This is a genomic window from Geodermatophilus sp. Leaf369 (assembly GCF_001424455.1).
Lineage (GTDB): Bacteria > Actinomycetota > Actinomycetes > Mycobacteriales > Geodermatophilaceae > Klenkia.
Window position 1 is genome coordinate 168,586 of record NZ_LMQA01000004.1, and the last position, 115,343, is coordinate 283,928.

The window sequence follows — 115,343 nt, forward strand, 5'->3', positions numbered from 1 at the left end:
GGCGTGGTCGGGAAGTTCGTGGAGTTCTACGGCGCCGGGGTCTCCGCGGTGCCGCTGGCCAACCGCGCCACCATCGGCAACATGAGCCCGGAGTTCGGCTCCACGGCCGCCATCTTCCCCATCGACGGGGAGACCATCCGCTACCTCGAGCTCACCGGTCGCCCGGCCGAGCAGGTCGCCCTGGTGGAGGCCTACGCCAAGGAGCAGGGCCTCTGGCACGACGACGCCCGCGAGCCGGCGTTCTCCGAGTACCTGGAGCTCGACCTCGGCACGATCGTGCCCTCCATCGCCGGCCCGAAGCGCCCCCAGGACCGGGTGCAGCTGACCGACGCCAAGGCGGCCTTCCGCGAGGTGCTGCCCACCTACGCCGGCTCGGCCGACACCAGCGTGGACGACGCCCCCACCGCCGCCTCGGTCTCCGACGAGGGCGTGGAGGAGACCTTCCCGGCCTCGGACCCGGTCTCGGCCAGCAACGGCAACGCCGGTGCCGAGCCGCACACCGTCGTCCCCGACCAGGTACCGGACCGCGCCTCCAACCCCGTCGCGATCACGATGGAGGACGGGACGGAGACCTTCGTGGACCACGGCCACGTCACCATCGCCTCGATCACCTCCTGCACCAACACCTCGAACCCCTCGGTGATGATCGGCGCGGCCCTGCTGGCCAAGAACGCCGTCGAGCGCGGCCTGAGCGCCAAGCCGTGGGTCAAGACCACGCTGGCGCCGGGGTCCAAGGTCGTCATGGACTACTACGAGAAGGCCCAGCTCACCCCCTACCTGGAGAAGCTCGGCTTCTACCTGGTCGGCTACGGCTGCGTCACCTGCATCGGCAACTCCGGTCCGCTGCCCGAGGCCGTCAGCAAGGCGGTCAACGACAACGACCTCGCCGTGGTCTCGGTGCTCTCGGGCAACCGCAACTTCGAGGGCCGGATCAACCCCGACGTCAAGATGAACTACCTGGCCTCCCCGCCGCTGGTCATCGCCTACGCGATCGCCGGCTCGATGGACGTCGACCTGAACAACGACCCGCTGGGCCAGGACCCCGAGGGCAACGACGTCTTCCTGCGCGACATCTGGCCCTCCCCGCTGGACGTCCAGCGGACGATCGACGAGTCGATCACCAAGGAGATGTTCATCGAGGACTACGCCGACGTGTTCGCCGGCGACGCCCAGTGGAAGGCCCTGCCCACCCCCGAGGGCAAGACCTTCGAGTGGGACAGCCAGAGCACCTACGTGCGCAAGCCCCCGTACTTCGACGGCATGGAGGCCGAGCCCTCCCCGGTCGTGGACATCAGCGGCGCCCGCACCCTGGCGGTGCTGGGTGACTCGGTGACGACCGACCACATCTCCCCCGCCGGCTCCATCAAGGCCGACTCCCCGGCCGGCAAGTACCTCTCCGAGCACGGCATCGAGCGTCGGGACTTCAACTCCTACGGCTCGCGCCGCGGGAACCACGAGGTCATGATCCGCGGCACCTTCGCCAACATCCGGCTGCGCAACCAGCTGGTGCCCGGCACCGAGGGCGGGGTCACCAAGGACCACCTGACCGGCGAGACGACGACGATCTACGACGCCTCCCGCTCCTACGCCGACGCCGGCATCCCGCTGGTCGTGCTGGCCGGCAAGGAGTACGGTTCCGGTTCCTCCCGCGACTGGGCCGCCAAGGGCACCGCGCTCCTGGGCGTCCGGGTCGTCATCGCCGAGAGCTACGAGCGCATCCACCGCTCCAACCTCATCGGCATGGGCGTGCTGCCGCTGCAGTACCCCCAGGGCCAGGACCGCGAGTCCCTGGGCCTGACCGGCGACGAGGAGTTCACGGTCACCGGGATCTCGGCCATGAACGACGGCCCGACCCCGAAGACCGTGACCGTGCAGGCCGGCGACGTGACCTTCGAGGCCACCGTCCGGATCGACACCCCCGGCGAGGCGAACTACTACCGCAACGGCGGGATCATGCAGTACGTGCTGCGCTCCCTCCGCGGGTCTGCCTCGGTCTGACCGGTGGACCTGGGTCTGGGCGGTCGCGGCTACCTGCTCACCGGCGCGAGCCGGGGGCTGGGGTACGCGACCGCCCGGGCCCTGGTCGACGACGGGGCGCGGGTGCTGGTCAGCTCGCGCTCCGCGGAGTCCGTGGACGCCGCCGTCGCCTCCCTCGGGGGTGCGCCGGCGGCGTTCGGGCTGTCCGCCGACCTGGCTGCGCCTGCGGCGGCCGGGGACCTGGTGCGGACGGCGACGGAGCAGCTGGGGCGGGTCGACGGCGCCCTGGTCTCGGTCGGCGGCCCGAAGCCGGGCACCGTCCTGGACACCGACGAGGCCGACTGGCGCGACGCCGTCGACTCGGTGCTGCTGGGCACGATCCGACTGGTCAAGGCCCTCGTGCCGGTGCTGTCCGAGGGCGCCGCGATCGGCCTGGTGCTGTCCACCTCGGTCCGCCAGCCGATCGGCCACCTGGCCATCTCCAACGGGCTGCGCCCGGGCCTGGCGATGACCGCCAAGGCGCTCGCCGACGAGCTGGGCCCCCGCGGCATCCGGGTGTTCGGGCTGCTCCCGGGCACCATCGCCACCGACCGGATCACCGACATCGAGGCCGCCTCCGGTGAGCCCGCGGCCATGCGGGCCCGCACCGAGTCCGGCATCCCGCTGCGCCGGGTCGGCCGGCCCGAGGAGTTCGGCAAGGTCGCCGCCTTCGCCCTGTCGCCGGCCGCCGGCTACCTCACCGGCGTCATGATCCCGGTCGACGGCGGCCTCACGAGGGCGCTGTGAGCGCCCCCGGCTCCCCCGACCCCGTGCTGGTCGCCTGCGCGCACGGCACCCGCAACCCCACCGGGCGCCGGTTGATCGCCGAGCTGGCGCTGGCCGCCCGCGACCTGCGGCCGGGCCTGCAGACCACCGCGGCGTTCGTCGACGTCCAGCCGCCGACGGTCGGCGACGTCGTCGCCGGCCTGGCCGCCGAGGGCACCCCCGCGGTCGTCGTCCCGGTGCTGCTGTCCGGCGGCTTCCACGTGCACGTCGACATCGCCGGTGCCGTCGACGCGCACCCCGGCACGCTGTCGGCCCGCGCGCTGGGCCCGGACCTGCGCCTGGTCGACGTGCTGCTCACCAGGCTCCGCGCCGTCGGCGCCGACCCCGAGGACCCCACCACCGCCGTCGTCGTCGCCGCGGCCGGGTCGAGCGACCCCCGCGCGACCGCGGACGTCGAGGACACCGCCGACCTGCTGCAGCGCTCCTGGGCCGGACCGGTGACCACCGGCTACGGCTCGGCGGCCCAGCCCACCGTGCCCGACGCGATCGCCACCGCGCGGGCCGCCGGCGCCGAGCGCGTCGTGGTCGCGGCCTACCTGCTGGCGCCCGGGTACTTCCACGACAAGCTGGCCGAGGCCGGCGCCGACCTGGTCACCGCTCCCTTGCTGCCCGACGAGCGGATCGCGGCAGTGCTGCTCGACCGCTACGACGCCGCGGTGGAGACCGCGCGCCGCACCGCGGCGGTGCGCGCCCCCAACCGGGTCGAGACCCTGGACTTCTGGCCCAGTCCGGACGACGTCGACGCCTGACCCGGGTCAGGCCCCGGTGGCCACCGGGCGGACCGGGTCGGCCGACCACTCCGACCAGGAGCCCGGCCAGAGCGCCGCCTCCACGCCGGCGACGGCCAGCGCGGCCACCTCGTGGGCTGCGGTGACCCCGGAGCCGCAGTAGACCCCCACCCGGGTGTCCGCGGTGAGGCCCAGCGCGGCGAACCGGTCGGCGAGGTCGTCCCGGAAGCGGCCGTCGGCCAGGTTGTCGGTGGTCGGCGCACTCACCGCCCCGGGCACGTGACCGGCGCGCGGGTCGACCGGCTCCACCTCTCCGCGGTACCGCTCCCCCGGCCGGGCGTCCAGCAGCACACCGCCGGCCGCCGGCAGGCCGGCGGCCTCGTCCGCGGTGAGGACGGGCATGCCGCCGGCCGTGAGGACCACGTCGCCCGGGGCGGGGACGACGTCGCCGTCCTCCACCGGCCCGGTCCACCCCGCGAGTCCGCCGTCCAGGATGCGCACGTCGGCCACCCCGCCCCAGCGCAACAGCCACCAGGCGCGGGCGGCCGAGGTGCCCGGGCCGGCGTCGTAGACCACGACCCTGTCACCGGTGGAGACCCCCCAGCGGCGGGCCGCGGCCTGCAGGTCCTCGACGGCGGGCAGCGGGTGCCGGCCGGCGGCCGAGGGCGGCGCCGCGAGCTCGGTGTCCAGGTCGACGTACACCGCGCCCGGGAGGTGCCCGGTCAGGTACTGCTCGTGTCCGTCGGTGCGGCCCAGCGCCCAGCGGACGTCGAGCAGCACGGCACCGGCGACGTCGTCCGGGCCGGCGAGCACCGGGGTCACCGGGCGGCCTCGAGCTCCGCGGTGAGCGCGGCCACCGCGGCAGGCCGACCGTGGTAGCGGGCCGGGGTGGCGGTGAGGACGGAGATCTTCCAGCGGCGCCCGTCCTTGACCACGACCGCGGTGTGCACGGCGTGCAACGCGGGGTCCAGCCGGTCGGAGCCGACGTCCACCATGCCGGCGACCGCGTGCACGACCGCGACGTCCTCGGCCACGGTGCGCACCGAGCGGACGACGCCGACGTAGGCCGGGGTCTGGTGGTCGGCGAACAGCCGCCGCATGTCCGCGGCGATCTGCAGCCGGCCGTGGGCGGCACTGCCGTCGAACCCGATGACGTCGCCGTCGTCGGTGAGCACGGCGGAGATGCGGGCGCCGCTGCGGGCGTTCCACCCGGCCAGGTACTCGGCGTAGACCGACCGGATCTCGGCGTCGTCGGGATGGGTGGTGCTCATGGGGAGGCTCCCGGCGGTGGTGCGGGTGGGACGGCTGTGACGTTAGTGCTCAGCTCGAGACGACGACGGGCGACACGGTCTCCTCGCCCGAGGAGAACTGGGTGCGGTACAGGTCGGCGTACCGGTGGCCCAGCGCGAGCAGCTCCTCGTGGGTGCCCTGCTCGACGATGCGGCCGGCGTCGACGACGAGGATCAGGTCGGCGGCGCGGATGGTGGACAGCCGGTGCGCGATGACCAGCGAGGTGCGGCCAGCCAGCGCGGCGTCCAGCGCCTTCTGCACCGCGGCCTCGCTCTCGCTGTCCAGGTGCGCGGTGGCCTCGTCGAGGATGACCACGCCGGGGCCCTTGAGCAGCACCCGCGCGATCGCCAGCCGCTGCTTCTCCCCGCCCGACATCCGGTAGCCGCGGTCACCGACCACGGTCTCCAGGCCGTCGGGCAGCGAGGCGATGAGCGCGGCGATCCGGGCTCCGGTGAGCGCGGTCCAGAGCTGCTCCTCGGTCGCCTCGGGGCGGGCGTAGAGCAGGTTCGCCCGGATGGTGTCGTGGAAGAGGTGCGCGTCCTGACTGACCACGCCGATCGAGTCGCGCAACGAGTCCGCGGTTGCCTGCCGGACGTCCAGGCCGCCCACCCGCACGGTGCCCCCGGTGGCGTCGTAGAGCCGCGGCACGAGGTTGGCGATGGTGGACTTGCCCGCCCCCGAGTGCCCCACGAGCGCGACCAGCTGGCCGGGCTCGGCCCGGAAGCTGACCTCGTGCAGCACGGTGGCCTCCTCGCCGTGTTCGGGCAGCGAGAGGTCCTCCAGGGAGGCCAGCGACACCTCGGACGCCGTCGGGTAGTGGAAGGTCACGCGGTCGAACTCCACCGACCGGTCCGTCGTGGGCACCGGCCGGGCGTCGGGGGCGTCGGAGATCATCGGCTCGAGGTCGAGCACCTCGAAGACCCGGTCGAAGCTGACCATCGCGCTCATCACGTCGACCCGGACGTTGGACAGCGCGGTCAGCGGCCCGTAGAGCCGGGACAGCAGCAGCGCGAGGGAGACCACGGCGCCCGGGGACAACGAGCCGTCGAAGGCCAGCGATCCGCCCAGGCCGTAGACCAGCGCGGTGGCCAGGGCCGCGACGAGGGTGAGCGCGGTGAAGAAGGTGCGCCCGTACATCGCCGACAGCACACCGATGTCGCGCACCCGGGCGGCCCGGGAGCTGAAGGAGGCGACCTCGGCCTCGGGGCGACCGAACAGCTTGACCAGCAGCGCACCGGAGACGTTGAACCGCTCGGTCATCGTGGCGTTCATCGAGGCGTTGAGGCCGTAGGACTCCCGGGTGATCTCCTGCAGCTTGGCGCCGATGCGCTTGGCCGGGAGCACGAACAGCGGGACCATCACGATCGACAGCAGGGTGATCTGCCAGGACAGCGTGAACATGACGCCGGCGGTGAGCACCAGGCCGATCACGTTGGAGACCACGCCGCTCAGCGTCGAGGTGAACGCCTGCTGGGCACCGATCACGTCGTTGTTGAGCCGGCTGACCAGCGCGCCGGTCTGGGTGCGGGTGAAGAACGCGACCGGCATCCGCTGCACGTGGGCGAAGATCCGGGCGCGCAGGTCGTAGATGACGCCCTCACCGATCCGGGAGGAGTACCAGCGCTGGGCCAGGGAGCTGCCGGCGTCCAGCACCGCCAGACCGGCGATGAACAGCGCGATCCGGACGATGTCGCCGGCCGTGCCGTCCAGCCGGGCGATCCGGTTGACGATGTCGCCGGCCAGCAGCGGGGTGACCACGCCGATCACCGCCGAGACGACGACCAGGCTCAGGAACCAGGTCAGGTCGCGTCGGTAGGGACCGGCGATGCCGAGGATCCGCTTGACGGTGCCCTTCGGGATCTCCCGGCCGGCCTTTGGTTGCCGCTGGAAGGACCGCATCGCGGCCATCGAGGTCATCGGTGAGCTCATGGGGTGACCCCTCTCGTCCCCGCGCTCAACCCCGTGACCGCGGTGCCTGTTCCACCAGCGCGTGCAGCCTGCGCACCTGCGCGGCACGTTCGGCGGCGTCCTGGGCGTCGGTGTCCGTGGCCGCCGCCGCGCGCACGAGGGCGGCGGTCTCCCGGCTGGCCCGCACGTCGGGGCCCACGATCCCGGCGACCAGGGTGGCGACGGCGTCCTCGAGCTCCTCGGTGGGGACGACGACGGTCGCCAACCCGCTCGCCAGCGCCTCGGCCGCACCGACCTTGCGGCCGGTCAGGCACATCTCCAGCGCCCGGGAGTACCCGACCGCCTGCACCAGCGTGGAGGTGCCGGTGAGGTCGGGCACCAGCCCGAGCCGGGCCTCGGGCAGCGAGAAGGTGGCCTCGGTGCCGCAGACCCGGAGGTCGCAGGCCAGCGCCAGCTGCGCACCGGCGCCGATGGCGTGGCCCTGGACGACGGCGACGCTGACGATCCCCGGGGTGCGCAGCCACCGGAACCCGTCCTGGTACCCGCGGATGCGCTCACGGGCGCCGTCGTCACCGAGGGCGAGCAGGGCACCCAACCCGCCGGGCAGGTCGGGGTCGGTGGCGAAGAGCGAGCGGTCCAGCCCCGCGGAGAAGGCCCGGCCGGCCCCGCGGACCAGCACCACCCGGACCTCGTCGGGCAGGGTCGCGCCGATCTCGGCCAGGGCGTGCCAGGTCTCCGGCGTCTGGGCGTTGAGCTGCTCGGCCCGGTCCAGGGTGACGGTGAGGACCGGGCCGTCGAGCGAGGTGGTGACCCAGCCGCGGGCCGGGTCGCCGGTCACGAGCCGGCGCTGGAGCGGTTGGCCCCGCCGCGGCTGCGCAGGGTCGCACCGGACTCCGACAGCAGCCGGTGCACGAAGCCGTAGGAGCGGCCGGTGGAGGCCGCCAGCAGCCGGATGCTCTCCCCGCCGTCGTAGCGCTTGCGCAGCTCGTCGGCGAGGGTGCTGCGGTCCCCACCGGTGATCCGCTTGCCCTTCGCGAGCTCTGCGGTGCCCTCGGCAGGTGCGTTCGAGTCGGCCATGACTCCCCTCCGTGCCAGCGGGGTGCCGGCAACGCCGGAGCCGTCCGCTGGTCGCCCGGACCGCCGTCCTGATGACGTCGGCCTCTCCGACCGATGATCACCCAGTGCCGACGGTGCGGCCACTCAGCTCACGCGAGTTCGACGAGCTCCGCGAAGTCGGCCGACCAGGTGTCCTCGGTGCCGTCGGGCAGCAGGATGACCTTGTCCGGGTCCAGCGCGGTCACCGCGCCCTCGTCGTGGGTGACCAGCACGATGGCGCCCTGGTAGGTGCGCAGCGCCTCGAGCACCTGCTCGCGGCTGGCCGGGTCCAGGTTGTTGGTGGGCTCGTCGAGCAGCAGCACGTTGGCCGCCGAGCAGACCAGGGCGGCCATCGCCAGCCGGGTCTTCTCCCCACCGGACAGCGTGCCGGCCCGCTGGTCCACGGCGTCCCCGGAGAAGAGGAACGCACCCAGGATGCGACGCAGCTCGGTGGCGGTCTGGTCCGGTGCCGCGGACTGCATGATCTCCAGCAGCGAGCGGTCCATGTCCAGCGTCTCGTGCTCCTGGGCGTAGTAGCCCAGCCGCAGCCCGTGCCCGGCCTTGACCTCACCGGTGTCGGGCACCTCGGTGCCGGCCAGCATGCGCAGCAGGGTGGTCTTGCCTGCGCCGTTCAGGCCCAGGACGACGACGCGGGTGCCGCGGTCGATCGCCAGATCCACGCCGGTGAAGATCTCCAGCGACCCGTAGGACTTGGACAGGCGCTCGGCGGTCAGCGGGGTCTTGCCGCAGGGGGCGGGGGTCGGGAAGCGGAGCTTGGCGACCCGGTCCTGCACCCGCACCTGCTCCAGACCCGCGGCCAGGCGCTGGGCGCGCTTGTCCATCGACTGGGCGGCCTTGGCCTTGGTGGCCTTGGCACGCATCTTGTCCGCCTGGGCGGTGAGCGCACCGATCTTCTTCTCGGCGTTGGCCCGCTCGGAGCGGCGCCGGCGCTCGTCGGTCTCCCGGGCGTCCAGGTAGCGCTTCCAGCCCAGGTTGTAGACGTCGACGGTGGCCCGGTTGGCATCCAGGTGCCAGACCTTGTTGACCACGGCGGCGAGCAGCTCGACGTCGTGGCTGATCACGATGAGCCCACTGCGGTGGGTGGCCAGGAAGCCCTTGAGCCAGGCGATGGAGTCGGCGTCGAGGTGGTTCGTCGGCTCGTCGAGCAGCAACGTCTCTGCGTCGGAGAACAGGATCCGGGCCAGCTCGACGCGGCGCCGCTGACCACCGGACAGCGTGGACAGCGGCTGCTCCAGCACCCGGTCGGGCAGGCCCAGGTTGGTGCAGATGCGCGCGGCGTCGGACTCGGCGGCGTACCCGCCCATGGCGGCGAACTGGTCCTCGAGCCGGCCGTAGCGGCGGACGGCGCGGTCGCGCTCGGTGTCGTCGGCGGGCTCGGCCATGGCGACCTGGGCCTTGGTCAGCTGCGCCTTGAGCTCGTCCAGGCCACGGCCGGACAGCACCCGGTCACTCGCGCTGATCGACAGGTCACCGCTCAGGGTGTCCTGCGGGAGGTAGCCCAGCTCGCCGACCTGGTCGACCTTGCCGGCGTGCGGCACCCGCTCACCGGCCAGCGTGGTGAGCGTGGTCGTCTTGCCGGCGCCGTTGCGCCCGACCAGACCGATCCGGTCACCGGGCTGGACGCGCAGGTCCGCCTCGCTGATGAGGATGCGGCTCCCCGCGCGGAGCTCCAGGCCGGTGGTCGTGATCACTGAGCCCAGGGTAACCGCGTCGGGGCCGGGTTCCGAGGGGTTGCGACGGTGACGTCGGCGGCACCTGGCGCGCAGCTCGGGGCCGCGCCGGGCGGTCCACGCCCCTACCGTGGGCGGGTCGGCGTCTCCCGCGTCGCTCGGACCGGAGGAGGTGGACGTGCAGGCTGCCCCGCGCACCTATCCCCCGCCACCGCCGCCTCCGTACCCGCCGCCGACCCCGCCGCGAGCGTCCTCAGCCCCGTCGCCGTCCCGGCTGCCCGGCGTCAGCGCCCAGCAGGTCGTGCTGGGCACCGCCGTCGTCACCGTGCTGGGTTTCGTCCTCGCCGCCGCCCAGGTCGGTGCGTGGGTGGGCCTCGCGGTCGCCGCGTTGTTCGCCGTGGCCGGCGGCGCCTGCGCGTTCCTGGTGGCCCGCAGCGGGGCCGCGACGACCGCGGAGGCCCTGGCCGTCACCTCGGTGCTCACCACCGCCGCGGGGATCGGGCTGTGGGCGCGTGGCGAGCCGACCCCGGCCCCGCTCGTGGCCGCCCTCGCTGCCACCGCCGCCCTGCTGTGGACCGCGCTGCAGGTGGCCCCGGACCGGCTGCGCACCTGGCCGGTCGCCGCCCTGGTCGCCGGTCAGGTGGCCGTACTGTCCTGGCTGACCACCGACCCGCGCCCGTGGGACACCCCGGTCAGCGGCGCGGTGCTGGCTGTCGTCCTCCTCGCCGTGGCCGGGGTCGGGCTGGCCGTCGCCTGGACCGCGGACGGCGCGGGCCACGGGCTGCTCTCCCGGGTCGGGCTGCTCACCGCCGTGCCGTGGTGGGTGACCGGTGTCGTCGTCGCCCAGCAGGCGGCGTGGGGCGGTGCCGTCCCCGCCGCCGGGGCGACGGTGCTGGCCGGGGCCGGGCTGCTGGTCACCGCGGCCGACCGGGTGCCCGCTGTGCCCACCGGCGACCGGGACGTCGTCCCGGTGCTGGCCGGGGTGACCGCCGGCCTCGGGGTCGCCGGTGCGGCCCACGCGACGGGCGCGGACGCGGTGTCGCTGTCCGGGGTGGCCGGGCTGCTGCTCGCCGCCCTGGTGGCGGTGGCGGCCGCCCGCGGGAAGGACTGGGTGCCCCGGGACGCCGGGCTCGCCGCGGCCGTGGTGCTCACCGTGCTCGCGGTGCTGCAGGACGTCGCGGCCGCCCGGTGGGGCTGGGTCGCCCTGCTGCTGGTCTTCACGGCGCTCGCGTCGGGGCTCCTGTCGGCCCGCCGGTCGGAGAGCCGCCCGGAGACCATCCCGCTCACGGTCGGCTCGATCGCTGCGGCCCTGCTGCTGGCGCTGACCGACGCACCGGAGACCGGCATCGGGGCGGTGCTCGTGCTCGTGGCGGTGACCGCCGTGGTCCAGGCCGTCGTGCTGGCCCGGCGCCCCGCCCGGTCGGCGGACGAGCGACCCCTGGACGACCAGGGCCGTCCCGACCTCCGCGCCGCCTTCTCCCGCGCCGACGGCGGCAACCGCGCCGACGCCACCTCGAGGGGCGCCAGCGACGCCGACCGCCGGGCCTCGGCACCGACCGCGACCAGCGGCGCGGTGACCGGGGTCGTCGGGGTGCTGGTGGCCGCCGGGGGTGACCCGGCGTGGGTCACCCCCGCGCTGCTGACCGTGCTGGGCGCATCACTGCTGGGCTACGCCGCAGCGACGCACCGTCCGGCACACCTGGGCGCCGGGCTGCTCGTGCTGGCCGCGTGGTCGGCCACCGGTCAGCTGGGCTGGACCGGGCTGGAGCGGTGGACGGTCCCGCTGGCCCTGGGGCTGCTGCTGGCCCGGGGCCGGGAGCTGCAGGACGGGCCGTCGTGGCCGACCTGGGGGCCGGCGGTCGCGGTCGGCCTGCTGCCCTCGCTCGCCCTGGTGCTCCTCGACCCCGCCGAACCCCGGCACCCGGTGCTGCTGGTCGCCGGGGTGGCCGTCGCGCTGCTCGGCGTCGCCGGGCGGCTGCGGGCACCCTTCCAGCTGGGCACGCTGACCGTGGCCGGGGCGGCCGTCGCCTGGGCCGTCGACGCCGTGCCCGGACCCGGGCTGCTGGCGTTGCTGCTGGCCGGGTTGCTGTTGTTCTGGCTCGCCTGGGGCGCCGACCGCGAGGCCGGCAGCACGCTGCGGGAACGGGTCGCGGCCTTCCGCTGAGTCAGCTGCCGAACAGCGACTCGGCGCAGACCGGGCGGTACCCCGCCAGCAGGAACGACCGCAGCGACGCGGTGTTCGCCGGCGCCACCTGGGCCCACAGCGGACCGGGCACCAGCGCGGGGGCGGCGGCGGCCAGCGCAGTGCCCAGCCCGCGGCCGCGGGCGTCCGGGTCGACCTCCATCGAGACCTCCCAGCGTCCGGCCAGGCCTCGTCCGAGGGTCAGCACCCCGGCGCCGTCCGCCGTGCCCAGCACCCGCACGTCGGTACGGTGTCGGTGCGCCCGCTGCACCCGCGGGTGGTCGCCTGCTTCCAGCGGCTGTAACGGGATGCCCGGGGCCCGCGCGGGCGGCGCGACGAGGACGGCGTCCACCACACCCGGCTCGACCCCGGTCTCGTCGGCCAGGGCCGACAGGAACCGCGCGGACAGCGGGGCGGCGATGGGGTCCGGCGACCGTGCGATCCAGGCCGTCACCCAGGCCGGGTCGACGTCGGCGCCGACCACGGCCCAGGCGGTGCCGCCCACGACGACGGCCCGCGCCCCGAGGGGCGCGGGCCGTGTCGTGACGCTGCCGTCAGCCGGCGGGTGCTCCCCCGCTGCCAGCGCGTCGAACAGGTCGTCCAGTGCTAGACCCGGAACCCGAGGGCGCGGAGCTGCTCCCGACCGTCGTCGGTGATCTTGTCCGGGCCCCACGGCGGCATCCAGACCCAGTTGATCCGGATGTCCTCGACCAGGCCGGGGCCGGGGCCACCGGTGAGGGCCTGGCGGGCCTGGTCCTCGATGACGTCGGTCAGCGGGCAGGCCGCCGAGGTCAGCGTCATGTCGATGACGGCGACGTTGGCGTCGTCCACCTCGATGCCGTAGACGAGGCCCAGGTCGACGACGTTGACCCCGAGCTCGGGGTCGACGACGTCACGCATGGCCTCCTCGAGCTCCTCGAGGTCGGGCTTGATCAGCGGGGCCGCGGGGGCAGCGGTCTCGACGGTGGTCTCGGTGGTCTCGCTCATGCGGACTCCTCCGTGGTCGGGGTGGGGTCGGACGGCGTCCAGGCACGGGCGCTGGCGTCCTTCAGGGCCATCCAGCTCATCAGCGCGCACTTGACCCGCGCCGGGTACTTCGACACCCCGGCGAACGCGACGGCGTCCTCCAGGCTGTCCTCGAGCTCGTCGGCCACGGACGTGTCGCCCTTGGCCTGCATCAACCGGACGAAGTCCTCACCGGTGGCCAGGGCCTCGGTCACGCTCTTGCCGACGACCAGGTCGTACATCGCCGACACCGAGGCCTGGCTGATCGAGCAGCCCTGCCCCTCGTAGGAGACGTCGGTGAGGGTGTCGCCCTCGACCTTGACCCGCAGGGTCACCTCGTCGCCGCACGTGGGGTTGACGTGGTGCACCTCGGCGTCGAACGGGTCACGCAGACCGCGGCCGTGGGGGTTCCGGTAGTGGTCCAGGATGATCTCCTGGTACATGTCCTGCAGCTTCATCAGGCCTCCTCCACCGCGTCAACACCGAAGAACCGCTGGGCATGCCGGACGGCCTCCACCAGGGCGTCGACGTCGTCGTACCCGGTGTGCACGTAGAACGTGGCGCGGGTGGTGGCCGGCACGCCCATCCGGCGGACGACGGGCCACGCGCAGTGGTGCCCGACCCGGACGGCGACGCCCTGGTCGTCGAGCACCTGGCCGACGTCGTGCGGGTGGATGCCGTCGACGGTGAAGCTGATCGCTCCCCCGCGGGCCACGGTGTCGGCCGGGCCGATCACCCGGACGCCCGGGATCGCCTGCAGCTGCGCCAGGGCGTACTCGGTGAGCGCCTCCTCGTGGGCCAGGACGGTGTCCATGCCCAGCGCGGTGAGGTAGTCGCATGCCGCGGCCAGCCCGACGACCTGCGCGGTCATCGGCACGCCGGCCTCGAAGCGCTGCGGCGGCGGGGCGAAGGTGCTGCCCTCCATCCGGACGACCTCGATCATCGAGCCGCCGGTGAGGAACGGCGGCAGTGCCGCGAGCACCTCGGCGCGGCCCCAGAGCACGCCGACCCCGGTGGGGCCGAGCATCTTGTGCCCGGAGAACACCAGGAAGTCCGCCCCCAGCGCGGCCACGTCGACCGGCTGGTGCGGCACGGACTGCGCCCCGTCGACCATCACCAGCGCACCGACCTCGTGCGCACGGGCGATGATCGGGGCCAGCGGCGGCATCGTGCCCAGGATGTTCGACTGCTGGGTGACCGTGACGAGCTTGGTGCGCTCGTTGACCACGGTGTCCAGGTCAGACAGGTCCAGCCGGCCCTCGTCGGTGATCCCCAGCCAGCGCAGGGTCGCCCCGGTGCGCTCGCAGAGCTGCTGCCACGGGATGAGGTTGGCGTGGTGCTCCATCTCGGTCACCACGATCTCGTCGCCCTGACCGACCGCGTACCGGTGGAACTCCGGCTCCTTGGCGGTGACCGCGTTGCTCATCGCGTACGCCACCAGGTTGATCGCCTCGGTGGAGTTGCGGGTGAACACGACCTCGTCGGTCTGCGCGCCGATGAAGGAGGCGATCGTCGCCCGGGCCTGCTCGTAGGCCTCGGTGGCCTCCTCGGCCAGGGCGTGCGCACCCCGGTGCGGGGCGGCGTTGACGTTCTCGTAGAACCAGCGCTCGGCGTCCAGCACCTGGCGTGGCTTCTGCGAGGTGGCACCGGAGTCCAGGTAGACCAGCCGCTTCCCGTCCCGGACCGTGCGGCCCAGGATCGGGAAGTCGGCGCGGACCGCCTCGACGTCCAGCGGGAGCGGTGCGCGCTCCGTCTCGGAGCGCGAGGCGGTCACGGTCATGCCGTGGCCGACCCGCTCAGCGAGGCAGCGGCGTCGGAGGCGACCAGCGCGTCGGCGTCGGCCTTGAGGTAGGAGGCGTAGCCCTCGGCCTCCAGCTTGTCGGCCAGCTCCTTGCCGCCCTCCTCGACGACCCGACCGGCGACGAAGACGTGCACGAAGTCGGGCTCGATGTAGCGCAGGATCCGGGTGTAGTGCGTGATCAGCAGGACGCCGACGGCGCTGCTGGCCTTGGCCCGGTTGACGCCCTCGGAGACCACGCGCAGGGCGTCGACGTCCAGGCCGGAGTCGGTCTCGTCGAGGATCGCGATCTTCGGCTTGAGCAGGCCCATCTGGAGGATCTCGTGGCGCTTCTTCTCACCACCGGAGAAGCCCTCGTTGACGTTGCGCTCGGCGAAGGCGGCGTCCATCTCGAGCGCCTCCATCTCGGTGCGCACGTCCTTGACCCAGGTGCGCAGCTTGGGCGCCTGGCCGGTGACGGCGGTGGCCGCGGTGCGCAGGAAGTTGGACACCGAGACGCCGGGCACCTCGACCGGGTACTGCATGGCCAGGAACAGGCCGGCCCGGGCGCGCTCGTCGACGGTCATCGCGAGGACGTCCTCGCCGTCGAGGGTCACGGTGCCGCCGGTGATCGTGTACTTCGGGTGCCCGGCGATGGAGTAGGCCAGGGTGGACTTGCCGGAGCCGTTGGGCCCCATGATCGCGTGGGTCTCGCCGCTGCGGATGGTGAGGTCGACGCCGCGGAGGATCTCCTTGGTCTCGTCGCCCTCCCCGACCGTGACGTGCAGGTCGCGGATCTCCAGCACGCTGCCGGTGGTCTCGGTCATGTGGTGCCTCTCAGTTCTCGGCCGCGGAGGTGTCGACGAGGACGTCGTCGCCCTCGACGCGGACCGGGTGGGTGGTGACCGGCTGGTTCGCCGGCAGGTTGGTGGGTGCGCCGGTGCGCAGGTCGAAGCACGACCCGTGCCAGGTGCACTCGATGGTGGGGACGCCGTCGATCACCTCGACGTCGCCGTCGCTGAGCGGGTAGTCCTGGTGCGAGCACAGGTCGGTGAGTGCGTAGACCTGTCCGTCGTACCGGGCGAGGACCAGCTCGAGGTCCCCGAGGACGACGGGCGTGGCGCCGTCCTCGGGGACCTCGGAGAGGGCACAGGCCCGCTGGAAGCTCATGCCGGCTGGAGCTCCGTGGCGTGCTCGTCCACGTCCTGGGCCTCGAGGCCCGGCAGGGCACCGAGGCGCTGCTCGATGGTGCCCATCAGCCGGTCGGCCAGCTCGGGGACGGCGATCTTCTGCACGACGTCGGCGAAGAAGCCGCGGACGACGAGCCGGCGGGCGGTCTCGGCGTCGATGCCACGCGAGCAGAGGTAGAACAGCTGCTCGTCGTCGAACCGGCCGGTGGCGCTGGCGTGGCCGGCGCTGACGATCTCACCGGTCTCGATCTCGAGGTTGGGCACCGAGTCGGCGCGGGCGCCGTCGGTGAGCACCAGGTTGCGGTTGAGCTCGTAGGTCTCGGTGCCGGTCGCCGCGGGGCGGATCCGGACGTCCCCGACCCACACGGTGTGCGCGGCCTCGCCCTGCAGCGCGCCCTTGTAGACGACGTTGCTGACGCAGTTGGGCGTGGCGTGGTCGACCCAGAGGCGGTGCTCCTGGTGCTGGGTCTCGTCGGCGAAGTAGACGCCCGACAGCTCGGCGGTCCCGCCGGGGCCGGCGTACTCCACGTTGCTGACCAGCCGGACCATGTCCCCGCCGAGGGTCACCACGACCTGGCGGAAGGTGGCGTCCCGGCCGACGACGGCGTCGTACTGGCCGCCGTGCGCGGTTCCGGGGGCCCACTCCTGCACGCTGATCAGCTCGACGTGCGCGCCGTCGCCGACGAGCACGGTGACCGAGCCGGCGTACTTGGCCGAGCCGGAGTGGTCCAGCACGACGGTCGCCTTGGCGAACCGGCCGACCTCGATCACGGTCTGGCCCCACACGACCTCGTCGGAGCCGGTGCCGCGCAGCGACAGCGTGACCGGACGGTCCAGCTGTGCCTCGGCGGGCACGCGGACGACGGTCGCGCCACCGGCGTTGACCCGGGTCAGGGCCGCGAGCCGGTCGACCGGCTTGGGCAGGCCCTGCAGGATCGCGTCGTCGGCACCGACGGTCGACAGCTCGACCCCGTCGGGCAGGTCGGTCTGCAGCTCCAGGCGGGCGTCGGACGCCGCACCCTCGAGCAGCGGGCGGACCCGCTTCATCGGGGTGAAGCGCCAGGACTCCTCGCGACCGGTGACGACGGGGAAGTCCTCGGGGTCGTCGGAGGAGAACCGCTCGGCCGGCGAGCCGGTCGGCGCGGGACCGCCGTGGCTGTGCGCACCCGCCCCGGCACCGGCGGTGCCGGTGTCGGAGGCGGGGGTGGTCGGCGGGCCGGCCTGCGCACCCACGCCGGGGGCGAAGAGCTCGCCGGCGAGGGCCGCGGAGTCGGTCGTGAGGGTCGTCTGTGGGTCGGTCATCAGCCGACGGCACCTTCCATCTGCAGCTCGATCAGGCGGTTCAGCTCGAGGGCGTACTCCATCGGCAGCTCCCGGGCGATCGGCTCGACGAAGCCGCGCACGACCATCGCCATCGCCTCGTCCTCGGAGAGGCCACGGCTCATCAGGTAGAAGAGCTGGTCCTCGCTGACCCGGGAGACGGTCGCCTCGTGGCCCATGGACACGTCGTCCTCGCGGACGTCGACGTAGGGGTAGGTGTCCGAGCGGCTGATCGTGTCGACCAGCAGCGCGTCGCACTTCACCGTGGAGCGGGAGCCGTGAGCACCCTCGTCGATCTGCACCAGGCCCCGGTAGGAGGTCCGGCCGCCACCGCGGGCGACGGACTTGCTGATGATGTTCGAGGAGGTGTGCGGGGCGGCGTGCACCATCTTGGCGCCGGCGTCCTGGTGCTGGCCCTCGCCGGCGAAGGCGATGGAGAGCACCTCGCCCTTGGCGTGCTCACCGGTCATCCACACGGCCGGGTACTTCATCGTCACCTTGGAGCCGATGTTGCCGTCGACCCACTCCATGGTCGCGCCCTCGTGGGCCACGGCCCGCTTGGTGACCAGGTTGTAGACGTTGTTCGACCAGTTCTGGATGGTCGTGTACCGGCAGCGGGCGTTCTTCTTCACGACGATCTCGACGACCGCGGAGTGCAGCGAGTCCGACTTGTAGATCGGCGCGGTGCAGCCCTCGACGTAGTGCACGTAGGCGCCCTCGTCGATGATCATCAGGGTCCGCTCGAACTGGCCCATGTTCTCGGTGTTGATCCGGAAGTAGGCCTGCAGCGGGATCTCCACGTTGACGCCCGGGGGCACGTAGATGAAGGAGCCACCGGACCACACGGCGGTGTTCAGCGCGGAGAACTTGTTGTCCCCGGACGGGATCACCGAGCCGAAGTACTCGCGGAACAGGTCCTCGTGCTCGCGCAGCGCGGTGTCGGTGTCCAGGAACAGGACGCCCTGCTCCTCGAGGTCCTCGCGGATCGAGTGGTAGACGACCTCGGACTCGTACTGGGCGGCGACACCGGAGACCAGGCGCTGCTTCTCGGCCTCGGGGATGCCCAGCTTGTCGTAGGTGTTCTTGATGTCGGCCGGGAGGTCGTCCCAGGTCGCGGCCTGCTTCTCCGTCGACCGCACGAAGTACTTGATGTTGTCGAAGTCGATGCCGGAGAGGTCGGAACCCCAGTCGGGCATGGGCTTCTTGCCGAAGATCTTGAGGGCCTTGAGGCGGCGCTCGAGCATCCACTCCGGCTCGTTCTTGCGGCGGGAGATGTCCCGCACGACGTCCTCGTCGATGCCACGACGGGACGAGGCGCCGGCGACGTCGGCGTCAGCCCAGCCGTACTTGTAGCGGCCGAGCTGGTCGATCTGCTCGTCCTGGGTCAGGGGGGTGACCGGCTGCTCTGTGGTGGTCATGCGGGTGTCCTCTCCCGGGCGGTCTGTCGGGTGTGGCTCGGTGCGGGGCGGCGCTGGTCCGCCCGCTCGTTCTGTACAGGGCCGAGCGGGCGGGTTGTGTTCCCGCCCGGACGGCTCCCGGGTATGTGGGTGGTGCAGACCCCGTCGCCGTGGGCGATGGTGGCCAGCCGCTGCACGTGGGTGCCGACCAGCCGGCCGATGACCGCGGTCTCGGCCTCGCACAGCTGGGGGAACTCGGCGGCCACGTGGGCGACCGGACAGTGGTGCTGGCACAGCTGCCCACCACTGGAGATCGCCGAGGCCGAGGCAGCGTAGCCCTCGGCGGTGAGCGCCTCGGCGAGCACCTGGGCGCGGTCGGCGGGCTCCGGGCCGGTGGTCGACGCGGCCCGCTCGACGGCGGTGGAGCAGCGCTCCTCCAGCCCGGCGAGCTGCTGCTCGGCGACGTCGCGGACGGCGTCGGGGCCACCGTGCCGGGCGACGAACCGCAGCGCGGTGAGCGCCAGGTCGTCGTAGGCGTGCGGGAAGCCCGAGCGGCCGGCGTCGGTGAGCGTGAAGTGCCTCGCCGGACGGCCGCGGCCGCGGACCGACCCGGGCAGCGCACGCTCGGCGACCCGGCCCTCGGCCACGAGGGAGTCCAGGTGCCGGCGGACGGCGGCCGGGGAGACCCCCAGCCGGGTGGCCAGCTCGGTCGCGGTCTGGGCGCCGTGCTCAAGCAGGAGCCCGGTCACGCGGTCGCGGGTGCGCCCGTCGTCGGCCGGTGCCGACGTGCGGGCGGACTGCGCCGCGGTGGATTCCACAACACGAGTGTGCGCTATATCCGGAGGCTCGCAAGCAAGGTCGCCCTAACCCGAACGCGCAGCTCCGGGCGCAGGACGGGGCCCGGACGACGTGCGTCCGAGCCCCGTGGCACTGCGTGCCAGGTCAGACGGCGACCGGCTCCTCGAGCGGCTGCTCGACGACCAGGTCGAGCTCGCCGTCGACGACCCCGACGACCAGGTGTCCACCGGCGGCGAGAGCACCGGAGAGCACCAGCCGGGAGACGGGGTTGTCCACCGAGCGCTGGATCGTCCGCCGCAGCGGGCGGGCGCCGAACTCGGGCTCGTGGCCCCGTTCGGCCAACCAGCGCACCGCCTCGGGGGCGAACTCGACGCTGATCCCCTGTGCGGTCAGCCGGGCCCGGGTCTCCCCCAGCAGCAGGTCGGTGATCTCGGCCAGCTGGTCGGTCTCGAGCTGGCGGAAGACCACGATCTCGTCGATCCGGTTGAGGAACTCCGGTCGGAAGGAGTCCTTGAGCTGGCGCATCATCGCCGTCCGCAGCCCGTCGTCGGCCGAGCGGCTGCTGCTGCCGAAGCCCAGCGGCTCCCGGTTGCCCACCACCAGCTCCGAACCCAGGTTGCTGGTCATCACCACGACGGTGTTGCGGAAGTCGACGGTGCGGCCCTGGGCGTCGGTGAGCCGGCCGTCGTCCAGCACCTGGAGCAGCGTGTGGAAGACGTCCGGGTGGGCCTTCTCGACCTCGTCGAGCAGCACCACCGAGTACGGACGACGGCGCACGGCCTCGGTGAGCTGGCCGGCGTCCTCGTACCCCACGTAGCCGGGGGGCGAGCCGATCAACCGGGAGACCGTGTGCCGCTCCTGGTACTCGCTCATGTCGATCCGGACCATCGTGTCCTCGTCGCCGAACAGCGCCTCGGCCAGGGCCTTGGCCAGCTCGGTCTTGCCGACGCCGGTGGGGCCGAGGAACAGGAAGCTGCCGATCGGCCGGTCCGGGTCGCCCAGGCCGACCCTCGAGCGGCGGACCGCCTCGGCGACCACCTCGACCGCGTCGCCCTGACCGACCACCCGTTGGTGCAGGTGGTCCTCCAGGCGGAGCAGCCGCTCGCGGTCGGCCTCGGTGAGCCGGGCGGCGGGGATGCCGGTGGCCCGGCTGAGCACCTCGGCGACGTCGTCCACCCCGACCACCGGCACGTCGTCCCCGGCGCGGTCGAGCCGGGCCTGCGCCTCGGTCACCCGGTCGCGCAGCTCGGAGGCGCGCTCGTACTGCTCGGCGGCCACGGCGGCGTCCTTCTCCACCCCGAGGCGGACGAGCTCCTGCTCGAGCTGGTCACGGTCGGCGGTCGGGGCACCGGCCGTGCGGCGCCGGCGGGCACCGGCCTGGTCGACCAGGTCGATCGCCTTGTCCGGCAGCTGCCGGTCGGTGACGTACCGGTCGGACAGCTCGACGGCCGCGACGAGCGCGTCGTCGGTGAACCGCACGTGGTGGTGGTCCTCGTAGCGCTGCCGCAGCCCGCGCAGGACGAGGACGGCGTCGGCCACCGTGGGCTCGGCGACCCGCACCGGCTGGAACCGGCGCTCCAGGGCCGGGTCGGCCTCGATGCTGCGCCGGTACTCGGTCAGCGTGGTGGCGCCGATGACGTGCAGCTCACCGCGGGCCAGTGCCGGCTTGAGCATGTCGGCGGCCCCCGCGGAGCCCTGGACGGCGCCGGCCCCGACGACGGTGTGCAGCTCGTCGATGAAGAGCACCACCTCGTCGGCGTGCGCCTGCACCTCGGCGATGACGGCAGTCATCCGCTCCTCGAAGTCACCGCGGTGCTTGGTGCCGGCGACCATGCCGGTGAGGTCCAGCTCCACGAGCCGCTTGCCGCGCAGGGAGTCCGGGACGTCCTCGCCCACCATCAGCTGGGCGATGCCCTCGACGACGGCGGTCTTGCCGACACCCGCCTCGCCCAGCAGCACCGGATTGTTCTTGGTGCGCCGGGCCAGGACGTCGACGGTCTGCTCGATCTCGGACTCCCGCCCGATCACCGGGTCCAGCCGGCCCTCGCGGGCAGCGTCGGTGAGGTCGCGACCGAACCGGTCCAGCGTCGGGGTGCTGCTGGCGGGCTCGGCCGGCTCCTGCGCGGCCTCCTGCAGCGTCTGCGGGGTGACCCCGCGGTCGGCCAGCCGCCGGCCGGCGGCGGACTCGGGGTGCGCGGACAACGCCAGGAGCAGGTGCTCCGGGCCGATCGCCGGGGAGCCGAAGGCACGGGAGAGCTGGTGGGCCTCGCGCAGGGCGCGCTCGGTGCCCGGGCTCACCGGGGGCGCGCTGTCCCGGGCGGTGCCGGTGTCGAGCCGGGCGGCCAGGTCGGCGCGCAGCAGGTCGGGGTCGGCGCCGCTGCGGGTCAGCAGGGTGCGGGTGGGCTCGACCGCGGCCAGCGCCCACAGCAGGTGGTCGGTGTCCAGGGCGGGCGCGCCCCAGCCGGCGGCCTGCCGGGTGGCCTCGGTGACGGCCTCGCGGGCCGGGTCGGTCAGCAGGGCGGTGACGTCGAAGCGACGACGGCGGGCGGCGGAGTCGGTGTCGAACGGAGTGGTCACGCGTGCACCTCTCGGGTGTCTGGGTGGCGCCGTCCCCGGCGCCCACGGACCGGTGTGTCCGCTGCCCTGTCCAGCACCGCGGTCGCCGTCGCGCTTCCTGCCGGCGCTACGCCGTCGGCGAACGACCCGTGACGGGCACCTACGCTGGGCGGGTGCCGGTCTCCTCAGCCGTCGTCAGTCGCGTCGCGCTCGCCAACCTCGTCGCCAACGGCCTCATCGTCGTCACCGGGGGTGCGGTCCGGCTCACCGGATCCGGCCTCGGCTGCCCCACGTGGCCCGAGTGCACCGACGGGTCCATCCGCCCCACCGCCGAGCTCGCCGGCCACGGGCTCATCGAGTTCGGCAACCGGCTGCTGACCTTCGTCGTCGCCGCGGTCGCCATCGCCACCGTCGTCGTGGTCTGGCGCTCGGCCCGCCGCGAGCTGCGCAAGTGGGCCGTCGGCAGCTTCCTGGGCATCCCGGCGCAGGCGCTCCTCGGCGGGGTCACCGTGCTGACCGGCCTCAACCCGTGGACGGTCGCCGCGCACTTCCTGGTGTCGATGGTGCTGGTCGCGGTGGCCACGACCCTCTGGCTCCGCTCCCGGGAACCAGGCGTCGGGCAGCTGCTCGTCCGCCGTCCCTTCGCCCTGCTGGTCGCCGGCATCGCGGTCGCCGTGGCCGCCGTCCAGGTGCTGGGCACCGTGGTCACCGGCTCGGGCCCGCACTCCGGTGACCCCGAGGCCGGTCGCACCGGCCTGGACCCCGAGCTGGTGAGCCAGCTGCACGCCGACGTCGTCTTCCTGCTCATCGGGCTCACCGTCGCGCTGCTGGTCGCGCTCTACGCCACCGACTCCCCCGGCCGGGTCCGCCGGGCCGCCCGGGACCTCCTCGTCGTCCAGCTCGCCCAGGGCGTCATCGGCTACGTGCAGTACTTCACCGGCCTGCCCGTCGTCCTGGTCCTGCTGCACATGGCCGGCGCGGTGCTGATCACCGCCTACACCGCCCGCCTGGTCTGGTCCGTCCGCGGCCCGGCCTCCGAGGTCCCCGTCGACGCCCCCGCCGACGCCTTCGCCTCCGCCCGCTGACCCCAGAGACCGCGGGTTCTGAGCCTCTGGATCCCAGAAACCGCGGTTTTTGGGATCCAGTGATGGCCGGGCCTGTGGACAACTCCGGTTCCGGGGCCGCGGCTCGACCATCCTCCCCGGGTGTCCACCCCACTCCGCCTGACCGACGGCGTCTTCCTGGGCAGCGCCGCTGTCGCCGAGGGACTCGTCCGACCGGATGACCTTCGGCGTCGTCACCAGCGTCTCCTGCAGGGGGTGTATGCCACCCGCGGACTGCCGTTCGACCACGACACGAAGGCCCGCGGTGCGGCGCTCGTCCTGCCTCCCGGCTCCGCGATCGGCGGTCTGTCGGCCCTGGGCTGGTTCGGGGACGCGATGCTCGGCCCGGTCGACCGGGTCACGGTCATCGTCCCCTCCGGCTTGAAGTGGAGGGGCCCCCGCGAGCTGAGGGTGCACGCCAGTGACCTCGACTCCGACGACGTTCTCGTCGACCTGCGTGACGTCCCCGTCACCGATCCCTGGCGCACCGCGTGGGACATCGCCACATTGGAGCCCTTGCCCACCGCCGTCGCCGCCCTGGACATGCTCGCCCGCAGGGGGGCGCTCGACCTGGGGCGGTTCGGCACCTGGGTCGCCGACCGGGCCGGGGTCTGGGGCGTTACGCGGGTGCGTCTGGCCTTGGGGTTCACCGACGCGCGCGCCGAGTCGTTCCCCGAGTCCCGGGTGCGCGTCGCCTGTGTGCGGGACGGACTGTCACCCGAGGTCCAGTACGTGGTTCGGGACGACGCGGGCGGGGAGATCGCCCGGGTGGACCTTGCCTTCCCGGGGCTCAAGATCGCCGTTGAGTACGACGGCGTCCACCACTTCCAGGACCAGCAGATCCCACTCGACGACGGACGGCTGGCCAGACTGCGCGCCGCCGGGTGGTCGGTGCTCCGGCTGGCCAATGCGGACCTCTACGACATGGCCGGGATCGTCCGGCGGATCCGCCAGCTGCTCGCCGAGCGTGCCCGCTGATCCCGGAAAGCGCGGATCCTGGGGGACCGCCCGACCCGCCCGACCCCAGAAACCGCGGTTTTTGGAATCGGGTCAGAGGAGGACGTCGAGGACCAGGGCGACGGACAGCAGGGTCATGTAGGTGATCGACACCGAGAACAGGCGCATGGGGCGGTCGGGGCCCTCGCCCTTGATCCGGGTCAGCCAGGCGTGCGACTCGTAGACGTACCAGGCGCCCAGGGCGACGATCGGGACGGCCGAGAGCGCGCCCAGGCCGGGGGTGACCGGGACCATCAGCAAGGAGACGGCGAGGGTGCCCCAGGCCCACGCGACCGACTGCCGGCCCACGCTGACCGGTCCGGCGACGACGGAGAGCATCGGGACACCGGCCCGGAAGTAGTCGTGCCGGTAGCGGCTGGCCAGCGCCCAGAAGTGCGGCATCTGCCAGCAGAAGACGATCGCGAAGAAGACGACGGCCGGCCAGTCCAGCGAGCCGGTGACCGCGGCCCAGCCGATGAGCACCGGGGCGGCGCCGGGGAGGCCACCGAAGACGGTGTTGTGCCGGGTGCGGCGCTTGAGCACCATCGTGTAGGTGATCGAGTAGGCCAGCATCGCCACGGCGGTGAGGGCGGTGGCCAGCGGCGTGGTGAAGACCCCGAGGACGACGAGGGACACCCAGGCCAGGATCACGCCGAACAGCAGCGCCGACCGCGGGGCGATGACCCCGCTGGGGATGGGCCGGTTGCGGGTGCGGGACATCAGCCGGTCGATGTCGCGGTCGTACCAGCAGTTGATCGTGTTGGCGGCGCCCGCGGCGAGCATCCCGCCGACCAGGGTGGCGATCACCAGGCCGGTGCCGGGCCAGCCGCCGTCGGCCAGCATCATCGCCGGCAGCGTGGTGACCAGCAGCAGCTCGACGAGCTTGGGCTTGGTCAGCGAGACGTAGGCACCGACCAGGGCCAGCGGCGACGTGCGGGCCCGGGTGGTGCGGCGCTCGGCGACGGCGGTCACCGGCAGCTCGGACGGCAGGGCAGCACGGGGTATCCACACCACTTCGTCGAGGGACTGACGTTCACCCCATGGTATCCCTGCGGCACGTGGGGAATCCCCCGGTACCACTAGGGTTGATCACGTTGATGCTGCGCACGCAGTGGGTAGGCCCTCCGTCGACGACGACGGCGCGCCGGGCTCCCCGACGAGGGGCTCCCCGGCAGGCGGGAACACCGCTGCCACACGCACCGTCGTCCGTCCGGGTGAGCGGGACAACCGCCACCGGGACGGGCTCGACGAACGACCGACCCGAGGAGCACCAGCCTGATGGCAGACAACAGCACCGAGTCCGAGGCACCGGCTGAGGCCGCCTCCGACAGCCCCACCGGCTCCCCCGCGCAGCCGAACCCCACGCTGCCCGAGGGCTTCACCGACCTCGACCGACGGGCCATCGACACCGCCCGCGTCCTGGCGATGGACGCGGTGCAGAAGACCGGCAACGGCCACCCCGGCACGGCGATGAGCCTGGCCCCGCTGGCCTACCTGCTCTTCCAGAAGTGGATCCAGCACGACCCGTCGGACCCCAACTGGGTCGCCCGTGACCGCTTCGTGCTCTCCCCCGGGCACACGGCGCTGACGCTCTACACCCAGCTCTACTTCTCCGGCTACGGCCTGGAGCTCGCCGACCTTGAGGCGCTGCGCACCTGGGGCTCGAAGACCCCGGGCCACCCCGAGGTCGGGCACACCACCGGCGTGGAGACCACCACCGGCCCGCTGGGCCAGGGTGTCGGCAACGCCGTGGGCATGGCGATGGCCGCCCGTCGCGAGCTGGGCCTCTACGAGCCCGACTCCGACCCGTCGGGTGAGAGCCTGTTCGACCACACCGTCTGGGCGATCGCCTCCGACGGTGACATGGAGGAGGGCATCTCCGGCGAGGCGTCCTCGCTGGCCGGCACCCAGCAGCTGGGCAACCTCGTGCTGGTCTACGACGACAACAAGATCTCGATCGAGGACGACACCACGATCGCGTTCACCGAGGACGTCGGCAAGCGCTACGAGGCCTACGGCTGGCACGTGCAGCACGTCGCGGACGGCGAGGACCTCGCGGCCCTGGACGCCGCGCTGGCCGCGGCCAAGGCCGAGACGTCGCGCCCGTCGCTGATCGTGCTGCGCACCGTCATCGCCTGGCCCTCCCCGAACAAGCAGAACACCGGTGCCGCGCACGGCTCGGCCCTCGGGGACGACGAGGTGAAGGCGACCAAGGAGGTCCTGGGCTTCGACCCGGAGCAGACCTTCGCCGTCGCCGACGAGGTCATCGCCCACACCCGCAAGGTGGTCGAGCGTGGCCAGGCCGCGCACGCCGCCTGGCAGCCCCGCTTCGACGCCTGGCGCGAGAGCAACCCCCAGCAGGCCGCGCTCTACGACCGGATGCGCACCCGCACCCTGCCCGAGGGCTGGGCCGACACGCTGCCCAGCTGGGACGCCGACCCGAAGGGCCTGGCCACCCGCAAGGCCTCCGGTGAGGTGCTCGCCGCGCTCTACCCGGCGATCCCGGAGCTGTGGGGCGGCTCGGCCGACCTGGCCGAGTCCAACAACACCTCGGTCGAGGGGGCGCCGTCGTTCCTGCCGGCCAGCCGCCAGACCAAGATGTGGAGCGGGGGGCCCTACGGCCGCACGCTGCACTTCGGCATCCGCGAGCACGCCATGGGCTCGATCATGAACGGGATCGCCCTCCACGGCGGCACCCGTGTCTACGGCGGGACGTTCCTGACGTTCTCGGACTACATGCGCCCCGCCGTCCGGCTGGCCGCGCTCATGCAGCTGCCGGTCACCTACGTGTGGACGCACGACTCCATCGGCCTCGGCGAGGACGGCCCGACCCACCAGCCGATCGAGCACCTGGCCGCGCTGCGCGCCATCATCGGCCTGGACGTCGTCCGTCCCGCGGACGCCAACGAGACCGCCGTCGCCTGGCGCACGATCCTCGAGCACAACGACCGGCCGGCCGGCATCATCCTGTCCCGCCAGAACCTGCCGATCGTCGACCGCTCGGTCTTCGGCTCGGCCGAGGGCACCGCGAAGGGCGCCTACGTGCTGGCCGAGGCCAGCACCGGCACCCCCGAGGTCATCCTGATGAGCACCGGGTCCGAGGTGCAGATCGCCGTGGCCGCCCGTGAGCAGCTCGAGGCCGCGGGCACCCCGACGCGGGTCGTCTCGATCCCGTGCCAGGAGTGGTTCGCCGAGCAGGACGCGAGCTACCGCGACGAGGTCTTCCCGCCGTCGGTCAAGGCCCGGGTCAGCATCGAGGCCGCCATCGCCATGGGCTGGCGCGACTTCGTCGGCGACGCCGGCCGGATCATCGCGCTGGACCACTACGGCGCCAGCGCCCCGTACACCAAGCTCTACGAGGAGTTCGGCCTCACCGCCGAGGCGGTCGTCGCAGCCGCCCGCGAGAGCATCCAGGCCGTCGCTGCCGGCACCGGTCTCTCGACCGGTTCCGACGTCATCGGTGGCCTGCACACCCGCACTGCCGATCAGTGAAGGACGACGACATGACCCAGAACGAGAACCTGAAGGCACTGTCCGAGGCCGGCGTCAGCGTCTGGCTGGACGACCTGTCCCGCGACCTGATCCACGGCGGTGACCTGCAGCGGCTGGTCGACGAGCGCTCCGTCGTCGGCGTCACCACCAACCCCTCGATCTTCGCCGCGGCCATCAGCGGCTCGGACTCCTACGACGACCAGCTGCACGCCATGGCCGTCCGCGGGGTCACCGTCGAGGAGGCGCTGCGCACCATCACCGGTGCCGACGTCCGCGACGCCTGCGACCTGCTCGCCCCGGTCGCCGAGCGCACCGGCCGCGACGGCCGCGTCTCCCTCGAGGTCGCCCCCGGGCTGGCCCACGAGACCGACGCGACCGCCGCGGAGGCCGCCCACCTGTGGTGGCTGGTCGACCGGCCGAACCTGTTCATCAAGATCCCCGCCACCATCGAGGGTCTGCCGGCCATCACCGAGACGATCGCCAACGGGATCAGCGTCAACGTCACGCTGATCTTCAGCCTCGACCGCTACAAGGCCGTGATGGAGGCCTACCTGGCCGGCCTGGAGAAGCGCGCCGAGGACCCCGAGGCGAGCTTCGCGGGCCTGGAGAGCGTCGCGTCGTTCTTCGTCTCCCGCGTGGACACCGAGATCGACAAGCGCCTGGACGCCGCCGGTGCCGACGCCTCGCTCAAGGGCAAGGCCGGCGTCGCCAACGCCCAGCTGGCCTACCAGGCCTACGAGGAGGTCTTCTCCTCCGACCGCTGGAAGACCCTCGAGGCCCGCGGTGCGGCCAAGCAGCGTCCGCTGTGGGCCTCCACCGGGGTCAAGAACCCCGACTACAGCGACACGATGTACCTCTCGGAGCTGGCCGCGCCCGACTCGGTGAACACCATGCCGGGCAAGACCATGGAGGCCTTCGCCGACCACGGTCAGGTGGGCAGCCCGGTCTCCGGGACCTATGCCGAGGCCGCCGCGGTGCTGCAGGCCGTGTCCGAGGCGGGCATCGACCTGGACGACGTCTTCCGGGTGCTCGAGGACGAGGGCGTGCAGAAGTTCGCCGAGGCCTGGGACGAGCTCACCAGCTCGGTCCAGAAGCAGCTGCAGGACAAGAAGTGAGACCCGGGGGCCGGTGCACCGCCGCACCGGCCCCCGGCGCACCACCCCACACCCACGGCGACAGAGGGACCCATGCCCGCAAACCCGTTGCGTGACCCGAGGGACCGGCGGTTGCCCCGGGTCCCCGAACCCTGTGCGCTCGTCGTCTTCGGCATCACCGGCGACCTGGCCCGCAAGAAGCTCCTCCCCGCGGTCTACGACCTGGCCAACCGCGGCCTGCTCCCCACCAACTTCGCGCTGCTGGGCTTCGCCCGCCGCGACTGGGACGACGTCGACTTCGCCGAGCTGTCGCGGTCCGCCGCCCGGGAGCACGCCCGCACCCCGTGGCGCGAGGAGGTCTGGGAGCGGCTGGCCAACTCGGTCCGCTTCATCCAGGGCTCCTTCGACGACGACGCCGCCTTCGACGAGCTGGCCCGCACGCTGGGCGAGCTCGAGGGCACCCACGGCATCGGCGGCAACGCCGCGTTCTACCTCTCCATCCCGCCCAGCCTGTTCCCGGTCGTGCTCAAGCAGATGGAGCGCACCGGGATGGCCGAGAGCACCGACGACCGCTGGCGCCGCGTCGTGGTGGAGAAGCCCTTCGGCCACGACCTGCCCTCCAGCCGCGAGCTCAACCAGCTGGTGGACTCGGTGTTCACCGCCGACGACGTCTTCCGCATCGACCACTACCTGGGCAAGGAGACCGTCCAGAACCTGCTGGCGCTGCGGTTCGCCAACACCCTGTTCGAGCCGGTCTGGAACAGCGCGCACGTCGACAGCGTCCAGATCACGATGGCCGAGGACGTCGGCATCGGCGGCCGCGCCGACTTCTACGAGCGCACCGGCGCCGCCCGCGACGTGCTGCAGAACCACCTGCTCCAGCTCCTGGCGCTCACCGCCATGGAGGAGCCGGTCGAGTTCTCCGCCGAGGAGATCCGCACCGAGAAGCTCAAGGTGCTGCGGGCCATCTCGTTGCCGGCGGACAAGGAGCGCTTCGCCGTCCGCGGGCAGTACGAGCAGGGCTGGCTGGCCGGCCAGCGGGCGACCGGCTACCGCCAGGAGGACGGCGTGGCCGACGACTCGGCGACCGAGACCTACGCCGCCGTCCGGCTGGGCGTGGAGACCCGCCGCTGGGCCGGGGTGCCGTTCTACCTGCGCACCGGCAAGCGGCTCCCCCGAAGGGTCACCGAGATCGCGCTGTCCTTCCGGCGGGCCCCGCACCTGCCCTTCGCCCCCACCGACACCGAGGAGCTGGGACACAACCAGCTCGTCGTCCGGGTGCAGCCCGACGAGGGCGTGACCCTGAAGTTCGGGTCGAAGGTGCCGGGCAGCGTCATGGAGGTCCGCGACGTGTCGATGGACTTCCTCTACGGCGAGCAGTTCACCGAGTCCTCCCCCGAGGCCTACGAGCGCCTGCTCCTCGACGTCCTGCTGGGCGATGCCACCCTCTTCCCGCGCAACGCCGAGGTCGAGGCCTCCTGGGCGGTCATCGACCCGCTGGAGGAGTACTGGGCGACGACGACGCCGTTCTCCTACCGGGCGGGCGAGTGGGGCCCCCGGGCCGCCGACGAGATGCTCGCCTCCGAGGGCCGCGCGTGGCGCCGACCGTGACCGCCGACCTCTCCCGGGAGAACCCCTCATGAGCACCCTGTGGGACACCAACGGCTCGGCCATCGTCAAGGAGCTCGCCGCCCAGCGACGCACCGGCGGGGCCGTGATGAGCGGGGTCGCCCTGACCCTCGTGGTCGTCGCCGACGAGGACCGCGTGCAGGAGGCCGAGGCCGCGGCCGCGGCGGCCGCGGAGGTCCACCCCTGCCGGCTGCTGATCGTCGTCCGACGACAGGTCGAGGCGCCCTCCCCCCGGTTGGACGCCGAGGTGCTCATCGGTGGGCGCCTCGGGCCCGGGGAGGCCGTGGTCATGCGGATGTACGGCCGGCTGGGGCTGCACGCCGAGTCCGTCGTGCTGCCGCTGCTGGCCGCGGACGCCCCGGTCGTCACCTGGTGGTTCGCCGCCCCGCCCGGCCGCATCGAGACCGATGCGCTGGGCGTGATCGCCAACCGCCGCATCACCGACAGCTGGATGGCCGAGGACGGCATGGCCGCCCTGCAGCTGCGGGCCGAGGACTTCGCCCCCGGCGACACCGACCTGTCCTGGACCCGCAGCACGCCCTGGCGGGCCACGCTGGCCTCCACCCTGGACGCCGTCGTCGGCCGTCGCGGTGGGCCGGTGGCGGTGCTCGGCGGCCACGTGGTCGGCGACCCGGGCAACCCGACCGCCCAGCTCGTCGCCGGGTGGATCAGCGCCCGATGCGGCTGCCCCGTCACCGTGGAGGCCGGCCAGCGCACCACCGGCTCCAAGGGCATCGACACCGTCGTGCTGACCCTGGACCAGGACGAGGAGGTCCGCCTCACCGACGACCGCAAGGGCGGCGCGGTGATCAGCCAGCCCTACCGACCCGACTCCACGGTGGCGCTCCCGAAGCGCTCCCTCGGCGAGCTGATCGGCGAGGAGATGAAGCGGCTGGACTCCGACGAGCCCTACCGCGAGGCGTTGGAAGCCGCCACCGGCGTGACCGGGCTGGCCGCCCGGCAGCCCGTGCGCGAGCACCGGTGGTTCGACCCGATGCGGCCGCTGCCGGCCTCGGCACCGACCGCCCCGGACGTGCCCGCCGACTCCGTCGAGGACGACGAGGTCGCCGCGACCGGCACCGACGGGGACGACGACGGTGGGGACGACTCCCCGCAGGAGGAGACGCCGTGACCGACGCCCGACCCACCCCCGACGTGGTCGTCGAGCCCGACGCCGGCCGGCTCGCCCGGTCGGTGGCTTCGGCGCTGGTCGCCCGGCTGGCCGCCGCCCAGGCGGTGCACGGCACCGCCTCGGTGGTGCTCACCGGCGGCGGCATCGGGACGGCCGTGCTGGTCGAGGCCGCCCGGCTGGCCGCCGAGCCCGAGGCCGCCGTCGTCGACTGGACGCAGGTCGACGTCTGGTGGGGTGACGAGCGGTGGGTGCCCGGCGACGACCCTGAGCGGAACGAGAAGGGCGCCCGCGACGCGCTGCTGGACGCCGTGGGTGTGCCGACCGACCGGGTGCACGCCATCCCGGCCTCCGACGCCGGGCACGCCGAGCCCGAGGACGCCGCCGCGGCCTACGCGGCCGAGCTGGCCGCAGCCGGCGACGGCGGGGTGCCGCGGATAGACGTGCTGATGCTCGGGGTCGGCCCCGAGGGGCACGTGGCCTCGATCTTCCCGGACTCCCCCGCGATCACGGACGACCGGACGGTGTTCGCCGTACGGGACTGCCCGAAGCCGCCGCCGACCCGGGTCAGCCTCGGGTTCGCCACGATCAACGCCGCCGAGGAGGTCTGGCTGCTGGTGTCGGGCGAGGGCAAGGCCGAGGCGGTGGCCCGTGGGCTGTCGGGCACGGAGTCCCCGGTGGACCTGCCGGCGGCCGGGGTGCACGGCACCCGGGCCACCCGCTGGCTGCTGGACGCCGCCGCCGCCTCGCAGCTGCAGCGCTGACGCGCACCGGCCGGCACCCCCGAGGGGTGCCGGCCGGTGTCGTTCACGCGCCTCGGCGGGCCCGCAGGCGGGTCAGCGCCTCCTCGAGGAGGGCGTCCCCGTCGGCGTCGGTGCGGCGTTCCCGCACGTACGCCAGGTGGGTCTTGTACGGCTCGTTGCGCGGCGCGGGCGGCGGGTTCGCCTCGTCCTGACCGGCCGGCAGACCGCAGCGCGGGCAGTCCCACGTCTCCGGTACCTCGACGTCGCTGGCGAAGGCGACGTTCGTGGCGTGCTTGTTGGCGCACCAGAACCCCACCCGGGTCCGCGGTGCGGCCTCGCCGCGTTCCCGCTCACCCATCGGACCTGCACCGACCCGGCTGCCCCGGATCGCGTTGCCACCTGCCACGAGCGCCCCCTGCCATCGAAAGACCGGACGCCGGGAGTCTAAGCGTTCTCAGCCCGTTCCCAGGTCACGATGACGCGACATCCGTGCAGGTCAGACGCGTGGCGCACGACCGGATGGGGTGCTTCAGACCTTGAGGAGGATGCCGATCGCGACGATGCAGACCGTCCACACGGCGCCGGTGAAGACGGTCAGCCGGTTCAGGTTCTTCTCCACGACCGAGGACCCCGACAGCGACGACGACGCGGCGCCACCGAACATCGAGGACAGGCCGCCGCCCTTGCCGCGGTGCAGCAGGATGAGCACGATCAACAGCAGGCTGGTCAGCACCAGCAGCGAGTTGAGGACGATCTCGATCACGGTTGTCTCCTGTCCCGCGCACGGGGGCTCGGCTCGTCCCCTGGTCGGACGGGGCGTCGGGCCACCCGGCGGGCGGGGGCCACTCGACGCACCAGCCTAGACGACGGCCCCGGTCAGTCCGTGCCGACTCCGGCCGTGGCGACGTCGTACCCGCCGTAGCCCTGCATGACCACCCCGTTGCGCAGCCGCTGGCCGGCCAGCAGCTGCACCCGGTTCTCCGCCAACGGCACGTAGGCATGGGTGTCCGCGGCGGCCTGGGCGACCTGGGCCCAGGCCGCGGTCTGCGCGGCCGGGTCGGGGGCGGCGCGGGCCGCGTCGACCAGGCCGTTGACCCCGGGGTCGGCCAGCGACGCGTAGTCGGTGTTGCCCGGTGTCCGGATGCTGCGCCCGTCGACGAGCGGCACCAGGAAGGACGCCGGCGTCGGGAAGTCCGCTGTGTAGGTGGCCAGCACCACCCCGTACCCGTTCGCGGCCACCGTCGCCGGGTCCCCGATCTCGGTGGCGTAGAAGCTGGCGGCGTCCAGCGGGCGGACCTCGGCGGCGATGCCGACCTGGGCCAGCTGGGCGGAGACCTCGGCGGCCACGTCCACCGCCATCGGCACGTCGGCGACCGCGAGCACGGTGCTGAACCCGTCGGGCCTCCCGCAGGCGGCCAGCGAGGCGCGCGCAGCGTCCAGGTCGGGAGCGGGGTCGGTGTCCTCGGGTCCCCCGGTCAGCGCGCGCGGCCAGAGCACCGACGTCCGGACGGCGTTGCCCGCCCCGTCGAGCTGGTCCTGGACGGCGCTGCGGTCCACCACGGCCGACACCGCGGCCCGGCAGTTCGCGTCGTCCATCGGCGCCACCGTGGTGGGCAGGGCCAGCATGCGCATCGCACCGGTGGTCACGTCGTCGATCCGGTCCAGCAGGTCCCCGTCGCCGTCCACCCGGTTCGTGGTGGCCACCTGCACCCCGGTGCCGGACAGGTCGAGGTCGGCCGACCCGGCGAGCAGGGCCTGGTCCCGGTCCAGCCCCGACATCCCGGTGCGCACGACGACCTGGTCGGGCAGAGCCGTGCGGACGTCGTCGGTGGCCGGGTCCCAGGCCTCGTTGCGGTCCAGCACGATCCCGGTCTCGTCGTCGACCGAGGTGATCGCGTAGGGCCCGGAGGAGACCGGGTCCAGGCCGTAGTCGCCACGGGTGTCGCTCTCGGCGGGCACCGGACTGGAGGACGGCAGCGCCAGCACGTACGGGAAGTCCGGCGTCGGGGTGGTCAGCGTGAAGGTGATGGTCCGGTCGTCGGGGGTGCTGACGGAGGCCAGCCCACCGCCCTCCTGCGACTCCGCGTCGTAGGGCCCGGCGTAGGGCAGCGCCGGGTCGTCGAGCAGGTCCAGCACGTAGCGGGGGCCACCGACGATGACCTCCGAGGCGAAGGACCGCTCGATGCCGTACCGGACGTCCTGGCTGGTGATCGGCCGGCCGCCCTCGAAGGCCACCCCCTCGCGGAGGGTGAAGGTCCAGGTGCGGCCGCCGTCGGGCGTGGTGCCCAGGTCGGTGGCCAGGTCGGGCACCAGCTGGTCGGTGCGGCCGGGCTCGCTGGAGTAGGTGACCAGCGTGCGCACGTAGAGCCGCATCAGGTTCCAGACCCCGGTCAGGTAGGACCGCTGGGGGTCCAGGCTGTCGATCTGGGAGGTCACCACGCGCAGCGTGCCGCCGGCCTCGGCCGAGGGCGCCCGCACCTCGCTGAGCCCGGCGTCGACGGTCCCGCCCTGCGTGGGCACCGCGGCGTCGGAGGCGTCCCCGCCGCTGCACCCGGCGAGCAGGGCCACCAGGAGCAGCAGGGTGACGGGCAGCAGACGCCGACGGGGCGCCGCACGCCGGGTGGTCCGGGTGCGGCGCCCCGTCGGGGTGCTCGTGGTGCTGGGTGTCACGGGAACAGCGGTCCTCCGGGTGGCTGGCCGGCCTCCCGGTGAGGGGTCAGCGGCTCTCGGCGGCGTGGCGGCAGATCGAGGAGAACTCGTCGGCGTCCAGGCTCGCGCCGCCGACCAGTGCCCCGTCCACGTCCGGTCCGGCGAGGATGCCGACGGTGTTGCCCGCCTTCACCGAACCGCCGTAGAGGATACGGACCACGTCGGCGGTCTCCGGCCCGAAACGCTCGGCGAGCCGGGCCCGGATGGCCCCGCACACCTCCTGCGCGTCGTCGGGGGTGGCGACCTCGCCGGTGCCGATCGCCCACACCGGCTCGTAGGCGATCACGATGCCGGCCACCGTGGCGGCGTCGAGGCCCTCGAGGGCCGCGTCGACCTGGGCGGTCGTGTACGGCACGTGCTCGCCGGCCTTGCGGACGTCGAGCCCCTCCCCCGCGCACAGGATCGGGACCAGGCCGTGCCGCAGCGCCGCCTGGACCTTGCTCGCCACGACCTCGTCGGTCTCGGCGTGCATCGCCCGGCGCTCGGAGTGCCCGACCACCACGTAGGTGCAGCCCAGCGCGGCCAGCTGGGAGCCGCTGACCTCACCGGTGTAGGCGCCGGAGTCCTGCGCCGACACGTCCTGCGCGCCGAAGCCCATCTCGATCTTGTCGCCCTGGACCAGGGTCTGGACGCTGCGGATCGCGGTGAACGGCGGGACGACGACGATCTCGGCCGCCTCCAGCTCGGGCTCCTTGAGGGTGAAGGCGATCTTCTGCACCAGGCCGATGGCCTCCAGGTGCGTCAGGTGCATCTTCCAGTTGCCCGCGATGAGCGGACGACGGCCCTCGTAGACCCGGCCGGCCTTGTTCCGGGCCATCAGGCGGCCCCTCCGGCCAGGACGGCCAGACCCGGGAGCTCACGGCCCTCGAGGAACTCCAGGGACGCACCGCCCCCGGTGGAGATGTGGCCGTAGGCGTCCTCGTCCAGCCCGAGCTGGCGGACGGCGGCGGCGGAGTCGCCACCACCCACGACCGACAGCCCGTCGACGGTGGCCACCGCGGTGGCCACCCCCCGGGTGCCGGCGGTGAACGGGGCGAGCTCGAACACGCCCATCGGGCCGTTCCAGAACACGGTGTGCGCCTCGGCGAGGTGCCCGGCGAACAGCTCGACGGTGCGCGGGCCCACGTCGAGGCCCTTGAGCCCGTCCGGGATGCCCTCGACCAGGGCGACCTTGACCTGCGCGTCGGCAACCAGCGCCTCGGCGCAGACCACGTCGACCGGCAGCACGATCTTGTCCCCGGCGGTCTCGAGCAGGCGGCGGCAGGTGTCCACCTGGTCCTGCTCGAGCAGCGAGTCGCCCACGCCGTGACCCTGGGCGGCGAGGAACGTGAAGCACATGCCGCCGCCGATCAGGAGCCGGTCGACCTTGGGCAGCATCGACTCGATGACGCCCAGCTTGTCGCTGACCTTGGACCCGCCGAGCACGACCACGTAGGGCCGCTGCGGGTCCTCGGTCAGCCGGGTGAGCACCTCCAGCTCGCGGGCGACCAGTCGGCCGGCCGCGTGCGGGAGCCTCGTGGCCAGGTCGTACACCGAGGCGTGCTTGCGGTGCACCGCCCCGAAGGCGTCGTCGACGTAGACGTCGGCCAGCGCGGCGAACCGGTCGGCGAGCGCACCGCGGGCGTCGTCGTCCTTGCTGGTCTCGGCCGCCTCGAAGCGGACGTTCTCCAGCAGCACCACGTCACCGTCACCGAGTGCGGCGACCGCGGCCTGCGCACCCTCACCGGCGGTGTCCGGGGCCAGCGGCACCGACACCCCCAGCAGCTCGGACAACCGGGCCGCGACCGGGGCCAGGGAGTACCGCGGGTCCGGGGCGCCCTTCGGCCGACCCAGGTGCGCCGCGACGACGACGCGGGCGCCGGCCTCCCGGAGCGCCTGCAGCGTGGGCAGGCTGGCCTGGATCCGGCCGTCGTCGGTGATGATCGCGTCGCCCGTGCTGTCGTCGAGGGGGACGTTCAGGTCGGCGCGCAGGAACACGCGCTTCCCCTGGACGCCCGCGGCGATGAGCTCGTCGACGGTCCGCATGGGAGCCGCCATCAGAGCTTGGAGCCGACCAGCGCGGTCAGGTCCACGAGGCGGTTGGAGTAGCCCCACTCGTTGTCGTACCAGCCGACGACCTTGACCTGGTTGCCGAACACCTTGGTCAGGCCCGAGTCGTAGATGCACGACGCCGGGTCGGTGACGATGTCCGAGGACACGATCGGGGCGTCGGTGTAGACCAGGTACGGGGCCAGCGGGCCGTCGGCCGCGGCCTTGTAGGCGGCGTTGACCTCCTCGACGGTGACCTCGCGGGACAGCGTGACGGTGAGGTCGGTGGCCGAGCCGGTCGGGACCGGGACGCGCAGGGCGTAGCCGTCGAGCTTGCCCTTGAGCTCGGGGAGGACCAGGCCGATGGCCTTGGCCGCACCGGTCGAGGTGGGGACGATGTTCAGCGCGGCGGCGCGGGCGCGACGCAGGTCCTTGTGCGGGCCGTCCTGCAGGTTCTGGTCGGCGGTGTAGGCGTGGATCGTGGTCATCAGGCCACGCTCGATGCCGAAGGAGTCGTTGAGCACCTTGGCCAGCGGGGCCAGGCAGTTCGTGGTGCAGGACGCGTTGCTGATGATCGTCTGCGAGCCGTCGTACAGCTCGTGGTTGGCACCCATGACGATGGTGATGTCGTCGTCGGTGGCGGGCGCGGAGATGATGACCTTCTTGGCGCCGGCCTCGACGTGCTTGCGGGCGTCGGCGGCCTTGGTGAAGAAGCCGGTGGACTCGATGACCACGTCCACGCCCAGGTCGCCCCAGGGCAGGTTGGCCGGGTCGCGCTCGGCCAGCGCGGTGATCGTCTTGTCGCCGACGACGATGCCGTCGGCGGTCGCGTGGACCTCCTCGGGCAGCTTGCCGAGGACCGAGTCGTACTTGAGCAGGTGGGCGAGCACGTCGTTGCTGGTCAGGTCGTTGACCGCCACGATCTCGACGTCCTGGCCGCTGGCGGCGACCGCCCGGTAGAAGTTGCGGCCGATGCGGCCGAAGCCGTTGATGCCGACGCGAACCGTCACTGTGACCTCCGAGGTTGCTGTGGAGCCACTGCCTGGCTCCACGTGGGGCTCTGGCGGGAGGCCGCAGTGGTGGTCGCGACCTCGCTCGCGGAGAGCCTATCGGCCCCCACCGACAGCGCACCCGGCACCGTCCCGGCCCAGGTCAGCGGCCCGGTGGACGTCCCAGACGTCTCGTGGCCGCGGCACGGGTCCCCGGTCTCAGGGGCCGATCATGTCGTCGGTGACCACGGACTCGGTGTCCGGGATGCCGAGGTCCTTGGCCCGCTTGTCCGCCATCGCCAGCAGGCGGCGGATGCGGCCGGCGACGGCGTCCTTGGTCATCGGCGGGTCGGCGCGCTGGCCGAGCTCCTCCAGGGACGCCTGACCGTGCTCCAGGCGCAGCCGGCCGGCGACCAGCAGGTGCTCGGGGGCGTCGTCGGCCAGGATCTCCAGGGCGCGCTCCACCCGGGCACTGGCGGCGACCGCGGCCCGTGCCGACCGGCGCAGGTTGGCGTCGTCGAAGTTGGCCAACCGGTTGGCGGTGGCCCGGACCTCGCGGCGCATCCGGCGGTCCTCCCAGGCCAGCACGGCCTCGTGCGCGCCCATCCGGGTGAGCAGGGCGCTGATCGCGTCGCCGTCGCGCACGACGACCCGGTCGGCACCGCGCACCTCGCGGGCCTTGGCGGCGATGCCCAGCCGGCGCGCCGCACCGACCAGGGCCATCGCGGCCTCCGGGCCGGGGCAGGTGATCTCCAGCGAGGAGGACCGGCCCGGCTCGGTGAGCGAACCGTGCGCGAGGAAGGCCCCGCGCCAGGCGGCCTCGGCGTCGTTGAGCCCACCGGAGACCACGGCCGGCGGCAGCCCCCGGACCGGCCGGCCACGCTGGTCGACCAGACCGGTCTGCCGGGCCAGGCCCTCGCCGTGCTTGGCGATCCGGACCAGGTAGCGGACACCGCGACGGATGTTGCCCCCGGCGAGCACGCTGACGCCGCTGGTGTAGCCGTAGACCTCGCTGATGTCGCGGCGCAGGCGGCGGGCCACCGAGCCGGTGTCCAGCTCGGCCTCGATGACCACCCGTCCGCCCACGATGTGCAGGCCGCCGGAGAACCGCAGCAGCGCGGTGACCTCGGCCTTGCGCTCGGAGGTCTTCGTGCACTCCACCCGGGACAGCTCGTCCTTGACCATCGCCGTCATCGCCATGTGCGACCCCTCTCCCCCTCGACCCCTGACACCCGGTGCTGCTGACGCACCCGGTGCGAGGTGCCGCACCGTCCCGTCCGATCCTGCCGCACCCGGTGCCCCGGCGGACCGACCGGTCTCACCGGGCGCCCGCCCCGGAGGCGAGCACCGAGGTGAACGCCTCCGTCAGGCGCGCCGGGTCGTGCCGGGGCGCGCCGTCCGACGCAGCGACGGAGGTGAGGACCAGATCGGCCCCGCACTCCCGCGCCGCAGACAGCAGACCACGCCGGTCAACAACCGCTTCGGCATCGGCGATGACCGTGTGCAACGGCACGCCGCGCAGATGGGCCTGCAGCACCCGCAGGTGCTCTTCCGGGGAGAACCCGTCCGTCTCCCCCACCTGGGCCTCCAGGTTGAGCACGACGACCACCCGGGCCGGTGTGGCGGCCAGCGCGGCCCGCAGCCGCGGCACCAGCAGGTGCGGCAACACGGAGGTGTACCAGGAGCCGGGGCCGAGGCACACGACGTCCGCCCGGGCGATGGCGGCGAGCACGTCGGCGTGCACCGGGGGGTCGGCCGGGCTGACCCGGATGTCCCGGACCCGGCCCGGCGTGGTGGCGATGGCCACCTGCCCGCGGATCCGCCGGGTGCGCGCCGGGTCGTCGGGGTCGACGCTCTCGACGGTCGCCACGAGGTCCAGCGGGACGTCGGCCATCGGCAGCACCCGGCCGCGGGCACCGAGCAGCCCGCAGAGGGTGTCCAGGGCCCGCACGGTGTCCCCGCCGTGGATCTCGACCAGTCCGGTGAGCACCAGGTTGCCCACGGGGTGCCCGGCGAGCACGCCCGTGCCGCCGAGTCGGTGCTGCAGCAGCTCGGTCATCTCCCGGGTGCGCTCGCCGTCGCCGGCGAGCGCGGCCAGCGCCATCCGCAGGTCGCCGGGGGGCAGCACCGGCATCTCCCGCCGGATCCGGCCGGAGGAGCCGCCGTCGTCGGCGACGGTGACCACGGCGGTCAGCTCGCCGGCCAGTGGCCGCCAGGCCTCCAGCGTCACCGCCAGCCCGTGTCCGCCCCCCAGCGCCACCACCGACGGTGCGGTGGCCCCCTCGGGTGCTGCGTGGCCGGCCGGACCGTGCCCCGGCGCGGGCTCGGCCGCCCGTCCCGGGGCCTCGTGCCGCCCGCTCACCGGCGGCTCACTCGCGGCCCAGGTCGCGGTGCCGGGCACTGGCGGTGACGCCCTCGGCGGACAGCCGCCGGGCGAACTCCTCGGCGATGGCCACCGAGCGGTGCTTGCCGCCGGTGCAGCCCACGGCGAGGGTCAGGTACCGCTTGCCCTCGCGCCGGTATCCGGGCACCAGCAGCCGCAGCACCTGCAGGTAGCGCTCCAGGAACTCCCCCGCGTCGGCGGACCCCAGCACGTGGTCGCGGACCGCTGCGTCCCGGCCGGTCTGCTCGCGCAGCTCGGGGATCCAGTGCGGGTTGGGCAGGAACCGGGCGTCGACGACGAGGTCGGCGTCCAGCGGCAGGCCGTACTTGAAGCCGAAGCTGAGCACGGTCGCGGTGAGCTCGGGGGTGGTGCCCTCGCGGACGAACGCCGACTCCAGCGTGGTACGCAGCTGGTGCACGTTCAGGTCGGAGGTGTCGACCCACAGGTCGGCGTCCCCGGCGATGCCGGTGAGCAGGGCGCGCTCGGCGGCGATGCCGTCGGACAGCCGCCCGGACCCCTGCAGCGGGTGCTCCCGCCGGTTGGACTCGTAGCGGCGGACCAGCACCTCGTCGCGGGCGTGCACGTAGACCACCCGCGGCCGGTGCCCGGCGTCGGTGAGGCTGCGGATCGCCTCGGCGAGGTCGGAGGAGAACGCCCGGCTGCGGACGTCGACGACCGCGGCGAACCGCCGCAGGTCACCGCGGGCGCCGAGCTCCACCATCGGGGCCAGCAGGGCCGGCGGGAGGTTGTCCACGACGTAGAAGCCCAGGTCCTCCAGGACCCGGCCGGCGCTGTTCTTGCCCGACCCGGAGAGCCCGGTGACCACGACGACCTCGAGCGGCCCCTGGTCGGCGGCTTCGTCGGCGGCGCTGGCGGTCGGGTCGGCAGGGGTGTCGAGCGGGGTGTCGGTCACGAGGCGGCTCCGGCGGGCTCGGCGGTCGTCGGGGACCCATCATCGCCGGGCAGGGGCTCGGCGTCGCCGGTCGGGTCGGCGGTCGGGTCGGTGATGGCCGCCAGCACCGCCTCCGCCGTCCGCTTGCCGATGCCCGGCACCCGGGTGAGCTCCTCGACCGACGCCGCGCGCAGCCGCTTCAGCGAGCCGAACTCCTTCATCAGCGCCTTGCGCCGGGTGTCCCCCAGGCCGGGGACGTCGTCCAGCATCGAGACGAGCATCCCGGCCGAGCGCTTCTGCCGGTGGTAGGTGATCGCGAAGCGGTGCGCCTCGTCGCGGACCCGCTGCAGCAGGTACAGCGCCTCGGAGGTGCGCGGCAGGATGACCGGGTCCGGGTCGTCGGGCAGCCACACCTCCTCCATCCGCTTGGCCAGCCCGCAGACGGCCACGTCGGTGATGCCGAGCTCGGACATGGAGCGGGCGGCCGCCGCGACCTGGGGCTGCCCGCCGTCGACGACGAGCAGGTTGGGCGGGTAGGCGAACCGGCGGGGCCGGCCCTCCTCGGCGGCGACGCCCTGCTCGTCGGCGCGGTCGGCCTCGTCCTTGAGGTGCCGGGCGAACCGACGTCGGACCACCTCGGCCATGGCCGCGGTGTCGTCGGTGCCCTGGGCGACCTGGAAGCGCCGGTAGTCGGACTTCTTGGCCAGCCCGTCCTCGAAGACCACCATGCTGGCCACCACGTTGGTGCCCTGCACGTGGCTGACGTCCATGCACTCGATGCGCAGCGGGGCGTCAGGCAGGTCGAGGGCCTCCTGCAGCTCCGACAACGCCATGGACCGGGCGGTGAGGTCGCCGGCGCGCTTGACCCGGTGCCGGGCGAAGGCCTCCTTGGCGTTGCGCTCGACGGTCTCCATCAGCGCGCGCTTGTCCCCGCGCTGGGGCACCCGCAGCGACACCCGGGAGCCGCGCAGCTCGCTGAGCAGCTCGGCGTAGACGTCGGCCTCCTCGGGGAGCTCGGGCACCAGCACCTCGCGCGGCACCTGCTCGCCGGCCTCGCCGAGCCCGGTCTGGTCGTCCACCCCGCCGTAGACCTGCAGCAGGAACTGCTCGACCAGCTCCCCGGTGGACACCTCCTCGACCTTGTCGACGATCCAGCCGCGCTGGCCGCGCACCCGGCCGCCGCGCACGTGGAAGACCTGCACCGCGGCCTCGAGCTCGTCCTGGGCGAAGGCCACGACGTCGGCGTCGGTGCCGTCGGCGAGCACCACGGCCTGCTTCTCCAGCGCCCGGCGCAATGCGCCGAGGTCGTCGCGCAGCCGGGCGGCGCGCTCGTACTCCATGTCCTGGGCCGCCTGCGCCATCTGCTTCTCCAGGCGGCGGGTGATCTGCTCGGTCCGCCCGCCCATGAAGTCGCAGAAGTCGTCGACGATGTCGCGGTGCTCCTCGGCGGACACCTTGCCCACGCACGGGGCCGCGCACTTGCCGATGTAGCCCAGCAGGCAGGGCCGGCCGATCTGGCCGTGCCGCTTGAAGACGCCGGTGGAGCAGGTGCGCGCCGGGAACACCCGCGTCAGGGTGTCCAGCGTCTCGCGGATGGCCCAGGCGTGCGCGTAGGGCCCGAAGTACCGGACGCCCTTGCGCTTGGGGCCGCGCATGACCTGCAGCCGCGGGAACTCCTCGTTCAGCGTGACCGCGAGCGAGGGGTAGCTCTTGTCGTCCCGGTAGCGGACGTTGAACCGCGGGTCGAACTCCTTGATCCAGTTGTACTCGAGCTGGAGGGCCTCGACCTCGGTGCCCACCACGGTCCACTCGACGCTGGCCGCGGTGGTGACCATCTGGCGGGTGCGCGGGTGCAGGCCGCGGACGTCGGCGAAGTAGCTGTTCAGCCGCTGGCGGAGGCTCTTGGCCTTGCCGACGTAGACGACCCGGCCACTCGGGTCACGGAACTTGTAGACCCCTGGGGACTCCGGGATGCTGCCGACCGCGGGGCGGTAGGAGGAGGGGTCGGGCATGCCTCCACAGTAGGTCGCGGGTCTGACGTTCCGAGGACCGCCGCCGGGCCCTCAGCCCGTCGTGCGGGCGTCCAGCCACGCCAGCAGGTCGGCGGTCACGTCGTCCCGGTTCGTCTCGTTGAAGACCTCGTGCCGGGCGTCGGGGTAGACGTGCTGCTCGACCGGCAGCCCGCGGTCGGTGAGCATCCCGGCCAGGGCGGTGACCTGGGTGGCATCGACCCCGCCGACCGGGTCGCGGGAGCCCGACAGCAGCAGCACCGGCAGGTCGGCGGGCAGCTGCGCGACGGCGTCCGGGGTGGCCGCGGAGACGGCGGCGCCGAAGACTCCGGCAGCGTAGGCGTAGGTCAGGGGCATCTCGTCCCCGGCCAGCGGGTCGGCGATGTAGGCGTCCACCTCGGCCTCGTCGCGGGACAGCCAGTCGAACGGGGTGCGGGCCGGCTCGAAGGGCTGGTTGAAGGCCCCCAGGGCGTCCAGGGCGTGGTCGCCGATGCCTGCGGCCACCGCCCCCTCCAGGGCGGTCACCTGCTCGGCGAGCTGGGGGGCGGCACCGATCGGGCCGGACAGCGCGAGCCCGGCCAGGCCCTCGCCGTCCCGCTCGGCCGACGCGAGCGCGACGATCGAGCCCATCGAGTGGCCCAGCAGCAGCCGGGGGACGTCGGGCTGCTCGTCGCGGGCCAGGAGGTGCAGGGCGACGACGTCGTCCAGCACCGCGGCGAACGACGGTGCCCCGAACCGGCCCACCCCGGTGGCCTCGGCGGTGTGCCCGTGGCCACGCAGGTCCATCGCGTAGACGGCGTAGCCCCGCTCGGCCAGCGCCCGACCGAGCCGGCCGTAGCGCCCGGAGTGCTCCGAGGCCCCGTGCACGACCTGCAGCACCGCCCGGACGTCACCGGCCGGCAGCCAGCGGCGGTAGCGCACCCGGGTGCCGTCGGTCGACGGCAGGTCGTGCAACTCGCTGGGGACCGGGCCGTCGGCCGTCGTCGTCATGGTGGAGGGATACCGGCGCGGGGACGGGGGGTCAAGCCGTCCCCGCGCGGCGGGTCAGACCGTCCGGCCGGCGGACACCGGGTCGGTCACGACGTCGGCGGCCGGCGCGGACGCGGCCACCTTCTTCCGCGGCTTCTTCTTCGCCGCGGCCTCCATCCGGGCCGGGTCGAGGATCTCGGCCAGGAACTTCCCGGTGTGGCTCTCCGGGATGCCGGCGATGAGCTCGGGCGTGCCCTCGCCGACGACCGTGCCGCCGCGGAACCCGCCCTCGGGGCCCATGTCGATCAGCCAGTCGGCGCTCTTGATCACGTCCAGGTTGTGCTCGATCACGATGACCGAGTTGCCCTTGTCGACCAGCCCCTGGATGACCAGCAGCAGCTTGCGGATGTCCTCGAAGTGCAGCCCGGTGGTGGGCTCGTCGAGGACGTAGATCGTCCGGCCGTTGGACCGCTTCTGCAGCTCGCTGGCCAGCTTCACCCGTTGCGCCTCACCACCGGACAGCGTGGTCGCCGGCTGGCCGAGCCGGACGTAGCCCAGGCCGACCTCGGTCAGCGTGGTCAGGTACCGGGCAATGCTGTTGATCGGGGCGAAGAACTCCGCGGCCTCCTCGATCGGCATGTCGAGGACCTCGGCCACCGTCTTGTTCTTGTACCGGACCTCGAGGGTCTCCCGGTTGAACCGGGCGCCCTTGCAGACCTCGCAGGGCACGTAGACGTCGGGCAGGAAGTTCATCTCGATCTTCAGCGTCCCGTCGCCGGAGCACGCCTCGCAGCGCCCGCCCTTGACGTTGAAGCTGAACCGGCCCGGCTGGTACCCGCGGACCTTCGCCTCCTCGGTGGAGGCGAAGAGCTTGCGGATCGCGTCCCAGACACCGGTGTAGGTGGCCGGGTTGGACCGCGGCGTGCGGCCGATGGGCGACTGGTCGACGCCGACGACCTTGTCCAGCTGGTCCAGACCGGTGATGGTGCGGTGCCGGCCGGGCACCATCCGGGCACGGTTGAGCTGGTTGGCCAGCACCGTGTACAGGATGTCGTTGACCAGGCTGGACTTGCCCGAGCCGGAGACGCCGGTGACCGCGACCAGCATGCCGAGCGGGAAGGTCACGTCGACCCCGCGCAGGTTGTGCTCACGGGCGCCCTTGACCACCAGCTCCCGCCCCGGGGTGCGGGGGCGGCGCTCGGCGGGGATGACGATCTCCTTGCGCCCGGACAGGTACTGACCGGTCAGCGAGCGCTCGCTGGCCAGCAGGTCCTCATAGGTGCCCGAGACCACGACCTCGCCACCGTGCTCACCGGCACCCGGGCCGATGTCGACGATCCAGTCGGCCTGCTTGATGGTGTCCTCGTCGTGCTCCACGACGATGAGCGTGTTGCCCATGTCGCGCAGCCGGACCAGGGTCTCGATCAGCCGGACGTTGTCCCGCTGGTGCAGCCCGATGGAGGGCTCGTCGAGGACGTAGAGCACCCCGACCAGCCCGGACCCGATCTGGGTCGCCAGCCGGATCCGCTGCGCCTCGCCACCGGCCAGCGTCGCCGCCGGGCGGTCCAGGGACAGGTAGTCCAGGCCGACGGAGACCAGGAAGGACAGCCGGGCCTGGATCTCCTTGAGGACCCGGTCGGCGATGGCCCGCTCGCGCTCGCCCAGGGTGAGCGCGTCCAGCCACTCCGACGCGTCCCCGATCGAGAGCCCGGTGACCTCGGCGATCGAGCGACCGTCGAGCTTGACGGCCAGGATCTCGGGCTTCAGCCGGGTGCCGTGGCAGACCGGGCAGGGCACATCGCGCATGTAGCCCTCGTACTTGTCCCGCATGAACTCCGAGTCGGTGTCCTCGTGCCGACGCTCCAGGAACGGCAGCACGCCCTCGAAGGCGGCGTAGTAGCTGCGCTCGCGGCCGTAGCGGTTCTTGTAGCGGACGTGCACCTGGTCGGGCGAGCCGTGCAGCACGGCCTTCTGGATCTTGGCCGGCAGCTGCTCCCAGGGCGTCTTCATCGAGAAGCCGATCTGGTCGCCCAGCCCGGTCAGCAGCCGGGTGAAGTACTCGTTGCTCATCGAGCCGGCCCAGGGCGCGATGGCGCCCTCGCCCAGGCTCTTCTCCGGGTCGGGGACGACCAGCTCGGGGTCGACCTCCTTGCGGGTGCCGATGCCGGTGCACTCGGCGCAGGCGCCGAACGGGGAGTTGAAGGAGAACGACCGCGGCTCGAGGGCCTCGAAGCTCAGCCCGTCGTCGATGCAGGCCAGGTGCTCGGAGAAGGTGCGCTCCCGCTCGGGGTCGCCCTCCTCGAGGTCGACGAAGTCCAGCACCACGAGCCCGCCGGCCAGGCCCAGCGCGGTCTCGACCGAGTCGGTGAGCCGCCGCTTGGCGCTCTCCTTGACCGTCAGGCGGTCGACGATCACCTCGATCGTGTGCTTCTCCTGCTTCTTGAGCTTGGGCGGCTCGGTGAGCGAGTGGATGACGCCGTCGACCCGGACCCGGGAGAAGCCCTGGGTCTGCAGGGAGGAGAACAGGTCGACGTACTCGCCCTTGCGGGCCCGCACGACCGGCGCGAGGACCTGGAAGCGGGTGCCCTCGGTCATCTCCAGCACCTGGTCGACGATCTGCTGCGGGGTCTGCCGGGCGATCGGCTTGCCGCAGTTGGGGCAGTGCGGCTGGCCGGCGCGCGCGTAGAGCAGGCGGAGGTAGTCGTAGACCTCGGTGATCGTGCCGACGGTCGACCGCGGGTTGCGGTTGGTCGACTTCTGGTCGATCGACACGGCCGGGGACAGGCCCTCGATGAAGTCGACGTCGGGCTTGTCCATCTGGCCGAGGAACTGCCGGGCGTAGGCCGAGAGCGACTCGACGTAGCGGCGCTGGCCCTCGGCGAAGATCGTGTCGAAGGCCAGGCTGGACTTGCCCGACCCGGAGAGCCCGGTGAACACGATCATCGCGTCCCGCGGGAGGTCGAGGTGCACGTCCTTCAGGTTGTGCTCACGGGCGCCGCGGACGACGAGCCGATCCATCATGGGAGTCCCTGTCGATGAGTGCTGCACGGGTGCGGGAGGCGGCCGGGGCACGAGCCGGGGCTCGCGCGGCCTCAGCCGGTGGTGCTCGGGGTGGTGCCGGCGACGACCGGGTCGGCGCCGTGGGCAGTGGGGTCGAAGACGGGGGCGTACCTGCGCCAAGGGCGCTGGCGTTCGAGCTCCGCAGCCAGCCAGAGTAGTCGGGTCTCGGCCCCCGGGGGCCCGACGAACTGGACCGCGGTGGGCAGTCCGCCGGCCCGGTGGCCGACGGGGAGGACCAACGCCGGGAGGCCCGCGGTGTTCCACGCCGAGGTCCACGGGGCCCACCGGGCGTTGGCCGTCACGTTGGCGAGGAACCCCCGCTCGTGCCAGGGGCGGGCGGCCAGCGGGGGCCCGGTGGTGACCGGGGTGAGCAGCAGGTCGACGCCCGGGTCGGCGGTGGCCGCGGACCCGGCGAACCAGCCGGTCATCCGGGTGCGGAAACCCTCCGCGGTGCCCGGTCGGACCAGCCGGGCCCTGCGGACCAGCCGCCCCAGCCGGGCGTGCGTGCGGCTGCGCGGCTCCATCGCGTGCCGGTCGAGGCCCAGCGCCTCGGCGTCGGCGTCGGCACCGGCGAGCCAGCGGGCGACCGTGCCCAACGCCACACCCAGCGGCACCGGAGGGTCCTTCCGGACCACGGTGTGCCCGAGCTCGCGCAGCCCGGCGACCGTGGCCTCCACCGCGGCGCGTCCCTCGGCGTCCAGCCGCACCCCCGGGAGAGGCGACCGGGTGGACACCGCGACGGTCAGCGGGGTCGAGTCGCCGTCGCGTGGCTCGGCGGGCACCCCGTCGGCCAGCACGGCGTGCGCGACCGCGAGGTCGGCGACCGTGGTGGCCAGCGCACCGTTCTCCGCCATCCCGGACCAGTCGTCGGCGCCCAGGCCGGCGGGCACCACCCCGCGACCCGGCTTGAGCGAGACCAGCCCGCAGGCGGCGGCCGGCAACCGGAGCGACCCCATGCCGTCGTTGCCGTGCGCCAGCGGCACCCCGCCGGAGGCGACCGCCGCAGCGCTGCCGCCGGAGGAACCGGCCGGGGAGCGCGCGGTGTCCCAGGGGTTGCGGCTGACCGTGCCCGGGCCGTCGGTGGCGGCGTAGAGGCAGAGCTCGGGCACCCGGGAGATGCCGACGACCACGGCGCCGGCGGCCCGCAGCCGGGCGACGACCGGGTGGTCGACGGTCTGCGGGAGCGGGCGGTGGGCCCGGGACCCGTCGGTGAGGGTCTCCCCCGCCACCGCCACGTTGTCCTTGACCGCGACCGGGACGCCGGCCAGCGGCAGCCGAGCACGGTCGGGGTGGGCGTCCACGGCGGCCGCCTCGGCCAGCGCGGCCTCGGTGCGGACCACCCGGAAGGCACCCACCCGGGCCTCCACGGCGGCGATGTGGGCCAGGTGGGCGCGGACGACCTCGACGGCGCTCAGCTCGCCCCGCCGGACCCGCGCGGCGAGCTCCGTGGCGGGCAGGCCGACCAGCTGCGCCGAGCCGCCGACCGGGTCCGTGGCTAGGTTGGCGTCCATGCGGGCGAACCTATCCGGGGGGTCCGACACTTCTCAGATCGGAGCGGCTCGATGAGCGCGGACAGCAGCGGGTACACCGGCGACGTCGAGGTGGGCGGGCCCCCCGCGACCCGGGTCCTGCCGGGGCTGACGATCGCCAAGCTGGCGGTCAGCGAGATGGCCAACAACGCCTACCTGCTCACCGACGAGGCGACCGGCGACTCGGTGCTGGTCGACGCGGCCGCCGACCCCGCGGCTCTCCAGGCGTTCATCGGCGACGCGCGGGTCACCGCCGTCGTCACCACGCACGGGCACTGGGACCACCACCGGGCGCTGCCCGAGGTGGTCGCGGCCAGCGGCGCCGTGACGATGGCGCACCCGGCCGACGCCGCCGACCTGCCGGTCCCGGTGACCCACCCGGTCGAGCACGGCGACACCGTCGCCGTGGGCGACCAGGTGCTGGAGGTGGTGCACCTGCGGGGGCACACCCCCGGGTCGGTCGCCCTGGTCTGGCGGGGCGGCGAGGGCGCCGGCACGCACGTGTTCACCGGCGACAGCCTCTTCCCCGGCGGTGTGGGCAACACCCAGCAGGACCCGCAGCGCTTCGCCCAGCTCGTCGACGACGTCGAGGAGCGGCTGTTCGGCACGCTCCCCGACGACACCTGGGTCTACCCGGGGCACGGCTCTGACACCACCCTCGGCGCCGAGCGCCCGCACCTCGCGGAGTGGCGCGCCCGCGGCTGGTGAGCCCGCCGCGGGCGCGCGCCCTCCTCAGGCCCGGTGCTGCCGGTACCAGTCGATCAGCGCCTTCGTGGAGGAGTCCTGCGCCTGCAGGGCCTCGTCGTCCCCGGTGAGCGCCGGGGCGATCTGCAGCGCGAGCTGCTTGCCCAGCTCCACGCCCCACTGGTCGAAGCTGTCGATCCCCCAGACCGCGCCCTGGGTGAAGGTGACGTGCTCGTAGAGCGCGATGAGCTGGCCCAGCACCGACGGGGTCAGCGCCGCGGCCATGATCGACGTGGTCGGCCGGTTGCCGGAGAACACCCGGGCCGCGACGACGTCCTCGGCCGTGCCCTCGGCCCGGACCTCCTCGGCGGTCTTGCCGAAGGCCAGCGCCTTGGTCTGGGCGAAGAAGTTGGCCAGGAAGAGGGCGTGCACGTCGGCGTCGGCGTCGACCAGCGGGTGCTCCGGGGTGGCGAAGGCGATGAAGTCGGCCGGGATCAGCCGGGTGCCCTGGTGGATCAGCTGGTAGAACGCGTGCTGGCCGTTGGTGCCGGGCTCGCCCCAGAACACCTCGCCGGTGTCGGTGGTGACCGCCTCGCCGTCCCAGCGCACGGACTTGCCGTTGGACTCCATCGTCAGCTGCTGCAGGTAGGCCGGGAACCGGTGCAGGTACTGGCTGTAGGGCAGCACGGCGTGGGTCTGGGACCCCAGGAAGTTGACGTACCAGACGTTGAGCAGCCCCATGAGCAGGGGCACGTTGCGCTCCAGCGGCGTCGTCCGGACGTGCTCGTCGACGGCGTGGAAGCCGGCCAGGAACTCGGCGAACCGCTCGGGGCCGATCGCGACGACCACCGAGGTGCCGATGGCGGAGTCCACCGAGTACCGGCCGCCGACCCAGTCCCAGAACCCGAACGCGTTGTCGGTGTCGATCCCGAAGTCGGCCACCTTCTCCAGCGCGGTGGAGACCGCGACGAAGTGCTTCGCGACGGCGGACCGGCGCTCGTCGTCGGAGTCCGGGACCGCGAGGCCGTCCCACAGCCACTGGCGCGCGAGCCGGGCGTTGGTGAGGGTCTCCAGGGTGCCGAAGGTCTTCGAGGCGACGACGAACAGCGTCGTGGCCGGGTCGAGGTCCTTGGTCGTCTCGGCCAGGTCGGTGGGGTCGATGTTGGAGACGAACCGGCACTCCAACCCGTCCTGCACGGACGCCTTGAGCGCCTCGTAGACCATCACCGGGCCGAGGTCCGAGCCCCCGATGCCGATGTTCACCACGGTGGCGATCGGCTGCCCCGTGACCCCGGTCCACTCCCCGGAGCGGACCTTGCGGGCGAACGCGTAGACCTTGGCGAGCTCGGCGTGCACGTCGGTGTCGACGTCCTGGCCGTCGACGACCAACGGGGGCTGCATGCCCTCGGGACGGCGCAGCGCGGTGTGCAGCACCGCGCGGTCCTCGGTCACGTTCACGTGCTCACCGGCGAAGGTCGCCTGCAGCCGGTCCAGCACGCCGGTCTGCTCGGCGAGCTCGCGGAGGAGGCCCAGGGTCTCGTCGGTGACCAGGTTCTTGGAGAGGTCGACGTGCAGGTCGGCCACGTCGAGGGTGAGCCGCTCGGCGCGGCCCGGGTCGTCGGCGAACCAGCCGCGCAGGTCGGGGTTCTGCGCGTCCCGGTGGGCCTGCAGGGCCGACCAGGCGGCGGTCGTGGTCGGGTCGTGCGAGGCGGCAGCCACGTGGAGCTCCAGGGAGGTCGGGGATCGTCGTCCCCGACGCTAGGGCAGCCCCGGGTCAGCCGCGCGCGCGGCTGGAGCCGGTGGCCGTCCCGCGGGCGCCGGTGGCCGTGCGGAGGTCGCGCTGGATCTGCCGCAGCAGCCGGAGCTGCTCGTCGACGTCGGCGGCGAGCTCCTCCTGCTCCTCGTGGGTGAAGTCGTCGTGCGTGCGGATCACGACCGCGGCGATCCGGCCGACGATGACGCCGATCCCGATGATCCCGGCGAACATCGTCACCACGGCGATGACCCGGCCCGGCACCGTGGCCGGGGAGAGGTCGCCGTACCCCACCGTCGTGGTGGTGGTGAAGGCCCACCACACCGAGTCCCCGAAGCCCCAGCCCTCCACCCGGCTCACCCCGAGCGCGGAGGCGAGCACCGAGGTCAGGTAGACCCCGATCGCCAGCGGCGTGCGGTTGGCGCAGGCGATCAGCCCGTTCACGAACCTGCTCATCTCGTCACCTTCATCCCTGGTAGCCCTGCCGCATGTCCTCGACGATCCGGGGTCGGTCCAGCGTGCTGGGCTCCAGGCGCTGCGGCGCCCGGTCGGCGGGGAAGACCCCGGCGGCCTCCAGCACGGCGGCGTCGAGGAAGCGGGTCGGCGGGAGCCGGTCCGACAGCGCCAGCTCCGGCGCGACGTCCCCGGCCTGGGCGAGCACGAAGCCCCAGTCGCCGAAGCTGGGGACGTCAACGTGGAACGGGGTGCCGGTCAGCCCGGCGCTGTCCACGGTGCTCACCGTCCGCCAGTAGGCCGTCGGGGTGGAGTACGGGCTGCCGGCCTGCACGGTCACCAGCGCGTCCGGGGCCAGGACGCTGCCGACCAGGCCGTAGAACTCGGTCGAGTACAGCCGCCCGAGCGCCGGGGTGTCCGGGTCGGGCATGTCGACGACGACGGCGTCGAAGGGCTCCCCCGGAGCCTCGCGCAACCAGCTGAAGGCGTCCTCGACCACGACCTGCACCCGCGGGTCGTCCAGCGCGTGGGCGTTGAGGCCGGCCAGCCGGGTGCGGGCCAGCTCCAGGACGGCGGGGTCCAGCTCGACCTGCACCACCTCCTCCACCGAGGGCGCCCGCAGCACCTCCCGGGCGGCCAGTCCGTCCCCACCGCCCAGGACCAGCACCCGCCGCGGGTCGCGGGCCAGCACCGGGTGCACCAGGGACTCGGTGTACCGGTGCTCGTCGACGCTGGAGAACTGCAGGTCGCCGTCCAGGTAGAGCCGGACGTCGTCGCCGCGCTGGGTGACCACGACGTCCTGGTACTGGGAGCGCTCGGCGGCGACCACCGGGTCGTCGTACAGCCGCTGTCGTGCGCCGACCTCGATGTCCTCGGCCTGCCAGAGCAGCACGCCGAGCAGGGTGGCCGCGGCGAGCAGGGCGCCGGTCGCCGTCCGGCGGGCCCGGGGGGTGAGCTGGTGGCGCAGCAGCACGGAGGCGACGACGGCGGCCGCGACGAGGTTCACCAGTCCGGTGAGCGCCGCCCCGCGCACCTGTCCGGCCAGCGGCAGCAGGAGGAAAGGCCAGGCCAGGCCGCCGAGCAGCGCCCCGGCGTAGTCGGCGGCGTTGAGGTCGGCCAGCAGGCGTCCGCTGCCCTCGGCGTCCACCCCGTCGGCGTCGCGCTGGAGCAGGGTCATCAGCAGCGGCACCTCGGCGCCGACGAGCACGCCGATGACCGCGGTGCCCAGGACGAGCACCGCACCGCTGGCCCCGTAGAAGCTGAACGTCACGTAGAGGGTGACGGCGGACAGCCCGCCGACCACGCCCAGCAGGATCTCCACGGCCACGAAGGTCGCGGCGGCGTGCCCCAGCAACGGCTTGACCAGCAGCGCACCCACCCCGAGCGCGGCCACGAACCCGGCCACGATCAGCGAGGTCTGGGTGATCCCGCCCCCGGCCAGGCTGGCCGACAGGGTGAGCAGGACGAGCTCGTAGACCAGCCCGCAGGCGGCGCAGACGGCGACGGCGGCCAGCAGCAGGGGCCGGTACCAGCGCACCGGCCGGACCGTCTCGCGCTCGAGCACCGCCACGGTCAGCTCAGGAGAGCGCGGCGGCGTTGACGACGCCGATGGCGAACAGGCTGGCCGCGACCGCCCAGGCCGCGCCGCTCATCCGCTCCTCGTCGACGATGGCCCGCAGGTGTCCGGGCACGAACGCGTCGAGCACCCGCAGCGCGACGGCCTGCAGCACCACCCCGAGGACGCCGTACACCGCGGAGTCGACCAGGCCCTGGAGCAGCTCGTCGGAGCTCGTCATGATCGAGGTGGTCACGATGACGGCCAGCGCCAGGTGGTTGGCCCCCAGCAGGATCGCCGCGTTGGGCTTGCGGTCGGTGTAGACCTGCTTGCGCAGGTTGCCCGGCGTCAGCAGGTCCAGGGCCAGGAAGCCCAGGCCGAGGACGGCGATGCCGACGACGAAGTAGAGCAGCGTGGCGACGACGCCGTCGCCGAGCTCGCTGCCGTCCAGGGATCCGAAGGTCACGGGGCGCTCCTGCTGTCGGGGGTGCGGTGGGTGGTCACTTGCCGTCTCCGGGGCCGCCGTCGCCGCCGCCGGAGGCCGGCGACCCCGGCCGGAAGCCCGAGCCCAGGAACGCGTAGTAACCGCTGCTGTACCGGCCGTCGACGTCCTCGACCCGGACGGTGCTGCCGTCCGTGGCGGTGGAGACGATGACGATGTCGTCGTCGTAGCGCAGGTACTCCGCGCCGCCGTCGCTCTGTCGCGCCGCCGGTGGGGCCGCCTCGGCGATGTCGGCGGTGGTGGTGCCCACCGGGTCCGGGGAGGAGAAGCCCTCCCCGTCGGAGTCGCTGCCGGTGGACGTGTAGGTGTCCCGGATGAAGCTCTCCGGGCTGCCGCCGGACCCGCAGCCGGCCAGCACCAGGGCCGCGGTCAGGAGGGCTGCCGGGAGGACGCGTCGGGTGCTCATGCCGGGCTCCAGTCGCTGTGGGTGGTGACGACGTCGCTGGTCCCGGCGCCGGGGTACAGGTGCCAGGTCCGCCAGGTCCAGCCGGTCGCCGTCGCGGCACCGGTGAGGGCGGTGAGCGCGGCCGCGTGGCCGGGGAAGGCCGCGACCAGCCAGTCGGACCGGCCGGCCGCCCGGGTGCGGAGACCGGCCACCCGGTCGGCCAGCTCGGCGGTGGGCACCTGCTCCACGGTCGACGTGAAGCGGTACCCGGGGCGGTCGGCGCGGCCGGGCAGCGGGTCGCCGCCGTCGGCCACCGCGTCGCAGGAGACCTGCTCGGTGCGGGTGGCACCGTCCCGGCGGGCGGTGACCACGTGCGAGGCGCCCAGCACGGTGAGCACCAGCTCCCCGCCCCGGCCGTCGGACAGCACGGTCGACGCGAGCCCGGGCGGTGCCGGGGCGTCGAGCAGCAGCCCGAGCGCCGAGGCGGCGACGTCGCGGGTGGGGACGGCGAGGTCCAGCGCCGTCACGAGCCGGGCTGGGCGTGGTAGACGGTGAGCTCGGCGGGGGTGACCCGGCGGCCGGTGGAGACCTCCCACGACTGGGTGGGCGCCCAGCGCTCGAAGGCGAGCAGACCGGTCTTGTCGCGGGTGGCGTAGTCGGCGTAGTCGGCGGTGCCGGTGGGCGGGGTCCCGGTGGTGCCCTCCGAGCGGAAGGCGGCCTGGCCGCGCTCGACCTGCCGGTGCACGACGTCGTTGACGACCACGTCGCCACCGGGCACCAGGTCGGTGCCCTCCACGCGCTGCCACAGGGTGAGCTCGAGGTCGCCCTCGTCGTCCTCCACGGTGAGCCAGCGGCGACCCGTGGAGCCGTCGAGCAGGTGCTCGTACCAGCTCACGCCGCCCTCGGTCATGGTGATCGTGCCGCGCACGACGTGGTCGATCCCGGCGTAGGTGATCACGTCGGCCACGCCGATCTTCATCGGGTCCCAGGTGTCGGGCTGGTCGGCCAGCGGGTCGACCCGGCCGGGCGCGGGACGACGGGTCCGCCGGCTGCGCAGCACCAGCACCGCGATGACGGCCACCGCCGCGATCAGCAGCACGACGAGCAGGAACTCGGTCACCGGGAGGTCCTCCAGCAGGTCGACGACGGGCCGATCGAGACCGTAGCGAACCCCAACAGCGGGCTCACAGCGGGTGCCCAGCCCGTCACCGGGTCAGAACTGCACCCCGCGGGTCAGGGCCCCGTCGACGACCAGGTTGGTCCCGGTGGTGAAGCTGGACACCGGGCTGGCCAGGAACACCACGGCGGCGGCCATCTCCTGCGGGGTGCCCATCCGGCCGGTCGGGTTCAGTGCCAGGGAGCTGGCGTACAGGTCGGGCTGGCCCTCCTGGATCTGCTCCCACACGCCGCCCGGGAACCAGGTGTTGCCCGGCGAGACGGTGTTCGCCCGGATGCCCTCGCCGGCCAGCTGGAAGGCCAGGCCCTGCACGTAGTGCACGATCGCGGCCTTCATCACCCCGTAGGGCCCGGCCGTGAAGTCCACCTCGCGCCCGGAGACGCTGGAGATCGCCACCAGCGCCGCGGACGAGGAGGCCCGCAGGTGCGGCAGCGCCGCCGTGGCCAGCCGGACCGTGCCCATCAGGTCGGTCTGGAACGAGGCCTGCCAGTTCTCCTCGGTGTCGGGGATGGCCAGCGCGCTCACGTTGGCCACCACCACGTCGATGCCGCCCAGCCGGCCCGCGGCGGCCTCGACCCAGGCGGTGAGCGCCGGGCCGTCTGCGACGTCCAGCGGGGTGCCGGTGGCGCCCAGCTCGGCCGCGGTGGCCGCGACGACGGCGGCGTCCCGGGCGCAGAACTCCACCTGGGCCCCCTCGGCCAGGAAGGCCTCGACGACGGCGCGGCCGATGCCGCGGGTGCCGCCGGTGACGAGCACGCGGGAGCCGGTGAGCTGCAGGTCCACGGTAGTTCCTCTCGGGGTGGGGTCAGAGCCGGGCCGCGCGGGCGCGCAGGTCGGCGTGCAGTCCGTCGTAGGCGCGGGCGGGCGGCAGCAGCGCCTTGGCCGCCTTGACCACCGAGGAGTAGTTGGCGTCCACGACGTTGGCGATCGGCGCCTCGGAGATCTGGGAGAGCAGCTGGTAGGCGTCCATCACGTCCAGGCCGAACAGCTCGACGAACCAGTGCACGAGCTGGCTCTGCCCGATCCGCCAGGCGTCCTCCAGCGGGCGGGAGGAGCCGATGGTCATCCAGTGCGTGTCGTCCTCGACCCGGGGCCAGGCGGGTCCGCCGGCCGAGGCCGCGCCCTTGACCAGCTCGACGATCACCGTGGTGGTCATCGCCCCCTCGACGGCGGTGCCGCAGGCCTCGCCCTCGCCCTGGCGGTAGTGCCCGTCCCCCAGGCTGAACAGCGCACCCGGCACGTTGACCCGCAGGTAGCAGGTGGCCCCGGCGCGCATCTGGGGCGTGTCGGTGTTGCCGCCGAAGGCGTCGGGCACCAGGGAGCTGCGCACCTCGCCCCCGGCCGGGGCCACCCCGACGGTGCCGAGCATCGTGTTCACCGGCAGCTCGACCCGGAAGTCGCCGTGCTTGGCCACGAAGCCCACCGTCTCGGCCGCCCGGTCCAGCTCGTACACCCAGGTCAGGTCGGGCAGCGGCGCCTGCAGCATGGCGGTGCGCTCGGTGGAGGTGAGCCCGCCGAAGAACGGCATGACGGCGCTGACGCCGAAGTCCCGGGCCGGCTCCATGGACACGAAGTGCAGCGCCAGGGTGTCCCCCGGCTCGGCGCCCTCGACCCAGAACGGACCGGTCTGCGGGTTGACCGCGGACAGGTCGACCTTCTCGCTGGAGACGTCGGTGCCGGCCCGCAGGGCGCCGGAGAACGCGTCGTCGGACCACAGCCGCAGCACCGTGCCCGGGGCGACCCGGGCCAACGGGGCGACCCCGCCGAAGGTGAAGGCGTACTGCTCGAACGACGGGGTGATCTCGACGACGTCCATGCCGGCACCGTAGGGCCGGGGTGTGACACCCGCGTTGCGGCGCCTCAGCGCACCCGGGTGGCCTCGACGGCCAGCGGCTCCTCCGGGTCCCGGGTGCTCCCTGCCGGCAGGGCCGCCGCCGAGGTGTTCTGCGACGTCGGCAGCCAGCGGCCCCACCAGCGCAGCACGTGCTCCAGGCGGGCCCGGCGGTGCGAGGGCCGCCCGCTGCGGGACAGCTCGTGCCCCTCACCGGGGAACAGCAGCAGCTCGGTGGGCACCCCGCGGCGCTTGAGCTCCACGAAGAGCCGGGTGCCCTGCTCGAGCGGGCAGCGCCAGTCCTCCTCGGAGTGCACGACCATCGTCGGGGTGGTGATCCGGTGGGCCCCGGCCATCGGGGACTGCGCGGCGATCCGCTCGGGGTCGGTGCCCACGTACTGGTCGGCGAAGAAGAACCCGATGTCCGACGAGCCGACGAAGCTCACCGGGTCGTTGAACGCCCGCTCGCTGATCGCGGCCGCGAAGCGCTGGGTGCGGCCGATGAGCAGCGTGGTCATGAACCCGCCGTAGGAGCCGCCCATGACCCCCACCCGGCCGTCGTCCAGGTCGGGTTCCTGCAGCGCCTCGTCGAGGAAGGCGACGACGTCGTCGGCGTCGAGCTCGCCCATCCGCTCCTTGACCGCCCGGCCGTGCTCCTGGCCGTAGCCGGAGGAGCCGCGGGGGTTGCACTGCAGCACCGCGTAGCCGGCCTCGACGTAGGCCTGCGTCTCGTCGAACAGCGTCCAGCCGTACTGGCTGAACGGCCCGCCGTGCACAGTGAGCAGCACCGGGTGGGGGCCCGGCCCGGCCGGGGTGGTGATCCAGCCGTGCACCGGGTAGCCGTCGGGCGCGGTCGCGGTCTTCTCCCGCATCCGGTGCAGCCGCCCGGTGGCCTGCAGCTGCGCACCGAACCCGGTGAGCAGCCGGCGGCGGCCGGGGGTGATGGCCAGCAGCTCCCCCGCCGAGCGGTCGTGCCCCACGGTGGCGACGACGACGCGACCGCCCACCGCCACCCCGGACACCGTGAAGGGCCCGTCGACCAGCGGCTCGGGGTCACCGCCGGCCAGCGGCACCCGCAGCAGCTCGACCGCACCCTGCTTCTGGACGGCGACGAAGGCGGCCCCGTCGGCGACCACCACGCGGCCGAAGTCGTGGCCGAGGTCGTGCCACTCGGGGTCGAGCAGCGGCTCGGGGAACCCGCCGGCGGCGCTGACCTTGCACAGCGTGGTGTTCCGGCCCACGAAGTCCAGGCCGTCGGGGCCGAGGTCGGGCTGGGCGGCGAGGTAGAGCGTGCGGCCCTCGATGTCGCCCGGGTCGTAGGTGGGCGCGGAGACCGACGACCGGCTCTCGGTGACCCGGCGCAGGTGGCTGCCGTCGGGGCGGACCGCGTAGACGTCGGTGACCAGGTCGCGGTCGGCGCGGGCGTGCCGGGCGGAGACGAAGACCAGCTCGGTGCCCGCCGGGTGCCAGGCCACGTCGCTGTCGTCGTGGTCGCCCGAGGTCACCTGCACCGGGGGGGCCGGCTCGACCGCGTCGTCGTCGCCGTCCTGCGGCAGGTCGAGGACGAAGACGTGCTGGCGGCGGTCGGTGGTGAAGCCCAGGTCGTCGGCCCGGTACTTCAGCGTGGTGATCAGCCGGGGCGGCTCGGCCGCGGCGTCGACGCCGTCGGCGGTGCCGTAGCGACCCTCGGCGGGCACCCGGCAGGTGTAGGCGATGTGCCGGGAGTCCGGGGACCAGACCGGTGCGCCGGCACCGAGCGGGTGGTCGGTGAGCCGACGGGCCTCGCCCCCACCGGTGGGCAGCACGTGCAGCTGGGGTCGGCCGCCGCTCTCGGCACCGAGGAAGGCCAGCCACCGGCCGTCCGGGGAGAACCGGGGCGCGGAGTCGCGGTGGCCGTGGGTCAGCGGGCGGGCCGGCGTGCCGCCGTCGGTGGCAACGGCCCACAGCTGGCTGCGGTACTCGTCGGCGTCGAGGTCCAGCCGGGTGACGGCGACGACGGCGGTGGCACCGTCCGGGGACACGGTGGCCGTGCCGGGGGTGCGGAGCAGGGCGAGGTCGGACGGCCGCATGGCGCAGACGCTAACCCAGCGGGCAGGTGCTTAGCAGAGGTCAGGGTCCTAGGGTCACCCCATGACGCGACGGGTGTTCACCGGTGGACTGGTCCTCGACGGCACGGGCTCCCCCGCCGCCCCCGCGGACGTCGCGGTGCAGGACGGCCGGGTGGTGGAGGTCGGCACCGGCCTGGACGGCGACGAGAGCGTGGACTGCACCGGCGCGACCGTGCTGCCGGGCCTGTTCGACTGCCACGTGCACGTGCTGATGAGCGGTGTGGACACCCTGCGCCAGCTGCAGACCCCCTACAGCCAGGTGTACTTCGAGGCGGTCCGCAACCTGCGGCGCACCCTCGCGCTGGGCATCACCTCGGTGCGTGACGCCGCCGGGGCCGACCTCGGGGTGGCCGAGGCGGTCCGCACCGGGCTGGTGCGCGGTCCGCGGATGCAGATCTCGCTGGCCATGATCAGCCAGACCGGCGGGCACGCCGACGACTGGCACGTCTGCGGCGCCGAGACGCCGCTGCTGCCGCCCACCCCCGGCCGGCCGGACGGCGTCTGCGACGGGCCCGAGGAGGTGCGCCGCACGGTGCGGCTGCTGGTCCGTGCCGGGGCCGACGTGCTCAAGGTGGCCACCAGCGGCGGTGTGCTGTCCCCGCGGGACGACCCGCGGCACGCGCACTTCCGCCCGGCCGAGCTCGCCGTGCTGGTCGAGGAGGCCACCGCCGCGGGACTGGCGGTGATGGCGCACGCCCAGGGCGCCGACGGGATCAAGAACGCCGTCCGGGCCGGGATCCGTTCGATCGAGCACGGCATCTTCCTCGACGACGAGGCCATCGAGCTCATGCTCGAGCACGGCACCTGGCTGGTGCCCACGCTGTCGGCACCCCGCGCGGTGCTGGCCGCCGTCGCCGCCGGGGCGGCGCTGCCGCAGGCCGTGATCGACAAGGCCGTCGCGGTGCAGGCCACCCACGACGAGTCGGTGGCGCGTGCCCACGCCGCCGGGGTGCGCATCGCGATGGGCACCGACTCGGGGGTGGGTCAGCACGGGGACAACCTGGGCGAGCTGCAGCTCATGGCCGACCGCGGCATGACCACCGGGGAGGTCTGGCACGCCACCACGCTGTCGGCGGCCCGGCTGATGCGGGTCGACGACGAGCTGGGCTCGCTCGAGCCGGGCAAGCGGGCCGACGTCGTCGTCCTGGACGGCGACGCCGCGGACCTCACCGGCCTGGCCGGCCGGGTGCGCGAGGTGTGGCAGGACGGCGAGCGGGTGGTGCACGGCGGCCGGGTCGCCGACCCGGCTGCCTGAGCCGTTACTGCTGGTCGCGCGCCCGAGCCGCCCGGGACTCGGCCTCGTCGCGGGCGCTGTCCTCGCCGGGCTCACCGGTGGGCTGACCCTCGGGGTCGACCCCGGTGCCCTCGGCGGGGGGCAGCTGGCCGCGGGTCTTGAGCAGCGAGGCGACGGTGGCGATCACCAGCACGCCGAGGATGACCGCCAGCGACAGCCAGATCGGGATCTCCGGGACCGCCTCGATCGGCTCGCCGCCGTTGATGAACGGCAGCGTGTTCTCGTGCACCGCCTCGAGGACCAGCTTGACCCCGATGAAGGCCAGGATCACCGCGAGGCCGTAGGAGAGGTAGACCAGCCGCTTGAGCAGCCCGCCGAGCAGGAAGTACAGCTGCCGCAGGCCCATGAGGGCGAAGACGTTGGCGGTGAAGACGATGAACGCCTCGCGGGTCAGCCCGAAGATGGCCGGGATGGAGTCCAGCGCGAAGAGCAGGTCCGTCGTCCCCAGCGCGAGGAAGACCACGATCATCGGGGTGAAGAGCTTCTTGCCGCCCTTCTCCACCCGGATCTTGTTGCCGTGGAAGTCCGCCGTCATCGGCAGGACCTTCTTCAGCCGCCGGATGAGGGCGTTCTCCTCGTAGTCCTCCTCCTCGCCGTGGTTCCGCACCAGGTTGATCGCGGTGTAGACCAGGAACGCGCCGAAGATGTAGAAGACCCAGGTGAACCGCTCGATCACCGCGGCGCCGAGCAGGATGAAGATCCCGCGCAGCACCAGGGCGATGATGATCCCGACCATCAGGACCTCTTGCTGCAGCTTCCTGGGCACCTTGAAGCGGGCCATGATGATCACGAAGACGAAGAGGTTGTCCACCGACAGCGAGTACTCGGTGAGCCAGCCCGCGTAGAACTGGGTCGCGAAGTCCCCGTTGGTGACCACCAGCAGCACCAGGCCGAACAGCAGGGCCAGGGCGATGTAGAACGTCACCCAGATGCTGGCCTCCCGCACCGAGGGTTCGTGCGGACGACGGGCAACGAGGGCGAGGTCGGCCAGCAGCAGGACGGTGAGTCCCACGAACGTGCCGATCTCGAACCAGACCGGGAGCTCCACGTCCGGGCACACTACGGCGCTCGTTGGCCGGTGCACCCGGTCCCCCCGTGACGTCTACGACCAGAAGTGCCCGGGACGCCGACAGGCCCGCCGGACGACGTCCGACGGGCCTGTGCGGGGTGGTGCGGTGGGTCAGCGCTGGTTGCTGCCCCCGGTGACGTTCGCGCCGCGAGCGGACGGCGGACCGTCGGCCGGGGCGGCGTCCGGGCTGCCGTCACGGTCGCCCGGGCCCTGGACCTGGAGGCCGTCCTTCGTGGCCCCGGGGTCGCCGGCCGTCGTGGCGTGGCTCTTGCCGGCCGCCTCGTCCTTCTTGTTCTTCCGCAGGCTGAGCACCGTGGTGACGATCAGCGTGAGCAGGATGACCAGCAGGGAGAGCCAGGTCGGGATCTCCGGGATCACGGTGATGTGCTCACCGCCGTTGATGAACGGCAGCTCGTTGGTGTGCAGGGCGTGGATGACCAGCTTGATGCCGATGAACCCGAGGATGACGGCCAGGCCGTAGGCCAGGTACACGAGGCGGTCGAGCAGGCCGTCGATGAGGAAGAACAGCTGGCGCAGGCCGAGCAGGGAGAACGCGTTGGCCGCGAAGACCAGGTAGGTCTCCTGGGTCAGACCGAAGATGGCCGGGATCGAGTCGACGGCGAAGATGATGTCCGCGGTGCCGATGGCGATCAGCGCGATGAACAACGGCGTGATGTAGCGCTTGCCGTCGATCTTCGTGGTCATCCGGTCGGAGTGGTACTCCTCGGTCGTCGGCACGGCCTTGCGGACGAGCTTGAGGATCCCGTTCTCCTTGAACTCCTCCTCCTCGTCGTGACCGCCGCTGCGGGCCTGCACGACGGCGGTGTAGATGAGGATCGCGCCGAAGAGGTAGAAGACCCAGCTGTAGTTCTCGATGGCCGCGGCACCGATGAAGATGAAGACGGTGCGCAGGACCAGCGCGAAGGCGATGCCGAACAGCAGCACCTTCTGCTGCAGTTCCCGTGGCACGCCGAAGCTGGCCATGATCAGCACGAAGACGAACAGGTTGTCGACGCTCAGTGCCTTCTCGGTGACGTACCCGGCGAAGTACTCACCGCCGAAGGTGCCGCCGGCGAAGACCAGGACGCCGAGACCGAACAGGATCGCGATGCCGACGTAGACGGCCGACCAGGTGGCCGACTCCTTGAGCGAGGGGGCGTGCGGGGTGCGTACGTGGCCGACGAAGTCGAAGACGATCATGCCGACGATCGCAGCGACGGTGACAGCCCACACCCAGATGGGGACGTCCAACGGTGGTTCCTCCGGTGAGTCTCAGAAGTGCACCGGAGGTCTCTCCCGCCGACCCGGGGGTCGACCGACAGCGCCGGAGGTCGATGGCGACCTCGTGTTGACGACAGCTGCCGCGGGGGATACTCCCCTCCACGTGAACCCGGGTATCGGCAGCAGGTGGCGCTTGCAAACGCCAACCAGTGCCCGTGCCGGACTCGAAGACGTGAACGACCCGGCCCCGCGCGGAGTTCCGGGTCAGGCGGTGGGCTGGCTCACCGGCAGGCGGAGCCGGAAGTGCGCCCCGGCGGTGGACGGCTCGCAGGTCACGTCCCCACCGTGTGCGCGGGCGTGCCCGCGGGCGATGGGGAGGCCCAGACCCGCTCCCCCGTCCCGGCTGCGCGCGGCGTCCAGCCGGACGAGCCGTTCGAACACCCGCTCGCGGTCGGCCTCGGGCACGCCCGGCCCGTCGTCGGTCACGTCGGCCACCGCGTCGGGACCCTCCCGGTGCACCGCGACCCGGACCTGCCCGTCCGTTCCGGCCGCCCGGACGGCGTTGCGCAGCAGGTTGTCCAGCACCTGGGCCACCCGGTCGGCGTCGGCGGGCAGCAGCACCGGGTCACCGGTGACCTGCACCGCTCCCCCGACCCGGCCGGCGACCGCCCGGGCCACGGCGGTCAGGTCGACGTACTGCAGCGCGAGCTCCGGCGCGGCGCCGGCGTCCAGCCGGGCGACGTCGAGCAGGTCACCGACCAGGCGCGCGGACCGGCGCAGCTCCCGCACCGCCCCGGCCAGCAGCTCCTCCCGGCGTTCCCGGGGCGGGTCACCGCGCAGCACGGTCTCCACCGAGGCCTGGACGGCGGCCAGCGGGGTGCGCAGCTCGTGGGCGGCGTCCCCGAGCAGGTCCCGCATGCCGGCCTCGGCCCGCCGGGCCTGCCGCTCGGCACCCTCCAGCTCGTCGAGCATGTCGTCGAAGGCGGCGGCGGTGCGGCCGAGCTCGGTGTGCGGCCGGTCCGGGCGCAGCCGACGGCCCCGGTCGCCCGAGGTGATCGACCGGGCCAGCCCGGTCATCCGCCCCAGCGGCCGCAGGCCCACCCCCACCGTGCCGCTGACCAGCGCCGCGGCCAGCAGCAGGGTCACCGCGGCGGCCACGGCCAGGACCCAGCGCAGCTGGGTGACCGCGTCGGTGATGGGGCTCTGGTCGGCGACCAGGGTGATCCGGGCGCCGTCGGGCAGCTCCTCCTGGAGCACGTAGGCGTCGCCGGTGTCCTGCACCTGGCCCGGGTCCGGGCGCGCCGCCGGCCCGCCGGGTCCGGGGCCGCCGGCAGGACCGGCCGGCGGGTCGGGGATGCCGCCGACCTCCTCGCCGTCCGCGGTCTGCAGCAGGGCCTGGACGGTGTCCCCCGTGACCGCGGCGACGACCTGCTCGTCGGTGCGCCCCTGCTCGACCAGGGTGGCCGCGATCTCCGCCCGGTCGACCAGCCGGTCCCGCAGGTCGCTGCGCAGCTGGGCGCCCAGCGCCAGGTCCACCGTCACCCCGAGGACGACCAGCAGCACCGCGAGCAGGGCCAGCACCAGCAGGCTCACCCGGCGACGCAGCGACGCCGTCGCCAGTCCGTCCCCGCTCACGTCCGGACCGTGTAGCCCAGGCCGCGGACGGTGTGCACCACCCGCGGGCCGTGCGCCTCGAGCTTGCGGCGCAGGGCGCTCACGTGGACCTCGACCAGGTTGGGGTCGTAGTCCTCGTAGCCCCACACCTGGGTGAGGATCTGGGTCTTGCTCACCGTGCGGCCCCGGGCCCCCACCAGGTAGCCCAGCAGCCGCAGCTCGGTGGCGGTCAGCTCGAGCCGGTGCCCGGCGCGGGTCGCCGTCCCGGCGGGCTCGTCGACCACCAGGTCGCCCACCTCGACGGCGCCGGGCCAGGCACCCCGGCGGTTGAGCACTGCGCGCACCCGGGCGACCAGCTCGGCCATCGCGAACGGCTTGACCAGGTAGTCGTCGGCGCCGGCGGCGAAGCCGGCCAGCCGGTCGGGCACCGCGTCCCGGGCGGTGAGGACGACGATGCCGGCGTCCCCCGCCGCCCGGACGTCTCCGGCCAGCGCCAGCCCGTCCCGCCCGGGCAGCATCACGTCGAGCACGACCAGGTCCGGGCGGAACCCGGCCAGGTCCGCGGCCAGCGTCGTCCCGTCGGCCCGCCCCTCGACCAGGCAGCCCTCCTCGGCCAGCGCGGTCACCACTCCCTCCCGGATCGCGGTCTCGTCCTCGACCACGAGCACCCGGGGTCGCGCTCTCTGCTCGGTAGGCACGGCAGCGATGGTGCCCCGCGCTCCCTGAAGGTGCGCTGAAGAACCGGTCCAGGGGCGCTCGCTTCAGGGTGGGTTCAGGTCCGGCGCACACGGTGGGGACCAGCGCCGCTCCTCCGAGCGGCCCCCAGCACTGGAGGAACCGTGAACCGCTCCGCTCTCCCCACCACCCGCACCCGCCGCTGGACCGCCGGGGTCGTCGGCGGCGCCGTCGCCGGTGCGGTGCTGCTCGGCGGCGGGGTCGCCCTCGCCGACGGCGGCAGCTCCACCACCGAGGCCCCCACCACCGACGCGCCCGCCACCGACGCCCCGGCCGCCGGTGCGCCCGCACCGGGTGACGGCCCGGTCGGCCCCGGTGCCGACGGCGAGCGGCCCACCCCGCCGGCCGACGGCGAGGCCCCCACGCCCCCCGCGGACGGCGCGGCCCCCACGCCCCCGGCCGACGGCGAGGCCCCCGCGGGCGGTCCGGCCGCCGGCGGCCCGGGCGCCGAGGGCGACCGGCTGGTCGGGACCGTCACGGCGGTCTCGGACACCGCACTCACCCTGACCGACGACACCGGCGAGACCCACGAGCTCACCCTGACCGACGACACCCGCATCGGCGGCGGCCCCGGCGAGGAGGGGTCGGTCGCCGACCTCGCCACCGGCGACCGGGTCGAGGTCCGGGCCACCGACGGCACCGCCAGCGAGGTCCGCGAGGCCCTGGCCCACGTGGACGGCGTCGTCGTCTCCGTGGACGGCACCGACCTGACCGTGGTCACCACCCCCGGCCTGCACGTCGACGTGGACGCCGCGGCACTGTCCGAGGTGCCCGCGGTGGGTGACGACGTGCACCTGAGCGGCACGGTCACCGACGACACCGTGGTCGCCACCGACAGCGCCGTCGGGCCGCGATGACCGGCCCGCTCTGGGTCGACCTGGTCCTGCTGGCGCTCCTGGTCGCCGGCGCGGTCGCCGGCTGGCGGCGCGGGGGGCTGCGGCTGGCCGGGTCGGTGGCCGGGCTGGTCGTCGGCCTCGCCGTGGGGCTGGCCGTGGTGCCGGCACTCGCCGCCGACCTGACCGGCAGCACCGCCCGGCTGGTCGAGGTGGTCGGGGTCCTGCTGGTGGGCGCACTGGGCTCGGCACTGGGCCGTGGGCTCGGCGGCCTCCTGGCCACCGTGCTGGCCCGGCTCCACCTGTCGCTGCTGGACCGGGCGGCCGGCGCGGTCGGCGGGCTCGTGCTCGCCGCCGTGCTGGTGGGCGGCGGTCTGGCCCTGCTGTCCAGCGGACCCGGCCCCGCCGGGGAGTGGCTGGCCACCGCCCGGGCCTCGCAGCTGGGGTCGGCGGCCACCGCGGTCGCGGACCAGGCGCTGACCCTGGTGCGGACGCAGGCACCGGGCCTCCCGGGCGGTTTCCGGTGAGCTGGCGGGACGGCGACACCGCCGAGTTCCCCGCGGTGCCGGCCGGCCGGGAGCCCACCCACGTGGTGGGCCCCTGGGCGCTGGGCACCCGGGGCACCGACGACGACTGGGAGTACTGGCGCGACGCCGGCCCGGACCGGGACCCGGTGCGGGAGCCTGCGGCGCCGTCGGGGCGTCGGCGGCGACTGCTCGTCGGGTCGGCGATCGGCGCGGCCGCGCTGGCCCTGGTGGTGGGGGTCGCCGTCGGTGCCGGGGCCGCGATCAGCCCCGACGTCAGCAGCGCGGACCCCACGGTGAGCGTCTCGACGTCCTCCCCCTCGGAGACCGCCCCCACCGAGTCGGACCCCACCGAGACGGACCCGGCTCCTGGGGACTCGGCGGACGACCCCGCCGCCGCGGACGAGGAGCGGCCCGGGCCGGGTGGACCGGCCGACCCGGCGGACGGCCCGGAGGGTGGACCGCCGGCCGGCGGTCCGGCGGGTGGCCCGGCCGGTCCCGGCGGCTGACCCCGGACGCGACCGAGCCCCGGCCGGCACCCGTGGGTGCCGGCCGGGGCTCGTCCGTCGGGGTGTGCCCCCGGCGTCAGGCGTGCGCCTGGTCGAACTGCCGCAGCTCCCGCTTCAGCTCGTTGAGCTCGTCGCGGAGGCGGGCGGCGACCTCGAACTGCAGCTCGCGGGCCGCGGAGAGCATCTGGTCGTTCATCTCGGTGATCATGTCGGCCAGCGCGGCCCGGGGCAGCCCCTCGACGTCGATCGACCCCGCCTTGGCCTTGCCCTTGGACTTCGAGGACAGCCCGGGGACCGGGGCCTTCCCGCGGGACTGCTGGCGACCGGACCCGCCGAACTGCTCGGTGGCGGCCTCGGCCTCCTCGCTGGCCTTGTAGATGCCGTCGAGGATGTCCACGATCTTCTTCCGCAGCGGCTGCGGGTCGACGCCGTGGGCGGTGTTGTAGGCGACCTGCTTCTCCCGGCGCCGCGAGGTCTCGTCGATCGCCTGGGCCATCGACGGGGTGATCTTGTCGGCGTACATGTGCACCTGGCCCGAGACGTTGCGGGCGGCGCGGCCGATGGTCTGGATCAGCGAGGTGCCCGAGCGGAGGAAGCCCTCCTTGTCGGCGTCGAGGATCGCCACCAGGGACACCTCCGGGAGGTCGAGGCCCTCGCGGAGCAGGTTGATCCCCACCAGCACGTCGTACTCGCCCTGCCGCAGCTCGCGCAGCAGCTCGACCCGGCGCAGGGTGTCGACCTCCGAGTGCAGGTACCGCACCTTGATGCCCAGCTCGAGCAGGTAGTCGGTGAGGTCCTCGCTCATCTTCTTGGTCAGCGTGGTGACCAGGATCCGCTCGTCCTTCTCGGTGCGGGTGCGGATCTCGTGCACCAGGTCGTCGATCTGGCCCTTGGTCGGCTTGACCACGATCTCGGGGTCGACCAGGCCGGTGGGCCGGATGACCTGCTCGACGAACTCGCCCTGGGTGCGGCCGAGCTCGTACTTACCCGGGGTGGCCGAGAGGTAGACGGCCTGACCGATGCGGTCGGTGAACTCCTCCCACTTCAGCGGGCGGTTGTCCATCGCCGAGGGCAGCCGGAAGCCGTGGTCGACCAGGGTGCGCTTGCGGCTCATGTCGCCCTCGTACATGCCGCCGATCTGCGGCACGGTCACGTGCGACTCGTCGATGACGAGCAGGAAGTCGTCGGGGAAGTAGTCGATGAGGCAGGAGCCTGCGGTGCCGGCGCCGCGGCCGTCGATGTGCCGGGAGTAGTTCTCGATCCCGGAGCAGAAGCCGACCTGGCGCATCATCTCGATGTCGTAGGTGGTGCGCATGCGCAGCCGCTGGGACTCCAGGAGCTTGCCCTGCTTGTCCAGCTCGGCCAGCCGCCCCTCGAGCTCGGCCTCGATGCCGCCGATGGCGCGTTCCATGCGCTCTGGGCCGGCGACGTAGTGGGTGGCCGGGAAGACGTAGAGCTCCTGGACCTCGCGCACGACCTCGCCGGTGAGCGGGTGCAGGTAGTACAGCCGCTCGACCTCGTCGCCGAACATCTCGATCCGGACCGCGAGCTCCTCGTAGACCGGGAACACCTCGATGGTGTCGCCGCGGACCCGGAACGTGCCGCGGGTGAAGGCGAGGTCGTTGCGGGTGTACTGCTCGGTGACCAGGGTGCGCAGCAGCTCGTCGCGGTCTCGCTCCTGGCCCAGGGAGATCTTCAGCGCCCGGTCGACGTACTCCTGCGGGGTGCCCAGGCCGTAGATGCAGGACACCGTGGAGACCACCACGACGTCGCGCCGGGTGAGCAGGCTCTGGGTGGCCGAGTGCCGCAGCCGCTCCACCTCCTCGTTGATCGAGGAGTCCTTCTCGATGTAGGTGTCGGTCTGCGGGACGTACGCCTCGGGTTGGTAGTAGTCGTAGTAGGAGACGAAGTACTCCACCGCGTTGTTGGGCAGCAGTTCCTTGAACTCGTTGGCCAGCTGCGCGGCGAGGGTCTTGTTCGGCGCCATCACCAGGGTGGGCCGCTGCACCTGCTCGATCAGCCAGGCCGTGGTCGCCGACTTGCCCGTGCCGGTGGCACCCAGGAGCACGGTGTCCTTCTGGCCGGCGTTGACCGCGGTCGCCAGCTCCTTGATCGCCGTCGGCTGGTCACCCGAGGGCACGAACTCGCTGATCACCTCGAAGGTGCCCTGCGTGGGCTTCAGACCGGTCTTCGTCGTCACGCCCCGACGGTACGACGGGGGTACGACAGAAACCCGACGACGACGTCCGGACCCCTCCCGGCACCCCCCGCCCGGCACCCCGACGGGACGTCCCACCGACCCCAGGAGTGACGTGTGGGACGTAATTACACGGTTGTGACACACGGGGTGTGAAGACCCCGTCACAGGGGGTTGTGGGGCCGGGTGCCCGGCCCTAGCGTCGGTGGTGCAGGACGACGGGGACAGCGTCAGCCGCACCGAACGGCCCGGGCACGCACCGGGTACCGCGGGGCGACGACGAGATCCGGTACCACCCGGGACACCGGGCACGGCCGGACCCGCCCCTGCCCGACTCGAGGCCCTCCACGGACACCGTGGGGGGCCTCGTCGCGTCCCACCCGCAGACCGCCCGACCGGGCCGTGCGCGACGGCACGCACCGCACGCCCGGCGGACCGGGCCGGCTCTTGGCAGACTCCTCCCGACGACCGTGACCCGATCGTCGCGGCGGACGCGTGTCCCCCGCCTCGTCCGTGGGCACCGTCCGTGGGCACCGCAGCCCCGACCCGGTCACCGACCAGCCGCCCCCGGCGGCACCCCGCACGACCCGCAGGTCCCCGGACGTCCGGGGACCGCCCACAGCAGGAGGAACGCCACCACATGACCACCCAGGTCTGGCCCGGTACCGCCTACCCCCTCGGGGCGACGTTCGACGGCACCGGCACCAACTTCGCGATCTTCAGCGAGGTGGCCGAGAAGGTCGAGCTGTGCCTGTTCGACGACGACGGCACCGAGACCCGCATCCGCCTCCCCGAGATGGACGCCTTCGTCTGGCACGCCTTCCTGCCCGGCATCCAGGCCGGCCAGCGCTACGGCTACCGGGTGTACGGCCCGTACGACCCCGAGGCCGGGCTGCGCTGCAACCCGAACAAGCTGCTGCTGGACCCCTACGCCAAGGCGATCGACGGCGGCATCGACTGGGACCCCTCGGTCTTCGGCTACGACTTCGAGACCCAGGAGCGCAACGACGACGACTCCGCGGCGCACATGCCCAAGTCCGTCGTGGTCAGCCCCTACTTCGACTGGGGCACCGACCGCGCCCCGCGCACGCCGTACCACAAGAGCGTCATCTACGAGGCCCACGTCAAGGGCCTGACGATGACCCACCCGCGGGTCCCCGAGGAGCTGCGCGGCACCTACGCCGGCATCGCGCACCCGGCGGTCATCGAGCACCTCACCGACCTCGGCGTGACCGCGATCGAGCTCATGCCGGTGCACCAGTTCGTGCAGGACGACACCCTGCAGCAGAAGGGCCTGCGCAACTACTGGGGCTACAACTCCATCGGCTTCTTCGCCCCGCACGACGAGTACGCCAGCAACACCGACAACGGCATGCAGGTGCAGGAGTTCAAGGGGATGGTCCGCACCCTGCACGAGGCGGGGATCGAGGTGATCCTCGACGTGGTCTACAACCACACCGCCGAGGGCAACCACAACGGCCCGACGCTGTCGTTCAAGGGCATCGACAACCAGGCGTACTACCGCCTCGTCGAGGGCGACGAGCAGTTCTACATGGACTACACCGGCACCGGGAACTCCCTCAACGTGCGCCAGCCGCAGTCGCTGCAGCTGATCATGGACTCGCTGCGCTACTGGGTGACCGAGATGCACGTCGACGGCTTCCGCTTCGACCTGGCCTCGACCCTGGCCCGCGAGCTGCACGACGTGGACAAGCTGTCGGCGTTCTTCGACCTGGTCCACCAGGACCCGATCGTCAGCCAGGTCAAGCTCATCGCCGAGCCCTGGGACGTCGGCGACGGCGGCTACCAGGTGGGCAACTTCCCCTCGCTGTGGACCGAGTGGAACGGCAAGTACCGCGACACCGTGCGCGACTTCTGGCGCGGCGAGGACGCCACGGTCGGTGAGTTCGCCAGCCGGATCACCGGTTCGGCCGACCTCTACCAGCACTCGGGACGTCGTCCGGTCGCCAGCATCAACTTCGTGACCGCCCACGACGGCTTCACGATCAACGACCTGGTCTCCTACAACGACAAGCACAACGAGGCCAACGGCGAGGGCAACAACGACGGCGAGAGCCACAACCGCAGCTGGAACTGCGGCGTCGAGGGCGAGACCGACGACGCCGAGATCCTCGCCCTGCGCGCCCAGCAGCGCCGCAACTTCATCGCCACCCTGATGCTCTCCCAGGGCGTCCCGATGCTGCTGCACGGCGACGAGCTGGGTCGCAGCCAGGGCGGCAACAACAACGGCTACTGCCAGGACTCCGAGCTGACCTGGATCGACTGGTCCGACGTCGACGAGGGCCTGGTCGAGTTCACCAAGCTGGTCACCCACCTGCGGCACGCGCACCCGACGTTCCGCCGTCGCCGGTTCTTCAACGGCCGTCCGGTCGGTCGCGGCGAGGGCGACCCGGTCCCCGACATCGCGTGGCTGACCCCGTCCGGTGAGCTGATGAGCGAGGAGGACTGGGACGCCCACTACGCCAAGAGCGTCGCGGTCTACCTCAACGGCAACGGCATCCGCTCGACCGACGAGCGCGGCGAGGCCGTGGTGGACGACTGCTTCATCCTGGCGTTCAACGCCTGGCACGAGGACATCGAGTTCACCCTGCCCTCCGACGAGTACGCCCCGACCTGGTCGGTCGTCGTGGACACCGCCGAGTTCGGCCCGGTGGACCCCAACGAGCACTCCGCCGGCGACGTCGTCACGGTCAAGGGCCGGGCCATGGTCGTCCTGCGCAGCGTCTCGTGACCACGGCCACGGGGGCACGGGAGCAGACCCGGGAGCACAGCCGGGGGGTGCCCTCGGGCACCTACCGGCTGCAGTTCCACGCCGACTTCACCCTGGACGCCGGCGCGGAGCTGGCCGGCTACCTGGCCGACCTCGGCGTCAGCCACGCCTACGCCTCGCCGCTGCTGCGCTCGGCCGAGGGGTCCAACCACGGCTACGACACCACCGACCACGCGCACGTCGACGAGGCGCGCGGCGGCCGGGAGGCCCTCGACCGGTTCGTCGCCGCACTGCACGAGCACGGTCTGGGCCTGGTGCTGGACCTGGTGCCCAACCACATGGGCGTGGACGACGCCCACGCCTCCCAGTGGTGGTGGTCGCTGCTCGAGCTGGGCCAGGACAGCCCGCACGCGCACGCCTTCGACGTCGACTGGGAGTTCGGCGGTGGTCGGGTCCGGGTGCCCGTCCTGGGCAGTGCCGACGACGTGGCGCAGCTGGAGGTCGAGGACGGCGAGCTCCGCTACTACGAGCACCGCTTCCCGATCGCCCCCGGCACCGGCGAGGGCACCCCGCAGGAGGTGCACGACCGGCAGCACTACGAGCTGGTCGACTGGCGCCGGGCCGACGGCGACCTCAACTACCGCCGGTTCTTCGCCATCAACACCCTGGCCGGGCTGCGGGTGGAGGACCAGCGGGTCTTCGACGCCACCCACGAGCTGGCGGTGTCGCTGGTGTCCGAGGGCCTGGTCGACGGGCTGCGGATCGACCACCCGGACGGGCTGGCCGACCCGCAGCAGTACCTGGACCGGCTCGCCGAGGCCAGCGGCCACCGCTGGACCGTGGTGGAGAAGATCCTGGAGCCCGGCGAGCAGCTGCCCGCCGACTGGGCCACCGCGGGCACCACCGGTTACGACGCGCTGTCCGAGGTCGACGGCGTGCTCGTCGACCCGGCCGGCGAGGCCGCGTTGACCGCGCTGGACACCGAGCTGGTGGGCCACGGGGTCGACTACGCCGAGCTGGTGCACGGCACCAAGCGCGAGGTCACCGACGGCATCCTCGGCTCCGAGGTCGCCCGGCTGGCCCGGCTGGTCGGCGACCTCCCCGGGGTCCCGGCCGAGCAGGTCGTCGAGGGGCTCGCCGAGCTGCTCGCCTCCTTCCCGGTGTACCGCACCTACCTGCCCGAGGGCCGGTCGCACCTGGACGCCACCGTCGCGGCCGTCCGGGAGCGTCGACCCGACCTCACCGCCGCGGTCGACGGGCTGCACCCGTTGCTGGCCACCCCGCACACCGAGCTGGCCACCCGCTTCGAGCAGACCTCGGGCCCGGTCATGGCCAAGGGCGTGGAGGACAGCGCCTACTACCGGTGGGCCCGGTTCGTGATGCTCAACGAGGTGGGCGGCGACCCCGCACACTTCGGCATCTCGGTCGCGGACTTCCACGCCGCCCAGGAGCACCGGGCGGCCGAGCGGTCGGTCTCCATGACCACGCTGTCGACCCACGACACCAAGCGCAGCGAGGACGTGCGGGCCCGGCTCGCCGTGCTCGCCGAGCTGCCCGAGGAGTGGGCCGGGCTGGTGCGGGGCTGGCTGGCCCGGCACCCGCTGGCCGACCGGCCGCTGGCGCACCTGGTGTGGCAGAACCTGGTCGGGGCCTGGCCGTTGTCCCGCGAGCGGGCGCAGGCCTACGTGGAGAAGGCCGCCCGCGAGGCCGGCACGTCGACCACGTACACCGCTCCCGACGAGGAGTTCGAGGCAGCCCTGCACGCGATGGTCGACGCGGCGTTCGACGACCCGACCACCCGGTCGGAGATCGACGCCTTCGTCGAGCGGATCACCCCGCCCGGCTGGTCGAACTCGCTGACCCAGAAGCTGCTGCAGCTCACCATCGCCGGGGTCCCGGACGTCTACCAGGGCACCGAGCTGTGGGACTTCAGCCTGGTCGACCCGGACAACCGCCGTCCGGTGGACTACCGGGCCCGTCAGGAGCTGCTCGCCGGTCTGGACGACGGCGCCGTCCCGGCCGTGGACGCCTCGGGCGCGGCCAAGCTGCTGGTGGTCTCCCGGGTGCTCCGACACCGGCGGGACTCCCCCGGGTCGTTCTCCCGCTACGAGCCGGTCGGCGTGACCGGGTCGGCGGCGGACCACGCGGTGGCCTTCGACCGGGGTGGCGTCGTGACCGTCGCGACCCGGCTGCCGGTGGGCCTGGCCGCCACCGGGTGGGGCGACACCGCCCTCGAGCTGTCCCACGGCGGCTGGCGCGACCTGCTCACCGGCACCCGCGTCGTCTCCGACGCGCACGGCGTCTCGGTGGCCGAGCTGCTCACGGCCCTCCCGGTCGCGCTGCTGGTCAAGGACTGACGAAGGACCTCCTCGCCAGGTGACGTACTGGAACGGCCCCCTCGCAGGGGCCCACCACGAGCTTGCGAGTGGTGGGGGGCGAGGGGGTCCTTTCAGAAGCGGATGGCGTCGATGACCTTGACGCGCACCGCCAGCAGCGCGGGGAGCAGGCCGGCGAGCGCTCCGACGCCGGCGGCGGCGACCAGGCCCTCGACGGCGGCCTGCACCGGGAAGCCCGGTTCGTCGGCGATCGGCACCCCGCCGTTGAACCACTGCTCGATCGGCAGGTTCGCCACCACCACCACGGCGAGTGCCACGGCCGCCAGTCCGGCGAGCAGGGTGGCGACCACCGACTCGAGCATGATCGCGCCGAAGACCCGGGACGACGTCGCCCCGAAGCTGCGCCGGATGCCGATCTCCCGCACCCGCTGGCGGACGGCCATCATCCCGACGTTGAAGACCCCGAGCCCGCCCAGCAGCAGGACGACGGCCCCGGCCCCGCGGATGGCCAGCCGCAGCACGTCCAGGCTGTCGGCGACCCCGGGTGAGTCCATCCGGTAGGCGTCGACCTGCAGGCCGGGCAGCACCAGCGACAGGTCGTTGCCCACCGCGGCGATCACGGCGTCGGCCTGCTCAGGCGGCACCCAGAGCTCCAGCGTGGTGGGCCCGAACCCGTAGCTGCTGGAGACGGTCGTGTCGGCCACCCCGAGCCCCGAGCGGTCGACGCGGTACACCAGCGGGTACTCCCCGCCGTCGTTCTTCAGCACCCCCACCACGGTCGCGGTGACCGGCCGGGCGCCGCCGAGGACGACGCTGCGGGGCCCGGTGAACTCCCCGCCGCCCATCTGAGCCAGCACGAACTCGTTGACCACCAGGGCCGGGGACAGCGAGTCCCGGTCGGCGTCGACCAGCCACCGCCCGGCGACCGGCTCGATCCGGTGCAGCTCCCCGTAGGACGGCGACACCTCCATCGTCGGCAGCTCCTGGGTGCCGGCCGGCAGCCGGAACAACGCGCTGCTGCTGCGGGAGGTGGCGAACTCCGACACCCCGTACCGGTCCAGCAGGTCCCCGGTCGCGGCGTCCCACTCCGCGGCGGCCGGCGGCAGGCCGGTCGTCGGGTCGTAGCCACTGATGGAGATGGTCGCCGGCCGGCCGCCGTACCGCTCCGCCTGCTCCTGCTGCACCTGGGCCACGATCAGCCCCAGCGCGGTCACCGCGGTCATCGCGAACACGGCGAGGAAGACCCCGACCAGGGAGAGCACCACCCGGGCCTTGTGCACCCGGACCTCGCTCCAGGCCTCCGCGAGCACCCCGAGCAGCCCGGTCACGAGGTCGCCGCCGCGGTCTCGGCGGCCGTCATCGGTGTCAGCCGGCCGGCCTCGAGGCGCAGCTGGCGGTCGGCCAGCGCGGCGACCGCGAGGTCGTGGGTGATCGTCACCAGGGCCGCACCCTGCTCGGCGGCGGCCTCGGCGAGCAGGGCCATCACCGCCCGGCCGGTCTCGACGTCCAGCGCGCCGGTGGGCTCGTCGGCCAGCACCACGCGGGGACGGCGGACCAGCGCCCGGGCGATGGCCACCCGCTGCTGCTCGCCGCCGGACAGCCGCTCGGGCACCTGGTCGGCGCGGTCGCCCAGCCCGACCCGGTCGAGCACCTCCCGGGCGGTCCGGCCGCGGCGGAGGAAGTCCTTCCCGTGGGCGTAGAGCAGCGGGGCGGCGACGTTCTCCGCCGCGGTGCGCCGGGGCAGCAGGTTGAACTGCTGGAACACGAACCCGAAGCACTCCCCGCGCAGCCGGGCCCGCCGCCGGCCACGCAGCCGGGCGGTGTCCTGGCCGTCGAGCAGGTACTCCCCCGCCGTGGGGCTGTCCAGCAGCCCGAGCACGTTGAGCAGGGTCGACTTCCCCGATCCGGAGCGGCCCACGATCGAGACGTGCTCGCCGGCGGCCACGGTGAGGTCGACGCCGGTGAGGATCGGCAGCACGCCGCCGTCGGGCAGCCGGACGTCGCGGCCCACCCCGGTGAGCTGGAGCTGGCTCACCCGCCGTACCCGAAGCCCGTCCCGGCGTCGACCGGGGTGTCGTCGGCGACGGGGACGTACTCCAGCACCAGCTGGCCCTCGGTGACGCCGCCGGTGACCTCGACCAGGAGGCCGTCGGTGAGCCCGAGGGTGACCGGGGTCGACACGGGTTCGCCGTCGGTTCCCACGACCCAGACGTTGCCGGCCTGCACCGAGCCCTGGACGGCGGTGACCGGCAGGGTGAGGACGTCGGCCGCGGTGCCGGCCTGGACCGCCACGGAGGCGGCCATCCCGGCGAACACCGGGGTCCCCGCGGGGACCGCGCACCGGGCGGTGGTCCCGGTGGTGATGGCCCCGGTGGTCGGGTCGAACCCGCCCGTCGTCCCCGTGCCGTCGCCGGTGGACGCCGGCGGGGCACCCAGGGTCAGCCCGGAACAGGTGAACGGCGCCGGCCCGCCCTGGACGGTGACGTCGGCCGCGGCCGGCGGGGTGAGCAGCCGGAACTGGTCGTCCTGGGTGAGGGGCGCACTGATCGACAGCGTGCCGGGGCTGATCTGCCCCACGACGTCCCCGACGGCCACCACCTGCTCCACCAGGACGTCGAGCGAGGTGACCGTGCCGGCTGCGGTCGCGGTGACCGTGGAGACGGTGACCAGCGGCTCCCGCGGCGTGACCGTCTCGGTGCCCTCGGCGTCGGTCGTGGTCACCGGGTCGCGCTCGGTGGTGACGGTGATCGTGAGCAGACCGTCGCCGGCGGAGACCACCGCGCCCGGGGCGACGAGCAGCCGACGCACCTCCCCGATCGCGGTCGCCTTGACCGGCACCGCGGGGTCGGCGACGACGGTGCCGGTGACGGTCACGGTGTTCTGCACCGTCCCGAGGGAGACGGGCACCTGAGGGCTCTCCAGGTCCACCGCGGGTGGGGTGGTGGCACCGTCCGCGGAGGCCTCGCCGGCGCCGGAGCCCCGGAAGGCCAGCACGACCAGGGCCACCGCGATCACCGCCCACACCAGCAACCTCAGACCGGGGAAGACCAGGGTGCGCAGGACCCTCATGGCGGCTCGTCTCGTACGTCGGTGGGGCTGTGACCAGCAAGGTAGCGGCGCCGGGGCGGTTGCGGATCCTCCCCCGGACCGATCCGGTGCCGTGTCGTGTCACCCCCCGGGAGGACGCCAGACCGCGGCCAGGGCAGCCGGCCACGCCGGGTCCCGGGTGTGGTCGGTGTGCCCGCGCCGGCCGGGCCACGGCTCCTCCTGCGGGTCCACCACCGCGGGGTCGGGCAGCCGCCACTCGGTACCGGACGCCCGCACGCCGTCGGCACCGACGACGTCGACGCCGTCGTCCTGGCCGTCGGCGGTCAGCCGGGTCGAGGTCAGCAGGCCCCCGTCGGGGCTGCGGTCCCACGCCAGCACCGGCCCGCCGAACGGGTCGGTCGCCCGGAACAGGCTCGACCACCGCCCGTCCAGCACCCCGAGCGTCCAGCGCAGCAGCGCCACCGGCACCGCCCGCGGGAACACCCGGGCGTAGACCAGCCGGAGCTGGGAGGCGTGGGTGACCAGCGCGACCCGGGGCCGCAGCCCGGGCGGCACCTGCAGCAGGGCGGCCAGGCAGATCAGGCTGCCCTGGCTGTAGCCGACCAGCGTCACCCGGTCGGCCCCGCTCCGGGCCAGCAGCCACCCCACCCGGGTGGCCACGTCGCCGACCGCCCGCCGCGAGTAGGGCGGCGGGACGACGGGGTGCACCTCGCGGGGCCAGAACGCGACGACGTCCCAGAGCACGTTGACCCCTCGCCGGACCGCGGGGTGCAGCACCGCGCCCCGACCCGCCAGCAGCAGCCCGACCGCGAAGCCCACCAGGGCCACCGTGCCGACCCCGACCAGCACCCGGCCGACGGGTCCGGCGTCGGGCAGCGGCACCCCGGCCAGCCCGGCCAGCAGGACCCCGGCCGCCAGCACGGTCAGCGCCGCCAGCCCGACCAGCACGCCCGGCGCCCAGGACCGGAGCCCGGCCAGCCACAGCCCGGTCGCGGCGCTCTCGACCACCCGCCCGTCGGTTCCCGGTGGGTAGGAGGCCGCGGCCCTCGAGCGCCGGCCGGGCGCCGACCGGGCCCGGGCCACCAGCACGGCGACACCGACCGCGGCCAGGCCCACGACCGCGACACCCCAGCCGGCCGCGGTGGCCCGGTAGACCCCGGCGACCTCACCGCCCAGCACCCGCCGGGTGGCCCAGACCAGCCCGGCGGTGAACCCCAGGCCCAGGGCGGCGGCGACCACGGCCACCACCCAGGCCGACAGCCCCGCCGCGAGCGGGCGGAACGGCGCGGGTACCGGCGCGGCACCGCGCCGGCCGAGGAGCACCGCGCCGAGCAGCACCACCAGGCACGCCGCCCCGGTGACGACGAGCGTGGTCAGCGCACCACCGAGCCCCGCGAGCCGGTCGCCCGTGTCACCGACCAGCAGTCGACCACCGACCGCCGCCAGCACGGCGCCCGCGCCGACACCCACGGCGGCGAGGACCGCGACCGGCCGCCGGGCGACCGGGCCGGCCCGTCGCCACCACCGGCCCGGCGTCCGTGGGTCGCCCAGCCCGAGCACCACCGCCCCCGTGACCGCCGCCGCCGCCGTCGGCACCCAGGCCAGCCCTGCCGCCGTCCACCCGGGCACGGCGAGGACCAGCAGCCCGACCAGCACGTGCAGCCGGCGGAGCACCGGCACGTCGGGGTCACCGGCCCCGAAGCCGGGGTCGGCCAGCACCGTGCGCGGCACGTCGGGGGCCACCACGGCCTGCGGGCCCGGTGGCGGTGCCGGGACCCGCCCGCGGCCCAGGAGCGCGACGACGGCCAGCACCCCGACCACCACGGCGAGCCCGGTGACGACGGCCCAGGGTCGGCCCCGGCCCGGACCCTGCACCGCGACGAGGTCGACGAGCACGGTCAGCGCGCCCAGCGCCAGCGTCGCGGTCAGCGCGGCACCCAGCAGCCGGAGGGCGGCCAGCGCGACGACGCGCTCCGGGCCGGTCCGCCCGGCCGGGAGGGCGTGCGCGGCCAGGTTCGCCAGCCCGAAGGGCAGCAGCAGGAACCACAGCCCCTGCCGCCAGCTCCCCGAGGTGAACAGCGCCCAGTGGTAGCCCTCCAGCACCGTCCCGTCGGCCTGCGGGGCGACCGGGCGGAAGAACCGGCCCAGGCCGTCGCCGGCGACCTGGGTGACGACCGGCTCGCCGAGCAGGTCCTCCGGGGAGGTGCCGCTGACCCCGTGCACCCGCAGCTCCACGGTGCGACCGGTCACCTCGGCACCGGGGCGGGGTTGCGTGGGGTCCACACGGGCATAGTCGTCCCGGCCACCGACAGTCCCACCCCCTTGGAGGATCCACTCCCATGTCGTCCCCGGACCAGCCCGTCGAGTTCACCGTCTGGGCGCCGGTGCCCGAGCGGGTCCGCCTCCAACTGGGGGCCGGCCCCGATGCCGCCGTGCACGACATGACCCGGGACGACGAGGGCTGGTGGCGGGTGACCGTGCCGGCCCCGGCCGAGGCCGACTACGGGTTCCTGCTGGACGACACCACCCCGGCCCGGCCCGACCCGCGCTCGCGCCGTCAGCCCGACGGGGTGCACGGTCTGTCCCGCTGCTTCGACCCGGCCGCGTACCGGTGGGTGGACCGCACCTGGACCGGCCGCCCGCTGGCCGGCGGTGTGGTCTACGAGCTCCACGTGGGCACCTTCACCGAGGCCGGCACCTTCGACGCCGCGATCGCCCGGCTGGACCACCTGGTCGAGCTGGGGGTCAGCTTCGTGGAGCTGCTGCCGGTGAACGGGTTCAACGGCACGCACAACTGGGGCTACGACGGCGTCGCCTGGTACGCCGTCCACGAGGGCTACGGCGGCCCGGCGGGCTACCAGCGCTTCGTCGACGCCTGCCACCAGCGCGGGCTGGCCGTCATCCAGGACGTCGTCTACAACCACCTGGGCCCGTCGGGGAACTACCTGCCCGAGTTCTTCCCGGTGTTCAGCGAGGGCGGGGCCAACACCTGGGGCGACTCGGTGAACCTGTCCGGCCCGGACTCCGACGAGGTGCGCCGCTACGTCATCGACAACGCGGTCATGTGGCTGCGTGACATGCACGTCGACGGGCTCCGGCTGGACGCCGTGCACGCCCTCGTCGACGAGCGGGCCACCCACGTGCTGGAGGAGATGGCCGCCGAGGTCGACGCGCTGAGCGTCGCCGAGGGCCGCCCGCTGACCCTGATCGCCGAGAGCGACCTCAACGACCCGCGCATGGTCACCCCCCGGGTCGCCGGCGGGATCGGGCTCACCGCGCAGTGGTCCGACGACTTCCACCACTCCCTGCACGCGGTGCTGACCGGCGAGGGCCAGGGCTACTACCGGGACTTCGCCGAGGCCGGCCTGGGCGGGCTCGCCAAGGTGCTCACCGGGGCGTTCTTCCACGACGGTGCGTGGTCGTCCTTCCGCCGCCGGCACCACGGCCGGCCGGTGGACACCCAGGCGCTGCCGGGCTGGAAGTTCCTGGCCTACCTGCAGGACCACGACCAGATCGGCAACCGCGCCGTCGGTGACCGGGTCTCGGCCGACCTCTCCCCCGCGCTGCTCGCCGTCGGCGCCACCATCACGCTGACCAGCCCGTTCACCCCCATGCTGTTCATGGGCGAGGAGTGGGGCGCCAGCACCCCGTGGCAGTTCTTCACCAGCCACCCGGAGCCCGAGCTGGGCAAGGCCACCGCCGAGGGACGGATCGGGGAGTTCGCCGAGCACGGCTGGGACGCCGCGGTCGTGCCGGACCCGCAGGACGAGGAGACCTTCCTGCGCTCCAAGCTGGACTGGTCGGAGCTGGAGCAGCAGCCGCACGCCGACCTGCTGCGGGTGCACCGCGCGCTGCTCGCGCTGCGGTCCACGCACCCCGACCTGGTCGACCCGCACCTGGCCCAGGTGCAGGTGCAGTGGGACGACGCCGACCGCTGGCTGGTCGTCCACCGCGGGTCGCTCCGGGTGGCGGTGAACCTGGCCGACGAGCCGCGCGAGGTCGACCTGGACGTCGAGGCCACCGGGGTGCTGTTCGCCACCGGGGAGCTCCCCGAGGTCGACGGGCACGCGGTCACCCTGCCGGCGCAGTCCGCGGCCGTGCTGAGCACCCGCTGATGCGGGCCCTGCTGCCACCGGCGGCAGGGCTGCTGGACGCTGCCACGCTCGCCGAGACCTACCGCCCCCCGCCCGGCCGACACGTCCGGGCGGGGTTCGTGGCGGCCCTGGACGGCGCCACGAGCGTCGACGGGCTCAGCAGCGGGCTGGGCTCGGCCGCGGACAAGGCGGTCTTCCGGGTGCTGCGGGCCTGGGCGGACGCCGTCCTGGTCGGCCGGGGCACCGCGACCGCCGAGGGCTACCGGCCGCTCACCCCCGACTCCCCGGTCGGCCGCATCCGCGCCGAGCTGGGCCGGCCGGCGACGGCCCCGGTGGTCGTGGTGTCGAGGCACGCCTCGCTGCCGCCGACCGACCGGCTGGTGACTCAGGCCGTCTCCCCCACCCACCTGGTCACCTGCACCGCGAGCGACCCCGGCCGACGGGCCGTGCTGACGGCGGCCGGGGTGCAGGTGCTGGTCTGCGGCGACGACGACGTCGACCTGCCCGCCGCCCTGGACGCCCTCGCCGACCGCGGCCTCACCCACGTGCTCTGCGAGGGCGGCCCCACGCTGTTCCGTTCCGCCGTGGCGGCCGGAGTGGTCGACGAGCTGTGCCTGACGATCGCGCCGCTGCTCACCGGCGGTGCCGCCGGCCTGCTCGGCGAGCACGGCCTGCCCGCTCCGGCCCGCGCCGAGCTCGTCGGGCTGCTGGAGGAGGACGGCGTCCTCCTCACCCGGTACGTCATCGAACGCCGACCAAGCGGGGGCGGCCGCTGACATCGCGGCCGCCCCCTCGACTTCAGATGTTCTGGGCTGGCAGCTGGGTGAGCCGGTAGTCGTAGCGGAACGAGAACTGGTCGCTCTGGATCTCGTTGCCTGCGTTGCTGTTCACGGTGACGGTGATGATGGAGCAGGCGGTCTCGCCTGCAGCGATGGGAGCGGGCTGGCTGTACTCCTGGGCGCGCGTGAGATCCGACAACGTCCCCGCGTCGTAAGACTGTCCCCCTGTGTACGAGGCGTCGCAGCTCTGACCGGTCCTCAGAGAACCGTACGTAGACCTGACTGAGGTGTTGGCCGCCAACTCCCCGGATGTGTCGTCTCCACAGGTGCGGTCCACCACCTCTTCACCTCCGACGCATCCGTTTTCACGCTGGGTCTCACTGACGATGCGCCCCGAGATGAAACCGGGCAGAGAACCTGCGTTTCGGATGGCCGTGTAGTAAGTCACGACATCACCGGGAGCGAGGTTGTTCACGTTCAGACCCGTCGTCGTGGCCGTGGGCGACGACTCCTGCAGGAAGAGCGTGCCGGCCTGCGCAGCGGGAACCGTGGCACTTCCGGTGTCGCTGAACGCGGCGAACGTGCCGCTGGCGCCGAATGCGACCAGCGCAGCGCCGCCCATGGCGGCCGAGGCGAGAACGATCTTCTTCACGGTGTGTCTCCTGACGTGTTCGTCGCTCCGCGACGCCTTCTCGCCGGCCCCTGCCTGGCGAACACGAGGAGGCTCTCCGAAGGCGGAGGGGCCCCACATCGTCACTTCTGTTGATCTGCGACAGACGTGGCCGCGTGTCGTGACGGAACCGTTCAGTTTCGTGACTCTCAGGTCATGGACTGACACCCGTTCGTGTGATGTCGTCACTGGCGACCACGGGGGGTCACTCGATGCACGTACGTCAGGGGTCGGTCGTCGGCTCCCAGCAGTCCACGCGACACCAGGTCCTCGACCGGTTCGGCCGGGTCCTGTCCAGCCCCGCCACTGGGTTCGTGGCTCTCGGCGTCGTCGTCGTGGTCGTCTCGCCGGGGACCGACCGCCACCAGCTGCTCGAGGTCGCTGCCGCGCTGGCCTTCCTGGCCGCTGGCGCCGGCCACCTCCTTCGCGGTCGGGTCACCGGGAACCTGACCAGCACGCGGCTCGGCCTGGCGCTGGCGACGCTCGGGCTGCAGCTGCCTGCCTCGTTCGCGGTGCTCGTCCTGCTCGACGCACAGGGTGCCGTCCTGGCACGAGGTGTGCACGCTGCCGCCTACGCCACGGCCGCCGTCCTCGCCCTGCGCGCCGCCGTCCCCCACGTCCGGCGCTGGCTGGCCCGGACACTGGTGGGCTCGGTGGTGGCGGCGGGGACCGTCCTCACCGGACTGCTGGCTGCCCCGGACCCGGCCACGGTGCGCGCGGCTCTCGCCCTCGGCTTCCTGGGCGCCTCGGGGCTGTGGGCCGGTGTGGCTGTGGTCGCCGCGAGGGTCGACCCGCTCGGCGACCGGGGCCGCGCGTCATCGAGGGCCATCGCCGCCATGGCCGCCCTCGTCGCTGCGTCCACGACCGGCGCGGCGGTCGCACAGCTCGGGGACGGCGGTGGGGCGGTGCCCGCCGGTCTCGTGGACGGCGCTCTCCTGACTGCCGGCGTCATCGCAGCTGTCGGCGCTGCCCGCCGCATCACCGACTCCCTGGACGGACAGGAGCGGTACGTCGCCGCGCTCATCGAGCAGCTGGCCCACCACGAGCTGCAGCTGCAGCAGACGCGGGGTTGCCTGCACGACGCCCGAGCGGCCCTCGCCGGGATCCAGGCGGGGGCCTCGGCCGCCCACCACCCCAGCGTGCGGGCGGACCCGGTCCGGCGCGAGCAGTTGGAGCGTGCGACGACGGCCGAGATGGCCCGACTGCAACGCCTGCTGCGCATGCCCGAGCGGACGCCGGTCATCGCCGACGTCGATCTCGACGTCCTCCTGGACAGCCTCGTGGCCGTCCACCGGGAACGCGGCCTCCGCATCCGGTGGAGTGGGACCGGCCAGACGCCCGTCCGCGCCGACGGGGACGCTCTCGCCGTCATCGTGGGCAACCTGCTGGGCAACGCCCTCGTCCACGCCGCGGACAGCGTCGTCGACCTCGAGGTCACCGTCGGAAACGAGCTGACCGTCTCGGTCACCGACGACGGCCCCGGGTTGAGCGACCTGCAGCGGCACAGTGTCTTCGAGGCCGGGGCACGCCGGGACGGAAGCCCGGGTGAGGGCATCGGCCTCGCTCTCTCCCGCGACCTGGCCCGGCGACACGGCGGGGACCTCGTCGCCCGACCCGCGGCGGAGGGTGCCCACTTCCGTCTGACCCTGCCGGTCACGCCCGTCGCACCGTGCGACGTCCGGTCTCCCGGCTCCGAGGGCTCCTCACCGCTGCACGGTCTCCGGCTCGCCGGGTGAACGGTGCGGTCCTCGTGGTGGACGACCACGTCCTCTTCGCGCAGGCCGTGGCCCTGGCACTCGAGTCCCGCGGGTCCTCTCCGGTGCTCGTGTCGCCGCGGTCCGCCGCGCAGGTGGTGGACGCCTGCGGTCGAGCAGCCCCGGCCGTCGTCCTGTTGGACCTGCGCTTGGGCACGGGTGAGGACGGCGAGCACCTGGACGGTCTGGACCTGGTCGCAGAGGTGGCGTCCACCGGGTGTCGGGTGATCGTCCTGACCGGTGAGCAGGGGGACCACGTCTGGGGCACGGCCCTCGAACGAGGGGCCGTCGCCGTCCTGCCCAAGGACGTCGACCTCGACGTCCTCGCCGCGACCGTCGAAATGGTTCAGCGGGGCGACGTCGTCACCGACCCCGGTCGACGACACCAGCTCATCGCGGCCGCCCGACGGGTGAGGGGTGCTCGGGCCGCTCAGCTGGCCGCGTTCAGCCAGCTGAGCCCGAGGGAGGCCCAGGTGCTCCGGTTGCTCGCCGCCGGCCAGGCCGCCGGCTCGATAGCGAGGACGGCGCACGTCAGCGAGGCGACGGTCCGCACGCAGATCCGGGCAGTGCTCACCAAGCTGGGCGTGCAGTCCCAGTTGCAGGCGGTGGCCGTCGCTCGTCGCGCAGGTTGGCTGGAGGACACGGGTCCCTGACCATCAGCCGCCGGCCGGGAGCGTGGTGGCTCCGGACTCCGTGCTGATCGGCGCGTCCGTGGGGGGTCCGTCGGACGACGGCGCCTCGGCGGGGACCGGTGTCGAGGCCGCCGGGGCCGCGGGCGCCACGGTGGGTGGAGCAGGTGTGCTCGTCGTGGCCGACGGGCTGCTGGCGGTGGGTGAGGCGGTGGCGGGCGCCTCCGCCACAGGCTCCGCAGGCTCCTGGGTCGAGGGGTCCTCGTCCTCCACGACGGACGTGGGCGGCAGCTCGGTCTGCGGCAGCACCACCGGACCCCCGGCCGGAGGCGGGAGGAGTGCCGGGGGGAGCACCCCGACGGGGACGTCCAAGCGGTCGGAGAAGCCCCCGCCCTCCTGGGTCACCACCAGCTGGACCCGGCCCTCCCAGGCGGCTCCGTCAGAGGCTCCGGCCCACCGCACCACGACGGTCGACACCGCCGCGCCGGTGCCCCGCGCGATCGGGGCCTCGGAACCGCACGCCGCCACCGTGCGGGATGCAGGCCCGCTGGCCTCGATGGAGAGGCTGTTCCCGGCCAGGGGCCCGCAGTCGGCATCCGTGTCCCCGACCGGGAGCACCCGGGCAGTCAGCACCCACGACGTCTCGCGTGAGGTCGAGATGCTCACCAGCACCTCCGCACCGGCGTCGGGCCCGACGAGGGCCACCGGGTCCTGCGACTCCCCCGGGGGGAGGACCCTCGTCAACCACAGGGTCCCCGCCCCCGCATCGGCGGTGACGGCCGCACTGTCACTGAGCAGGGCGAACGTACCCAGATGACCGGAACCAGCCCCGGCCCAACCACCACACAGCGCGCACACCAGGACGGCCACCAGCACGGAGCGACGCCTGGTCATCGGACCTGGTCCTGACGCCGGCGCCGGACCAGGACGAACAAGGCCCAGAACAGAACAGATGCGCCCACGAAGAGCGCTCCCAGGGCGAGTGGGGCGTCGAACACCGATCCGGCCGCCGTGGCCCGGACAACACCGTCATCGCCGCCGACAGCCACGTCGACCGTCGCGGTCCCCACGGTGTCCGGCCCCGGGGCCACCAGCGCGGCGGCGTCGGCAGGGCGCGCCGTCGACGAGCCGCGGTCCACCCCCTGGGTGCCGGCTGCCACCGGAGCGGCACCCAGGTCGACCTGCGAGGTGGTCCCGCCGGCCCCGGCTGCCACGTCCGGTCGGTCGCTCTCCGCCGGCAGCGACTCCCCACCCAGCGCGCCACCGGGGCCCGAGGCGACCAGCCCGAGGCTGAGAGCCAACGTGTCCGACTGCGCGAGGTCGTCGTCCTCGCCGTCGGGGAAGGCGAACGTGAGGACGAGACACTCGGGACCGGCGACATCGACGCGCGCGACCCGTCCGCCACCGAGGTCCAGGGCGGCGGGATCGGACAGGGTCCGGCACGAGCCTGCCTCGTACCGCCCCGCCTCCGCGGTGACCTCCACCTGGGCGGCCAGCTCGCCGCCGTCCGCGGTGCACGTGGTGTCGCCGGCGGCCACCTCCGGCGCCAAACAGCCGTTCTCGCCCTGGTCCAGGGCGAGCACGGTCACCCCCAGGCGGTCGGCCTGCCCGGCCCACGACGCGGGCAGGGACACCGTGGTCGACCAGCTGCCCCCGGGTGCGAGCCCGTCCTCGGCATGCGCGACTCCCACCGGGAGACCCGCGACTGCAGCGGTGAGCGCCAGGCCACCCAGGGCACGGCTCACGGGGGGTCGGCGCACCCCGTCATCGTGCGGGCGCCCGAGGGGGCCGGGCATCGTCTGTTCTGATGATGCCGCGGGGGTGACGGCGTCCCCAGGATGGGCGGGTGCCCACTCTCGTGCGCAGGATCCGCCAGTTCACCGCCTGGTCGTTGGGGCTCGTCCTCCTCGGCACCACGGCCGTGGCTCTGACGGTCGCGCTGTTCCCGCGGGTCACCGACGGTCAGGCTCTCGCCGTGTTGAGCGGGAGCATGACCCCGGCCATGCCGGTGGGGGCGATGGTCTTCACCCAGCCGGTCGACACCGATGACGTGTCCGTGGGGGACGTGCTCACGTTCGTCCGGCCGGGCGGCGCGGGTGAACTGGTGACCCACCGGGTCGTCGCCGTGGACACGTCGGGTCGCGAACCGCTCTTCAGCACGCAGGGCGACGCGAACGACGTCGCCGATCTGGACCCCGTGCCGGCGGCAGCCGTGGTGGGGGAACCACGGTGGGTCGTCCCCGAGTTGGGCCGTTGGGCAGCCGTCCTGCACAGTCCCCGTGGCCTGGGGGCCCTCGTCCTCATGGTCTGCGCCGTCGTGGCGACGGCACCTTCCTCACGAGTGGATGCGCGAGGGCCAGGGGCACGGGGAGACGTGGACCCACCCTCCGGTGTCGAGCCCGTCGAGGCTGATGCGGGCGGATCCCGCACCCTGCGCCCTGTCTGAGCTCCGCCACCCCTGACCACGGCGGTCCTCGTGTCCCACGGGAACCGGGCACGGGTGCTGGCTGGACCTGCGGCGGCCAGCGAGCCGTGCGACCCAACACGGCGCTGCTCGACGGCCTCGCCGTCGGCCGGCCTACCGCCCGACCTTCCCGACTCATCGCCACGCCCCCGGGGACGACATCAGGCCCACCGGAGCCCCCTCCCCAGCACGTCGCCGAGCACACCGCGTCAGGGGCCCTCCACCGGGTCGGGGTCCGCCGGAGCCGATGTCTCCGCGGGTGGGGGTGTCGTCGGCGGCGCCTCCGTCTCGGTGGGCGGCTCGGACGACGACGGAGGGGACGTCGCCGGGGGCGATGTCGGGGGTCGCGTCGTGGGCGCGGGGCTGGACGGGACGCCGGTCGAGCCCCCGCTCGACGACCCCCCTGCCGTCGGCGCAGCGCCGGTCGGAGACGACGGCCGCTGGGGCGAACCGGTCGGGACGGGACCCCCGCCGGACGGGCGCGCCGTCGTCGCCGGGGAGTCCGTGGTCCCGGACGAAGGCGGCCGGGACGTCGTGGTCGTGCGGTCAGCCGACGGTGCGGTCGCGGTCACGGCACTCGAGGGCGGCAGCAGCACGGTCGGGTCCTCGACCACGACGCTCCCCTCGCCGGTCAGCGACATCGCCACGTCCTGCGCCACCGCGCCGGCACCCGCGCCGAGGGTCAGGACCATGCGGCCGGTCCACTGCGCGGGCCCCGTCTGACCCGCGGCCGGGACCGCGCTGAGGGTGAAGGAGGCGACGGGCTCGTCGGGGCTGAGCTCGGCCACCTCCCAGTCGTCGGTCGCCGCGGCGCAGGCCGACGCGCTGCGGGGCACGGCACCGGCCGAGCCGGTGGTGACGACCAGGTCCACCGCGGGCAGCTCCGCGCAGGGTGCCTCCAGGCCGATGGAGAGCACGCCGGCTGCCTCACCCTCCAGCCGGACGACGAAGGGGGCACCGGTCTGCGCGCTGCCGACCGCTGCCACGCCCGCGCCGCTGAGCGCGGTGGACGTCACGACCAGGCGAGGTGCGTCGGTGGAGTCGGAGGAGGGCGCGGTGACGAGGAAGAGGACACCGACGGCACCGACGACGACGGCCGGGACGATGAGCACGGGGATGGTCCGGCGGAAGCCGAGGCCCCGGATGCCGTCCACGACGCGACCGGGGAGGCTGCGGCTGCGGTCCACCGGTCGGGGTCCGACGAGCGGGCGCCGCGCCGGCTCGGCGGCCGAGGGGTCCCAGGCAGCCCAGTGTTCGTCTGTCATCGTCGTGTCCCCGTCCGCACCGGCTGTTCGTCTGCTACGCCGTACGGGCGTCCCTCCCGAGAGTGACACGCCGCAGCCCTCTGGTGGTGGCCAGGGCTCCTCCCACCTGTGGACGGGCACGCACAGACGGCAGGCCGCCACCCAGGGTGAGATTCCCGGTGACCCCCCGTGCCGACCGGCGCACTGCCAGACTGGGCTGGTGGACCTGCCCGTCGCTCCCCCGGTCAAGCCGATGCTCGCCAAGGCCGCGAAGACCATCCCCACCGGGGAGGGCTGGTTCTACGAGCCCAAGTGGGACGGGTTCCGCTGCATCGTGTTCAAGGACGGCGACGAGGTCGAGCTGGGCAGCCGCAACGAGAAGCCGCTGACCCGGTACTTCCCCGACGTCGTCGAGGCCGCCCGCGCCCAGCTGCCGGACAAGTGCGTGGTGGACGGCGAGATCGTCATGCCCCGCGGCGACCGGCTGCACTTCGAGTCGCTGCTGCAGCGCATCCACCCCGCCGCGTCCCGGGTGACGAAGCTGGCCGCGGAGACCCCGGCGTCCTTCGTGGCCTTCGACCTGCTCGCCCTGGGCGAGGAGTCGCTGCTGGCCACCCCGTTCGCCGACCGGCAGGCCCGCCTCCGCGAGGCACTGGCCGAGGCCCAGGCGCCGGTCCACGTCTCCACGATCACCTCCGACGCCGAGGTCGCCCAGCGCTGGTTCGAGGAGTTCGAGGGCGCCGGCCTCGACGGCGTCGTCGCCAAGCGCGGGGACCAGGCCTACGAACCCGACCAGCGGCTGATGACCAAGGTCAAGCACGTCCGGACGGCGGACTGCGTGGTGGCCGGGTTCCGCTGGCACAAGACGACCACGCCCGAGCACCCGCTGGTCGGCTCGCTGCTGCTGGGGCTGTACGACGGCGACGGCCGGCTGCAGCACATCGGGGTGGCCGCCTCCTTCACCACCAAGCGCCGTGGCGAGCTGGTCGCCGAGCTCGACCCGTACCGCGCCGACGCGCTCTCCGGGCACCCCTGGCAGGACTGGGCCAACGCCCAGGTGGAGGCCGACGGCGAGCGCCGGATGCCGGGGGCCACCAGCCGCTGGAACAGCGGGAAGGACCTGTCCTGGGTGCCGCTGCGCCCGGAGCTCGTGGTGGAGATCCGCTACGACCAGCTCGAGGGCAGCCGACTGCGGCACACCGGCCAGTTCCAGCGCTGGCGCCCGGACAAGGACGCTGCCGACTGCACCTACGACCAGCTCGACACCCCGGTCCGGTACGACCTGGGCGAGGTCCTCGGGGGCTGAACCGCAGGCGTCTGGGGCGGGTGTGACGGGCGGGACACAGGTGACCCTCCTACGCTGGACGACCGTGACTGCTCCCGCGCGCCGCCCCGCCGTCCTCCTGGCGGTGCTCGCCGCCGCCCTCATGGTGCTGTCGGCCTGCACCTCCGGCGAGGAGACCGACGCCGCCGCGACCGCCACCAGCACCTCCGCGACACCAACCGAGGCCCCGGTCGAGCCGGTCGCGTGGGAGGACTGCACCAGCCAGATCGCCCCGATCATCGCCGGGCGCCCCGGTGCCGACCGGCCGCTGACCTTCTCCTGCGGGCAGATCGCGGTCCCGCTCAGCTACGACGACCCGACCGGCCCGAGCCTGTCGCTGTTCGCCGTCCGCGCGGTGTCGGGCACGCAGGCCGAGCGGATCGGCTCCCTGGTGGTCAACCCCGGCGGCCCCGGCCTCTCGGCCACCGACGCCGCCGTCCAGTCGGCACTGACGCTGCCCGACGCCGTGCTCGGCCGCTTCGACGTCGTCGGCGTGGACCCGCGCGGGGTCGGGCTCTCCCAGCCCGTGGAGTGCATCTCCGACGAGACCAAGGACGAGCTCACCGCGTCCGAACCGCGGCCGACCACCGCGGCCCAGCTCGACGACGCCTTCGCCCTGGCCGACGACGTCGCCGCCGGCTGCGCCGAGGAGTACGGCGAGGGCCTGGGCGCCTTCTCCACCGTGGACTCCGCCCGCGACCTCGACGTCGTCCGGCAGGCCGTCGGTGACGAGCAGCTGACCTACCTGGGCTACAGCTACGGCACCACGCTGGGCTCCACCTACGCCGAGCTGTTCCCCGAGGACGTCCGGGCCATGGTGCTCGACGGCGCGGTCGACCCCGACGCCGACCGCGAGGAGGCCGCCGAGGCCCAGGCCGCCGGCTTCGAGACCGCCTTCGACGCCTTCGCCGCCAACTGCGTGGCCCTGGTGAGCGGCTGCCCGGTGGGCGCCGACCCGCGCACGTTCGTCAACGACCTGCTGACCCAGGCCGGTACGACGCCGATCGCGAGCAGCCGGGAGGGCGAGACCCGTCAGGCCACCCCGGGGCTGGTGCTGGCCGCCGTCCGCTCGGCGCTGTACACCCCGGCCGCGTGGCCGCAGCTGGCCCAGTCGCTGGCCGCCGCGCAGGCCGGGGACGCCGCCGGCGTGCTGACCCTGGCCGACACCTTCACCGGTCGCGGCGAGGACGGCACGTACACCAACACCATCGACGCGAACCTCACCGTGAGCTGCTCGGACACCGAGGAGAGCCACGATGCCGACGAGGTGCGGGCCCTGGTCGCGGAGTGGAACACCACCTACCCGCTGTTCGGCGCCGACGCCGCCCTGGGCCTCTACACCTGCACGCCGTGGGAGGCCCCGCGCACCCCGCTGCCCGACCGCACCGCCGAGGGCGCCGCCCCGATCCTGGTGGTCGGCACCCAGGGCGACCCGGTGACCCCGCTGCCCGGCGCCGTCGACATGGCCGAGGACCTCACCTCCGGGGTGCTGTTGACCTGGCAGGGGTCCGGGCACACTGCCTACCCGCAGACCCAGTGCGTGACCGACGCGGTGAACAGCTACCTCGTCGACCTGGTCGCCCCGCTCGACGGGCTGACCTGCCCCGCCTGACCGCCTAGGGTCTCCGGTCGTGGCCAGCAGCAAGGACGCCGTCGTCCTGACCGTCGACGGGCACGAGGTCCGGGTGTCCAGCCCGGGCCGGGTGGTCTACGACGCCACCGACAGCACCCCGGCGGTCACCAAGCTGGCCGTCTGCGAGTACCTGGTCGCCGTCGGCGAGCCGATGCTGCGCGCGCTGGGCGACCGCCCGACGGCCATGGAGCGCTGGCCCGACGGCTGGCACGAGGGCATGCGGCTGGCCACCGGACCCCGGGACCCCGATGCCGACGGCTTCTACCAGAAGCGGCTGCCCAAGGGCGCCCCCGACTGGATCGAGACCACGCGCATCACCTTCCCCAGCGGCCGGACGGCGGACGAGCTCTGCCCCACCTCGACCGCCCACCTGGTGTGGGCCGCCCAGATGGGCACCCTGACCTTCCACCCGTGGCCGGTGCGCCGGCCCGACGTCGACCACCCCGACGAGCTGCGCATCGACCTGGACCCCCAGCCGGGCTGCACCTTCGCCGACGTCCGCCGGGTCGCCGAGACCACCCGGGAGCTGCTCGCCGAGCTCGGGATGCGCGGGTACGCCAAGACCAGCGGCAACCGGGGCGTGCACGTCTACGTCCGGATCCGCCCCGAGCACTCATTCGAGGACGTCCGGCACGCCGCCATCGGGCTGGGCCGTGAACTCGAGCGCCGGGACGACGGCGTGACCACCGCGTGGTGGAAGGAGGAGCGCGGCGAGCGGGTGTTCGTGGACTTCAACCAGAACAACCGGGACCGCACCATCGCCGGGGCCTGGAGCCTGCGGGCCCGCCCCGGCGCCCCGGTCAGCACTCCGCTGACCTGGGCCGACCTGGCCGAGCTGGCCGACCCGGCGACGCTGAACGTGACGACGGTGCCCGACCGGCTGGCCGACGGCGACCCCTGGGCCGACGTGGACGAGGTGGCCCACGACCTGGCCCCGCTGCTGGAGCTGTGGGAGACCCTGCCCGGCGGCGAGCTGCCCTTCCCGCCGGACTACCCGAAGATGCCCGGCGAGCCGATGCGGGTGCAGCCCTCGCGGGCCAAGAAGCAGGAGTGACCCGCCGGTTCCTCCCGCTGGCCCTCACGTCGGTCGCCCTGCTGGTCTGGGGCGTGCTGGTGGTGCCGCGGCTGCCCCCGGCCCCGGGCGTGCGGACGACGGCGAACCTGCTGGCCGTCGCCGTGCTGCTCGCGGTCACCCGGCCCTCCCGCACCGAGCTGGGGCTGCGCCGGGATCGGGCCGGGTCCGGCCTGCGCTGGGGCGGACTCGTGCTGGGCGTGGTCGGCGCGGCCTACGTCGTGGCCTTGCTGGTCCCGCCGCTGCACGAGCTGCTGGACGACGCGGCGGGCACCGAGACCACCGCCGAGCTGCTGCTGCGGGTGCTGGTGTTCATCCCGCTGGGCACCGTGCTGGCCGAGGAGCTGGCCTTCCGCGGGGTGCTGCTGGGCCTGGCGCTGCGGGTGCTCGGCCCGGTGCGCGCCGCCCTCGTCACCTCGGTGGTGTTCGGTCTGTGGCACCTGGCGACCGCCCGGACCCCGGACGCCGCGGTGCAGGACCCGCTGCTGAGCGCGGTGGCCGTGCTGGGCGTGGTCGCTGCGACCGCCGGCGCCGGGGTGGTCTTCGCGTTCCTCCGGCTGCGCAGCGGCAGCCTGCTCGCCCCGGTGGCCGCCCACCTGGCCACCAACGCGCTGGGCCTGGTGGCCGTGGCGATCGCCGTCCGCAGCGGGGGTCGACCGGCTCTGGACACCCCGGATCTGGGTGCGGTGCTTTCGCAGCTGGCGTGGTGTGGTTAGGCTCGTGGTGTCGGGAAGGCTCTGTAAGTGGCAGGACCCCGACGCACGACCTCAGCTAGGAGCGAGCAATGCCCGAAGGAACAGTGAAGTGGTTCAACGCCGAGAAGGGGTTTGGCTTTGCCACCCCCGATGGCGGCGGCCCGGACGTCTTCGTCCACTACTCGGCGATTCAGACCAGCGGGTACCGCTCGCTCGATGAGGGCCAGCGCATCTCGTTCGACGTCGAGCAGGGCCAGAAGGGCCCGCAGGCTGCGAACGTCAACCCGGTCTGATCTCCCGACCGGGCGGCTGACTCCAGCCACCTGAACCACCGGCAACGCCCCTCGACCTCCGGGTCGGGGGGCGTTGCTGTGTCTGCCCTCAGTGCGCCCGCGGCACGTACCCGCCGATGAGCGCGGACATGAGCAGCGCCCCGGCATCCGGGCCGACCGCGGCGGTGGCGTCGGCCAGCGCCTGCCAGCGGGCCCGCTCGACGTCGGTCGCGGCGTTCGCAGCACGGGCGCCCACCTGCTCGGTGAGCCGCTCCCACTCCGTCTGCGGGGTGGGCCAGAGCCCGGTGAGCCGGCGGGCCTCCCCCGAGATGCCGGTGACCCGGACGACCTCGCCGGCGTGGTTGGTCAGCGCGGCGACGTACCCGGTGTCGACCAGCCCGCGGATCGCGGCGACCACCTGGGGTCGCGGCAGCCCGCTCGCCGGGACCACCTGGCCGAGGTAGGGGGCCCCGCCGTGCTCCGGGCTGTCGACCAGCCGGGCCACCGCCCGCAGCACCGGGAGGTCGCGGGTGAACCAGGAGTCGGACAGCGGGTCGGTCATGGGGTCCTCTCGGGCACGGGCTCCCGGCCGGGTGCGGCCGAGCCCGTCCACGGTACGCAGTGCCCGGTGCGGGGCGGTGGTGGTGAGCGGAGGTCATGAGCACGGGGAAAGAGGTAACCCGTTGTTCATCGACACTCGCACAGCGCACTGACAGGATCGACCGGTCCCCCGCACCGGAACGGCCGCCCCCGCGGTCGTGAGGAGAACCGTGTCGACACCCCGCACCGCACGACCCGCCGTCCTCGGCCTGACGGTCGCCGCCGTCGTCGCCGGCGGCCTGGTCACCACCGCCGCCCCCGCTGCCGCCGTCTCCCCCGACGTCGTCATCGCCGAGGTCTACGGCGGTGGTGGCAACAACGGCGCCACGCTGACCACCGACTTCATCGAGCTCCGCAACGACGCCGGCACGGCCGTCGACCTGACCGGGTGGTCGGTGCAGTACGCCTCGGCCGCCGGCACCACGTGGCAGACCACCCCGCTGACCGGCTCGATCGCCCCCGGCGGCCGCTACCTCGTCGCCGAGGCCAGCGGGTCCGGCGGCACCGTCCCGCTGACCGACGTCGACACCACCGGCACCATCGCGATGAGCGGCACCGCGGGCAAGGTGGCACTGGTCCCCTCGGCCACCGCGCTCACCTGCGGCACCGGCTGCGCCGGCACGCCCGCCGTGCGCGACCTGGTCGGCTGGGGGTCGACCGCGGTCGGCGGAGAGGGCGCCCCGGCCCCGGGCACGTCCAACGCCACCTCGGTCTCCCGCACCGGCCCGGACACCGACGTGAACGCCGCCGACTTCACCGCCGGCGCGCCCACCCCCCAGGGGTCCGGCGCCGCCCCGGAGCCGGAACCCGAGCCGCAGCCCGAGCCCACGCTGCCGACCTGTGCCACCACCGCCGTCCCGATCGGGAGCGTGCAGGGCACCGGGGAGACCTCCCCGGCCGCCGGCACCACCGTCACCGTCCGCGGCACCGTGGTCGGTGACCTGCAGACCGGTGGCTTCGGCGGGTTCCACGTCCAGGACGCCGGGGACGGCGACCCGGCCACCTCCGACGGCGTGTTCGCCTACGCCCCCGGTGGGCCCGAGGTCGCCCTGGGCGACGTCGTCACCGTGACCGGCACGGCCACCGAGTTCAACGGCACCACCCAGCTCAGCGGCGCCCTCTACACCGTCTGCGGCACTGCCGAGCTCCCCGCCGCCACCGCGCTGCCGCTGCCCTCGAGCACCGAGCAGCGCGAGTCCCTCGAGGGCATGCTCGTCGCTCCCCCGGCCGACCTCACGGTCACCGAGGTCTACGGACTGAACACGTTCGGCGAGCTGCTGCTGGCCACCGGTGGGCGCACGCTGTCCCCCACCGAGGCCGCCGAGCCCGGCCCGGCCGCCCAGGCCGTCGCCGCGGACAACGCCGCCCGCTCCATCACCCTGGACGACGGGGTGAGCACGAACCTGGCCACCAGCGGCCAGGCGCCGCCCTTCCTCGCCCCGGGCGACCCGGTGCGGGTGGGTGACACCGCGGTGCTGGACCAGGCGTTCGTGCTCGGCTACGGCTTCGGCGAGTACCGCCTCCAGCCGGCCGACGGCACCGCGGCGGGCTCGACGTTCACCCCGACCAACCCCCGCACCGACGCCCCCGCGCCGGTCGGCGGTGACCTGCGGGTCGCCGACTACAACGTGCTGAACTACTTCGTCACCTTCGGCGGCCAGGCGCGCGGCGCCACCACGCCGGCCGAGCTCGCCCAGCAGCAGGCCAAGATCGTCGCCGGTCTCACGGCGCTGGACGCCGACGTGATCACCCTGCACGAGATCGAGAACTCCTCGGTCACGACCCCGGCCACCCCGTACGCCGCGGTGGAGACCCTGCTCGCCGCGCTCGAGGCCGCCGACGGCAACAGCTGGGCCTACGTCCCGGCCAGCGAGGACAGCGACGTCATCACCAACGCGATCGTCTACCGCACCGACGTCGTCACCGCGGTCGGCGCCCCCCGGGTGCCGGCCGACCTGAGCGCCTTCGACAACGCCCGCACCCCGATCGCCCAGACGTTCGAGCACGACGGCGAGCAGTTCACGGTGGTCTCGAACCACCTCAAGTCCAAGGGCAGCGGCTCCGGGGCCGGCAACACCGACACCGGGGACGGGCAGGGCGCCTCCAACGCCGACCGGGTGGCCCAGGCCCAGGCGCTGGTGGCCTTCGCCGCCGAGCTCTCGGCCATCGACCCGGACGTGCTGCTGACCGGTGACTTCAACTCCTACCGGTTCGAGGACCCGCTGGACGTGATCCGTGACGCCGGGTTCACCGACATGGGCCCGGTGCTGGCCGAGGGCCAGTACAGCTACGTCTTCGACGGCGGCTCGGGCTCCCTGGACCACGTGTTCGCCTCGCCCTCGATGGTCGGCCAGCTCACCGGGCTGACCGTCTGGGACACCAACGCGACCGAGTCCTACGCCTACCAGTACGACGGCTACGAGCCGCTGTACGCCGCCGACCCCTACCGGGCCAGCGACCACAACCCCACGGTCCTGGGCCTGTCCCTGGGCGAGGCCGACACCGCGGCCACCGCCACGGTCGGCACGGCGCGTCCCTTCCGGGGTGACCGGCTGACCGTCACCGGCACCGACTTCGCCGCCGGTGAGCGGGTCACGGTCACCATCGGCGGCCGCCCGGTCGGTTCCGGGACGGCGGACGACGCCGGCACGGTCACCCTCACCCCGCGGGTGCCGGTCCTGCTGGGCGCCGGCGAGCAGGCCGTCGTCCTCACCGGGTCTTCCGGGGAGACCGCGACCACGTCGATCACGCTGCGCTCGGTCTGGCAGGAGCTGATCGACCGGCTGCGCGGCCTCTTCGGCTGAGCCGACCGCACCACCGACCGGCCCGTCACCGGCGTCCCGACCAGGGGCGCCGGTGGCGGGCCGGTCGTATCGTCGGGTGCATGAGCCAGCACGTCGAGAACACACCCGCGGTGACCAAGACCGACGCCGAGTGGCGCACCCAGCTGTCCCCCGAGGAGTACGCCGTCCTGCGCCAGGCCGGCACCGAGCGGCCCTGGACCGGGGAGTACGTCGACACGAAGACCGTCGGCGTCTACCACTGCCGGGCCTGCGGGGCCGAGCTCTTCCGGTCGGAGACCAAGTTCGACAGCCACTGCGGCTGGCCGTCGTTCTACGAGCCGTCCTCCCGGGACAACGTGGTGCTCCTGGAGGACCGCAGCCTGGGCATGCGCCGGGTCGAGGTGCAGTGCGGCACCTGCCACAGCCACCTGGGCCACGTCTTCGAGGACGCCCCGCAGACCCCCACCGGGGACCGCTACTGCATCAACAGCGTGAGCATCGCCCTGGCCCCCGCCGAGGGCTGACCATCGCATCACGGAGGGGCACCCGGGCGACCTGCACGGGTGCCCCTCCGTCGTGTGTGCGGCAGGGTGGGCGGATGACCGAGGCCCCGACCCGCAGCCCCGTGGCGCGCATCCTGGGCTGGGTGACCGGTGCGGTCGTCGCCCTCCCCGCGCTGGCCGCCGCACCGTGGCTGGTCATCGGCCTGGCCTGGGGGTGGAGCGGCACCGACGGCAGCGGCACGACGACCGGTGAGACCGACTGGGGTCAGGTGCTCGGCTGCGCGGGTCTGCTCCTGGCCTCGGTCGCGGTTCCGGTGCTCGCCGGGATGGGGGTGTTCCGCGGCCTGGACTGGCTGATCCGGCAGTCGAGCACCGACCCGGACTGACCGGTCAGGCCAGGCCGGCCACCAGCTCGACTGCCGTCCGCCGGCTCCCGGTGTAGAACGGGATCTCCTCACGCACGTGCCGCCGGGCGCGGCTGGCCCGCAGGTCGCGCATGAGGTCCACGATCCGGAACAGCTCGTCGGCCTCGAAGGCCAGCATCCACTCGTAGTCGCCCAGCCCGAACGAGGCCACCGTGTTGGCCCGCACGTCGGGGTAGGGCCGGGCCTGCATGCCGTGCTCCTTGAGCATGTCCCGGCGCTCCTCGTCGGGGAGCAGGTACCACTCGTAGGAGCGGACGAACGGGTAGACGCAGACCCAGGCCCGCGGCTCCTCGTCGGCCAGGAACGCCGGGATGTGCGAGCGGTTGAACTCGGCCGGGCGGTGCAGGGCCATCTGCGACCAGACCGGCTCCAGCCGCTGCCCCAGCGCCGTGCGACGCAGCCGAGTGTAGGCGCCCTGCAGGGCCTCGGCGGTCTCGGCGTGCCACCAGACCATCACGTCGGCGTCGGCGCGCAGACCGGCCACGTCGTACAGCCCGCGGACGACGACGTCCTGACCGGCGAGCTCCTCGACCAGGGCCGCGACCTCCGCCGCGGCCTCGTCACGGGGCTCGTCGCCGAAGGGGCGGGCGAGCCGGAACACCGACCACATCGTGTAGCGGATCTGGGCGTTGAGCTCGTTGGCCCGCTTGCCGATGCTCTTCTGCTCGGGCTCCTCAGTCATGCCCGCCATTCTCCACCGGCGTCGGTGGGCACCTCAGGTGAGGCTGGCCACCGCCCGGCGGGCGTCCCGGATGCAGGCGGGCACGCCGACGCCGCGGTAGGCGGCGCCCGCCACGGCCAGGCCCGGGACGGCGGCGACCGCGGCGTCCACCGCGGCCACCCGCGCGGGGTGGCCGACCAGGTACTGCGGGAGTCCCCCGCCCCAGCGCACCAGGTGGGTCTCCACCGGCTCGGGACGCTCCAGGGCCAGCAGGTCGGCGACGTCGGCCACGACGGCGGCGGTGAGGTCGTCGTCCGCGCGCTGGAGCTGGTCCTCCTCCAGGTAGCGGCCCACCGAGGAGCGCACCCGCAGCAGACCGTCCCCGGACAGGTGCGGCCACTTCTGCGAGGACACCGTGACCCCCTTGACCAGCCGGCCGCTGACCGGCGGCACCAGCAGACCCGACCCCGAGGCGAGGTGCTGGCCGGGGAAGGCCATCGCGACCACGGCCATCGAGGCGTACGGGATGCCCTGCAGCGGCTCCACGGCGTCCGGGGCGATGTCGGCGAGCAGCCGGGCGGCCTTGCCGGCCGGCACGGTGACGACGACCGAGTCCGCGGTGAGCACCTCGCGGTCGGCGCCGACGGTGAGCTCGAACCCGGCACCGACCCGGCGCAGGCCGTGCGCCGGCGTCCGCAGCCGGAGGACCGCGCCGGAGGCGGCGACCAGCGCGTCGGGCAGCGAGCCGATCCCCTCGGCGACGGTGGCGAAGACCGGGGCGTCGGCGGTGGCGCCCTCGCGGCTGCGTGCACCGGCGTCCCGGGCGGCCGCGGCGGCGGCCAGCACGGTGCCGTGCCGGGGCAGGTGGGCGGCCAGCGCCGGCATGGTGGCGGCCAGTGACAGCCGGTCGGCCTGCCCGGCGTAGACCCCGCCGAGCAGCGGCTCGACCAGCCGGTCGACCACCTCGTCCCCCAGCCGGTCCCGCAGCAGGGCCCCCACCGGGGCGTCGTCGACGAAGTGCAGTGGCTGTAACGAGGCCTCGGCGCGCACCCGCGCGACGCCCTCGGGTGACAGCAGCGCCCCCAGGCCCTCGGCCGACGTGGGCACCCCGAGCAGGGTGCCGGCGGGCAGCGGGTGCCGGCCGTCGGGCAGCACGACGGCGGCCTGGGTGGTGCTCGGGGCGATCGCGGTGAGGCCCAGCTCGGCGATCAGCTCCAGCGCCTCCGGCACCCGGGCCAGCACCGCCTCGGGACCGGTGTCGTACCAGGCGCCGGCCAGCCGGACCCGGCCCAGCTTGCCCCCGACCCGGTCGCCGGCCTCCAGCACGACCACCTCGTCGTTCGGGCGGGTGCGGGACCAGGCGTACGCCGCGGTGAGCCCGGTGATGCCGGCCCCGACCACCACGACCCGGCCCATCAGCGGGTGGTGAGCTCGTGCACCAGCTCGACGGCGTGGGTGATCGCGCCCGGGTCGGTGTCGGGCAGCACGCCGTGGCCCAGGTTGAACACGTGGCCCCGGGCTGCGCGGCCCTGCTCGACGATCCGGCGCACCTCGCGGTCCAGGGTCTCCCGGTCGGCCAGCAGCACGGCCGGGTCGAGGTTGCCCTGCAGGGAGTACCCGGGACCGACCCGGCGGGCGGCCTCGTCCAGCGGCACCCGCCAGTCGACGCCCACGACGTCGGCGCCGGCGTCCCCGATCAGCGGCAGCAGCTCACCGGTGCCCACCCCGAAGTGGATGCGGGGCACGTCGCGCACCCCGGCGGCCCGGTCCCCCAGGCCGTCGAAGACCGCCCGGGAGTGCGGCAGCACCCGGGTGGCGTAGTCGGACGCCGAGAGCACGCCGGCCCAGGAGTCGAACAGCTGCACGGCCGAGGCCCCGGCGTCGACCTGGGTGCGCAGGAAGACCGATGCGGAGACCGAGAGCTTGGCCAGCAGCCGCTCCCAGGCCTGCGGCTCGGCGTACATGAAGGCCTTGGTGCGGGCGTGCTCCTTGGAGGGCCCGCCCTCGATCAGGTAGGTGGCGAGGGTGAAGGGGGCGCCGGCGAAGCCGATCAGCGGGGTGTCGCCCAGCTCGGCGGTCAGCCGGGACACCGCGGTGGCCAGGAAGCCCAGCGCCTCGGGCTCCAGGTCGGGCAGCGCGTCGACGTCGGCGACGCTGCGCACCGGGTTCGCGATGACCGGGCCGACACCGGGCTTGATGTCGATGTCGATGCCGGCGACCACCAGCGGCAGCACGATGTCGGAGAACAGGATCGCGGCGTCCACCCCGTGCCGGCGGACCGGCTGCAGGGTGATCTCGGTGACCAGGTCGGGGTCCTGGCAGGCCGCCAGCATCGCGGTGCCGGCGCGCAGTGCGCGGTACTCCGGCAGCGACCGGCCGGCCTGGCGCATGAACCACACCGGGGTGCGGCGGACCTCGCGACCCAGTGCTGCGCGCACCAGGTCGGAGTCGGCCGGTCCGGTCGTCTCGGTCGGGGTCCCGGGTGTCGCAGCTGTGCCCACGACCGGCCATCCTCCCAGACCCCGGGGCGTCCGGCGTGCGGGCATGATCACCCGGGCGGCGCGTCGGGAGGGGTGGGCCCGTGAGCACCGGCCTACATTGCGGACGTGGAGCAGCAGCGCAGTCCGGACGACGCGGCCGGGACCCCCGCTCCCCCCGCCGACTTCCAGGCGGCCCTGGACTCCCTGGCCACCGTGCGCTCCCGGCCGGAGATCGTGCTCGAGCACATCCCGGCCCCGCAGCGGCTGGCCCCCTGGTCGCACGCGGTGGGCGCCCGGGTCGCCGAGCCCGGCGAGATCGCCGGCGAGGACGAGGTCGAGATCGCCAGCGGCCGCTTCATCGTGCTCTTCGACCCGGCCGGCCACGAGGCCTGGGACGGCACCACCCGCTGCGTCGGCTACGTCTCGGCGGTGACCGACGAGACCATGGTCGACGACCAGATGTTCTCCGAGGTCGCCTGGAGCTGGCTCACCGAGGCCCTGGTCGACCACGACGCCGGGCACCACTCCGTGGGCGGCACCGTCACCCGCACCGCCTCGACCCGGTTCGGCGACATCGCCGGCCCCGAGCACTCCGTCGACGTGGAGATCCGGGCGTCCTGGACCGCCAGCGACACCGACCTCGACCGGCACCTCGACGCCTGGCTCGAGGTGCTGGGCAACGCCGCCGGCCTGCCCCCGCCCGGGGTGCACCTGATCAACCGGGCGACCGGCGGCAGCGGCTCGTAGACTCGCCGCCGTTGCTCCATCCGGAGCAACGGCCGCTGGGCCGAACGACCGCCGCACCGCACGTGGAGACATGCCCGATCACCTGAGGACCCCCCGGGGACCCGCCCGCCCGGACGGTGCGGTGCTGCCCCCGGACGCCACTGCGCTCGTCGTGGACCCCGCGCCGCTGGTGCGCGAGGCCCTGGCGGCCCGGCTGCGTGACCTGGGGGCCCGGGAGGTCGAGGAGGCCGCCTCGCTGGAGGAGGCCCGGGTGCGGGCGCACGTCTCGGGCCCGCGGGCCCTGTGCGTGCTGGACGTCGACCTGCCCGAGGTGGGCCGGGACGCCGGTCCCGAGGGCACCCGCGGTGCCGACGGCCCCCGCGACCCCGGCCGCGGCCTGGAGCTGCTGCCCACGCTGCGGGCCGACGGCTGGCCGGTCACGGTCGTGCTCACCGCGGTGACCGACCCCGCCGTCGTCCGGGCGGCCTTCCTGGCCGGCGTGGCCGGGTACCTGCTCAAGTCCTCGCCCCTGACGACCCTCACCGAGGGGCTGCGCTGCGCGCTGTCCGGTGAGGTCTACGCCGACCCCGGCATCGCCAGCAGCCTCGCGCTGGGGCTCACCCGGGCCGGCCCCGACGACGGGACCGGCGAGCTGTCGGTCCGCGAACGCGACATCCTCCGGCTCGTCGCCGAAGGACACACGAACAAGGAGATCGGTGCCCTGGTGGACCTGTCCGCACTCACCGTGAAGAGCCACCTGTCCCGCATCGCCCGCAAGCTGGGTACCGGCGACCGGGCGCACATGGTCGCCCTCGGGATCCGCAGCGGGGTGATCGCGTGAGCGAGGAGACGGTGACCCCCGTCGAGGAGCCCGAGTCCACCGCCGTCCCCCTGCTGGCCCCCCGCGACGGGCTGACCCCGGTGATCGAGACCTCCACCGCGCTGGTCGGCTACGCCGGGGCGCTGGCCGCCGGCAGCGGGCCGGTGGCCGTCGACGCCGAGCGGGCCTCGGGCTACCGGTACGGGCAGAAGGCCTACCTGGTGCAGCTGCGCCGTGCCGGGGCCGGGACGGGGCTGATCGACCCGGTGCCGCTGCCCGACCTGAGCCCGGTGCAGCAGGCCATCGGGGACGCCGAGTGGGTGCTGCACGCCGCCAACCAGGACCTGCCCTGCCTGGCCGAGATCGGCCTGGTGCCCACCCGGCTGTTCGACACCGAGCTGGCCGCCCGGCTCACCGGTCAGCCCCGGGTGGGGCTGGGCGCGGTCGTGGAGTCCCTGCTCGGGTTCAGCCTGCAGAAGGGCCACTCCGCCGCCGACTGGTCGACCCGTCCGCTGCCGGCCGACTGGCTGGTCTACGCCGCCCTCGACGTCGAGGTGCTCGTCGACCTGCGGGACGCCCTCGCCGCCATCCTCGAAGAGCAGGGCAAGACCGAGTGGGCCCGGCAGGAGTTCGCGGCCATCCTCGCCGCCGGACCAGCCGCCCCGCGGGTCGACCCGTGGCGGCGCACCTCGGGCATGCACGGGCTGCGCAGCCGACGGCAGCTCGCCGTCCTCCGGGCCCTGTGGGAGGCCCGCGACCTGCTGGCCCGCCGCCGGGACGTGGCGCCGGGCCGGGTGCTGCCGGACTCGGCGATCGTGGCCGCGGTCGCGGCGGACCCCAAGAGCGACGCCGAGCTGTCGGACCTGCCGGTCTTCCGCGGCCGGGCCAACCGCAAGCTCGCCTCGACCTGGTACGCCGCGCTGCAGAAGGGCCGCGCCGTCCCCGACGGCGACCTGCCGCCGCACAGCCTGCCCGGCGACGGCCCGCCGCCGGTGAACCGCTGGGCCGACCGCGACCCCGCGGCGCACAAGCGGCTGCAGGCCGCCCGCGCCGGGCTGGCCGCGCTCGCCGAGCAGTGGACGGTGCCGGTGGAGAACCTGCTGACCCCGGACCTGGTGCGCCGGCTGATGTGGAGCCCGCCCGCCGAGGTGACCCCCGAGGCGGTCGCTGCGTTCCTGCGCGAGGGCGGCGCCCGACCCTGGCAGGTCGGGCTGACCGTCGACCCGCTGACCGAGGCCGCGACCACCGCCTGACGAGGAGGGCCGCTCCTCGTCCGGCGGTCAGCGGAACTTGTGGGTCAGGGAGTCCATGGTGCGGGCGACCTGGGCGATCTTCACGTGGCTGATGCCGCCGGTGGCCCCGGCGGCCAGCATCGCCTCGTGTGCGGCGCGCAGGGTGGCCCACACGTCGTCGGCCGGGCCCTCGAGGGTGGTGCCCAGGGCGCCCACCTCGTAGCGCAGCCCGGACGCCTGGACCACCGCGATGGCGGCCTCGACGTGGGCGTGCGGGTCCTCCGGCGTCCCGGGCGGGGACGGCGCGACCTGGATCTCGGCGATCACGGTGTCGCTCACTGCTGCTCCCCCACCGGCACGGAGACGTCGTCGCGGTCGACGATCTTGGACGCCCACTCGACGATCCGCCGGGCGAGGTCCTGCTCGGTGAGGCCGTGCTCGGCGAGCACCTCGCTGCGGCTGCCGTGCTCGAGGAACTGCTGGGGCAGGCCCACGGTGCGCAGCGGGACGTCGCACTCGGCGTCGCGCAGCGCGGTGGCCAGGGTGTCCCCCACACCGCCGGAGCGTCCGCCGTCCTCGACGGTGACGACCAGCCGGTGCTCGGCGGCCATCGCGACCAGCTCGGGCGAGGCGGGCAGCACCCAGCGCGGGTCGACGACGGTGACGTCGATGCCCTGCCGGGCGGCCCGCTCGGCGGCGGCCAGGCCCATCGGCACCAGCGACCCGCAGGCCACCAGCAGCACCTCCCGGGCCTCGGAGCGGCGCAGCACGTCGACCGGGCCGCGGCGCTCCAGCGAGGGGATGTCCGGCGGGACGGCGCCCTTGGGGAAGCGCAGCACGGTGGGCCCGTCGGCGACCGCGAGGGCCTCGCGCAGTGCCTCGGTGAGGGTGGCCTCGTCGCGCGGCATGGCCATCCGCAACCCGGGGACGACCGCGCAGATCGAGGTGTCCCACATGCCGTTGTGCGAGGCGCCGTCGGTGCCGGTGACCCCGGCCCGGTCGAGCACCACGGTGACCGGCTGGCGGTGCAGCGCGACGTCCATCAGCAGCTGGTCGAAGGCCCGGTTGAGGAACGTGGAGTAGATCGCCACCACCGGGTGCAGGCCGGCCATCGCCAGCCCGGCGGCCGAGGTCAGCGCGTGCTGCTCGGCGATGCCGACGTCGAAGGTCCGCTCGGGGAACCGCTCGGCGAAGGGGGCCAGCCCGGTGGGGTGCAGCATCGCCGCGGTGATCGCGACGACGTCGGAGCGCTCCCCGCCGATCTCCACCAGCTCGTCGGAGAACGCCGAGGTCCAGTCGCGCCCGGCCGCGGCGGAGGAGACCCCGCTGTCGGGGTCGAAGACGCCGGTGGCGTGCCAGGCGTCGATGAGGTCGGTCTCGGCCGGGGCGTACCCGAAGCCCTTGGTGGTCACCGCGTGCACGATCACCGGACCGCCGAAGGCCCGCGCCCGGCGCAGCGCGGACTCCATGCCGGCGACGTCGTGGCCGTCGACCGGGCCGACGTACTTCATGCCCAGGTCCTCGAACATGCCCTGCGGGCTCAGGACGTCCTTGAGGCCCTTCTTGATCGCGTGCAGCGCGTCGTAGAGCGTGCTGCCGACGACCGGGGCCTTGGTGAGGGTCTGCCGGACGGCGTCCAGCACCTGCTCGTAGCCCGGCCGCAGCCGCAGGGTGGCCAGCGCGTCGGCCACCCCGCCGATCGTCGGGGAGTAGGAGCGGCCGTTGTCGTTGACCACGATCACCACCGGCCGGTCCTGCGCGGCGGCGATGTTGTTCAGCGCCTCCCAGGCCATGCCACCGGTCAGCGCGCCGTCGCCGATCACGGCCACCACGGGCCGGACGTCGCCCCGGACGGCGAAGGCCTTGGCCAGCCCGTCGGCGTAGGACAGCGAGGTCGAGGCGTGGCTGTTCTCCACCCAGTCGTGCTCGCTCTCGGCCCGGGACGGGTACCCGGACATGCCACCGCGCTGGCGGAGGCCGGTGAAGCCCTCGAGCCGGCCGGTGAGCAGCTTGTGCACGTAGGCCTGGTGGCCGGTGTCGAAGACCACCGGCTCGCGCGGGGAGTCGAAGACCCGGTGGATGGCGATGGTCAGCTCGACGGTGCCCAGGTTGGGGCCCAGGTGTCCGCCGGTCTTGGCCACGTTGGTCACCAGGGCGTCACGGATCTCGGCGGCGAGCACCGGGAGCTGGTCGGGCGCCAGTGCCCGCACGTCGGCGGGCCCGGTCACGGAACGGAGCAACGACACGGCGGGAACGGGTCCTTCCTGAGGGGGTGGAGCGAGATCGACTGTAGCCGCGGGGGCCGGACCGAGCCGGGTGGTCAGAGGCGGGGCACCCACCGCTCCCCCCGCAGCGCGCCCCCCACCATCTCCACGCCCCGGGCCGCCGCGGCCAACCGGGCGCCCTCCCGCTCGTACGCCGAGACGGCCGCCTCCATGGCCTCCGGGGGCAGGTCGTCGGCCAGCTCCACCCGCACCGTGCGCCAGCCGGCGCGGGCCGCCTCGAGCCCGGCGGTCACGTGGTCCCCGGCGAAGCGGGCCAGCAGCACCGGGTAGCGGCGCAGCACCTCGTGGGCGCGGTACTCCGGGGGCACCAGGTCGTACAGCCAGGCGATGGCGGTGCGCTCCCAGTCCGGGGCACCCGGCGGGCGGACCTCCGCGGGCCAGCCGGGCGGGGCGGTGCCGTCCCGGCCCAGCCCCTGGCGGGAGGGCTCGGCGCGGCCGGTCGACGTCACCACCCGAGTGTGCACCGGCGCTCCGACACCGGTCAGGACAGCAGCGCCGTCCGGAGGTCCTCCCCCACCGACCGGGCCGCCGGACCCGACGGGTGCACGCCGTCGTCGCTGTCGCCGGGGGCGTACCCGCCGTCCGGGGCCCGGACGGCGGTCATCGGGTCCACCCACTGCCAGCCCTGCTCCCGGGCGAGGCGCTGCAGCCGGCGGTCCAGCGCGCGCACCTCCGGGCCCCGACCGTCCTCCTGCGCGACCGCCGAGAGCAGCACCCGCGGCACCCCGGCGGTCCCGGCGATCGCCACCAGGTGGTCGAGCACCTCGTCGGTGGGCACGTCGAGGTCGACGTCGTTGTTGCCGGCCATCAGCACCAGCACGTCGGCGTCCATCGGCTGCACGCCCGCGGCCATGTCCGCCGTGGTGGCCCCCGCGTGCGCCCAGCCGCCGAGCACGTCCACGCCGTCCCCGGTCGCCCACCAGGCCCAGGAGTCCTCGCCGATCTGCCCGGTGTCGAAGTCCGGGCTGTCTGCCTCGGTGATCGAGTCGCCCACGGCCACCACCCGCAGCACCGGGGACGACGCCGGCACCGCCCGCGGCGTCGCGACCGGCGCGGCACACCCGGCGAGCACCAGCACCCCGCCGACCAGGGCCGCCGCCCGCCTCACCGGGCACCGGACCCGGCGTGCTCGCGGACCGGTGCGGAGGCGGCCGGGCGGGCCCGCCGTCCGGCCAGCACGGCGCGGACCAGCCGCACCGCCTGGGCCGGCCCCAGGTGCGGCAGGTAGGCCCGGGAGACCGCGCGGGCGATCCGCGGCAGGTCGGCGGGCCCGGGGTAGACCAACCACAGCGCACGGTGCCGGGGCTGGAACTTGGCCTTGAACGCCAGCAGCGAGCGGAACCCGTAGACCGGCTCCATCCACCGCCCGGTGGTCTCCAGCAGCCGGGCCAGCAGGGCCGCCTCCGGCTCGCCCCCGGGCAGCGCCAGCGGGGCGCCGGACAGGCTGCACCACAGCGCACCCTCGGCCTGGAAGGCCAGCGCCGCGGTGCCGACGAGGAACTCCGTCGTCCCGGGCGGGCAGCCCGGTGCCCGCCGCATCAGGTCCAGCGTCCAGCCGACCGGCACGCCGTCGCGGTGCGCGGGCAGCCAGCTGGTCACCCCGTGCACCCGCCCGTCCGGGGCGAGGGCCAGCAGGCACCGGACGGCGGGGTCGGCGAGCTCGTCCAGCCCGCCCAGGGTGAACCCCATCTCGGGGAGCCCCTTGCCGGCCAGCCACTCCTCCGACGCGCGGGCCACCTGCTCGCGCAGTGCCAGCGGTGCGCTCGCCCAGGTCACCCACCGGGCCTCGACGCCGTCCCGGGCGGCCCGGTTGACCGCCGTCCGCACGTCCTGCCAGCGCTTGCCCGTGAACGCCAGCCCGCCCAGCGGCAGCCAGGTCTCCGACGCCACCTGCACCCGGTGCGCCCCGGGCAGGGAGGCGGTGACGGCGTCGGCGGTGTCGCCGGTCACCGAGTACCAGCACGGCGTCCAGCCCCGGGCGGTGCACCAGGCGGTGAACCCGGCGACCGCCTCGACCCGGGCCGCGGGCGGGCCGACCGGGTCCCCGGTGGTCAGCGCGACCCCGCCGACCACCCGGAACGCGACGACCGCGGACCCGTCGGGGGTGAACCACCAGCGGTTGCCCACCCAGGTGGTCATGAACGACAGCGGGCCGTCGCCGTGCCGGTCGACCAGGGCGCGGGCCCGGGCGGCGTCCCCCCGGGGCACCGCCGGGCGCACGACGGCCCACGCGGTGCCCAGCAGCACCGCCCAGCAGGCCACCCCCGTCCAGTCGGCCAACACCCGGGCGGGCCCGTGCAGCGGGACCAGCCGGGGTGCCACCTCGCCCAACCACCCCGGCGGCAGCAGCCGTGCCGGGAGGTCCAGCAGGAGCCGGCCCACCCCGGGCGGGTGCGCCCAGTCCCCCGCCAGCAGCGCCCCGGTGGCCAGGTACCCGGCCACGACCGCGGCGAGTCCGGCACCGGCCGGCAGCGACCACCGGCGGGCTGTCCCCGGGGCGGCCGGGACGGCGAACCGCGACCGGGTCGACAGCAGGAGCACCAGCACCGCGCCGGGCGCGACCACCGGTGCCCACAGCGACACCGCCGGCAGGCTGGAGCGGTCGGCGCCCAGCGCGGTGAGCGCGTCGGCGGGGTGGCCGAGCACCGCGACCACGACGACGACGCCGACCAGCGCGAGGGCGGCGGAGAACAGCACCGCACCGACCCAGGCCGCCCGTCGTCCGCGCCGGAGCCCCTCGGCGAGCACCAGCTGCACCACCACCGGCAGCACCGAGAGCAGGGCGGGCCCGGGGCCCGCCAGGTGCGCCCGGGCCAGCAGCACCCGGCAGGCTGCCCGGTCCCCGCCGCCGGCGCAGACCCGGTGCAGCACCTCCGCGGACGGCCGTCCGGAGGCGAACAGGTGGGAGACCACCGCCCACGGGCCCTCCGGGGTCCGCGACAGCGCGGCGAGCAGCGGACCGACCGCCGCGGCCGCCACGATCAGCGCGACCAGGGCCCGGGACTCCCGGCGGCTCACCGGGCCGCCGTCGGGTGCCCGGCCCCGCGGCCGGGCCAGCACGACCCCTCCGACCAGCCCGAGCACGGCGCCAGCAGCGCGGTGCACGTCGCCCGCCGTGCCGGAGTAGAGCACCAGCATCGAGAGCACCACCCCCAGGCCCAGTCGCAGCCGGCGGCGGCCCAGCGGCGAGGCCCACGCCGAGGCCGCCGCGACGGCGGCCAGCACCCCGGGCAGCGGCCCGGTCACGCCGGCCCCGGCGAGCAGGCCACCCCACCGGTCCCCCGTCCCGGCGAGGGCGGCCACCACCCCGGTGCCCACCAGCCCGGCCCCCACCTGCCCCGCGACGAGGGCGTGGCCGGTGCACCGGGTGCCCCAGCGGTGCTCGACGGTGCCCAGGAGTGCCCCCACCACCAGCGCCGTCCCCAGCGCGGTGCGGGGGGTGGCCGCGGTGAGCAGTGCGGTCAGCAGGGTCCACCAGCGACCGGCGGACAACGGGCCGACGCCGGTGGCCCAGGAGGCCGGCGAGCCGAGCACCGCGCCGGCCAGCAGGGTGCCCACCAGCCCGGCGGTGAGCGGCACCCGGCGCAGCACCCCGGTCACGACGGCAGGCCGGTGTGCGCGGCCAGCCACGGCAGGGCCTGCTGGAGGCCCGGGCCCCACACGTCCCAGGAGTGCCCGCCGGGGATCTCCGTGCTGGTGACGTCGACCCCGGCGGCCCGCAGCGCAGCGGTCACCTGACGGGCCTGCGGGCGGTACTCGTCGTCCCCGGCGCCGACGGTGAGGTACGCCGAGAGCTCCGGGTACCGCCGGGCGGCGAGTTCGTGCAGCGGGTCGACGGCGTCGAAGGCCGCGGTGTCGCCGCCGAAGGTGGCGGCCACCGTGGCGGTGGCACCGCCCAGGGTGGGGCCGGCCTGGCCCGAGGCGTCGAAGAAGGTCGGGAACAGGCCGGGGTGGGCGACGGCGAGCTGCAGGGCGCAGGTGCCGCCGTAGGAGAACCCGCCGACCGCCCAGTGCGCGTGGTCGGGGTCGACCTGCAGGGTGTGGGTGATCCAGGCCGGCACGTCCTGGCTGAGGTAGGTGTCGGCCTTCCCCAGCGCGGAGTCCAGGCACAGCGGGTTGGTGACCTCCCCGCCCAGGTCGTCGGGCATCACCACCACCGGGGCGAGGCCGTGGTGGGCGTCGGCCCAGGCGTCCAGCCGCTGGGCGATGCCGCCGCCGTCGATCCAGTCCCGGGGGCTGCCCGGCTGGCCGCCGAGCACCACCCACACCGGCAGCAGCGGCCGGTGCGCGGTGAGGTACGCCGGCGGCAGGTAGACCCAGGCGGCCCGGGCCGGGAAACCCGAGGCGGTCGCCGGGATCGTCACCTGGGACAGCGCCCCGGTCGTCGGCACGTCCCCCGGCGGGGTCCAGTCCGCCGGGCTCACCGGTGCGGCGGTGTCGCCGGTGAGCACGTCCCGGGCGTCGACCTCGTCGTAGGGCGGCAGCTGCAGGGCTGCGGCCACGGTGGGGTAGGGCTGGTAGACCCGGTTGACCCCGTTGGCGGCACCGACGACCACGGCGAGGACGGCGAGGACGGTCAGCGCCCGCCGCCACCAGCGCTGCCCGGGCCAGGACACCACGGCCAGCACGAGACCGAGCAGGCCCAGGCCGATCCACAGGAAGACCAGCCACGGCAGCCCGTCCGGGAACGGCTTCAGCACCCGGAGCAGCACCCACACCAGACCCAGGCCCAGGCCCGCGACCAGCACCGCGAGCGGCACCCGGCGGGTGAGCCACCGACGGCTGCGGTGCGAGGTGACGAGCACGAGCAGCCCGACCACGACCGCCAGCACCAGCGCGGTCGCCAGCGGACCGGTCACCAGCTGCAGCCCGGTGAACCAGCGCCACGCCCGTCCGGCCACCGGGTCCTCCTCCCGTGCGGGTGGTCCGGTCGACCGCCCGGCAGGAAGGTCGGCCGCGGGGCTGGGGGGTCCCTGCACGCCGGTGGTGAGCTGGCTGCGGGTCGGGGTCCCCAGCGACCGTGCAGCCGGTCCCCAGCCGCACGCCAGCCCGGCGGCCCACCTTGCGGCCCGTGACCCTCGTCGACGTCCGGCCGCCCGCGCCGGTGCCCGCCCCACCGCGGGCCCGCCGCCGGGCGCGTCCCGACCGGGTGGCGCTGGGCCTGCTGCTGGCCGGGACGACCGCGCTGTACACGGTGGCGCTGCCACGGTCGGGTTGGGGCAACGCGTTCTACGCCGGGGCCGCCCAGGCCGGGGCGGCGAGCTGGCGGGCCTGGTTCTACGGCGCCTCGGACGCCCCGGGCTCGATCACCGTGGACAAGCCCCCGGCCGCACTGTGGGTCATGGGCCTGTCGGTGCGGCTGTTCGGGCTCTCGAGCTGGTCGCTGCTGGTGCCCGAGGCGCTGATGGGGGTGGCTGCGGTGGCGGTGCTGGCGGCCACCGTGCGCCGGCTGCTGGGCCCGTGGCCGGGGGTGCTCGCCGGCCTGCTGCTCGCCCTCACCCCGGTGGTCACCCTGGTCTTCCGGTACGACAACCCCGATGCCTTGCTGACCCTGCTGCTCGTGCTGGCCGGGTGGGCCACCAGCCGGGCGCTGGAGGACGGCCGGACCCGCTGGCTGCTGCTGGCCGGGGTGGTCGTCGGGTTCGGGTTCCTGACCAAGTCGCTGCAGGCGTTCCTGGTGCTGCCCGGGCTGGCCGGTGCGTACCTGGTCGCCGGTCCGCCGCGGCTGCGTCGTCGGCTGGGTCAGCTGGTGCTCGCCGGGGTGGCCCTGGTCGCCGCGGCCGGCTGGTGGCTGCTGGTGGTCGCGCTGGTCCCCCGGGCCGACCGGCCGTGGGTGGGCGGCACCGCCGACGACAGCCCGCTCGGCCTGGCGTTCGGCTACAACGGGCTGGGCCGGCTCGACGGCGACGAGTCCGCCGGCGGCGCCGGGCTGCACCACGGGCCCAGCACCCTGGGCCGGTTGTTCGGCAGCGCCGGCGACCAGGCCGGGTGGCTGCTGCCCACCGCACTGCTGGCCCTGGTCGCCGGGCTCTGGCTGGTCCGCCGGGCCCCGCGCACCGACCGGGTGCGGGCCGCGCTGCTGCTCTGGGGCGGGTGGCTGCTGGTCAGCGCCGTCGTCCTCGGGCTGATGAAGGGCATCGAGCACAGCTACTACGCGGTGGTGCTCGGTCCCGCGGTCGCCGCGCTGGTCGCCGTCACTGGCACCCTCCTGTGGCGCCGGCGCGACCGCACCGCCCGGGTGCTGCTGGCCCTCGGCGTGCTGACCGCGGTCGCCTGGGCCGCCACCCTCGTGGTGCTGCGGATCGGTGGGTCGCTCGGGCTGGTCCTCGCGATCGCCGCGACCGGCGGGCCGGCCGTCGTCGGGCTGCTGGGGCGGCGGCGCACGTGGGTGGCCGGACTCGCCGTCCTGGCGGTGTCCCTGGGGCCGCTGGCCTGGTCGGTGGGCACCGCCGCCCGGGCGCACACCGGCAGCAACGTGGTCGCCGAGCCTCCCCCGCGGACGGCAGCCGGCTGGTCGGCCCCCCGCCGGGACGGCGCGGGCATCAGCGAGCGCGCACTGCGGCTGATCGAGCAGGGCGCCGAGGGCTGGACCTGGGCCGCGGCGACCACCGGGCACCACGGCGCCTCGATCCAGCTCGCCGCCGGCGTCCCGGTGATGGACGTCGGCGGCTTCGCCGGCCAGGACCCCTCCCCCACGTTCGACCAGTTCGTCGCCGACGTCACCGCGCACCGGGTGCACTGGTGGGTGGCCGGGGTCTCCGGCGGCCCCGACGCCCTCCGGATCCAGACCTGGGTCGCCGCGCACGGCACACGGGTCCCGGCCGGGGAGACCGACCTCTACGACCTGTCCGCCCTGGCGACGGGGTGACGGGGTGACGGGGTGTCAGGGACGGACCGGCTCCAGCAGCGCCACGCACTCCACGTGCGCGGTCATGGGGAAGGCGTCGAAGGCCCGCAGGCCGGTGACCGACCAGCCGGACTCGGCGAACACGGCCACGTCTCGGGCCAGGGACGCCGGGTCGCAGGCCACGTAGACGACGGCCCGCGCGCCGGAGTCGGCGAGCACGGCGCTGACCTCCCTGCCGGCACCGGCGCGCGGCGGGTCGAGGACGACGACGTCGGGCGGGCCGTCGAGCTCGGCCAGCAGCCCGGTCAGCCCCTCGGCGTCCACCGCCCCCTGCCAGACCTCGGCCTGGGGCAGGTCGGACAGGTTGTCCGCGGCCGCGGCGCAGGCCCCGGCGTCGTACTCGACGCAGACCACCTGCCCCCCGACCCCGACACCGGGGGCCAGCGAGCCGCCGAACAGGCCGGCGCCGGCGTAGAGGTCCAGCACCCGCTCGCCCTCGGCGACGGCGGCGTACCCCGCGACCGCCCCCACCAGGGCGTCGGCCGCGGCCGGGTGCACCTGCCAGAAGCCGGTCCCCTCGACCTGCCAGTCGCGGTCCCAGGCACGGCGTTCGGCCCGCTGCCCGTCCGCAGCGGCGGCCGCGGGCGGCCGGACGACCTTCGTGGACTGGGCGTGGCCGCGACGGTCCAGCCGGGTGGTGGTGACGCCGCCGACCGAGTCGACGGCGACGTCGACCGCCCCGGCGCCGTCCCAGGTGCGGCCCAGCACCGCCGCGACCGCCGGCTCGACGGTGATCGGGCAGTCGGTGAGCACGTGCACGTCCCGTGAGCGGTGCGGCCGCAGGCCGGGGCGCCCCTCGCGGTCGACGGCGAACCGGGCCCGGGAGCGCCAGCGCAGCGCACCGCCGGGCAGCTCCTCGACGTTCAGCGACACGTCCATGCCGGCGAGGCGGGCGAACTGCTCGGCGATCACGTCGCCCTTGAGACGGCGCTGGGCGACCGGGTCGACGTGCTGCCAGTCGCACCCGCCGCACCGGCCGGGACCGGACTCCGGGCAGGGTCGCTCGACCCGGTCCGGGGAGGCCTCGAGCACCTCGACGGCGTCGGCGCGGCAGTAACCCGGGTGCCGGTCCTCGGTGACCGCGACGACGACGCGCTCGCCGGGCAGCGCGTGCCGGACGAAGACCACCCGGCCCTCGTGCCGGGCCACGCAGTGCCCGCCGTGCGCGACCGGCCCCACGGTGACCTCGAACCGCTCCCCCAGCCAGGAAGGCGCCTGGTCCCTCACGCGCTGTCCGGGTCGTCCACGATGCCGCGCCGCAGGTCGCCCGGGGCGGGGCCGGCGTTGCGCTGGAGCTCCTCGTCGCGGTCCCGCGACCCCTCCAGCTGCCAGGGCACCGTCGTGATCATCACGCCGGGCTGGAACTGGAGCCGGGAGCGCAGCCGCAGCGCGCTCTGGTTGTGCAGCACGTTCTCCCACCAGTGGCCGACCACGTACTGCGGCACGAAGACGACGACGAGCTCGCGCGGGCTGTCCCGGCGGATGTCCTTGACGAAGTCGACGACCGGGCGGGTGATCTCCCGGTAGGGCGACTCCAGCACCGTCAGCGGGATCGGGATGTCGTAGCGGTCCCAGTCGGCCTGCAGCGACCGGGTGTCGGCGTCGTCCACGTTGACCGTCAGCGCGGTGAGCTGGTCGGGGCGGGTGGCCCGGGCGAACGCCAGCGCCCGCAGCGTCGGCTTGTGCACCTTGTTGACCAGCACGACCGCGTGCACCTTGGAGGGCAGCGTGCGGGAGTCCCCGCTGGGCACGAGCTGGTCGGCGACGTGGGTGTAGTGCCGGTTGATCTGGCGCATGAGCAGGTAGATGAACGGCATCACCAGGATGACCAGCCACGCGCCCCGGGTGAACTTGGTGAGCACGATGATGACCAGCACGACGGTGGTGAGCGACCCGCCGATCGTGTTGATCACCTGGGAGCGGCGCATCTGCTTCCGCTCGGCGCCCTCGGCGGTCTTCATCTCCCGGTTCCAGTGCCGGACCATGCCCCACTGGCCGATGGTGAAGCTGGTGAACACCCCGATGATGTAGAGCTGGATCAGCCGGGTGGAGTCGGCCTGGAAGGCCACGATCAGCAACGCGGCGAACCCGGCCAGCAGCAGGATGCCGTTGCTGTACACCAGCTTGTCGCCGCGGGTGTGCAGCTGCTTGGGCATGTAGCGGTCCTGGGCCAGCACCGAGCCCAGCAGTGGGAAGCCGTTGAACGCGGTGTTCGCGGCCAGGATCAGCACCAGCGCGG

General features: G+C 74.1%; 100 protein-coding genes (2 of these 100 only partly in view). 35 read left to right on the forward strand and 65 right to left on the reverse strand.

The annotated features are described in order from the left end of the window. The 3 genes in view from ASG36_RS17185 to ASG36_RS17195 are tightly spaced (at most 3 nt apart) and all read left to right on the forward strand, a layout consistent with a single transcriptional unit that may run on beyond the window. On the forward strand, positions 1 to 1,998 hold the 3' portion of the coding sequence (locus ASG36_RS17185) for an aconitate hydratase (RefSeq protein WP_055766738.1). 825 nt of this gene lie to the left of the window's left edge; the window shows 1,998 of its 2,823 coding nt (coding positions 826-2,823); its start codon lies off the left edge, out of view; its stop codon occupies positions 1,996 to 1,998. A 3-nt stretch (positions 1,999 to 2,001) separates the two neighbouring features. Next, positions 2,002 to 2,763 carry an SDR family oxidoreductase gene (locus tag ASG36_RS17190; protein ID WP_055766742.1) on the forward strand — a complete coding sequence of 254 codons (762 nt, stop codon included), beginning with the start codon at positions 2,002 to 2,004 and terminating at the stop codon, positions 2,761 to 2,763. Next, positions 2,760 to 3,551, forward strand: a complete 792-nt coding sequence (locus tag ASG36_RS17195) for a sirohydrochlorin chelatase (RefSeq protein ID WP_235495172.1) — start codon at positions 2,760 to 2,762, stop codon at positions 3,549 to 3,551. The genes ASG36_RS17190 and ASG36_RS17195 overlap by 4 nt, the downstream gene beginning before the upstream one ends. A 6-nt stretch (positions 3,552 to 3,557) precedes the next feature. On the opposite strand, the gene ASG36_RS17200 is transcribed toward ASG36_RS17195, so the two are convergent. The 6 genes from ASG36_RS17200 to abc-f form a co-directional block, all read right to left on the reverse strand. Beyond that, positions 3,558 to 4,352: a sulfurtransferase gene (locus ASG36_RS17200; protein WP_055766748.1), complete on the reverse strand. Its 795-nt coding sequence runs from the start codon at positions 4,350 to 4,352 to the stop codon at positions 3,558 to 3,560. Next, positions 4,349 to 4,801: an SgcJ/EcaC family oxidoreductase gene (locus tag ASG36_RS17205; protein WP_055766751.1), complete on the reverse strand. Its 453-nt coding sequence runs from the start codon at positions 4,799 to 4,801 to the stop codon at positions 4,349 to 4,351. The genes ASG36_RS17200 and ASG36_RS17205 overlap by 4 nt, the downstream gene beginning before the upstream one ends. A gap of 49 nt (positions 4,802 to 4,850) precedes the next feature. Next, on the reverse strand, positions 4,851 to 6,749 hold the full coding sequence (locus ASG36_RS17210; protein ID WP_055766754.1) for an ABC transporter ATP-binding protein: 1,899 nt from the start codon (positions 6,747 to 6,749) through the stop codon (positions 4,851 to 4,853). A gap of 25 nt (positions 6,750 to 6,774) precedes the next feature. Then, entirely contained in the window at positions 6,775 to 7,566 is a 792-nt protein-coding gene (locus ASG36_RS17215) for an enoyl-CoA hydratase/isomerase family protein (protein WP_055766757.1), read from the reverse strand. Continuing rightward, positions 7,563 to 7,805, reverse strand: a complete 243-nt coding sequence (locus tag ASG36_RS17220; RefSeq protein WP_055766760.1) for a helix-turn-helix domain-containing protein — start codon at positions 7,803 to 7,805, stop codon at positions 7,563 to 7,565. The genes ASG36_RS17215 and ASG36_RS17220 overlap by 4 nt, the downstream gene beginning before the upstream one ends. Before the next feature lie 128 nt (positions 7,806 to 7,933). Further along, positions 7,934 to 9,535: a ribosomal protection-like ABC-F family protein gene (gene abc-f, locus ASG36_RS17225; RefSeq protein WP_055766763.1), complete on the reverse strand. Its 1,602-nt coding sequence runs from the start codon at positions 9,533 to 9,535 to the stop codon at positions 7,934 to 7,936. A 157-nt stretch (positions 9,536 to 9,692) separates the two neighbouring features. Between abc-f and ASG36_RS17230 the strand changes: the two genes are divergently transcribed. Then, complete coding sequence (locus tag ASG36_RS17230) at positions 9,693 to 11,678, forward strand: SCO7613 C-terminal domain-containing membrane protein (RefSeq protein ID WP_157498903.1); 1,986 nt, start codon at positions 9,693 to 9,695, stop codon at positions 11,676 to 11,678. A gap of 1 nt (position 11,679) precedes the next feature. Here ASG36_RS17230 and ASG36_RS17235 read toward each other — a convergent pair whose 3' ends face one another. From ASG36_RS17235 to ASG36_RS17280, 10 genes are all read right to left on the reverse strand, one after another. Beyond that, positions 11,680 to 12,201: a GNAT family N-acetyltransferase gene (locus ASG36_RS17235; protein WP_200944545.1), complete on the reverse strand. Its 522-nt coding sequence runs from the start codon at positions 12,199 to 12,201 to the stop codon at positions 11,680 to 11,682. Between the two features lie 101 nt (positions 12,202 to 12,302). After that, positions 12,303 to 12,683: a metal-sulfur cluster assembly factor gene (locus ASG36_RS17240; RefSeq protein ID WP_055766769.1), complete on the reverse strand. Its 381-nt coding sequence runs from the start codon at positions 12,681 to 12,683 to the stop codon at positions 12,303 to 12,305. Next, positions 12,680 to 13,159, reverse strand: coding sequence for a Fe-S cluster assembly sulfur transfer protein SufU (gene sufU, locus ASG36_RS17245; protein WP_055766773.1), 480 nt, complete (start codon positions 13,157 to 13,159; stop codon positions 12,680 to 12,682). Before sufU ends, ASG36_RS17240 begins: the two co-directional genes overlap by 4 nt. After that, positions 13,159 to 14,481: a cysteine desulfurase gene (locus tag ASG36_RS17250; RefSeq protein ID WP_055766776.1), complete on the reverse strand. Its 1,323-nt coding sequence runs from the start codon at positions 14,479 to 14,481 to the stop codon at positions 13,159 to 13,161. Before ASG36_RS17250 ends, sufU begins: the two co-directional genes overlap by 1 nt. Further along, positions 14,478 to 15,305, reverse strand: a complete 828-nt coding sequence (sufC, locus tag ASG36_RS17255) for a Fe-S cluster assembly ATPase SufC (RefSeq protein ID WP_055766779.1) — start codon at positions 15,303 to 15,305, stop codon at positions 14,478 to 14,480. Before sufC ends, ASG36_RS17250 begins: the two co-directional genes overlap by 4 nt. Before the next feature lie 10 nt (positions 15,306 to 15,315). Continuing rightward, positions 15,316 to 15,648: a non-heme iron oxygenase ferredoxin subunit gene (locus tag ASG36_RS17260; RefSeq protein ID WP_055766781.1), complete on the reverse strand. Its 333-nt coding sequence runs from the start codon at positions 15,646 to 15,648 to the stop codon at positions 15,316 to 15,318. Then, complete coding sequence (sufD, locus tag ASG36_RS17265; RefSeq protein WP_055766784.1) at positions 15,645 to 16,970, reverse strand: Fe-S cluster assembly protein SufD; 1,326 nt, start codon at positions 16,968 to 16,970, stop codon at positions 15,645 to 15,647. The genes ASG36_RS17260 and sufD overlap by 4 nt, the downstream gene beginning before the upstream one ends. Beyond that, the gene (gene sufB / locus ASG36_RS17270; RefSeq protein WP_055766787.1) at positions 16,970 to 18,406 is read right to left on the reverse strand and encodes a Fe-S cluster assembly protein SufB; all 1,437 of its coding nucleotides are present in this window, start codon (positions 18,404 to 18,406) and stop codon (positions 16,970 to 16,972) included. Before sufB ends, sufD begins: the two co-directional genes overlap by 1 nt. Then, on the reverse strand, positions 18,403 to 19,203 hold the full coding sequence (locus tag ASG36_RS17275; protein WP_055766791.1) for a metalloregulator ArsR/SmtB family transcription factor: 801 nt from the start codon (positions 19,201 to 19,203) through the stop codon (positions 18,403 to 18,405). Before ASG36_RS17275 ends, sufB begins: the two co-directional genes overlap by 4 nt. A 124-nt stretch (positions 19,204 to 19,327) precedes the next feature. Then, positions 19,328 to 21,760, reverse strand: coding sequence for an ATP-dependent Clp protease ATP-binding subunit (locus ASG36_RS17280; protein WP_055766794.1), 2,433 nt, complete (start codon positions 21,758 to 21,760; stop codon positions 19,328 to 19,330). Positions 21,761 to 21,912: 152 nt separating this feature from the next. On the opposite strand from ASG36_RS17280, the gene ASG36_RS17285 reads away from it, so the two are divergent. Further along, a complete protein-coding gene (locus ASG36_RS17285) occupies positions 21,913 to 22,824 on the forward strand; it encodes a heme A synthase (protein ID WP_082523294.1) in 912 nt (303 codons plus the stop codon). Positions 22,825 to 23,058: 234 nt separating this feature from the next. Beyond that, on the forward strand, positions 23,059 to 23,820 hold the full coding sequence (locus tag ASG36_RS17290) for an endonuclease domain-containing protein (protein ID WP_157498905.1): 762 nt from the start codon (positions 23,059 to 23,061) through the stop codon (positions 23,818 to 23,820). 72 nt (positions 23,821 to 23,892) lie between these two features. Here the strand turns inward: ASG36_RS17290 and ASG36_RS17295 are convergent, their stop codons facing one another. Beyond that, the gene (locus tag ASG36_RS17295; RefSeq protein ID WP_055766804.1) at positions 23,893 to 24,810 is read right to left on the reverse strand and encodes a heme o synthase; all 918 of its coding nucleotides are present in this window, start codon (positions 24,808 to 24,810) and stop codon (positions 23,893 to 23,895) included. A gap of 306 nt (positions 24,811 to 25,116) precedes the next feature. Between ASG36_RS17295 and tkt the strand changes: the two genes are divergently transcribed. The 5 genes from tkt (at position 25,117) to pgl (ending at position 31,946) form a co-directional block, all read left to right on the forward strand. Further along, entirely contained in the window at positions 25,117 to 27,330 is a 2,214-nt protein-coding gene (tkt, locus tag ASG36_RS17300) for a transketolase (protein ID WP_082523244.1), read from the forward strand. Positions 27,331 to 27,341: 11 nt separating this feature from the next. Next, positions 27,342 to 28,445, forward strand: coding sequence for a transaldolase (tal, locus tag ASG36_RS17305; RefSeq protein WP_055767788.1), 1,104 nt, complete (start codon positions 27,342 to 27,344; stop codon positions 28,443 to 28,445). Between the two features lie 111 nt (positions 28,446 to 28,556). Continuing rightward, positions 28,557 to 30,035, forward strand: coding sequence for a glucose-6-phosphate dehydrogenase (gene zwf / locus ASG36_RS17310; protein ID WP_255354651.1), 1,479 nt, complete (start codon positions 28,557 to 28,559; stop codon positions 30,033 to 30,035). 28 nt (positions 30,036 to 30,063) lie between these two features. Then, on the forward strand, positions 30,064 to 31,185 hold the full coding sequence (locus ASG36_RS22390) for a glucose-6-phosphate dehydrogenase assembly protein OpcA (protein WP_055766810.1): 1,122 nt from the start codon (positions 30,064 to 30,066) through the stop codon (positions 31,183 to 31,185). Beyond that, entirely contained in the window at positions 31,182 to 31,946 is a 765-nt protein-coding gene (gene pgl, locus ASG36_RS22395) for a 6-phosphogluconolactonase (protein ID WP_055766813.1), read from the forward strand. Before ASG36_RS22390 ends, pgl begins: the two co-directional genes overlap by 4 nt. A gap of 43 nt (positions 31,947 to 31,989) precedes the next feature. Here the strand turns inward: pgl and ASG36_RS17325 are convergent, their stop codons facing one another. The 13 genes from ASG36_RS17325 to ASG36_RS17385 all read right to left on the reverse strand — a co-directional run bounded on the left by ASG36_RS17325 (position 31,990) and on the right by ASG36_RS17385 (position 48,475). Next, a complete protein-coding gene (locus ASG36_RS17325; protein ID WP_082523245.1) occupies positions 31,990 to 32,331 on the reverse strand; it encodes an RNA polymerase-binding protein RbpA in 342 nt (113 codons plus the stop codon). Between the two features lie 123 nt (positions 32,332 to 32,454). Beyond that, positions 32,455 to 32,688: a preprotein translocase subunit SecG gene (gene secG / locus ASG36_RS17330; protein WP_369794097.1), complete on the reverse strand. Its 234-nt coding sequence runs from the start codon at positions 32,686 to 32,688 to the stop codon at positions 32,455 to 32,457. A gap of 113 nt (positions 32,689 to 32,801) precedes the next feature. Next, positions 32,802 to 34,595, reverse strand: coding sequence for an ABC transporter substrate-binding protein (locus ASG36_RS17335; RefSeq protein ID WP_235495174.1), 1,794 nt, complete (start codon positions 34,593 to 34,595; stop codon positions 32,802 to 32,804). Between the two features lie 46 nt (positions 34,596 to 34,641). Further along, complete coding sequence (gene tpiA, locus ASG36_RS17340) at positions 34,642 to 35,451, reverse strand: triose-phosphate isomerase (protein ID WP_055766820.1); 810 nt, start codon at positions 35,449 to 35,451, stop codon at positions 34,642 to 34,644. Then, a complete protein-coding gene (gene pgk / locus ASG36_RS17345) occupies positions 35,451 to 36,659 on the reverse strand; it encodes a phosphoglycerate kinase (protein WP_055767795.1) in 1,209 nt (402 codons plus the stop codon). The genes tpiA and pgk overlap by 1 nt, the downstream gene beginning before the upstream one ends. Before the next feature lie 11 nt (positions 36,660 to 36,670). Continuing rightward, positions 36,671 to 37,672 carry a type I glyceraldehyde-3-phosphate dehydrogenase gene (gap, locus tag ASG36_RS17350; protein ID WP_055766822.1) on the reverse strand — a complete coding sequence of 334 codons (1,002 nt, stop codon included), beginning with the start codon at positions 37,670 to 37,672 and terminating at the stop codon, positions 36,671 to 36,673. 198 nt (positions 37,673 to 37,870) lie between these two features. After that, entirely contained in the window at positions 37,871 to 38,851 is a 981-nt protein-coding gene (whiA, locus tag ASG36_RS17355; protein WP_055766825.1) for a DNA-binding protein WhiA, read from the reverse strand. A 118-nt stretch (positions 38,852 to 38,969) separates the two neighbouring features. Beyond that, positions 38,970 to 40,013, reverse strand: coding sequence for a uridine diphosphate-N-acetylglucosamine-binding protein YvcK (yvcK, locus tag ASG36_RS17360; RefSeq protein ID WP_082523296.1), 1,044 nt, complete (start codon positions 40,011 to 40,013; stop codon positions 38,970 to 38,972). 7 nt (positions 40,014 to 40,020) lie between these two features. Continuing rightward, on the reverse strand, positions 40,021 to 40,947 hold the full coding sequence (gene rapZ / locus ASG36_RS17365) for an RNase adapter RapZ (protein ID WP_055766827.1): 927 nt from the start codon (positions 40,945 to 40,947) through the stop codon (positions 40,021 to 40,023). Next, positions 40,944 to 42,938, reverse strand: a complete 1,995-nt coding sequence (gene uvrC / locus ASG36_RS17370) for an excinuclease ABC subunit UvrC (protein ID WP_055766830.1) — start codon at positions 42,936 to 42,938, stop codon at positions 40,944 to 40,946. The genes rapZ and uvrC overlap by 4 nt, the downstream gene beginning before the upstream one ends. Before the next feature lie 51 nt (positions 42,939 to 42,989). Then, the gene (locus ASG36_RS17375) at positions 42,990 to 43,925 is read right to left on the reverse strand and encodes an alpha/beta fold hydrolase (RefSeq protein ID WP_055766833.1); all 936 of its coding nucleotides are present in this window, start codon (positions 43,923 to 43,925) and stop codon (positions 42,990 to 42,992) included. Positions 43,926 to 43,979: 54 nt separating this feature from the next. Next, positions 43,980 to 46,922, reverse strand: coding sequence for an excinuclease ABC subunit UvrA (uvrA, locus tag ASG36_RS17380; RefSeq protein WP_157498967.1), 2,943 nt, complete (start codon positions 46,920 to 46,922; stop codon positions 43,980 to 43,982). A gap of 74 nt (positions 46,923 to 46,996) precedes the next feature. After that, positions 46,997 to 48,475, reverse strand: a complete 1,479-nt coding sequence (locus tag ASG36_RS17385) for an amidase (RefSeq protein ID WP_055766838.1) — start codon at positions 48,473 to 48,475, stop codon at positions 46,997 to 46,999. A 51-nt stretch (positions 48,476 to 48,526) separates the two neighbouring features. Between ASG36_RS17385 and ASG36_RS17390 the strand changes: the two genes are divergently transcribed. Beyond that, positions 48,527 to 49,201, forward strand: a complete 675-nt coding sequence (locus tag ASG36_RS17390; RefSeq protein WP_055766842.1) for an MBL fold metallo-hydrolase — start codon at positions 48,527 to 48,529, stop codon at positions 49,199 to 49,201. A 24-nt stretch (positions 49,202 to 49,225) separates the two neighbouring features. Here ASG36_RS17390 and pgi read toward each other — a convergent pair whose 3' ends face one another. From pgi to ASG36_RS17440, 10 genes are all read right to left on the reverse strand, one after another. Next, on the reverse strand, positions 49,226 to 50,896 hold the full coding sequence (gene pgi, locus ASG36_RS17395; RefSeq protein ID WP_055766845.1) for a glucose-6-phosphate isomerase: 1,671 nt from the start codon (positions 50,894 to 50,896) through the stop codon (positions 49,226 to 49,228). Positions 50,897 to 50,951: 55 nt separating this feature from the next. After that, the gene (locus ASG36_RS17400; RefSeq protein WP_055766848.1) at positions 50,952 to 51,386 is read right to left on the reverse strand and encodes a potassium channel family protein; all 435 of its coding nucleotides are present in this window, start codon (positions 51,384 to 51,386) and stop codon (positions 50,952 to 50,954) included. A 10-nt stretch (positions 51,387 to 51,396) separates the two neighbouring features. Further along, positions 51,397 to 52,947, reverse strand: coding sequence for a polyamine aminopropyltransferase (locus ASG36_RS17405; protein WP_235495176.1), 1,551 nt, complete (start codon positions 52,945 to 52,947; stop codon positions 51,397 to 51,399). Positions 52,948 to 52,960: 13 nt separating this feature from the next. Next, entirely contained in the window at positions 52,961 to 53,404 is a 444-nt protein-coding gene (locus ASG36_RS17410) for a DUF350 domain-containing protein (protein WP_055766853.1), read from the reverse strand. 34 nt (positions 53,405 to 53,438) lie between these two features. Continuing rightward, complete coding sequence (locus ASG36_RS17415; RefSeq protein ID WP_055766856.1) at positions 53,439 to 53,846, reverse strand: DUF4247 domain-containing protein; 408 nt, start codon at positions 53,844 to 53,846, stop codon at positions 53,439 to 53,441. Next, positions 53,843 to 54,352 carry a DUF2617 family protein gene (locus tag ASG36_RS17420; protein WP_055766859.1) on the reverse strand — a complete coding sequence of 170 codons (510 nt, stop codon included), beginning with the start codon at positions 54,350 to 54,352 and terminating at the stop codon, positions 53,843 to 53,845. Before ASG36_RS17420 ends, ASG36_RS17415 begins: the two co-directional genes overlap by 4 nt. Next, positions 54,349 to 54,945: a DUF4178 domain-containing protein gene (locus ASG36_RS17425; RefSeq protein ID WP_055766862.1), complete on the reverse strand. Its 597-nt coding sequence runs from the start codon at positions 54,943 to 54,945 to the stop codon at positions 54,349 to 54,351. The genes ASG36_RS17420 and ASG36_RS17425 overlap by 4 nt, the downstream gene beginning before the upstream one ends. Before the next feature lie 93 nt (positions 54,946 to 55,038). Next, positions 55,039 to 55,785: an SDR family NAD(P)-dependent oxidoreductase gene (locus ASG36_RS17430; protein ID WP_055766865.1), complete on the reverse strand. Its 747-nt coding sequence runs from the start codon at positions 55,783 to 55,785 to the stop codon at positions 55,039 to 55,041. A 22-nt stretch (positions 55,786 to 55,807) separates the two neighbouring features. Continuing rightward, complete coding sequence (locus ASG36_RS17435) at positions 55,808 to 56,818, reverse strand: acetamidase/formamidase family protein (RefSeq protein WP_055766868.1); 1,011 nt, start codon at positions 56,816 to 56,818, stop codon at positions 55,808 to 55,810. Positions 56,819 to 56,862: 44 nt separating this feature from the next. Beyond that, positions 56,863 to 58,902 (reverse strand): S9 family peptidase, encoded by a 2,040-nt coding sequence (locus ASG36_RS17440; RefSeq protein WP_055766872.1) that lies wholly within the window; start codon positions 58,900 to 58,902, stop codon positions 56,863 to 56,865. Between the two features lie 61 nt (positions 58,903 to 58,963). Between ASG36_RS17440 and ASG36_RS17445 the strand changes: the two genes are divergently transcribed. Then, positions 58,964 to 60,196: an amidohydrolase family protein gene (locus ASG36_RS17445; RefSeq protein WP_055766875.1), complete on the forward strand. Its 1,233-nt coding sequence runs from the start codon at positions 58,964 to 58,966 to the stop codon at positions 60,194 to 60,196. Between the two features lie 4 nt (positions 60,197 to 60,200). Here the strand turns inward: ASG36_RS17445 and ASG36_RS17450 are convergent, their stop codons facing one another. The 4 genes from ASG36_RS17450 to ASG36_RS17465 form a co-directional block, all read right to left on the reverse strand. Beyond that, positions 60,201 to 61,283, reverse strand: coding sequence for a TerC family protein (locus tag ASG36_RS17450; RefSeq protein WP_055767800.1), 1,083 nt, complete (start codon positions 61,281 to 61,283; stop codon positions 60,201 to 60,203). Positions 61,284 to 61,415: 132 nt separating this feature from the next. After that, positions 61,416 to 62,555 (reverse strand): TerC family protein, encoded by a 1,140-nt coding sequence (locus ASG36_RS17455; RefSeq protein ID WP_055766878.1) that lies wholly within the window; start codon positions 62,553 to 62,555, stop codon positions 61,416 to 61,418. A 234-nt stretch (positions 62,556 to 62,789) separates the two neighbouring features. Next, positions 62,790 to 64,160, reverse strand: a complete 1,371-nt coding sequence (locus tag ASG36_RS17460; RefSeq protein WP_055766882.1) for a HAMP domain-containing sensor histidine kinase — start codon at positions 64,158 to 64,160, stop codon at positions 62,790 to 62,792. Next, a complete protein-coding gene (locus ASG36_RS17465) occupies positions 64,157 to 64,837 on the reverse strand; it encodes a response regulator transcription factor (RefSeq protein WP_200944546.1) in 681 nt (226 codons plus the stop codon). The genes ASG36_RS17460 and ASG36_RS17465 overlap by 4 nt, the downstream gene beginning before the upstream one ends. 141 nt (positions 64,838 to 64,978) lie before the next feature. Here ASG36_RS17465 and ASG36_RS17470 point away from each other — a divergent pair, with 141 nt between their 5' ends. Genes ASG36_RS17470 through ASG36_RS17480 form a run of 3 tightly spaced genes read left to right on the forward strand, consistent with a single transcriptional unit; the run spans position 64,979 to position 66,740 of the window. Next, positions 64,979 to 65,731 (forward strand): hypothetical protein, encoded by a 753-nt coding sequence (locus ASG36_RS17470; RefSeq protein WP_055766887.1) that lies wholly within the window; start codon positions 64,979 to 64,981, stop codon positions 65,729 to 65,731. Next, positions 65,728 to 66,234 carry a CvpA family protein gene (locus ASG36_RS17475; RefSeq protein WP_055766889.1) on the forward strand — a complete coding sequence of 169 codons (507 nt, stop codon included), beginning with the start codon at positions 65,728 to 65,730 and terminating at the stop codon, positions 66,232 to 66,234. The genes ASG36_RS17470 and ASG36_RS17475 overlap by 4 nt, the downstream gene beginning before the upstream one ends. Further along, positions 66,231 to 66,740, forward strand: a complete 510-nt coding sequence (locus ASG36_RS17480) for a hypothetical protein (protein WP_055766892.1) — start codon at positions 66,231 to 66,233, stop codon at positions 66,738 to 66,740. Before ASG36_RS17475 ends, ASG36_RS17480 begins: the two co-directional genes overlap by 4 nt. Before the next feature lie 76 nt (positions 66,741 to 66,816). Here the strand turns inward: ASG36_RS17480 and uvrB are convergent, their stop codons facing one another. Further along, the gene (gene uvrB, locus ASG36_RS17485; protein WP_055766895.1) at positions 66,817 to 68,940 is read right to left on the reverse strand and encodes an excinuclease ABC subunit UvrB; all 2,124 of its coding nucleotides are present in this window, start codon (positions 68,938 to 68,940) and stop codon (positions 66,817 to 66,819) included. 637 nt (positions 68,941 to 69,577) lie between these two features. On the opposite strand from uvrB, the gene glgX reads away from it, so the two are divergent. Next, positions 69,578 to 71,689, forward strand: coding sequence for a glycogen debranching protein GlgX (gene glgX / locus ASG36_RS17490; RefSeq protein ID WP_055766899.1), 2,112 nt, complete (start codon positions 69,578 to 69,580; stop codon positions 71,687 to 71,689). Further along, entirely contained in the window at positions 71,686 to 74,025 is a 2,340-nt protein-coding gene (gene treY, locus ASG36_RS17495; protein ID WP_200944547.1) for a malto-oligosyltrehalose synthase, read from the forward strand. Before glgX ends, treY begins: the two co-directional genes overlap by 4 nt. A 92-nt stretch (positions 74,026 to 74,117) precedes the next feature. On the opposite strand, the gene ASG36_RS17500 is transcribed toward treY, so the two are convergent. From ASG36_RS17500 to ASG36_RS17515, 4 genes are all read right to left on the reverse strand, one after another. Continuing rightward, on the reverse strand, positions 74,118 to 75,332 hold the full coding sequence (locus ASG36_RS17500; RefSeq protein WP_055766900.1) for an ABC transporter permease: 1,215 nt from the start codon (positions 75,330 to 75,332) through the stop codon (positions 74,118 to 74,120). Continuing rightward, on the reverse strand, positions 75,329 to 76,039 hold the full coding sequence (locus ASG36_RS17505) for an ABC transporter ATP-binding protein (RefSeq protein ID WP_055766903.1): 711 nt from the start codon (positions 76,037 to 76,039) through the stop codon (positions 75,329 to 75,331). The genes ASG36_RS17500 and ASG36_RS17505 overlap by 4 nt, the downstream gene beginning before the upstream one ends. Then, entirely contained in the window at positions 76,036 to 77,073 is a 1,038-nt protein-coding gene (locus tag ASG36_RS17510; RefSeq protein WP_055766906.1) for a hypothetical protein, read from the reverse strand. Before ASG36_RS17510 ends, ASG36_RS17505 begins: the two co-directional genes overlap by 4 nt. 99 nt (positions 77,074 to 77,172) lie before the next feature. After that, complete coding sequence (locus ASG36_RS17515; RefSeq protein WP_157498907.1) at positions 77,173 to 79,302, reverse strand: hypothetical protein; 2,130 nt, start codon at positions 79,300 to 79,302, stop codon at positions 77,173 to 77,175. 89 nt (positions 79,303 to 79,391) lie between these two features. On the opposite strand from ASG36_RS17515, the gene treZ reads away from it, so the two are divergent. Then, positions 79,392 to 81,167 carry a malto-oligosyltrehalose trehalohydrolase gene (treZ, locus tag ASG36_RS17520; protein WP_055766910.1) on the forward strand — a complete coding sequence of 592 codons (1,776 nt, stop codon included), beginning with the start codon at positions 79,392 to 79,394 and terminating at the stop codon, positions 81,165 to 81,167. Continuing rightward, complete coding sequence (locus ASG36_RS17525) at positions 81,167 to 81,922, forward strand: dihydrofolate reductase family protein (RefSeq protein ID WP_055766914.1); 756 nt, start codon at positions 81,167 to 81,169, stop codon at positions 81,920 to 81,922. Before treZ ends, ASG36_RS17525 begins: the two co-directional genes overlap by 1 nt. 22 nt (positions 81,923 to 81,944) lie before the next feature. Here ASG36_RS17525 and ASG36_RS17530 read toward each other — a convergent pair whose 3' ends face one another. Beyond that, positions 81,945 to 82,577 carry a TasA family protein gene (locus ASG36_RS17530; protein WP_055766916.1) on the reverse strand — a complete coding sequence of 211 codons (633 nt, stop codon included), beginning with the start codon at positions 82,575 to 82,577 and terminating at the stop codon, positions 81,945 to 81,947. 230 nt (positions 82,578 to 82,807) lie between these two features. On the opposite strand from ASG36_RS17530, the gene ASG36_RS17535 reads away from it, so the two are divergent. Next, positions 82,808 to 84,331 (forward strand): HAMP domain-containing sensor histidine kinase, encoded by a 1,524-nt coding sequence (locus ASG36_RS17535; RefSeq protein ID WP_157498909.1) that lies wholly within the window; start codon positions 82,808 to 82,810, stop codon positions 84,329 to 84,331. Between the two features lie 17 nt (positions 84,332 to 84,348). Beyond that, positions 84,349 to 85,002, forward strand: coding sequence for a LuxR C-terminal-related transcriptional regulator (locus tag ASG36_RS17540; RefSeq protein ID WP_162245207.1), 654 nt, complete (start codon positions 84,349 to 84,351; stop codon positions 85,000 to 85,002). A 3-nt stretch (positions 85,003 to 85,005) separates the two neighbouring features. Here ASG36_RS17540 and ASG36_RS17545 read toward each other — a convergent pair whose 3' ends face one another. Both ASG36_RS17545 and ASG36_RS17550 read right to left on the reverse strand, forming a co-directional pair. Then, positions 85,006 to 85,722: a hypothetical protein gene (locus ASG36_RS17545; protein ID WP_157498911.1), complete on the reverse strand. Its 717-nt coding sequence runs from the start codon at positions 85,720 to 85,722 to the stop codon at positions 85,006 to 85,008. Positions 85,723 to 85,868: 146 nt separating this feature from the next. Then, positions 85,869 to 86,723: a hypothetical protein gene (locus ASG36_RS17550; protein WP_157498913.1), complete on the reverse strand. Its 855-nt coding sequence runs from the start codon at positions 86,721 to 86,723 to the stop codon at positions 85,869 to 85,871. Between the two features lie 101 nt (positions 86,724 to 86,824). Here ASG36_RS17550 and ASG36_RS17555 point away from each other — a divergent pair, with 101 nt between their 5' ends. Beyond that, positions 86,825 to 87,424, forward strand: coding sequence for a signal peptidase I (locus tag ASG36_RS17555; protein ID WP_055766934.1), 600 nt, complete (start codon positions 86,825 to 86,827; stop codon positions 87,422 to 87,424). 227 nt (positions 87,425 to 87,651) lie between these two features. Here ASG36_RS17555 and ASG36_RS17560 read toward each other — a convergent pair whose 3' ends face one another. Continuing rightward, positions 87,652 to 88,707, reverse strand: coding sequence for a hypothetical protein (locus ASG36_RS17560; protein ID WP_055766936.1), 1,056 nt, complete (start codon positions 88,705 to 88,707; stop codon positions 87,652 to 87,654). Between the two features lie 199 nt (positions 88,708 to 88,906). On the opposite strand from ASG36_RS17560, the gene ASG36_RS17565 reads away from it, so the two are divergent. The 5 genes from ASG36_RS17565 to ASG36_RS17585 all read left to right on the forward strand — a co-directional run bounded on the left by ASG36_RS17565 (position 88,907) and on the right by ASG36_RS17585 (position 93,703). After that, a complete protein-coding gene (locus tag ASG36_RS17565; RefSeq protein ID WP_055766939.1) occupies positions 88,907 to 89,992 on the forward strand; it encodes an ATP-dependent DNA ligase in 1,086 nt (361 codons plus the stop codon). A 64-nt stretch (positions 89,993 to 90,056) separates the two neighbouring features. Then, positions 90,057 to 91,622: an alpha/beta hydrolase gene (locus tag ASG36_RS17570; protein WP_235495178.1), complete on the forward strand. Its 1,566-nt coding sequence runs from the start codon at positions 90,057 to 90,059 to the stop codon at positions 91,620 to 91,622. Positions 91,623 to 91,641: 19 nt separating this feature from the next. Then, complete coding sequence (locus ASG36_RS17575) at positions 91,642 to 92,697, forward strand: DNA polymerase domain-containing protein (protein WP_055766941.1); 1,056 nt, start codon at positions 91,642 to 91,644, stop codon at positions 92,695 to 92,697. Next, positions 92,694 to 93,431 (forward strand): CPBP family intramembrane glutamic endopeptidase, encoded by a 738-nt coding sequence (locus ASG36_RS17580; RefSeq protein ID WP_200944548.1) that lies wholly within the window; start codon positions 92,694 to 92,696, stop codon positions 93,429 to 93,431. Before ASG36_RS17575 ends, ASG36_RS17580 begins: the two co-directional genes overlap by 4 nt. A 68-nt stretch (positions 93,432 to 93,499) precedes the next feature. After that, entirely contained in the window at positions 93,500 to 93,703 is a 204-nt protein-coding gene (locus ASG36_RS17585) for a cold-shock protein (protein ID WP_055766945.1), read from the forward strand. A gap of 88 nt (positions 93,704 to 93,791) precedes the next feature. Here the strand turns inward: ASG36_RS17585 and ASG36_RS17590 are convergent, their stop codons facing one another. After that, positions 93,792 to 94,244, reverse strand: a complete 453-nt coding sequence (locus ASG36_RS17590; protein ID WP_055766948.1) for a hypothetical protein — start codon at positions 94,242 to 94,244, stop codon at positions 93,792 to 93,794. A gap of 208 nt (positions 94,245 to 94,452) precedes the next feature. Between ASG36_RS17590 and ASG36_RS17595 the strand changes: the two genes are divergently transcribed. From ASG36_RS17595 to ASG36_RS17605, 3 genes are all read left to right on the forward strand, one after another. Beyond that, a complete protein-coding gene (locus ASG36_RS17595) occupies positions 94,453 to 97,086 on the forward strand; it encodes an ExeM/NucH family extracellular endonuclease (RefSeq protein WP_055766951.1) in 2,634 nt (877 codons plus the stop codon). A gap of 80 nt (positions 97,087 to 97,166) precedes the next feature. Further along, the gene (msrB, locus tag ASG36_RS17600; RefSeq protein ID WP_055766954.1) at positions 97,167 to 97,589 is read left to right on the forward strand and encodes a peptide-methionine (R)-S-oxide reductase MsrB; all 423 of its coding nucleotides are present in this window, start codon (positions 97,167 to 97,169) and stop codon (positions 97,587 to 97,589) included. Positions 97,590 to 97,663: 74 nt separating this feature from the next. Then, positions 97,664 to 97,954 carry a hypothetical protein gene (locus tag ASG36_RS17605; RefSeq protein ID WP_055766957.1) on the forward strand — a complete coding sequence of 97 codons (291 nt, stop codon included), beginning with the start codon at positions 97,664 to 97,666 and terminating at the stop codon, positions 97,952 to 97,954. 4 nt (positions 97,955 to 97,958) lie between these two features. Here ASG36_RS17605 and hemQ read toward each other — a convergent pair whose 3' ends face one another. Genes hemQ through hemE form a run of 3 tightly spaced genes read right to left on the reverse strand, consistent with a single transcriptional unit; the run spans position 97,959 to position 101,155 of the window. Beyond that, positions 97,959 to 98,675 carry a hydrogen peroxide-dependent heme synthase gene (gene hemQ / locus ASG36_RS17610; RefSeq protein ID WP_055767811.1) on the reverse strand — a complete coding sequence of 239 codons (717 nt, stop codon included), beginning with the start codon at positions 98,673 to 98,675 and terminating at the stop codon, positions 97,959 to 97,961. A 33-nt stretch (positions 98,676 to 98,708) separates the two neighbouring features. Then, a complete protein-coding gene (hemG, locus tag ASG36_RS17615) occupies positions 98,709 to 100,070 on the reverse strand; it encodes a protoporphyrinogen oxidase (RefSeq protein WP_055766960.1) in 1,362 nt (453 codons plus the stop codon). Next, positions 100,070 to 101,155 carry a uroporphyrinogen decarboxylase gene (gene hemE / locus ASG36_RS17620; protein ID WP_055766962.1) on the reverse strand — a complete coding sequence of 362 codons (1,086 nt, stop codon included), beginning with the start codon at positions 101,153 to 101,155 and terminating at the stop codon, positions 100,070 to 100,072. The genes hemG and hemE overlap by 1 nt, the downstream gene beginning before the upstream one ends. A 105-nt stretch (positions 101,156 to 101,260) precedes the next feature. Between hemE and ASG36_RS17625 the strand changes: the two genes are divergently transcribed. From ASG36_RS17625 to ASG36_RS17635, 3 genes are all read left to right on the forward strand, one after another. Next, a complete protein-coding gene (locus ASG36_RS17625; protein WP_082523250.1) occupies positions 101,261 to 101,881 on the forward strand; it encodes a DUF3000 domain-containing protein in 621 nt (206 codons plus the stop codon). 121 nt (positions 101,882 to 102,002) lie between these two features. Beyond that, complete coding sequence (locus ASG36_RS17630) at positions 102,003 to 102,701, forward strand: response regulator transcription factor (RefSeq protein ID WP_055766965.1); 699 nt, start codon at positions 102,003 to 102,005, stop codon at positions 102,699 to 102,701. Next, positions 102,698 to 103,933 carry an HRDC domain-containing protein gene (locus ASG36_RS17635; protein WP_055766968.1) on the forward strand — a complete coding sequence of 412 codons (1,236 nt, stop codon included), beginning with the start codon at positions 102,698 to 102,700 and terminating at the stop codon, positions 103,931 to 103,933. The genes ASG36_RS17630 and ASG36_RS17635 overlap by 4 nt, the downstream gene beginning before the upstream one ends. Before the next feature lie 27 nt (positions 103,934 to 103,960). Here ASG36_RS17635 and ASG36_RS17640 read toward each other — a convergent pair whose 3' ends face one another. The 6 genes from ASG36_RS17640 to ASG36_RS17665 form a co-directional block, all read right to left on the reverse strand. Beyond that, complete coding sequence (locus tag ASG36_RS17640; RefSeq protein WP_235495181.1) at positions 103,961 to 104,251, reverse strand: thiamine-binding protein; 291 nt, start codon at positions 104,249 to 104,251, stop codon at positions 103,961 to 103,963. Further along, positions 104,248 to 106,158: a 1-deoxy-D-xylulose-5-phosphate synthase gene (dxs, locus tag ASG36_RS17645; RefSeq protein WP_055766970.1), complete on the reverse strand. Its 1,911-nt coding sequence runs from the start codon at positions 106,156 to 106,158 to the stop codon at positions 104,248 to 104,250. The genes ASG36_RS17640 and dxs overlap by 4 nt, the downstream gene beginning before the upstream one ends. A 74-nt stretch (positions 106,159 to 106,232) precedes the next feature. Then, the gene (locus ASG36_RS17650; RefSeq protein ID WP_235495185.1) at positions 106,233 to 106,646 is read right to left on the reverse strand and encodes a hypothetical protein; all 414 of its coding nucleotides are present in this window, start codon (positions 106,644 to 106,646) and stop codon (positions 106,233 to 106,235) included. 32 nt (positions 106,647 to 106,678) lie between these two features. Continuing rightward, positions 106,679 to 107,305, reverse strand: a complete 627-nt coding sequence (locus ASG36_RS17655; protein ID WP_055766973.1) for an SGNH/GDSL hydrolase family protein — start codon at positions 107,303 to 107,305, stop codon at positions 106,679 to 106,681. Further along, on the reverse strand, positions 107,302 to 109,797 hold the full coding sequence (locus ASG36_RS17660) for a bifunctional lysylphosphatidylglycerol flippase/synthetase MprF (RefSeq protein ID WP_157498917.1): 2,496 nt from the start codon (positions 109,795 to 109,797) through the stop codon (positions 107,302 to 107,304). The genes ASG36_RS17655 and ASG36_RS17660 overlap by 4 nt, the downstream gene beginning before the upstream one ends. Further along, the gene (locus ASG36_RS17665) at positions 109,794 to 111,098 is read right to left on the reverse strand and encodes an alpha/beta hydrolase family protein (RefSeq protein WP_055766979.1); all 1,305 of its coding nucleotides are present in this window, start codon (positions 111,096 to 111,098) and stop codon (positions 109,794 to 109,796) included. Before ASG36_RS17665 ends, ASG36_RS17660 begins: the two co-directional genes overlap by 4 nt. 170 nt (positions 111,099 to 111,268) lie before the next feature. On the opposite strand from ASG36_RS17665, the gene ASG36_RS17670 reads away from it, so the two are divergent. Next, complete coding sequence (locus tag ASG36_RS17670) at positions 111,269 to 113,065, forward strand: glycosyltransferase family 39 protein (protein WP_055766982.1); 1,797 nt, start codon at positions 111,269 to 111,271, stop codon at positions 113,063 to 113,065. A gap of 15 nt (positions 113,066 to 113,080) precedes the next feature. Here ASG36_RS17670 and ASG36_RS17675 read toward each other — a convergent pair whose 3' ends face one another. After that, positions 113,081 to 114,331: a class I SAM-dependent RNA methyltransferase gene (locus ASG36_RS17675; RefSeq protein ID WP_082523252.1), complete on the reverse strand. Its 1,251-nt coding sequence runs from the start codon at positions 114,329 to 114,331 to the stop codon at positions 113,081 to 113,083. Continuing rightward, positions 114,328 to 115,343, reverse strand: the 3' portion of a protein-coding gene (locus ASG36_RS17680; protein WP_055766985.1) for an APC family permease. 1,012 nt of this gene lie beyond the right edge of the window; the window shows 1,016 of its 2,028 coding nt (coding positions 1,013-2,028); its start codon lies beyond the right edge, outside the window; it ends in the stop codon at positions 114,328 to 114,330. Before ASG36_RS17680 ends, ASG36_RS17675 begins: the two co-directional genes overlap by 4 nt.

Excerpts from the sequence above, each read along its gene's own strand:
- ASG36_RS17240 (WP_055766769.1), bottom strand. The coding sequence starts at position 12,683 with ATGAGCGAGACCACCGAGACCACCGTCGAGACCGCTGCCCCCGCGGCC.
- ASG36_RS17590 (WP_055766948.1), bottom strand. The coding sequence starts at position 94,244 with ATGACCGACCCGCTGTCCGACTCCTGGTTCACCCGCGACCTCCCGGTG.
- ASG36_RS17210 (WP_055766754.1), bottom strand. The coding sequence starts at position 6,749 with ATGAGCTCACCGATGACCTCGATGGCCGCGATGCGGTCCTTCCAGCGG.
- treZ (WP_055766910.1), top strand. The coding sequence starts at position 79,392 with ATGTCGTCCCCGGACCAGCCCGTCGAGTTCACCGTCTGGGCGCCGGTG.
- ASG36_RS17260 (WP_055766781.1), bottom strand. The coding sequence starts at position 15,648 with ATGAGCTTCCAGCGGGCCTGTGCCCTCTCCGAGGTCCCCGAGGACGGC.
- ASG36_RS17375 (WP_055766833.1), bottom strand. The coding sequence starts at position 43,925 with ATGACGACGACGGCCGACGGCCCGGTCCCCAGCGAGTTGCACGACCTG.
- ASG36_RS17445 (WP_055766875.1), top strand. The coding sequence starts at position 58,964 with ATGACGCGACGGGTGTTCACCGGTGGACTGGTCCTCGACGGCACGGGC.
- hemQ (WP_055767811.1), bottom strand. The coding sequence starts at position 98,675 with ATGACTGAGGAGCCCGAGCAGAAGAGCATCGGCAAGCGGGCCAACGAG.
- pgk (WP_055767795.1), bottom strand. The coding sequence starts at position 36,659 with ATGCGGACCGTCGACGAGCTCATCGCCGCGGGCGTCCAGGGGAAGCGC.
- ASG36_RS17250 (WP_055766776.1), bottom strand. The coding sequence starts at position 14,481 with ATGACCGTGACCGCCTCGCGCTCCGAGACGGAGCGCGCACCGCTCCCG.
- ASG36_RS17390 (WP_055766842.1), top strand. The coding sequence starts at position 48,527 with ATGAGCGCGGACAGCAGCGGGTACACCGGCGACGTCGAGGTGGGCGGG.
- sufU (WP_055766773.1), bottom strand. The coding sequence starts at position 13,159 with ATGAAGCTGCAGGACATGTACCAGGAGATCATCCTGGACCACTACCGG.
- sufC (WP_055766779.1), bottom strand. The coding sequence starts at position 15,305 with ATGACCGAGACCACCGGCAGCGTGCTGGAGATCCGCGACCTGCACGTC.
- ASG36_RS17510 (WP_055766906.1), bottom strand. The coding sequence starts at position 77,073 with ATGAGGGTCCTGCGCACCCTGGTCTTCCCCGGTCTGAGGTTGCTGGTG.
- ASG36_RS17385 (WP_055766838.1), bottom strand. The coding sequence starts at position 48,475 with ATGGACGCCAACCTAGCCACGGACCCGGTCGGCGGCTCGGCGCAGCTG.
- ASG36_RS17205 (WP_055766751.1), bottom strand. The coding sequence starts at position 4,801 with ATGAGCACCACCCATCCCGACGACGCCGAGATCCGGTCGGTCTACGCC.
- ASG36_RS17475 (WP_055766889.1), top strand. The coding sequence starts at position 65,728 with ATGACCGGCCCGCTCTGGGTCGACCTGGTCCTGCTGGCGCTCCTGGTC.
- msrB (WP_055766954.1), top strand. The coding sequence starts at position 97,167 with ATGAGCCAGCACGTCGAGAACACACCCGCGGTGACCAAGACCGACGCC.
- ASG36_RS17535 (WP_157498909.1), top strand. The coding sequence starts at position 82,808 with ATGCACGTACGTCAGGGGTCGGTCGTCGGCTCCCAGCAGTCCACGCGA.
- uvrC (WP_055766830.1), bottom strand. The coding sequence starts at position 42,938 with ATGCCCGACCCCTCCTCCTACCGCCCCGCGGTCGGCAGCATCCCGGAG.
- tkt (WP_082523244.1), top strand. The coding sequence starts at position 25,117 with ATGGCAGACAACAGCACCGAGTCCGAGGCACCGGCTGAGGCCGCCTCC.
- tpiA (WP_055766820.1), bottom strand. The coding sequence starts at position 35,451 with ATGGCCCGGAACAAGGCCGGCCGGGTCTACGAGGGCCGTCGTCCGCTC.
- ASG36_RS17585 (WP_055766945.1), top strand. The coding sequence starts at position 93,500 with ATGCCCGAAGGAACAGTGAAGTGGTTCAACGCCGAGAAGGGGTTTGGC.
- sufD (WP_055766784.1), bottom strand. The coding sequence starts at position 16,970 with ATGACCGACCCACAGACGACCCTCACGACCGACTCCGCGGCCCTCGCC.
- ASG36_RS17400 (WP_055766848.1), bottom strand. The coding sequence starts at position 51,386 with ATGAGCAGGTTCGTGAACGGGCTGATCGCCTGCGCCAACCGCACGCCG.
- ASG36_RS17560 (WP_055766936.1), bottom strand. The coding sequence starts at position 88,707 with ATGACAGACGAACACTGGGCTGCCTGGGACCCCTCGGCCGCCGAGCCG.
- whiA (WP_055766825.1), bottom strand. The coding sequence starts at position 38,851 with ATGGCGATGACGGCGATGGTCAAGGACGAGCTGTCCCGGGTGGAGTGC.
- sufB (WP_055766787.1), bottom strand. The coding sequence starts at position 18,406 with ATGACCACCACAGAGCAGCCGGTCACCCCCCTGACCCAGGACGAGCAG.
- glgX (WP_055766899.1), top strand. The coding sequence starts at position 69,578 with ATGACCACCCAGGTCTGGCCCGGTACCGCCTACCCCCTCGGGGCGACG.
- tal (WP_055767788.1), top strand. The coding sequence starts at position 27,342 with ATGACCCAGAACGAGAACCTGAAGGCACTGTCCGAGGCCGGCGTCAGC.
- hemG (WP_055766960.1), bottom strand. The coding sequence starts at position 100,070 with ATGGGCCGGGTCGTGGTGGTCGGGGCCGGCATCACCGGGCTCACCGCG.
- uvrA (WP_157498967.1), bottom strand. The coding sequence starts at position 46,922 with ATGGATCGGCTCGTCGTCCGCGGCGCCCGTGAGCACAACCTGAAGGAC.
- ASG36_RS17605 (WP_055766957.1), top strand. The coding sequence starts at position 97,664 with ATGACCGAGGCCCCGACCCGCAGCCCCGTGGCGCGCATCCTGGGCTGG.
- ASG36_RS17440 (WP_055766872.1), bottom strand. The coding sequence starts at position 58,902 with ATGCGGCCGTCCGACCTCGCCCTGCTCCGCACCCCCGGCACGGCCACC.
- ASG36_RS17220 (WP_055766760.1), bottom strand. The coding sequence starts at position 7,805 with ATGGCCGACTCGAACGCACCTGCCGAGGGCACCGCAGAGCTCGCGAAG.
- ASG36_RS17525 (WP_055766914.1), top strand. The coding sequence starts at position 81,167 with ATGCGGGCCCTGCTGCCACCGGCGGCAGGGCTGCTGGACGCTGCCACG.
- ASG36_RS17415 (WP_055766856.1), bottom strand. The coding sequence starts at position 53,846 with ATGAGCACCCGACGCGTCCTCCCGGCAGCCCTCCTGACCGCGGCCCTG.
- ASG36_RS22390 (WP_055766810.1), top strand. The coding sequence starts at position 30,064 with ATGAGCACCCTGTGGGACACCAACGGCTCGGCCATCGTCAAGGAGCTC.
- ASG36_RS17435 (WP_055766868.1), bottom strand. The coding sequence starts at position 56,818 with ATGGACGTCGTCGAGATCACCCCGTCGTTCGAGCAGTACGCCTTCACC.